The following is a 112,517-nucleotide window of genomic DNA, read 5'->3' as shown; positions in this document are numbered from 1 at the left end:
CGTCGTGGGCGGCGGTGTGGTGGTGCCGCCGTTCAGCGCGTCGAGGACCGCGGTGTAGGCGGCCTTCTTGTTTCCGCTGCCGTCGAACAGCAGCGGCGTGGCCGACGCGCGCCAGGAGTCGGTGTCCCGGATGCCCCACACCGTCATGCCGTTGCAGCGGGCCACGGCGACGCAGGCCTTGGTCACCGTGGAGAAGCTGTTCGCCTGCGCGGTGCCCGAACCTTCGATGTCCAGCTCGGTGATCTGGACGTCCACGCCGAGGCTCGCGAAGTTCTGCAGCGTGGTCTGGTAGTTCGACGGCACCGGGCTGTTGCTGTTGAAGTGCGACTGGAAGCCGACGCAGTCGATCGGCACCCCGCGGCTCTCGAAGTCCTGGACCATGCGGTACACGGCCTGGGTCTTCGCCTGGCCCCAGTCGTCGGTGTTGTAGTCGTTGTAGCAGAGCTTCGCGCCCGGGTCGGCCGCCCGCGCGGCGCGGAACGCCGCCTCGATCCAGTCGTTGCCGGTGCGCTGCAGGTTGGAGTCGCGGCGGGCGCCGGAACTGCCGTCCGCGAACGCCTCGTTCACCACGTCCCACGAGTAGAGCTGGCCGCGGTAGTGGGTTGCGACCTGCGTGACGTGGTTGAGCATCGCCGTGCGCAGCGCCGAGCCCTCCATGCCCTGCATCCAGCCGGGCTGCTGCGAGTGCCAGGCCAGCGTGTGCCCGCGGACCTGCGCACCCTGACTCTTCGCCTGGGCCACGATCCGGTCGGCGTTGGTGTAGGAGAACTGGCCCTGGTTCGGCTCGGTCGCGTCGATCTTCATCTCGTTCTCGGGCGTGATCATGCTGAACTCACGGCTCAGGATCCCGGTGTAGACGCTGTCCGAGAGCTTGCTCGCCGAGACGGCCGTGCCGAAGTACCGGCCGGTCCGCGCCGCCGCGCCGCCCAGGGTCGTCCCGGCGGGCGGGGCCGACGTCGTCGTGGTCGGCGGCGGCGTGGTGGTCGTGCCGCCGCTGTTCAGGCCGAGGAACGAGATCGCGTACCCGACCATGCCGCTCTGCGGCAGCGTGTGCCCGGCACCCTGGACGCTGATCGCCTCGACCGGCGCCTGGACGCCGGTGCCGCCGTAGCGGGCGCGGGTCCAGCCGGACTGCGGCTGGTCGGTCACCGACGCCGTCTGGCTGACCCCGGCGAGGTTGGTCCACTGCTTGACCTCTTCGCCGAAGTTCGGGTAGCGCAGGGTGTCGTCGGCGGTGCCGTGCCACAGCTGCATCCGGGGGAACGGGCCGCTGCGGCCGCCGCTCATCTGGCGGGCCTGGTCGCCCCACTGCTGCGCGGTCTTGCTCACCTGGCCGTTGGCGCACTGGGAGTTCCAGCCCGATCCGTCGGTGGTGGCGAAGCAGCCGGCGGGCACGCCCATGAACGCCGAGCCGGCGGCGAACACGTCCGGGTACTCGGCCGCGAGCACGTTCGTCATCATCGCGCCCGAGGAGAACCCGGTGACGTAGACCCGGGACGGATCGACGTTGTAGTGCTGCTTCGCGTAGTCGACCATCGACAGGATGCCGACCGGGTCGCTGCCGCCGCCGCGGGTCAGGGCCTGCTGCGACGAAACGTCGAAGCAGGTGCCGCTGCGCGTGGCCTCCGGGAACACGATGACGTAGCCGTACTGGTCGGCCGCGGTGACGTAGTCGCGGGCGTAGCCGTTGAAGACCGCCGAGGCCGAGCCGGTGCAGTAGTGGAGCGCGACCAGCAGCGCCGGCTTGGCCGCCACCCGGTCCGGGACGTAGGCGTACATGTTCAGGTTGCTGGGGTTGGTGCCGAAGTTCGTCACGCGGGTCAGCGACGCCGCGGACGCGGGCTGCGCGGCGAGCAGCACGACCGCGGCGACCACCGGCACGACGGCGGCCAGCAGCACAGTGAGCAGTCTTCTCACTGGGGTTCCTTTCGGGGAGCAGGGCGCGCGCAGCAAGGACGATCGTTGGCCGCCACCGGCGAGCCGGTCAACGAGTTTCGCCACGTTTCGGAACCTTTCGACCGCGCTCCGGAACCGATCGGCCGGGGCGGCCCGGTTCTGAGAGGATCAGCCGATGACCGCGCTGCTCCTGGGCCCCCTCCTCCGGCACGTCGACGACACCTCGGCGACGATCTGGGTCGAGACGGACGGCCCGTGCGAGGTCGGCGCCGGCGACGCCTCGGCCCGCACGTTCGAGGTCGCCGGCCACCACTACGCCCTCGTCGTGCTCACCGGCCTCGAGCCGGCGCGGAGCACGCCGTACGAGGTCCGGCTCGACGGCGACGTCGTCTGGCCCGAGCCCGGCGGTGACCTGCCGCCGAGCCGGATCCGCACCCTCTCCCCCGGCGACTCCCGCTTCCGGCTGGTGTTCGGCTCCTGCCGCAAGCCGCGTGAGCAGGACGCACTGGGCCAGGACGCGCTCGCCGCGTACGCGCGCCGCATGGCCCGGCTCGACGAGGAGGAGTGGCCGGAGTCGCTGGTGCTGCTCGGTGACCAGGTCTACGCCGACGAGACGACCGAAGACACGCAGAAGTGGCTCGCGAGCCGGCGTGACACCGCTAAGGCGCCCGGCACCGAGGTCGCCGACTTCGAGGAGTACTGCCACCTCTACTCCGAGGCCTGGTCCGACCCGGCGGTGCGCTGGCTGCTGTCCACGCTGCCGACGTCGATGATCTTCGACGACCACGACGTCCGCGACGACTGGAACACCTCGCAGGCCTGGCGGGCGGAGATGGCCCGCACGTCGTGGTGGCCGGAACGGATCCGGGGCGCGCTGGTGTCGTACTGGATCTACCAGCACCTGGGCAACCTCGGCCCGGACGAGCTGGCCGGTGACAAGACCTTCCAGCAGGTCACGACGTCCGGGACGGACAACGCGGAGCTGCTGCGGGCCTTCGCCGACCACGCCGACCGGGAGGCCGACGGCGCCAAGGGCACCCGCTGGTCCTACCGGCGCGACTTCGGCCCGGTCCGGCTGCTCGTGATCGACTCGCGGGCCGGGCGGATCCTCGACGGCGGCGTGCGCTCGATGATCGGCGAGGACGAGTTCGCCTGGATCGAACAGCAGGCCGCCGGCGAGTTCGACCACCTGCTGGTCGGCACGTCGCTGCCGTGGCTGCTGCCCACCGCGCTGTCGTACGCCCAGTCGGTCAACGAGCGTCTCTGCGAGCGGCGGGGCCTCCTCGGCCGGGCGGCCGAGTGGTTCCGGCAGTTCGCCGACCTCGAGCACTGGCCGGCGTTCCGCGCTTCGTTCGACAGGCTGGGCAAGCTCCTGGCCCGGGTCGCCGACGACGGCGCGGCCTCGGTCAACGTGCTCTCCGGCGACGTCCACCACGCCTACGTCGCGCGGGCCGAGTTCCCGGTGGGCCACGCCGCGCCGGTGCACCAGCTCACCTGCTCGCCGATGCACAACACCGTGCCCTGGTACATGAACCGCGTGTTCCGGCTCGGCTGGGCGCGGTGGCTGACCGGGCTGACCGGGTGGTTCGCGCGCCGGGCCGGCGTCCCGCCCACGGACCTGACGTGGAGCTGCGTTTCGGGGCCGCACTTCGGCAACGCCGTGATGACGCTGGACGTCGACGGGCGCACCGCGTGGGCCACGCTGCAGCAGCCCGACGGTGACGGGCTCGCCGACGGGGCGACGATCCGGCTCACCTGAGGGTGGGTGCGGCGCGGCCACCCTCCCCCGCCGGATCCGGGTTAGCCTCGGATCATGGCCAGGGAAAACGCGCTCGGGGAGTTCCTCCGGGCCCGCCGCGCGCAGGTGCGCCCGGCCGATCTCGGCCTGCCCGCCGGGAGCGGGCGCCGGGTCGCGGGCCTGCGCCGCGAAGAGGTCGCGCTGCTGGCGGGCGTCAGCACCGACTACTACGTGCGGCTGGAGCAGGGCCGCGAACGGCACCCGTCGGCGCAGGTGCTCGACGCGCTGGCGCGGGCGCTGGACCTGGACGGCGAGGCCACCGACCACCTGCACCGGCTGGGCCGCCCGGCCGCGGCGCCCCGGCGCCGGCCGCGACGGCGTGAACAGGTCGGCCCGAACCTGCTGCGGCTGATGGACGGCTGGCCGGGCACCCCCGCCGTCGTCCTCGGCCGGTGCCTGACCGTGCTGGCGCACAACGCGCTGGGGAAGGCGCTGTTCGACGGGCACACCCACAGCGGCGACCTGGTCCGGCTGGTGTTTCTCGACCCGGACGCGCGCGAGTTCTACCCGGACTGGGAGCGCGTCGCGGTCAACACCGTCGGCGGCCTGCGGGCGGCGGCCGGGATCGACCCCGACGACCCCCGGCTGATCGAGACGGTCGGCGAGCTGTCGGTCAAGAGCGAGGCGTTCCGCACGCTGTGGGCGCGCCACGACATCCGGCAGAAAACCCAGGAGACCAAACGGTTCCGCCACCGGCTGGTCGGCGAGCTGACCCTGAGCTACGAGGCGCTGACGGTGAACAGCGCGCCCGGGCAGCAGCTGGTCGTCTACCAGGCGGAACCGGGCAGCCCGTCGGAAGCGGCGTTGACGCTGCTGGGCAGCCTGACCGCCGAAAGCGCTCCACAGAACGTCAACCGCTGATTTTATTCCACAATGGACAGTTTGTTTCGTGCTGCCCGAAAGGAGTTCCATGAAGGTCGTCCTCATCACCGGTGCCAGCAGCGGCATCGGCCACGCCACCGCGGTGCGGCTGGCCGCCGAAGGCCACCACGTCGTGCTCGGCGCCCGGCGCAAGGACCGCCTGGACGCGCTCGCCGAGCAGATCCGGGCGGCGGGCGGCCGGGCCGAAGTGCACGCCTTGGACGTCACCGACCGCGACGACGTCGCCGCCTTCGCCGACGCGGCGGTGCGCGACCACGGCCGGATCGACGTGTTCGTCGCCAATGCCGGCGTGATGCCGTTGTCCCGCCTGGATTCCCGGCACGTCGACGAGTGGGACCGGATGCTCGACGTGAACGTCCGCGGCCTGCTCCACGGCATCGCCGCGACCCTGCCGCACTTCGAGCGCCAAGGTGGCGGCCACTTCGTGACGATCGCCTCCACCGGCGCGTACGAGGTGGTGCCGACGGCGGCGGTCTACTGCGCCACGAAGCACGCGGCCCGGGCGATCACCGAGGGCCTGCGCCTGGAGTCCGACCCGAGCCTGCGCGTCACGACGATCTCGCCGGGCGTCGTGGAGTCCGAGCTGGCGGACACGATCACCGAGCCGGGCGCGAAGGAGGCGATGGTCGCCTACCGCGCGCACGCGATGCCGCCGGACGCCATCGCCGCGGCGATCTCGTACGCGATCGGGCAGCCCGACGGCGTCGACGTCAACGAGCTCGTGGTCCGGCCGGCCGCCCAGCGCTAGGTCACGCCACCGGGACGAGGGCACCGCCGGTCCACGCGGCGGCGCGAGTGGACACAGTGGTCATGAAGCGCCCCCGGACGACGCGGACCTGAGCGCCGTCCTGGGGGAAGACGAGCACGAACTTCGACCCGTCGGTTCCGCGCAATACGGCCCGGTTTCTCAGGTTGCCGAGGAATTCGAGGATGTCGCGCTCGATCTCGCCGGCGAATTCGCGCTGCTCGTCCCGCGAGATGTCGTACAGGTCGGTGTCGATGTCGTAGGTGGCGCGCCGGCCGGTCGCCGGTTCCCACGCCTCGAACTGCATCCCGAGCCAGCGCCGCGGCTCGACGTCCACGACGGCCCGCCACGTCGATCCGCTCAGCCGCCACCGCGACAGGTCACCGATCTCGTCGGTCACCACGGTCCACGTCGTGGCCGCCGGGAGGGCGCGGAGGAAGGCGAGGAGCCGGTGGCCCGCTGCGGACGTCATGGTCGGCGGGACCCTACGCCGTCTCCTGCGCGCGCACCATCGAGAAACCGCCGTCGCCGTCGCGTTCCCAGGTGGTCAGCGAGGCATTGGGGACCGCCGTGGTGGCGGCCGCGCGCATGAGGTCGGGTTCCGGCACGCCCTCCAGGAGGTAGCGGAGGGCGAACACCGTCATCTCGTGCGCGCAGAACAGAATGCGCGCGCCCGGCCGTTCGGCGCTCAGCTCGGCGAGCAGCGGCCGCACCCGCAGCACGACGTCGGCCCAGGACTCGCCGCCCGGTAACCGGTAGTAGAACCGGCCGAGGCGCCGCTTGCGCCGGGCCTCCTCGGGAAAGCGCTCGCGGACGCCGCGCGTGGTCAGCAGGTCCAGGACGCCGAGCTCGCGGTCGCGCAACCGCTCGTCGGGCACGATCGCCACCCCGGCGGGCGCGGCCAGCCGGGCGGTGTCCCAGGAGCGGCGGTAGGTCGAGGTGACCACGACGTCCGGCGGCCGCCCGGCGAACAGCGCTCCCGCGGCCTCGGCCTGGTCCCGGCCCAGGGCGGTCAGCGGCACGTCGGCGTCGCGTTCGGCGAGGTCGATCACCTCGACGCCGGCCGTCTCCGCCGCCTCCCGGGCCACGTTGCCCGTGCTTTCGCCGTGCCGCAGCAACCCCACCCACTCCAGGTCGACCTTCACGCGCGGCTGGTACCCCGGGGAACCCGCCGCCGAAACCCGGGACGCCTAGGCCCGCCCGGGACGTCCGGCTAGGGTCGGTCCATGTCGCGGAGCCTCGACGGCCAGGACCGGCTGCAGCTGCTGGAGACGATCATCGGCGCCCCCTCCGGCCACCTCGGGCTGACCGCGGTGCTGGCCGAGACGCTGGACCGCGTCCGCGGGGTGCTGAACGTCGACACCGCGACCGTGCTCCGCTACCAGGAGGGCGGGGAGCAGCTCGTCGCGATCGCGGCCGCGGGCATCGAAGAAGAGGTCCACCAAGGGGTTCGCGTGCCGGTCGGCACCGGGTTCGCCGGCCGGGTCGCCCGCGACCGCGAGCCCGTGGTGCTCGACCACGTCGACGAGACCACCGTCGTGAACTCCCTGCTGTGGGAACGCGGCCTGCGCGCCATGCTCGGCGTGCCGATGGTCGCCGGTACCGACCTGGTCGGCGTGCTGCACGTCGGCTCGGTCCGGCCGCGGCGGTTCTCCGAGGCCGAGATCGGCACCCTGCAGCTGCTCGCCGACCGGCTCGCCATGGCGATCCAGGTCGAGGTGCTCGAGGAGAACCGCACCGCCACCATGGCGTTGCAGCGCAGCCTGCTGCCCGACCGGCTCCCCGACGTGGCCGGCCTCGCCTTCGCCGCCCGTTACGTGCCCGGCGCCGAAGCCGGGCTCGGCGGCGACTGGTACGACCTCTTCCCGCTCCCGGGCGACCGGGTCGGCATCGTGATGGGCGACGTCTCCGGGCACGGCCTCGAGGCGGCCGTGATCATGGGACGGCTGCGCAGCGCCCTGCGCGCCTACGCCCTCGACTGCGACGACCCGGCCGAGACGCTCGGGAAGCTCGACCGCAAGGCCAACCACTTCGAGCACGGCGCGATGGCCACCGTCGCCTACGGGATCATCGACCCGCGGCGGGAGGCACTGCGGCTGTCCCTGGCCGGGCACCTGCCGCCGGTGCTGGCGCCCCCGGGTGAGCCGGGCGGGCTGGTGACGGTGCCCGTGGACCCGCCGATCGGGCTGTCCATCGGCCGGCCCGCGCGGCGCACCACCGTGGTCGGGCTGCCGGTCGACGGGGTGCTCGCCTTCTACACCGACGGGCTCGTCGAACGCCGGGACCGGCCGGTGGACGACGGGATGACCGAGCTCGCGGACGCGGTCCGGGCCGGGGAACCCGAGCGCGTGTGCGCCCGGGTGATGGCCACGATGATCGGCTCCCGGCCGGCGCAGGACGACGTCGCGCTGCTCGTCGTCCACCGCCACGCCCGCTGAAGGGGCGGTCAGGACGCCGTCAGCGCCGCCTCCCGCGTCGGGAACAGCGAAAGGCTGTCCTCGAGACCGGTGAGCTGGATCGGCCGCAGGGTCGCCCGGCCGGTCGCGACGATCCGCACCGTGGTGCCCGGCCCGGCGTTGCGGTGGATCATCAGGAGCGCGGTCAGTCCCGGCGACGCCAGGAACTCGACGTTGCTCAGGTCGACGACGAGCAGTCTCGGAGCCGCGGCCAGTGCTTCGTCGGCGGCTTGGACCACGGCGGGCGCGGTGGTGGTGTCGACGTCCCCGGAGACGTCCAGGACGACCGCGCCGTCCTGCTCCGTTCGGGCGATCCTGAACGCCCCGAATGGCACAGCAGCCGGAGAGCCCGCAGTGTGGGTGTTCTCGGTCATGGTGTTCTCTCCCGCCCTCGGCGGCGCCACCGGAACCTCCGGCGGGCGCGCTTGATCACGAAGGCTGTCTGCTCAACCAGGACCAATCATGCCCGTAGCACCGCGCGCCCGCCGCGTCAGCACCCTCCGGGTTTGCGTCGCGCCCGCGAACAGGCAGGATGGTGACCATGGCCGAAACGGACGCGAGTGCCGCGGGCACCGTCGTCCTGGAGCAGCGCGACGGCGCGGCGGTGCTCCGGGTGAGCGGTGCCCTCGACCTCGCTCTCGCGCCGAAGCTGCGGCAGTTCGCCGACCGCGCTTCCCGGCAGCAACCGGCGGTGCTGGTCATCGACCTGACCGACGTCACCTTCTTGGCCTCGGCCGGGATGGCCGAGCTGGTGCGGGCGCACCGCGGCGACTCCGGTTCCGCCCCGCTGCGGGTGGTGGCGAACAGCCGGATCACGTTGCGCCCGCTGCAGCTGACGCGGCTGACCGACGAGCTCGCCGTCTTCCCGTCGCTGACCGACGCGCTGAGTCCCTGATGCCGCCCCCGCCCCCCTTCGACGCCGTACTCGACGCCGTGCGCCGGGCCTTCGTCGACGGGGCGGGCGAACCGGTCGGCACCGAGCTGAAGCCACTGGGCCCGGCCGAGGCCCGCGCCCTGCTCGGCGACGGCGTCACCGCGGCCGTGACCGAGCCCGCGGTCCTGGCGGGCCTGCTGCCGGGCCGGGCGGTCACCGCCGCGGTCGCGGTCACCGGCGGTCACGACGGCGGCACGCTGGTCTACACCGGGGCCGAGGTCGGCGGCCTGCCCGAGGCCGTCGCCGCCGCCGTCCAGGCCGCCACCGCCGACCTGGCGGACACCGTGCTGCGGCTGCAGGGTGACGCCGCGGTGATCGACGCGCTGCACTCGGTCGGCCGTCAGCTGACCGCCCAGCTGGACCTCGGCCGGATCGTGCAGGACGCGACCGACGCCGCGACGAAGGCGACCGGCGCGGCCTTCGGCGCGTTCTTCTACAACCTTGTCAACGATGTCGGCGAGTCCTACACGCTCTACACGCTGTCGGGCGTGCCGCGGGAGGCGTTCGAGCGGTTCCCGATGCCGCGCAACACCGCGGTGTTCGGCCCGACCTTCGACGGCACCGGCACCGTCCGCAGCCCCGACATCACGGCGGACCCGCGGTTCGGCAAGAACGCGCCCTACCGCGGGATGCCCGAGGGGCACCTGCCGGTCCGCAGCTACCTGGCGGTGTCGGCGGTCAGCCCGACCACCGGGGAGGTGCTGGGCGGCTTCTTCTTCGGCCACCCCGGAACCGGCCGGTTCACCGAACGGCACGAGTACCTCGCCGAGGGCATCGCCGGGTACACCGCCATCGCGCTGGACAACGCCCGCCTGTACGAGCGCGAACGCACCCTGGTCACCGAGCTGTCCCGCAGCATGCTGCCGGTCGCGCCGGACGTCCCGGGCGCCGACGTGCTCACCCGGTACCTGCCCGCGGCCACCGGGACGAAGGTCGGCGGCGACTGGTTCGACGTGCTCCGGCTCCCGTCCGGCGCGACCGCGTACGTGATCGGCGACGTCGTCGGCCACGGCGTCACCGCCGCGACCGTGATGGCCCAGGTCCGGACGGCGATCCGGTGCTACGCGCTGCTGGAGCTGGCGCCGTCGGAGGTGCTGCGGAACGTCTCGGAGCTGACCGGCGGGCTGTTCGGCGCGAGCTTCGTGACCTGCTTCTACGCCGTCCACGAAACGGACGGCACGCTGACCTACGCGAACGCCGGGCACCTGCCGGCGATCCTCGTCCGGCCCGGCGCCGAGGCGGAGCAGCTCGGCGAGGCGCTGGCGCAGCCGCTGGGCGTCGGCGCGGAGTTTCCCCAGCGCAGCACCACCTTCCCGCCGGGCGCCGACCTGGTGCTCTACACCGACGGCCTGGTCGAGAGCCGCACCCGCGACCTCACCCTGGGCATCGAGTGGCTGCTGGCGGGCATCCCCGGCCTGCTGGCCGCCACGGACCTCGACGCGGCGTGGGACGCCCTCGTCGAGGAGCTCACGCACGGGCGACACGACGACGACATCGCGCTGATCCACGTGCGTCACCGCGGAGAGGACGGCACATGACGGACCCCCTCCCCCCGGGCGCCCCGACGTCCCCGGCGCCGTTCCACCGGCGCACGGTCGCGCTCGCCGACCGGCTGCCGGAGCTGCGCGAGGCCCTGGCCGACTGGGTGCGCAAGCTCGGCCTGGACGCCGAACGCGCCGAGGACGTCGTCCTCGCCGGCTACGAAGCGATGGCCAACTCCGCCGAACACGCCTACCGCGACCGGGAAGCCGGGTACGTCGACGTGCGGGCCGAGTGGCTGGCGGGACGGCTGACCGTCACGGTCACCGACTACGGGACCTGGCAGGCCCCGGTGGCGACGAACGGCCTGCGGGGCCGCGGGCTCCTGCTCATCGACAGCCTCGCCGACCAGTGCGCCCAGGTCCACCGCGAGGACGGCACGACGATCACGATGAGCTGGTCCGAGGACCTCGCGCCGGCCTGACACCACGGCGGGTGGCAACCGGCGCGCCCGGCGGGCCCCGGGTAGGCTTTGCCTGGGCCCCGATCCGGGAGAGTGATGACCGTCGCCGAGGAATCCGCCCACCGTTCCGCTTTTCCCGGAACCAGCCGGATGGCGGCGCGGATGCGGGAGTTCGACTGGGCTTCGTCACCGCTGGGCGGTCCGGAGAACTGGCCGCCGAGCCTGACGACGGCGGTGCGGATCTGCCTGACGTCCCGCTTCCCGATGATCGTCTGGTGGGGACCCGATCTGCGGTTCCTCTACAACGACGCCTACCTGCCGCTGCTCGGCACCAAGCACCCGGCGCTCGACAAGCCGGGTGCGCGGGTCTGGTCCGAGATCTGGCACATCATCGGGCCGATGCTGGCCGGGGTGATGGAGACCGGTGAGGCGACCTGGTCGGAGGACATGCTGCTGCCGATCAACCGGCACGGCTACTGGGAAGAGACGTACTGGACGTACTCCTACAGCCCGCTGCACGACGACGACGGGGTCGTGCGGGCGGTGTTCACCGCGTGCACCGACACCACCGAGCGCGTGATCGGCGAGCGCCGCCTCGCCGCGCTGCGCGAGCTCGGCGCGCGGGCCGGGATCGCCCGCACCGTCACCGAAGCCTGCGAGCTGGTGGCCGACGTGCTGGGCCGCGCCGGGGCCGACGTCCCGTACGCCGCGATCCACGTCCGCCGCGCGGGCACCGACGAGCTCACCCTCGCCGCCGTCACCCCCGGCGGTTCCGGGGACGCGGAAGGCTGGCCGCTCGCCGAGGTGCTCGCCGACGGCGTCCCGCGGACCGTGTCCGGCCTGACCGCGAAGTTCGGCGAGCTGCTGTCGGGCGACTGGTCCGAACCACCCGCCGAAGCCGTGGTCCTGCCGCTGCCGGGGGACGCGGGCGGCCCGGCCACCGGGGTGATCGTGCTGGCCGCGAGCGCCGGGCACGCCGTCGACGAGTCCTACCGGACGTTCCTCGGGCTGGTCGCCCAGCAGACCACGGCGCTGGTCAACGGCGCCGTCGCCTACCAGGTCCAGCAGGAGCGCGCCGAGGACCTGGCCGCGCTGGACGTGGCGAAGACGACGTTCTTCTCCAACGTCAGCCACGAGTTCCGGACGCCGCTCACGCTGATCATGGGGCCCGCGGCCGAGCTGCGGGACCGGCTCGGCGACGCCGATCCGGCGGTGCGCGAGGAGATCGACGTCATCCACCGCAACGCCGTGCGGCTCGGGCGGCTGGTGAACAACCTGCTCGACTTCTCCCGGATCGAGGCGGGCCGGATGCAGGCCCGGTACGAGCCGGTCGACCTGCCGGAGTTCACCGCGGAGCTGGCGAGCGTGTTCCGCGCCGCCGTCGAGCGGGCCGGGCTGGCGTTCGAGGTCGGCGGCGAGTCCTGGGGCGAGCCGGTGCACGTCGATCGCGGGATGTGGGAGAAGGTCGTCCTCAACCTGCTGTCCAACGCGGTCAAGTACACCTTCGACGGCACGATCCGGGTGCACACCGGCCGCGAGGGCGGCCACGCCGTGGTGACCGTGTCGGACACCGGGATCGGCGTCGCCGCCGAGGAGATCTCCCGGCTGTTCGAGCGGTTCCACCGGATCCCGTCGGCGCGGGCGCGCTCGGACGAGGGCAGCGGGATCGGCCTGGCGCTGGTGCGCGAGCTGGTCGGCATGCACGGCGGCGACATCACGGCGGACAGCTCCCCCGGCGCCGGCACGGCGTTCCGGATCCGGCTGCCGCTGGGCACCCGCCACCTGCCCGCCGACCAGGTCGCCCCCGGGCCCGTGCGCACCGGGATCGCCGTCGAGACCGTGGAGCCGTTCGTCGCGGAAGCCCTGCGCTGGCTGCCCGGACCGGACGACGAGGCCGTCCCGGCCGCGCTCACCGGCGCGCGGGTGCTGGTCGCCGACGACAACGCCGACATGCGCGGGTACCTCACCCGGCTGCTGCGCGAGGAGTACGCCGTGACGTCCGTGCGCGACGGCTCCGAGGCGCTGGCCGCCGCGGCCGCCGACCCGCCGGACCTGATCGTCAGCGACGTGATGATGCCCCGGATGGACGGCCTGGAGCTGCTGGCGCACCTGCGCGGCGACCCGCGCACGGAGGCCGTACCCGTGCTCCTGCTCTCGGCGCGGGCCGGGCAGGAGGCCGCGGTCGACGGGCTGGCCGCCGGCGCCGACGACTACCTCGTGAAGCCGTTCTCGGCGCGGGAACTGCTCGCCAGGGTCCGCACCACGATCCAGCTCGCCCGGCTGCGCACGCAGCACACGCGGTGGCGCGCGGCGATGATCGACTCGCTGCAGGAGGGGTTCTTCGTCGGGGACGCCGACGGGCGGATCGTCGAGATCAACACCGCGTTCACCGAGCTGCTGGGCTACGGCGCGGACGGCCTGCCCTACACCCAGCCGTTCCCCTGGCTGCCCGTCGCGGACGTGGATCCCGTGGGACACCAGCAGGTTCTCGACGCCCTCGCGCGGACCAAGGCCGAGCCCACCGGCAGTTTCGTGCTGCCGATGCGGCACCGCGACGGCCACCGCGTGTGGACCGCGTCCACCTACAACATGCTGCACGACGACGAAGGCCGCCGCCGGCTCGTCGGCACGATCCGCGACGTGACCGCGGAGCGCTACGCCGTGCAGCGGGAAAGCGCGCTCGCGGCGATGAACCAGCGCCTCGCCGGGCTGAGCGGCGTCCCGGACGTGCTCGACGCGGCGGTGGCACTGCTGCGCGACCTGTGGCGGGCCGAGCGGGTGCTCGCCGTGACCTGGCCCCGTGCCGGCGAACCCGAGCTGGTCTCCACGGACCCCGCCGACCGGCGGTGGACCGGGCTCGCCGCGCCGGTGCGCGCAACGCTCGACCGGATCCGGTCGCTGCCCGCGTTGCACGCGGCGCCGGCGGGATCGGCCGTCGGCACCACCCTCGACCACCCCGGCGGGCAGCTGACGCTCTGGGTGGAGCCCGCGGCCGGGCGGCCGCTCGGCACCGAGGACCAGACGTTGCTGGCCCTGCTGGCCGGCACGCTCGCGCACGCCCTGCGCCGCGCCCACCGCGACGACCAGCAGCGCGAGGTCGCCCTCGCCCTGCAACGCTCGATCCTCGGCCCGGCCGGGCTCCCGGACGGGTTCGCGGTGCGCTACGAACCGGCGACGCCGCCGCTGGAGGTCGGCGGCGACTGGTACGACGTGATCACCCTCGACGACGACCGCATCGGCATCGTGGTCGGCGACTGCGTCGGCCGGGGCCTGGCCGCGGCGGCCGTGATGGGCCAGCTGCGCAGCGCCTGCCGGGCGCTGCTGCTCGAGGCCAGCAGCCCGTCGCACACCCTGACCGCGCTGGACCGCTTCGCCCTCCAGGTGCCGGACGCGCTGTGCACCACCGTCTTCTGCGGTGTCCTCGACCCGGCCACCGGCACCCTCACCTACAGCAGCGCCGGGCACCCGCCCGCGACCCTGATCCACCCGGACGGCACGGCCGAATCCCTCGACGCGGGCGGCAGCGTCCCGCTCGCGGTGCGGGTCCCCGGGCCCCGGCCGGAGGCCACGGCCGTCGTCCCCATCGGTTCGCTGCTGATGCTCTACACCGACGGGCTCGTCGAACGCCGCCGCGAGCCGCTCGACGACGGGATCGACCGCGCGAACGGGGTCGCCCACGACGCGCACGACGCCGAGCTCTCCGACCTGGCGAGCACCCTGATGAGCTCGCTGCGGCCGGCCGACGGCTACGAGGACGACGTCGCGCTGCTGCTCTACCGCCGGACCGTGCCGCCGCTGACCATGGAGTTCGAGGCGCACCCGGAGAGTCTCGCCTCGACCCGGCACTGGCTGCGGGCGTGGCTGGCCAGCGCCGGCCTCGGCGAGGACCTCGAGCAGGACGTGCTCGTCGCCGCGGGTGAGGCCTGCGCCAACGCCGTGGAGCACGCCTATTCGAGCGGGACCGGGCCGAACGCGCAGCTGTCCGTGCGGCTCACCGGCGCGCACCTGGTCGTCACGATCGCCGACCACGGCCGCTGGAAGCAGCCGCCGCCGGACAACCGGGTGCTGCGCGGGCGCGGCATGCCGATGATGGAGGCGCTGGCCGACGCGGTCACCGTCCGGCACGACACCGAGGGCACCACCGTCACCCTGGAATGGAGAATCGGTTCGTGACGACGGCACTCACGCTGGTCCCCGGCCCGGGCGACGAAGGAGACCGGATCCTGACCGTGACCGGTGAGATCGACATGAGCAACGCCGCGGAGTTCGGCTCCGCGCTGGATCGCGAGCTGGCGGCGGGGGCCGCCGTCACGGTGGACCTCACCGCCGTGACCTACCTCGACAGCGCGGGGGTCGCCGTGCTGTTCGACCGCGCGGACGCGCACGACCTCCGGCTGGTGGCGCCCCGCCTGCTCGGCCGCGTCCTGCAGGTGTCGGGCCTCACCCGGGTCGCGAAGGTCACGATCCGCTGAGCCCTCCGGGGTTGGAACGGAACCCGCCTGGGTACGCGAGGAGCAGCGGCGGCCGGAAGGGTGGGTTGCACCACCGGTGGTCGCGAGGTGGCTCCCCGGCAGTCAACCCACGGTGTTCAGCAGTGAGCCCCGGGCCGGTGCCACCGCCGTATCGGGCCCGGTGTTGCGGAGGACGCGACGGGCGCGGGTAGGGTTTCGGCCGGATCCGTTGAAGCAGCAGCGGTTCGACCCCTGACCCGCAGCCGCCCGGACGGAGACGAGCATGAGCGGTGCGCCGATCCCGGCCGAGGACCTCGACGAGCTGACCGCCGCGATGGCGGACCTCACCGGTGCCCTGGAGAGCGAACCCGCCGACGAGATCCTCGAAGTCGTCTGCGCGGAGGCGGTCCGCGCCATCCCCGGCGCCGACATGGCCAGCATCACCGCGATCCGCGACGGCGAGCCCGAGACCGCCGCCGCCACCGACGACCGCGCCGCCGAGATCGACCGCGTCCAGTACGCGGCGGGTGAAGGCCCGTGCCTGCAGGCGGCGTCGACCGGCGAGATCGTCCGGGTCCCGCTCGCCACGGCCGGGCGGGTGTGGCCCGAGTTCACCGAGTACGCCACGAGCATCGGGGTCGGCAGCTACCTGGCCGCGCCGCTGCGCGTCGACCAGCACCTCGGCGGCGCGCTGAACCTCTTCGGCCACGGCGACCACGGGTTCGCCGAAACCGACTCCCAGCTGCTGAGGCTCTACACCACGATCGTGACGTTCGGGCTGCGCACGACCCGCCGCTACCACCACGCCCGGCAGCGGGCCGTCGAGCTCGAGGCGGCGATGAGATCGCGGGCGGTGATCGAGCAGGCCAAGGGCATCCTGATGGCCGTGCACCGGATCACCGCCGACGAAGCGATGCAACGCCTCATCACCGAGTCCCAGCGCACCAACGTGAAGCTGCGGGACGTCGCGACCCGGTTCGTCGCCGAGCTGTCCGCCAGCGGATCGCCAGGCTAGTAAGTCCGCTTTGGTCGGTGGTCGGGTTGTCGTGAGTGGTTAGGGCGGTTCTAACCGCCCTAACCACTCACGACAACTGCGGCAGGGCGGGAAGCCGGGTAGTGAGGCCCTGGTCTCAGGCGCTGCGCCGGACCGGGAACGGCCACGTGAGCGTCATGACCGTGCCGTCGTCGGTCGAGCGCAGGTCGAGGCCGTCCACCAGGGCCTGGATCAGGCGCAGCCCGCGTCCGCGGCCGCCCTTCTCCTCCAGCGCCTGCCAGCTGCCCTCGTCGGCGATCGTGATGATCAGCACCTGGTCGTCGATCCGGGCCCGGACGTCGATCTGTCCCGGCCGGCCTCCGTAGGCGTGGTCCAGCACGTTCGCCATGGCCTCCCAGGACGCCAGCACGACGTCTTCGGCCTGCCTGCTCACCTCGTCGCCCGCCCTCCGGCGCAGCCACGACATGAGATGGCGGCGCAGACCCGGCAGCGTGCGTGGGGAAATGGTGCCGCGGTAGCGCCACCCGTCCGTTCCGTGCTCTTCCACATTCACCTCCTCGGGGGACTGTTGGATTGCTACCCACGTGCCGAGGTTCTCAATCAGCGGTTCACCGCGAGCGTGGTGCGTTCGGACCTGGTGCGCGGCGGGCGGGCGTGATCGGATGTCCTGATGACTCGGTCGACGTCGTCCGTGGTGCTGTGTGCGGTGCTGGCCGCCGCCACCCTCCTGCCCGCCCCGGTGGCCTCGGCCGCCGCCGACCCCGGGCCGGGCGCCGTCTCGCACTTCGGCCTGGCCCGCAAGGACTGCCTGGGCACGGCGCGGAACACCACCAGCAAGGCCTGGTTCACCGTGGCGAACGGCGTGCTTTCGGACGTCTACGCGCCGGTGATCGACAACACGAACGTCGAGACGCTGCAGTTCGCCGTCACCGACGGCCGCAGCTTCACCGACCTGCAGGCGCGCGACATGACCTACACGGTCCGGACCAGCGCGGGCGGGATGGCCTGCGAGGTGACGTCGACCCCGCGCAGCGGCAAGTACCGGCTGGTCACCGAGTACCTCGCCGACCCGGCGCGCACCGGCGTCCTGATCCGGACCCGCCTCGAGCCGCTGCGCGACTCCGGCCGCGACCTCAAGGTCTACGTGCGGTTCGACGCAAGCATCAACGGCAACGGCGGTGGTGGCCCCGCCAACGGCGGCGGCGACACGGCCACTGTGGACGCTTCGACGTCCGCGCTGGTCAGCGCGGACACGAACACCGTCTCCAGCGCGCCCGCCCGCGACTACGGCACCCCGCTGGCCGCCGCCCTGCGCGCCGACCACCGGTTCCTGAGCACGGCCAGCGGGTTCGCCGGCACCGCCGGTGACGGGCTGGCCCAGCTGGACCGCGACCACCGCCTCACGGACACGACGCCGGCGGCGGTGAACGGCAACGTCGTGCAGACCGCGCAGCTGGACCTGGCCCCGCGGCGCCCGGCCGTGCTCGCGCTGGGTTTCGGCGCCGACGCGCGCGCGGCCGTCGCGACGGCCGGGGCGAGCCTGCGCACGCCGTTCGACCAGAGCTACCGCGACTACGCGCGTGGCTGGCAGGACTACGACCGAGGCCTGAACCCCTTGCGCGGCAAGGATTCCGACGCGTACTACCAGTCGGCGAACGTACTGAAGGCCAGTGAGGACAAGACGTTCCCGGGCGCGGTGGTCGCGTCGCTCGGCAGCCCGTGGGGCCAGGCGGTGTCCGCGGGCGACGCGCCGGGCGGCAAGCCGGTCTACTTCGGCTCCTACCGCGAGATCTTCGCCCGCGACCTCTACGAAAGCTTCTCCGGCCTGCTGGCCGCCGGCGACCGCGACACGGCGCGGGCGAGCGTGCGGTGGCTGTTCTCGCGCCAGCAGCAGCCGGACGGCCGGTTCCCGCGCAACTCGCTGCTCAACGGCAAGAAAGCGCCCGACTCCGGCGGTGACCAGCTCGACGAAAGCGCGTACCCGATCCTCATGGCGCTGCAGGCCGGCCTGGACCGCGACCGGACGCTCTACACGAACCACATCCGCGCGGCCGCGGACTTCGTGGTGGCGCACGGGCCGTCGTTCGGCTCGGAACGCTGGGAAGAGCAGGGCGGCTACTCCCCTTCGACGATCGCCGCGGAGATCGCCGGCCTCGTCGCCGCGGGCGTCATCGCCGACCGCAACGGCGACCCGGCGCGCGCCCGCGTCTACCGGGCGACCGCCGACCAGTTCCAGCGCAGCATCAAGGGCTGGACGGTGACGTCCACCGGTCCCTACGGCGGCCGGTACTTCCTGCGCCTGACGAAGAACGGTGACCCGAACTCGGAGTACTTCTACAACCTGGGCAACGGCTCGGTCGACGCCGACCAGCGCGCCGTCGTCGACGCCGGGTTCCTCGAGCTGACCCGCCTCGGCGTGCTGCCGGCGAACGACCCGGACGTCACGGCGTCGCTGGCCGTCGTCGACCGCGTGATCAAGCGGGACACCCCGGCCGGGCCGGGCTGGTACCGCTACGGCACGTCGGCGCCGGGCAGCGAAGACGGCTACGGCGACTGCTACGAGCCCGACCCGACGAACTGCGCCCCGACCGGGACCCCGTGGCCGACGACCAACACCGGGTCCGGGCACCTCTGGCCGGTGCTCGCCGGTGAGCGCGGTGAGCAGGCCGTGCAGACCGGCGACCGGGCGGGCGCCGCGGCGCTGCTGCGCGCCATGCGGGCGCAGACCGGCGGGACCGGGCTGATCCCCGAGCAGATCTGGGAGAACCCGGCGGTGCCGGCCTCGCCGTACGGCACGGACCCGCGTACCGCGTCCATCGGGTTCACGCTGGGGCAGTCGGTCGGCTCGGTCGCGCCGCTGAGCTGGGCGCAGTCCCAGTCGGTCCGCCTGGCCCGGGCCGTCGCGGACGGCAAGCTGCCCGAGCAGCCCGCCGACGTCCGCGCCCGCTACGTCACCCACGCCCCGCCCGCGGCGCAGGCGGTCACCCTGGACGCGCCGGCGTCGGTGTCCACCGCGACGGCGGCGGTTTCGGGCACCGCGCCCGCGGGCAGCCAGGTCGACCTGGCCGTCTCGGCCACCGACGCCGGGACGACCACGGTCCTTTCGGTGCGGGCGTCCGCGGCGGGAACGTTCACCGCGACGGTGCCGACGCCACTGGGCGCGAACGTCGTCACCGCAACGGCGACCTCCGTTGCGGGCACGGGTTACGCGCAGCGGACGATCAGCTCGGACTTCGTCACCGGCACGGTCCTGCTCGACCGGACCGACCCGGACGGCGACGACAACGGCCCGAGCACGTACACCTACCCGACCGCGACCGACTTCCACGCCGGCGCGTTCGACCTGCAGCGGTTCCAGGTCATCGACTCGGGCACCACCCTGGTGTTCCGCGCCCAGGTCCGCGACCTGACCCCGACGTTCGGGTCCCCGCTGGGCGCCCAGCTCCTGACGATCTACGCGCACGACCCGGCCGCGACGGTCACCTCGACCGCGCCGCCGTTCCCGACCCGGGCGTACACGATCGCCCCGTCCGACGCGTGGAGCAGGCGCCTGGAAGTCCAGGGCTTCGCCGACCCGGCGCTGGTGGACGCTTCGGGCGCCTCGCTGGCCACGCCGTCGGTCCAGGCTTCCCAGGCGACGCGGTACATCACGGTGAGCGTCGCGAAGTCGGCGTTCGGGACCCCGGCCGCCGGCTGGACGTTCGCGGTGGTCCTCACCGGCCAGGACGGCAACTCCCCCGACCAGGCGAGGCCCTTCACCCCGACGGCGGGCCAGTACACGTTCGGCCTGTGCGCGGCGGGCGGAACGTCCCCGGTGTGCAGCGCGGACCCGGCCACGGCGCCGAAGGCGATGGACGTCCTGACCCCGGCGGGGGTGGACCAGGCGGCCGAGCTGGACCCGACCCGGGGGCCGGTCGCGGTGCGCGGGGTTCCGGTGGGGTGACGTTGGGGGTGACGTTCAAGATCACTCTGGGTTGCTTTTGTGCGGGCAACCCCACTTCGGAGCTAACCCGAACGGGTCGTGGGCATCTTTCCTAGTGAGCGCGGAGTTCGGTGAAGTACTCACCGGCCCGCCTGACAGGAAGGGGTCCAGCTCATGACCGTTCGTCCGAGCATCCGCCGCACCGTGACCGCCCTCGCCGTGACCGGCGCCGCCGCGTCCGCCGTCGTCGCCGGGGCGGGGGCCGCCTCCGCGATGCCGACCGACTTCAACTGCACGTCCGGCCAGGTCGACACAACCCTGGTCGCCGGCGACCCCGGCGCGGGCCAGCGCTACGCCTCGGTGGTCTTCACCGCGAAGCCGGGCGACTCGTGCACGCTCCCGGGTTCGCTCCCGGTGACCCTGACCGGCGCCGACGGCATCACCGTGACGACCGACCCGGCCGCCGCGGACGCCCCGCCGGTCACCGTGGCCGACGGCGCGCCCGCCTCGATGCTGCTGCACTGGACCGGCATCGAGGCCCCGGAGAACCAGGTATCGCCGGTAAGCGTGACGGTGACCGCCCCGGCAACAACCACCCCCCGCGGCGACACCTCCGACCCGGCGATCACCTTGCCCTGGACCCAGGGAGCGATGGACAACTCCACCGAGGCCCACACCCTGACCGTGGGCCCGGTCACCGCAGGTGCGCCTACTACGTGACGCTCGACTGGTCCACTGTGGATGGATTTGTCCACAGTGGACCAGCTTTTGTTGCACCCTCACAGCCGCTGAGCCGACCGGCGTACCCGCCCGGCCCACCGCGGACGAACTCATGGCCGCCGCCGAGCCAACCAGCCAGCTCGGCCGAGACGCACGACCGCTAGCCGCATCCCAGTCTACTGTGGACGAATTTCAGCCCACGACGGACCGGCGCCCAACACCCTCCAAGCGCACCCGGATGCCGCCGAACCAACCAGCTCGGCCAAGGCGCACAACTGCCAGCCGTACCTCAGTCCACCGTGGACAAACCTCAACCCGCAGCGAACCGGCGCCCTCCAGGCGCTCGCCAGCCAGCTCGGCCGAGGCCCACGACCGCCAGCCGTACCCCAGTCCACCGTGGATAAACCTCAACCCACAGCGGACCCGCGCTCCACATCCTCCAAGCGCTCCCGGATCTCGGTGAGTGCCACGAGCCCCGCGCGCAGGCCGGCCAGCTCGGTCCCGGTGATCAGTGTGGCCAGCTCGTCGTCCACCGACTTCACCGCCGCGCGGATCGCCGCCGCAGCCGCCCGGCCGCGTTCGGTTGCCGTGACGTCCGGCTCACGGGTCAGGTAACCGCGCGCGACCAGGGTGTCGACCAGCTGCGCAGCCGCCTGCTTGCCGACGCCCAGCTCGCGGACGAGCTGCCGGGCCGACCCGCCGTGGTTCACCAGGCCGCCGAGGACGTACGGGCCGTTGCGCGGCAGGTCGTCGAAGCCGCCCTCGGCCAGGCGGGCGCGGATCGCCGCGCCGTAGCTGCCGCGGGTCGCGCGCAGGAGGGCCGGGAGAACGACGTCAGAAGCCACGACCGCATCGTCCGCCCTGGTCAGAAGGCTGTCAACGCGCTAGCGAGGCAAGCCCGCGTTGAGCTGCTTCAAGACGTCGTGCGGGAACGGCAGTGGCACCTCGCTCACCTCGGTCAGGCGGTCCAGCTGGGCGGGCGTCAGGTCCAGGGCGAGCGCGCCCAGGCTCTCCGTCAGCTGCTCCGGTGACCTCGCGCCGATCAGCGGGGCGGGCATCGCGGGCCGGCGGGTCACCCAGTGCAGGGCCACCTGGGCCGGGGTCGCGCCCACCTCGGCGGCGATCTCGCGGACGGCGTCCAGGATCGCCCACCGGTTCTCCGGCACGTCGACTCCCGCCAGGCGGCCGGTGCCCGCGCCGTCGCGGGTGTACTTGCCCGAGAGGAAACCGCCGGCGATCGCGCCCCAGGGCTGGATCGCCGTGCCGAACTCCTGGGCCAGGGGCACGTACTCCGCCTCGATCGCGCGCTCGACCAGGGAGTACGCCAGCTGCAGGGCCGTCACGGGCGGGCCGCCCAGCATGGCCGCCTTCGTCGCGTACCAGGCCGGGACGTCGCTGAGCCCGACCGCGCGGACCTTGCCGGCGCGCACCAGCTCGTCGAACGCGCCCATCACCTCTTCGGCCGGGGTGCTGCCGTCCCAGATGTGCAGCCAGTAGAGATCCACGTGGTCGACACCGAGGCGGCGCAGCGACGCCTCCAGCGAGGCGACCATGTTCTTGCGCCCGTTGCTGCGGTGCCGGGGATCCGACACGGGACCGCCGTCGCGGAACTTGGGCCCGGAGTACTTGGTGGCGAGCACGACGTCGTCGCGCCCGGTGTCGCGCAGGAACTCGCCGACGAGCTCCTCGCTGCGGCCGTCGCCGTAGTTGTCGGCGGTGTCGACGAAGTTGCCGCCGCTCTCGACGTAGGTGCGGAAGATCTTGCGGGCGGTGCCGTCGTCGGCGCAGAAGGCGCCGGTGCCGAAGGTCATCGCGCCCAGGGCCAGCGGCGAGACGCGCAGCCCGGAGCGGCCCAGCGGCCGGTAGTCGTCCAGTTCGGTCATGCCTCCGAGCGTGCAACCCGGACCGCGGTCCGGGTCAACCCCGATCGGGTGAGGCACAACCGGGCAAGAACGAGGAGAAAAGCAGGCATACCCCCGACTATCAGTGGGTGAACGTCCGGTGTGCGCTAATCTGCCCGAATCCAGGTCGCCGCAGGTGGGCGGCTTCCCCGGAGGGCGAGGAGTCGAATTCGTGCAACCGAACCTGGGGCCAGGTGAAGACTTCCAGCTGCTGCTCGACCGGCAGGTCCGGGACATGCAGGCGAAGGCGGCCGCGCTGACCGAAGCGATTTCGGCCGCCGGTGCCACCGTCCGGTCCCGCGACGGCGCGGTCACCGTGACGCTCGCCCCCAACGGCGCCCTGACCAACCTCGAGCTCGGCTTCCGGGCCTGCGAGATGGGCCCGGCCCGGCTGACCGCGGCGATCATGAGCACGGTGCGGGACGCGCAGCGCCAGACCGCCCGCAGCGTCGCCGACTCCTTCGCCACCATCAACGGCGACAGCGAATCCACCGACATGGTCCGGTCCTTCCTGCCGCCGGACCCGCCGCCGGACGGGAACTTCGCCGCGCCGGAGAACGCCGAGCCCGAACGGACCCCGCCGCCCGCCGCGACCCCGCCGCCGGCACCGCCGCGGCCGCCGGGGCCGCCGCCGGCCGGGCCCGCCCCGCGTCGCCGTCCCCCGGTCGAAGACCACTCCGACGACGAATCGAACCCCTGGTGAGCGGCGGCGGCTTCCGGGTCGACTCCGAGCCGCTGGCGAAGTTCGGCCAGCACCTCGACGACCTGGAGAGCAACCTCAAGAGCACCGCGGACCTCGTCGGCGGCATGACCTGCGACCCCGGCATGTTCGGCATCAACCCGGCGTGCCAGCTGATGGCCGCGGGCGCGAGCACGTGGACCGACAAGGCGCACCACCAGTTCGGGGACTACGCGAAGACCATCGGCGAGTTCGCCGACAAGGTCGCGGAGGCGGCGAAGCGCTACAAGGCGGGCGAAGACGACGCCGTCGACTCGATCGTGAGGTTCGAATAGTGGCCGACGACTACAAGAGCAAGGACGTCAGCCTCCACGGCGGCGAGCTCTTCAACAGCGACAACGCCTCCGCCGGCGCCGGGTTCTTCGAGGCGGCCGTCGGCCTGGACAAGGCCGTCAAGGACAACGACAAGGTCGCGATCGGCATCGGCTCGGCGGGCATGGCGCTGGAGACCATCGGTCTCGTGCTGGACCCGATCGGCAGCCTGCTGACCGCCGGGATCGGCTGGCTCATCGAGCACATCACGATCCTGCGGTGGCCGCTGGACATCCTGATGGGCGACCCGATTGGCATCGCGGCGGCCAGCGAGGCGCTCACAGCGGAGAAGAAGAAGCTGGAGCAGTGGTCGCAGGACCACCAGACGGCCCTCGACACGCTGCTGAAGGACTGGTCCGGCAAGGCGGCCGACGCGTTCAAGAAGGACATGGACGCGGTCACCGAGCAGCTGAGCTCGCTCGGCTGGTACCTGGACCAGGCCGGCAAGAACATGAAGATCGCCGGCGGCATCGTCGGCGCGTTCCGCGGCATCTTCCGCGACCTGATCGCGATGCTGCTGGCGACGATCATCAAGGGCGCCCTGATCGCGGCGGCGCTGGCCCCGGTGACGTTCGGCGCGTCGATCGCGATCTTCGTCGGCACGACGATCGGCACGGTGGCCACGGCGCTGGGCAAGATCGGCACGAAGCTCATCGAGCTGGCCAAGAAGCTGGGCGACCTGGTGGCGTCGCTGGCGAAGATGGGCAAGGCGGGCGACGAGCTGGCCGGGGCGAAGCCCCCGGCCAGCAGCCTGACGCCGACCCCCACCCCGAAGCCGCCCGCGACCCCGTTGCCGAAGCCGGACGCGACGCCGGCCCCGAAGCCGGGCGACAGCACCGCGACACCCCCGCCGGCCACGCCGAAGCCCGACCCCGCGCCGCCGAAGCCGGACCCGAAGCCCGACACCACACCGTCCTCGGCCACTCCGGACCCGGCGCCGGCCCCGCCGAAGCCGGAACCCGCGCCGCCCAAGCCGGACACCACCCCCTCCTCGGCGACCCCGGACCCGGCACCCACACCGCCGCCGGCGGCACCGAAGCCCGACCCGGCACCGCCGACCCCGAAGCCGGACACCACACCGTCTTCGGCGACCCCGGACCCGACGCCGGCACCGCCCAAGCCCGAGCCCACACCGCCGAAGCCGGACCCGGCACCGTCGTCCTCGTCGGCGACCCCGGACCCGGCACCGGCACCGCCGAAACCCGAACCAGCACCGCCCAAGCCGAACCCGGCACCGTCCTCGTCCTCGGCCACGCCCGACCCAGCGCCGACCCCGCCGAAGCCGGACACCACGCCGTCCTCGGCGACCCCGGACCCGACTCCGACCCCGCCCAAGCCGGAGCCCACACCGCCGAAGCCAGATCCGGCACCGTCCTCCTCGTCGGCCACCCCCGACCCGGCACCAACCCCTGCGCCGCCCAAGCCGGACACCACGCCGTCCTCTTCGTCGACCACCCCGGACCCGGCACCGCCGAAGCCCGACCCTGCGCCGCCCAAGCCCGACCCGGCGCCGTCGTCGGCCACGCCCGATCCGGCCGCCACCCCGGCGCCGACGCCGCACAAGCCGTTCACCGACCAGATGACCAACGTCATCCGGGACAAACTGTCCAAGATGGACGGTGTGACGCCGGAGATCATGCAGAAGTTCGACAAGATCAGCAACTTCTCCGTGCACGAGCTGGGCAAGGTCTTCGGCAAGGAGGGCGCCGAGAAGTTCGAGTCGGCGATCAAGGTCATGACCGACCCGTGGTTCGGCAAGTCCGGCCTGGCCGGCAAGACCGTCGTCGACCTGATCAAGGGCGTGCCGGCCAGCATCGGCAACGTCACCGGCGGCGGGGACGACAACTAGCCTCACCCGGCGGGGCGCCGAAGAGCGCCCCGCCGGTCACGGGCCGGCCAGGATCACCGCGCGCGAGGCCAGGTGCAGCGCCAGCCGTTCGTCCGGGCGGGACAGGTCCACGCCCAGCAGCTGCTCGATCCGCGCGATCCGGGCCGCCACCGTGTTGCGGTGCACGCCGAGGACCGTCGCCGTCTCCGCGATCGACGACTCGGCGTCCAAATAGGACGCGAGCGTCCGCACCAGGTCCCCCGGCGCGTCCTTCAACGGCGCGACCAGCGCCCGGGCCGCGGGTTCGAACGTGTCCGTGCGGGTCCACTCGAGCAGCAGCTGGGCCATGCCGAGCTGGTCGACGTGCAGGAAGTGCCCGGTCTCCGGGCGGGTCGCGGCCAGCCGTGACGCGTCGCTCGCTTCGGCGACCGTCGCGGCCAGGCCGTCCGGACGCGGGTGCGGCCGCCCCACCCCCATGTGCGCCCCGAGCCGCAGCGCCCGGTGCGCCGCCTGCAGCCGGCTCGCCAGCGACCGCACCCGCTCGGCGGTCGGCTCCTGGTCGAACGTGACCCAGCCGGTCCAGCCGTCGCCGTGCTCGACCACCACCGCCTCGACGTCCTCGGCCCCCAGCGCCCGCACCACCTCCTGGGTGCGGGCCACGGTGTCGACCGCCGCGGAGACGCCGATGTGCAGCCCGACGTGCCAGCCGCCGAGCCGCCAGCCCGCGTCGGCGACGCGGCGGCGCAGGTCGGCGCCCGGCTCGGAGTCGAGGCGCAGCAGGTCGCCGAGCAACGCCGTGCGCGAGCGCGCGTCGCGTTCCAGCTCGAGGCGATTGGCGAGCAGCCAGCGTTGCAGCACCCCGGCCGCCACGGCCAGCGCGGGCGGCACGACGTCGGCGCGCGCGGCCTCGGTTCCCCGCAGCTCGGCGGTCAGCCACAGCGCGGGCCGCTGCAGCAGGACGGGGTGCGCGAGCAGCACCCCGCCGTCGAGGTCGATCCGCTGCGGCACCGGCTCGCCGAGCCGGACGCTCCCGGTTTCGGCGAGGTCACCGGCCAGGGGCGCGCCGCGGTCGTCGAGCACCGCGACCGGGGAGCGCAGCAGCCGCCGCAGCACCGCGACGACGTCCTCGGGCGGGCGCGGCCGGTCGCCGAGGGCGCGGTGCGTGGCCAGCAGGAGGTCCGCCCGGGCCAGTTCCGGCGCCGCGAGCAGCAGCCGTGCCTCGACGACGAGGTCCAGCGGCGACGCGCCGGTGGTCAGCAGCGGCACGGCCAGCCGGTCGGCGAGCAGCCGCGACGCGGCGAGCGGCTCGGTGCCCGGCAGCAGCACCCCGGTGGCCCCGGCGTCGGCGCACCGGCGCAGCAGGGCGTCGATCTGCCAGTCGATGCCGGCGACCGGCCGGACGACGACGACCAGCTCGTCCGGCACCGGGTCGTGGGAAGCGTCCAAAGTGGCCTGAACCGTCGCGAGTGGACGGTCAAGGCCCGCGGCGCCGGCGAGCAGGCGGACGTGCTCGGCCCAGGACGGTGACGCGAGGACCTGCCGCAGGCTCATCGGACACCCACCGGGTCGCAGTCGATCCCGTACGCGCGGGGCTGCAGCACCGGCAGCCGCCGCGGGTCGGTCCAGAACGGCGCGGCCGCCAGGCGCACGACGTCGACCTCCAGGCCGACGCGGATCGCGTCGCACTGCACCGGCACCCCGGTGCGGTGGTCCAGCACCGACAGGACGTCCGGGGTGGACGCGACCGGGACGCCGTCGCGCAGGGCCAGGAGGTACTCGTTCTCCATCTCCAGCCGCAGCAGGTCGCCGCCGTCGTGGTCGGCGAGCGTGACGCTGCCCCGGCCGAACCCCGGGCTGCCGTGGGGGCCGGGGCCGACGTGCCGCGCGACCTCGAGGACCCGCCGCGGGCCAGCACCGCACCGTCCAACGCGGCTTCGAGGGCCGGCCGCGCCGGGCTCTCCCCCACGGCGAGCACGCGGCGGCCGAGGGCCAGCGCGGCGCTGGTGGTCCCCGGGATCGAGCACGCCACCAGCTCACCGGCCGGGATCGGCGCGAGCGCGAGCGCCGCCCAGCCACCGGAACTGGCGACGAACGCCCGGGCGCTGCGCTCGACCATCACGTCCGAACCGGCCGCCAGCAGCATGACGTGCCCGCCCTGTTCGGCCAGCGCGGCGGGGGCGACGCCGCGGCCGGCCGCGGCGACCGCCAGCTGGTCGAGCCGGGGCAGGCCACGGCCGGACAGGTCGGCGTCCACGTAGGACAGTCCCAGCTGCCCGGCCACCACCAGCGGCATGAGCCCGTTGAGGCCGCCGATCTCGATGGACATCACCGCGTCGGCGCGCTCGCCGGTCCAGCGTTCCACCGCCGCCACGGCGGCGGCGAACTCGTCACCGCTCGGCAGCTTCTCGGTGAACGCGGCCGTCGCGCCGACCACGCCGACCGGCACCACCCAGGCCGCCGGCGGCAGCTCACCGAGGGACCGCACGAGCGGCTCGGGACCCCGCTCCAGCTGCCGGCGCAGCAGGACGGCGCTGGTGGCGGTGTCGCCGCCACCACCGGAGCCGAGCAGGGCGGCGCCGCGTTCGAGGGCGGGCACGTCACCGGCCGTGATGCGCATGGACGACCACATTAGCCGCCCTCAGCGCAGCGCGTAGCCTCCGTCGGGATACAACGTCGACCCGGTCGTGTAGCCGTTGCCGAACAGGTACAGCACCGCGTCGGCCACTTCGGACTCGCGGCCGACGCGGTGCAGCAGCGTGTCGCGCGAGTACTGCGCGAAGCTCGCCTCCCGCACCGCGGCGGGACGCCCGGCCCAGAGGGTGCCGTCGATCGTGCCCGGCGCGACGACGTTCACCCGGACCGGGGCCAGCTCCACCGCGAGCCCACGCCCGAGGCCCTCGATCGCCGCGTTGCAGGCGACGTACGCGGGCGCCGCGCCCGGTGGCCGGACGCTCGCCGCGCCGGACATCAGCACGATGGAGGCGTCCGCGGACAACCGGGGCACCGCGTGCTTGACGGCGTGGTACTGGCCCCAGAACTTCGTCTCGAACGGGCTGGCCGCGTCCTCGTCGCTCAGCTCGCGCAGCGGTCCGACCACATAGGACGCGCCCGGCGTGAACAGGTGGTCGACGCGGTCGAGCGCGCCGAAGAACGCCGCCAGGGAATCCTGGTCGGTGCTGTCGACGACCTGCCAGGTGGCGCCGAGCGGCTCGGCCGCGGCCGCGAGCTTCGACGACGTGCGCCCGCCGAGGTGCACCTTGGCGCCGTCGAGAGCCGCCCGCCGGGCGACCTCCAGGCCGATGCCCGAGCCGCCGCCGATGATCACGACGGTCCGGTCTTCCAGCGTGCTCACGCGATCTCCTCGACGGGGGTGAAGGGGTGCGGCAGCCCGAAGGCGCCGGGGCCGAAGGTGTCCAGCGCTTCGGGCGTGCGCATCAGCGGCGGGGTCGAGATGCCGACCACGGTGACGCGCTGGCCGTAGCGCAGGGTCTCGGTGGTGATCGGCTCGGCCGTGGACGCCTCCAGCACGCAGATCAGGTCCGGCACCAGGCAGCGCACCTCACCGTCCACAGTGGCGAGGAGGTTCTCGTTCTGGAACAGGATCTCGAGCTTGCTCGCACCGTCGAACGAGACGGCCGCCGCGCGGCCCCGGGCGAAGCCCTCCTCCGTGCGGCGCTCCACATCGGACACCTTGCCGCGGAACAGCACCCGCAGGTGCTGGTACGGCGTTTCGACCAATGCCTCGGCCAGCCGTGCAACGGGATCCTCGTTGCGTTCCCGCGCGAACCGGATCGTCCGGCCCACGGTCAGGGCCAGCGAAAGCGTTTGCGGTACCGCGGTCCGCTTGACGTCGGCGCCGCTCATCGCGTACTCGGCGATGTGCGCGACCCCGCCGAGCCGGACGGTGACGCCGCGCGCCAGCCACTCCATCCGGCGGTTGTCGGTGCCGGTGTCGATCACCGCCGTCTCGCCCCGCTCGCCGCCGATCGCCATCGGCGAGCCCGGGACGCCGTAGACGCCGAACGTCTCCATCTGCAGTTCGGGGAACGCGCGGCCCATGCCGTCGGCGTCGACCACCGGCAGGCCGAGCCGCGCGCCGACCAGCAGCGGGATCATCGAGTTGATGCCACCGCACTCGATCGGCATGGTCGCCTCGGCCCGGCGGCCGAGGTGCTCCTCCAGCGTCCGCAACGCCAGCACCGGTTCCGTTCCGCTGGGCAGCTTCTCGTGCACCACGGTCGGCGCGCCCATCTGTGCGGTCGGGATCACCAGGGCGTCGTCGTCCACTTCGGACGGATCGAGGATCGTGACCGGCCCGTGCTCGCGGATCGCCTCGCGCACGAGCAGCCGCCCGACGTACGGGTCGCCGCCCCCGCCGGTGCCGAGCACGGCGGCGCCGCGGGCGAGGTCGGGCAGGTCGTCCTCGGTCAGGGTCCAGCTCACCCGGCCACCCCGATCGGGTCGATGTCGTACCCGAAGTACCGCGGCCCGGCCAGCGCGAGGCCCTCCGGCGTGTGCCAGCGCGGATCGGCGGGGGCCGCGATGACCGTGACGCGCTGGCCGTACCGCAGGCCCTCGGTCGTCACGGCCTCGCCGGACTCACGCTCCAGCGTGCAGATCAGGTCGGGCACCGACGCCTCGACGACACCGTCGCGCTCGGCCACCAGGTGCTCGTTCTGGAACCGCAGCACCAGTTCCGCGCCGGTGTCACCGTCCATCCCGGACAGCCGGGCCTCCCCGCGGGCGAAGCCGGTGACGGTCCGGCGGGCGACGTCGACGACCTTGCCGCTGAACAGCCGCCGGCCGCCCAGCCGTTCGACGACGGAAGCGACGGGGTCGGCGTGCGCCTCCCGCGCGGACCGCACCAGCGCGCCCAGCTCGGCGCACAGGCTGAGCGTGCCCGGCACCATCGCCTCCCGGGCCTGGGCCCCGGACATGGCGTAGTTGCTGATCATCGCCGAGCAGCCCATGTCGATGGTCGCCGACCGGGCCAGCCGCTCGGCCCAGTGGTTGTCCACGGTGTCCAGTACCCCGCGGTTGCCCTTCTCGTCCGCGATGGACATCGGCGTCGCGCGGATTCCGTACAATGTCGGCAAAACCATTTGCAGCTCCGGGAACGCGCGGCCCATGCCGTCGGCGTCGACGAGTGGCAGGCCCAGCTGCGCGGCCGCGACGACCGGGATCAGCGAGTTGACCCCGCCCGCCTCGGCGCACGCGATGTGCGTCAGCTCCTTGCCGAGGTACCCGGCAAGGGTGCGCGCGGCGAGGCCGACCTGCTCGGCCGAGGGCAGCTTCTCGACCATCACGGTCGGCGCGCCCATCATCGCCACGGGCAGCACGACGGCGTCGTCGTCCAGCTCCGCCAGTGAAACCAGCGGCACCGGGCCGTCCGCCCGGACCGCCGCGGCGGCCAGCAGCCGGCCGATGTACGGGTCGCCCCCGCCGCCGGTGCCGAGGATCGCCGCGCCGCGCGCGATGTCGTCCAGGTCGGTGAGCGTGATCTCGCGCATCACGCCCCCAGCTGCAGGTCGCCGACGGCCTTGACGCGGATGCGCGTGGCGTTGCCGGGCAGGTACGGGATGGGCACCTCGTCGAAGTCGACGATGCCGACCGAGGCCGGTGAAGCGCCCGCGGCGACCGCCCGGTCGACGGCCTCCTGCTTGGCTTCGTCCACAACGGACTCACGACGGCCGGGTTCGATCACGTAGACGCGGTCGACCTCACCGCCGATCTGGGCGATGGCCGCGCCGATCGCGTTGGCCACGGCGTAGTTCTCCGGCCGGTGCACCTCACCGCACCCGGCCAGCTCGTCCGGCAACAGCACCGAGCCACCGCCGACCGCCACCACCGGCAACGGCTCCGCGGACGTCCGCATCCGCTCGACCACATCGGACACGTCGGCGGCAATGCGATCCAGTGCCGCCCGGACCAACCCGCGGTCCAAATGCGACACCAGCGACGCGTCGCCGATGTCCGCGCGGCCGGCGGCGACCGCGATGTCGGTCGCGGTGAGCGTGTCGCCGCCGAAGACCAGGGCCTTCGACGTCAGCTCGTAGCCCACCGAGTCCGGGCCCACGGTGACGTTCCCGCGCACCCGGCTGCCCCCGCCGAGGCCGATCGACAGGACGTCCGGCATCCGGAAGTTGGTGCGGATCCCGGCGACGCTCACGTCGGTCGTCGCCTCGCGCGGGAAGCCCTGGCGCAGCACACCGACGTCCGAGGTCGTGCCGCCGACGTCGACCACCGCGCAGGTGTCCAAACCGGACAGCACGGCCGCGCCGCGCATCGAGTTCGTCGGCCCGGACGCGAACGTCGCCACCGGGTAGCGGCGGGCGAAGTCGACGTCCATCAGCGTGCCGTCGTTCTGGCTCAGGTACAGCGGCGCGGTGATGCCCGCGCCGGTGACCGACGCGGCCAGGCCGTCGACGATGTGCGCGGCCAGCTCCCGCAGCGCCGCGTTGATCACCGTCGCGTTTTCCCGCTCCAGCAAACCGATCCGGCCGATCTCGTGGGACAGCGAGATCGCGACGTCCGGCAGCTGCGCGCCGATGATCTCGGCCGCGCGGGTCTCGAACTCGGCGTTGACCGGGGAGAAGACCGAGGTGATCGCGACGCTGCGCACCCCGGCCGCCCCCATGTCGTCGGCCGCCTTGCGCAGCTCGCTCTCGTCGAGCTCCGCGATGTGGCGGCCGTCGAACTCGTGTCCACCGTGGACCAGGTAGCTGCGCCCCGACACGGCGTCGACGAGCCGCTGCGGCCAGTCGACCATCGGCGGCAGCGACGCCCCGGCGGGCAGGCTGAGCCGCACGGCCGCGGTCGGCGCCAGCCGGTGCGCCTCGACGAGGGCGTTGATGAAGTGCGTGGTGCCGATCATCACCGCCCGCACCGCCGCCGGGTCGAACGCGCGCTGCCGCTGCAGGCCGTCGATCGCGGCGACGATGCCCGAGGTGACGTCCGCGGTCGTGCTGGTCTTGACCGAGGCGAGCACCTGGTGCCCGTCGAGCAGGACGGCGTCCGTGTTGGTGCCGCCGACGTCGATGCCGATGCGCACGAAGATTCTCCTTTAAGCGGTCTGGACGGCGGGAGCGGCCTCGGCGGTCCGGCTGCTGCCGAACCCCCGCACCAGGCCGAGCTTCCCGGCGACGACGTACAGGACGAAGGCCACGACGAGCGAGTTGATGCTCGGCAGGCCCCATTCGACGAACTCCCCGAAGAGCGCCGCGGCGATCCAGACGACGATCGTGGCGGGCACCCACAGCGGCGCGTCGTCGGGCAGGGTGCCGCGCGCCCGGGCGGATTCCAGGTCACCGCGCCACTTCTTCACCACGAAGTACTCGGCGACCATGATCCCGGCGATCGGCGGGAACGCGACGCCCAGCACGGTGAGGAAGTCGGTGAACTTCGCCAGGATCCCGGCCGCGGCGAGCACGCTGCCGGCCAGGCCGAGCACCGCCGTGACGAGCCCGCGGTGGGCCTTGCGGCCGGACACCGTGCCGATGAAGTTCACGACGCCGAGGCCGGAGGAGTAGAGGTTCCAGTCGTTGATCTTCATCGTGCCCGCGATGACGATCAGCAGCCCGATCCAGCCGACCGACGACGTCACGATCGTCGTGATCCCGGCCGAGCCGACGGCGTGCGCGAGCAGCACCCCGGACAGGCCGATGACGTACTCGCCGAGGGTGATCCCGACGAGCGTCTGTTTGACGACGTCCGAAGTGGACCGGTTGAAGCGGGTCATGTCCGGGGTGATCACCGCGCCGACGATGAAGCCGCCGGCCACCAGCGTGGTGCCCTGCAGCAGGCTCAGCGACGGCCCGGGCGGGGCCGAGGAGACGAGCGCGCCGAGGTCGTGGCGGGTCAGTTCGGAGATGATCGACCAGCCGACCAGGATCAGGAACGCCGGGACGGTCAGGTACGCCGTCCAGGCCATGGAGTGGAAGCCCCGCACCACGATCGCGGTGACGAGCAGGCCGAACACGAGCGCCCAGCCCCACTCCGGCAGGCCGCCGATGAGCGCGACGAGACCTTGCGCGGAGACCGCGGACTGGATGCCGAACCAGCCGATGAGGCTGATCCCGATGGCGAGCCCGATGAGCGCCGAGCCGCCGCGGCCGAAGCCGGTCCAGCGGGCGATCATGGACGTCGAGAGGCCCTCGCGGACGCCGATGACGCCGACGAGGATGGTGATGAGCTCGAGGATGACCGAGCCGAGGGTGAACGCCAGTACCGCCGGCCAGAAACCCATCCCGAAGCCGACGGTGGCGCCGAGCAGGAACTGGGACAGAGCGGAAACCTGGCCGAACCGCTGGACCGCGACCGACCACCACGAGTACCGGGCGTGGTCCGGCACTCTGGTCAGGGCATAGTCGTCGACACCGACTGTTGAGGCCACGCCGACCTCCTTCTCCGGGCTGGGGAACGGTTCCCCAGACCGTAAGCAGCCCTCCCGGAGACGTCACCGTGCGATGTGCACACCCCGGGCGTCAGGACTGTGCGGGTCGCACGGTCAGCCCAGCGGGTCCAGCCCGGTCAGCGTGACGCTCTCCGCCCACAACCGCGCCGCGGACGGGTCTTCGGTCAGGTTCGCCCAGCGGGGTTCGAGCCGGGGCCGGCCCCGCAGGCCGAACGTCCGCGGGCCCCACAGCTGGCCGCCCGCGACGTCCGGGCCGAGCACCGCGCGGACGGCGGGGCGCGCGCCGGCGTCCTTGCCCTGCAGCACCACCCGGGCGGGGAGGCCACGCAGCCACTGGCCGGCGGTGCGGACGTGCACGGGTGGCCGGGACGGCGTCAGCGAGTCGAGCGCGCCGCCCGGGTGCGCGAGCACGCTCAGCCGCTGCGAACCCACGGCCCGCAGCCGCCGGTCGAGCTCCACCGCGAACAGCATCTGGGCCAGCTTGGACCGCTCGTACGCGCGCTTCGGCTGGTAGTCGCGCTCGCTCTGGAGGTCGGCGAAGTCGAGGCTCGACGACTTCGCCGCGAAGCTGCCGGTGGTGACGATCCGGCCCTCCGGGGCCAGCTTCGGCAGCAGCCGCGCCACGAGGGCGAAGTGGCCGAGGTGGTTGGTACCGAACATCATTTCGTGGCCGTCGGCCGTCTCGCGCCGCGGCGGGTGGTCGAGCATGATCCCGGCGTTGCAGACGACGGCGTCGAGCTCGCCCGGGTCGAGGTCTTCGAGCGAGGCCAGGTCGGCGAGGTCGAGCCGGACGTACTCGACCTTCGCGCCGGAGACCTGCGAGCGGATGGCGGCCCGCGCGGCTTCGGCCTTCGCCGGGTCGCGGCTGCCGATCACGACCTCCGCGCCGGCCGAGGCCAGCTGCTCGGCGGCGAAGTAGCCGATCCCGGCGTTGCCCCCGGTCACCAGCACCCGCATGAACGTCCCCTCCCCGTGCCAAGCTGTCTCGCGTGGACAACGCTACCGGGGAACGAGCCGGCTACCGGCGATCGGCGGGATCGCCGCGCGGGGAGGCCCGGCGCCGGGAACTGCTGGAACAGGTGACCGACGACGTCGCCGAGAACGGCCTCGTCGACTTCTCGCTCCGGCGGGCCGCGCGCGCGGCCGGGACGACGCACAAGGTGCTGCTCTACCACTTCGACGGCCCCGAAGACCTGCTCCGCCAGGCGGTCGTCACCCTGCGCGCACGCCGGATCGGCAACGCGCTGGCGGCGGGCACGGCCGAGGCGGCCACGCTCACCGCCCGCGTCCGGGTCGCGTGGCACAGCCTGCGCGACGAGGAGTCGCAGCTGCGGCGGGTGCTCGACCAGGCGATGGGCCTGGCGATGTACGACCCGGGCCGGTACGCCGCCCTCGGCCGGGGCGCGTCGCAGCAGTACCTGCCGACGCTCGTGTCGTTCTGCCCGCCGCACTGGCCCGACCAGCGCAAACACGAGGTCGCGGAGATGATCCTGGCGGCACTGCGCGGGTTCCTGGTGGACCTGCTGACCAGCGAAGACGGCTCCGGCGCGGAGGCCGGGTTCGCCGCGCTGCTGCGCGCGGTCGAACGGGAGGAAGCCGCCGGCTGAGGTCCCTCGACAGTTTGCGAACCGCGTGGTTCACTTCTGCCAGGGGACGTCACTGGGAGGCTGACATGCGGGTCGAACTGTCCGCGGGAACCGTCGAGTACACCGACAGCGGCGGGCCGGGCCCGGTCGTCGTCCTGGTCCACGGCCTGCTGATGGCCGGTTCGCTGTGGGACGGCCCGGTCGCCGACCTGGCCACCGACCACCGCTGCGTCGTCCCGACGCTGCCGCTGGGCGCGCACCGGCACCCGATGCGCGAGGACGCCGACCTCTCACTGCCCGGGATCGCCCGGCTGCTCGGTGAGTTCCTCTCGCGGCTGGACCTGCGCGACGTGACGCTGGCCGGCGTCGACACCGGCGGCGCGCTGGTCCAACTGCTGATGGCGGACGGCGCGTCCCGGGTCGGCCGCGTGGTGCTCGGCTCGTGCGAGGCCTTCGACAACTTCCCGCCCGGGCTCACCGGCAAGACGCTGGTCGCGACGGGAAAGCTGTCCCCCGGCCTGTTCGGGGCGTTCATGCAGCAGATGCGCCTGCGGGCGGTCCGCCGGCTGCCGATCGCGTTCGGCTGGCTGACCAAGCGGGGCGACGCGACGACAGCCGAGTGGGTCCGCCCGCTCTTGGCCGACGCGGCGATCCGCCGCGACACCGTGCGGATGCTGCGCGCGGCGGGCGCGGACCCGGGCTTCCTGCTGGAGCCGACGGAACGGCTGCCGACGTTCGACCGCCCGGTGCTGGTCGCCTGGGCGAGCGAGGACCGCGTGATGCCCCTGGACCACGGGAAGCGCCTGGCGGCGTTGCTGCCCAAGGGCGAGCTCGTCGAGGTGGCGGACAGCTACACGCTGCTGCCGCTGGACCAGCCCGCGGAGTTCGCGCGGCTGATCCGCGAGTTCACCGCGCGCTGAGGCCGAACAGGCGTTCGGCGTTGCCCGACGCGAACTTCCGGCGGTCCACATCGGACTCGAAGTGCCCGAGGAAGGTGCCGATCTCCTCCCGGCCCGGCCGCAGGTAGGGGTAGTCGGTCGAGAAGAGCAGCCGGTCGACCGGAACCACCGACAGGGCGTGCCGAAGCAGCGCCGGGTTGAACATGCCCGAGCAGGTGATGTGGAAGTTCGACCGCAGGTAGTCCGCGATCGGCCGCGGCAGGCCGGCGGCGCGGCCCGCGCTTTCGGCCCGGTCCAGCCAGAACAGCAGCATCTCGCCCCAGTGCCCGAGCACGACCTGCAGCTCGGGGTGCCGGTCGAAGGTGCCGCGCAGGATCAGCCGCAGGGCCGCGGTCGCGGTGTCCAGGTGCCAGCCCCAGCCGTAGGTCGCCAGGGCGAGTTCGGTCGCGGGGTCGAAGCCGCGGTACGACGCGTCGCGGACGGCGGCCGACGGCAGCTGGGGGTGGATGAACACCGGCTGCCCGAGCCGCGCCGCGGCGGCGAAGAACCCGTCGTAGGCCGGGTCGTCGAGGAAGACGTCCCCCGAACGGCCGTAGACCATGGTGCCCACGTGCCCCAGCCCCGCGGCGCGTTCCAGCTCCGCCGCGACGTCCGGCGGGGACGACAGGGGCAGCGTCGACAGCGCCCGCAACCGCGTCGGATGAGCCTCGACGGCCGCCGCGGCGACGTCGTTCGCAGCGCGGCTCAGGCGCAGGGCGTCCCCGGCCGGCAGCGGCTGGGTCCCGGGCGGCGCCAGTGCGACGACCGACACGTCGATGCCCTGCGCGTCCAGCATCGCGATCCGGCCGGTTCCCAGGTCCTGCAGCCGCTCCTGGTTGCCGTCCCGGTCGTTGAAGGCGAGGCTTTCGTCACGGCCTTCGAGGGCGGCCGTCAGCTCCGGCGTGAACCAGTGTTCTTCGATGGCGATGAGCGTCACGGGTCGATCATCCCGCGACGGGTCACAACGCGCTGAGGCCGCGCAGGATCCGGTGCATCAGGTCGAGGCTCGGCCGGTTGCCCGAGGTCATCCGGGCCGTGTGCACCGCGACCAGGCCGCGGTCGGCGAGGTCGGACAGCAGGACCCGCGCCACCCCCAGCGGGATCCGGCGCAGGGCGGCGACTTCGGCGACCGACTGGGACGTGCGCAGCAGGGCGCAGATCTCCGATTCCTCCCGCGAACTCCCCCGCACCACCGCCCGGCCCCGCGGTGTGGTCGAGACCAGGGTCTCGACCGGGAGGTCCCGCGTCGGCCGCGTCCTCCCGTGGGTGCGGAAGTACGGACGGACCATGCCCGCCCCGCCTTCTTCGAGCACGGACCCCCAGTGCACAGCCAGCTCCTCACGGCGATTAATCCTTGTCGGCGATTATTTGACCCGTTGATCGACTGGGCCGCAATCGACCGAACAGAGCAACGCTGGAGAAAGTGCAGGTCAACGCGTCGTCGGCGGAGCGGTACTGCCGCGAAGGACTAGTCTTGTCCGGAGAATCGCCGGGGATGTCAGGATTTTTCCGTCGGACAATCGCGCGAGCAGCAGCCGTCCGGCGTGCTCGCCGAGCTCGGCCACCGGCTGCGCGACGGTGCTCAGCTCGAGCAGGCCGGCCAGGTCGTGGTCGTCGAACCCGAGCACCGAGACGTCGTGCGGCACCCGCAACCCGGCCCGGCGAAGGGCCCGAAGCGCCCCGAAAGCCATTTCGTCGGACGCCGCGAACACCGCACTCGGCCGCCGGGGCAGGCCGAGCAGGGTGCCCATCGCCTGTTCCCCACCGCTGACGGTGAACCCGCCGCCGGTCTCGAAGCCGGCTTCCGGCGCGCGGCCGTCCTCCCGGCACACCGCGTGGTAGACCTCGCGGTAGGCGGCCAGCCGGCGCAGCGGCGTCGTGAACCCGAGCGGCACCGGCGCGGTTTCGCCGATGAACCCGATTTCGCGGTGCCCGAGCTGGACCAGGTGGCGCATCGCGGTCACCGCCGCGCCGTGGTCGTCGATCCCGACGGAGTCCGCGCCGGGTTCTTCGGTGCCGACCGTGACGAGCGGCGCGCCGAGGCTCAGCAGCTGCGCGCGTTCGGCCTCGGAAAGCGGCAGGGAGAGCACCAGCACCGCGTCGACGCGGCGGCGCAGCGGGAACTCGGCGAAGAACCGGGCGCGGCCCGCGTCGTCACCGAGGTTGTAGAGCAGCAGGCTGATACCGGCTTCGCGCAGCACCCGCTCGACGCCCGAGATGATCCGCGAGAAGTACCAGCGGTCGACGTACGGCACGATCACGCCGACCGTGCCGGTCCGGCCCGTGGCCAGGCTCGACGCGGCGGGCGAGACCGCGTAGCCGAGCTCCGCGGCGGCCGCCAGCACCCGGGCCCGCGTGCCTTCGGCAACCCCTCGCACGCCGCGCAGCGCCCGCGAAACGGTCGCCGCGGAGACCCCGGCGAGCCGGGCGACGTCGTCGAGCTTGTCCGGCATTCCCCCACCTCGACGTTGCAAGCGCTTGCATTCACTCGCGGTTGGCGGATTGACACCCACCTTGATCGAGGATAATCATCGCTGCAAGCGCTTGCAATCAGCGTGGCCTGTCCGGCAAGGAGGCCGACATGCGCCAGATCCTTCCCGTCGTGGGCGCCGCCGTCCTGGCGAACACCGCGCTGGTCGCGTGCTCCGGGAGCGCGGGCACGACGATCAACCTCTACATCTCGCCGGAGGACCACCTCCAGACCGTGGTCGACAAGTGCACGCAGGAGGCCGGCGGCCGGTACAAGATCGTCTACAACAAGCTGCCGCGCGGGGCGGACGGCCAGCGCGAGCAGATGGTGCGCCGGCTCGCCGCGGGCGACACGTCGCTGGACGTGCTCGGCCTCGACGTCACCTGGGTGCCCGAGTTCGCCGAGGCCGGCTGGGCGCAGGAGTGGACCGGCGCCGACGCCGCGGCCGCCACCCGTGACGTCCTGCCCGGCCCGCTGGCCACGGCCAAGTGGAACGGAAAGCTCTACGGCGCCACGAAGAACACGAACGTCCAGCTGCTCTGGTACGACGACCGGATCACGCCGAAGCCGCCCACGACGTTCGACCAGCTGATGGACCAGGCGCAGCAGCTGAAGGCGGCCGGGAAGCCGTACCAGGTCGTGTTCACCGGCGCGCAGTACGAAGGGTTGGTCGTCTTCTACAACACGCTGGTGGCGTCGGCGGGCGGGCACATCCTGTCCGACGACGGCAAGTCCGTGGTGATGGACGACGGCGCGGTGAAGGCCCTCGAGCTGCTGAAGCGGCTCACCACCGCGGGGATCACGGACCCGTCGCTGACGAACCAGAAAGAGGACGAGATCCGGCAGGCGTTCCAGCGCGGGCAGGCGGCGACCGAGCTGAACTGGCCGTTCGTGTACGCCTCCTACGCCAAGGAGAAGCCGCAGGACCTGAGCCACTTCAAGTGGACGCGGTACCCGTCGGTGGTGCCGGGCCAGCCGAGCCGGGTGACGATCGGCGGGTTCAACCTGGCGGTCAGCACGTACTCGCAGCACAAGCCGGAGGCGTTCGAGGCGGCGCTGTGCCTGCGCAACGCGTCGAGCCAGAAGTACCAGGCCCTGGTCGACGGCATCCCGCCGAGCCTCGCGTCGATCTACCGCGACACGGCCCCGCTCGACCCGGCGAAACCGGGTGACCCGAAGGAAAACCCGACGATGGCCGACCAGTACCCGATGAAGGGCGACATCCAGGCAGCCCTGACGGACGCGGCGGTCCGCCCCCTGACCCCGGCGTACCAGAACCTGTCGACGGTGATCTCGAAGGTGCTCTCACCGCCGGCGGAGATCGACGTCCAGGCCACGGCGCAGGAGCTGCGCGAACGACTGGCGGACGCCCTGGCGTCGCGGGGCATCATCCCGTAGCAACCCGGTCGTGGGTGGGGAACGGTGAGACTTGGCCCTGTTCCCCGCCCACCTCCGCGAGTCACCGATGAGGACAAAGCTCTCGCCGTCCTGTACCCGGCCATGCTCGGGAGGTCCGATAAAACCGGCAGAGCTTGAACCGGTTCAGAGCCGGATGGGCTTCTTGTTCATAAACTCCTCGATCCCCAGCGGGCCCAGCTCGCGGCCGATGCCCGAGCGCTTGATCCCGCCGAACGGAAGATCCGCCTCCGAGCCCCCAGACTTGTTCAGGTAGACCATGCCCGCCTCGATCGACCTCGCCACCCGGGTTGCGCGGGTGCGGTCGGTGCCGAAGACGCTTGCTCCCAGGCCGAACGGCGTGTCGTTGGCCAGGGCGATCGCTTCCTCCTCGGTCTCCGCGCGGAACACCAGGGCCACCGGGCCGAAGATCTCCTCGTGGTATGCCGCCATTTCCGGCGTCACGTCGGTGAGGACCGTGGCCTCCAGGAAGGCGCCCGGGCCGGGGACGCGGTGGCCGCCCGCGCGCAGGGTTGCGCCTTCGCGGATCGCAGTCTCGACCTGGGCGGCTACCTCGTCCGCCGCCGCGATCGAGGCCAGCGGGGGCAGCGTCGTGGCCGGGTCGGCCGGGTCGCCCGGCACGAAGTACTCCGTGACGCGCTTGGCCAGCCGGTCGACGAACTCGTCGTAGAGCTCGCCCAGCACGATCATCCGCTTGGGTGCGTTGCACGACTGGCCGCAGTTGCGCATCCGGGCGGTCGCGGTGACCTTCACCGTCTCGTCCAGGTCGTCGGTGTCCAGCACGATCAGCGGGTCGGACCCACCCAGCTCCAGGACGCACTTCTTGAGGTTCCGCCCGGCCTCGGCCGCCACCGAGATCCCGGCCTGCTCGCTGCCGGTCAGCGAGACGCCCTGGATGCGCGGGTCGGCGAGCATCCACGGCACCTGCCTGCTGGAGGCGAAGACGTTCACGTAGGCGTCTTCGGGCACGCCGGCGTCCCGCAGCACCCGCTCGATCGCCGCGGCCGAGCGCGGGCAGATCGACGCGTGCTTGAGCAGGATCGTGTTGCCCAGCACCAGGTTCGGCGCGACGAACCGGGCGACCTGGTAGCACGGGAAGTTCCACGGCATGACCCCGAGCAGCGCGCCGATCGGCTCCTTGGTGAGCACGGCCTCGCCGCCGCGGATCGGCAGTGGCTCGTCCGCGAGCAGGTCCGGGCCGCGTTCGCCGTAGTACCGGAAGATGTCGACGACGACGCCCACCTCGCCGCGGCCTTCGTTGATCCGCTTCCCCATTTCGAGGGTCATGATCGCGGCCAGCTCGTCGGCGCGTTCGGCGAACAGCTCCGCGGCCCGCAGCACGATAGCGGCCCGCTCGGTGACCGGACGGCGCCGCCAGGCCTGGTACCCGCCGTGCACCCGCCCGATCGCGGCGCGTACCTCGTCGTCGGTCGCGTTCGGGATTTCCTCGACCAGCTCACCCGTCGCGGGGTCGGTGACTGAGTACATGAGAGCGACAGCCTCCTGCTTTGACGGTAACGCGGTCGACCCGACCATAGCCTACTGGATACTGTATACACTAGTCGGCGTTGGTTCAGCCACGGCGAGATCTCACCGATGTTGTTGCAACAGCTCTTTTCGAACTCGGACTGTTAGTAGTTCGCGTCCACACCCAGCTGGTCAGCTGCGGTCTTCGCGTGCCCGAGGAGGTCGTTCGCGGTGGTCCGGTCCTGGTGTCGCGCCGCTGCGACAGCCGAACCGACCCACCGCCGGAAGCGCGTGAGTACCAGAGCGGGCGGTCAAGGCGAGGATCAGCGGATCATCCGAGTCGTCCGCCGCCTGCATAGCGCGTTCAGCCGCGATCCACGCGAGGTCAGCCTCACCGATCTTGCTTAACGTGGTTGCGGCCAGGTGGTGTACGCGCGCCGAGATGGCCGCTTAGGCCCGCTTGTACCCAGCGTCGTCGGCCGAGGCCGCCTCCATCGCCTGCGTGGTCTTGATCAGCCCAGGCAGCGCGGTGACGACGCGCCCCAGGTCGCCCTTCTTGTAGCTGGACCAGGCACCTTCCACCTGTTGCCGAACTGGCTGAGTGTCGATGTACTCGGGCGACATGGCTGAGGAGAACAGTGTCCGCGACAGTCGACGGGGAGCCATAAGCGCGTCCCGGACGGCCGGGACGTCGTCGTGCTTGTCCTGCTCTTCCATCAGCACGGGTTCGCCGAGCAGGTCACCCAGCGCCACTCGCAGCGCTCGTGCGAGGTCGGCCAGTACGTTGAGCCCGCGGATGTCCCGCTCGCCGCGCTCGATCTTGCTCAATCAGTCCTCGGTACGGCCCACCAGGTCAGCAAGCACCGCCTGCGACAGTCCACGCCGCCGCCGGTAGAACGCGATCCGCTCACCGATGCTGAGCCGGCCACCCGCACCACGCATGATCCGAGGTTGGCAGGGGAATGCGTTGACGTGTCGTGACGACATGCTGAATATGCAGCGTCTAACAATTAGAAATCCACGAATGGAGGTTCGCTGACCATTTATCCTACTTGAATGACTCTTCCTCGGATTTGGATACCAGTCCTACTCGCATTTCCCCTGTTCCCCATCTTATGCCTGGACGTATTTGCTTCGGCTTTCTTCGGGATGAGAAAACTATTCCGCCAATCAGTAGTACGAGAAATCCGATCAGTAGTAGTGTCAGGTAAGCGTATGTCGCAAGGGCATCAATGGATCCTGAAGCCTTTACCGATGACTCTAGCACGCCTCTTCCTGGAACTCCCGCCGACGCTGGGATTGTCATCAAGACATCCAGCGATTGTTTTATTGCAGGCAGACCGAGGAGTACCGCTGCCAGCATTGCTGCGGCTGCGAACTGGTTTGTTCGACGTACACTTCGTGCGGCTTCCTTGCTTGCCACCAAATCTTTGACTAATGAGATTCTCGAGTTTACGCTCGCGAGGACCTGCTCTCCGCCATACTCGCGAAGGATGTGATCAGATATTTCTCGCGCGTCGCCGTAAGAAAGATGTGCTTTCGAAATCGTTTTTAAATGCGAGGAGGAGAGTCTGAGTACATCTTCCAGGGCTTTGCGCCGGGGGCGCATTTGATCCAGATTGTGGTCAAGTTCTCTTAGTAGCCAGAGTCTAATTAGCGCATTCTCCGTCAGGTTGACTCGGTCGTAGTAATCTGCGAGAGACCTGCTACTTTCCGGCGCGTATTTCCACGCTATCTCTGTTATGGTCCCGCCGGGCGCGAACATTGATGTTCGCTCCGTGAGTGCGAAATTCCTTCCGATTAGTCGTTGTTGATGTTCCTTTCTGATGTCCCGTCCAAGTTGGGAACGACTAAGAAGACTTGCTAACTCTTGCCAGTGCAATTCCATCCATTGGCTTTCGGAAATGCACGCACAATCTAGATCTTCGAGAAAGATAGTCTTGCCTATAACGTGGTCATGAAACGAAGACTTAGCCTTGCAGCGATGCTGCAAGGCGTCCATGTAGGTGACCGCTACATCGGTAAGAGAGACGGGACCACCTTCGTTGTGGTCAAAGTCGCGCCAGCGAACCCCATCTAGAATTTCGTCAGCCCACTCTCCTTCTAGCGAGTCTTCTTCTCGCTCGGCGGACTCAAGCATCGCCTGGATTATGGGGCCAGATAGAGTAGTCTTGCCAAATTTCAAGCTAGTTGAGTTCGAATTTCGAGTGATTTGGTCAATCTCCCACACACCAGGAAATCTAACACCTATAGTTAGTACCGCCATCCCGGTCTTGTGGAGAGTTAACGTGACGGTCGGAATAATTCTCTTTCGTGATTCAGGGTCGACTCCGGCTTCGTGGATCTCTCCAATAAAATCGCGAAGCTGGAGTCGAACGTGCGGCTCCTGAAGGAGGTAGCCGGGTTCATAGTGCCTGTGGTCAATCGCGTCCATAATCCCGCATATTGCGCGGATGTCAAACGCTGATTCCTCTATGTCGAATATTGCTTCTTTGAGAGACGTGTCGATTCGTTCGCCATCCTCATCTTTACTTTTGTCTTGCACGCGAGGGGATTCATCTGCTTCAGAGTGAAGTACCAGCTCAAGCGCGGATCGTAAGAGTGAGGGCAATCCGTGTTGTATGTAGTATCGATATACAGTAAGTCGCAATCTCCAGGAAAGAGAGCTCCATGGCAGTTCATCGTGTAAGTATTGATCGACCATGAGTAGCCTGGCTGCGTCAGTCTGTAGGTTCGCAAGGTCGAGATAACGTTGACTAACCCTAATCTCACTATTTGCCGGAGACACGAATGCTTGCGCCATGTCTGACCGTAGAAGTCTATTTGCGCAATCTTGAATTGTACTCTCGGCGCCAAGGTGGAAAACGAACGAGTAAAACGCTGTAGTCACTCCGGATTTGGCGGTGTGGCTGTGCAACTGCTCGCGCCCTATCACTTGACTCCTCATATGTTGCAGAACTTGGCTCTACGGGATCAAGGCGCCGCCTGCGGGGGCGCGCACGTCACCACCCGTGCGGCGGGCTCGCCCTCATGCGACACGGATGGCTTGGCGCTCCGCTTTGGCCGCCGGTCGCGGGGCGGCCAGCCGGAGGGCCGGCCGCGTACGCGCGCCGCCGGGAGCTGGTTGATCCACTCGTCCCCATACGGCCAGAGACGTCGTCGAGTCGATCAGTGTTACGCCGTTCAGCGCCACGATCGGGTGAACCGCTCCCTCGCCAGCGATCGTTTAACACCGACTGACCGCCATCAAGGGCGCCTACGGCGTCGCTGCAATGGTCGCAAGCGCCCACCCCTGACACCGTTCCCTCCGGCGCTAATGGCAGCGGGGGCGAGGAAGATGGGGCAGGGCTGCCACCAGGCCAGACGGGCACAGGGGCAGCAAGGAGCCAGGCCGTCAGACGTCCAGACAGGGCCGGACGCGACCGGACGCAACAGACGCAAAAGAGCAGGTCAGAGGCAGTGTGCCCAATAACGTCCCCAGGCCGGTTTACCGCCTGGATACTTCATGAACAAGAAGCCCATCCGGCTCTGAGGGTGAGCCGGCGGCGGTGTCGGTCGATTTCCGTGACGACGACCGTGACTTCGGCACCGACCTGGACGGCCACGGACGTCGCCGAGGGGATCAACCCCTCGATTGCGTCGGCTACCTCGACGAAGGTGCCGATTGGGGACAGCTTCGTGACGACTCCGCGTAGTTCGCTTCCCACCTCGGCGACGTCGGCGAACACCGGGAACGGATCCACCTGTGTCGCCTTCAAGGACAGCCTGGCCTCGAGGTTCCGGGTGTCGAACGCGAGGAACTCACCTGACACGCGCTGTCCTACCTGCACGACTTCGGTGGCGGCTTCGAACCGGCGCCAGGACAGCTCCGGATAGGCAACGAACCCGACGCCCGGGAAGACCGGGTGGCGGGGCCCGTCGTCCAGCGCCACGAAGACGCCGAATCGTTCGATCGCCGCGACGGTGCCGGGAAGCAGGGCGCCGGGGTGCAGTGATGCCAGGAAGGTCCACAGCTCGGACTGCACCTTCCCAGTCTTCCACGGGGAGCGCTGGGCCGGGCGGACCAGTGGACGCAACCCTCACGGCGGTGTCGATCACGGGGTGATCGACTATCGTTCCCTCATGACGCTGGAGATCGTCGGCGGGCGGCGCGGACTTCCCGCAAGGGCACCGAAATCCGCTCGCTGGACCCGGCTGTGCACGGGCGGCTCCGTCACGTTCGGCCACCTCGTCGGGGACGACTACCGCACGCCCCGGGTGTGGGGCGGGCACGGGCTCGGGCTGCCGGAAACCGATCTCGCCGGGTTCGCCGTCCAGCTCGCCAAGGTGATGAAGCACCACGCGTACTGGGTCGCGCGCGCCGAAAACCCGGACCACGCGATGCACTGGTCTCCGGGCCGCTACGACGACGAAGACGCCTTCGTCTACTTCGCCGGGCCGTGCACGCACGGCGACCGGCTGCCGGGGTACCACCCCGCGGCCGCGTTCACGATCGCCCTCCCCCACGTCCGCGGGCTGCGGATCCGGGTGGCGGCCTATCTCGCGGCGTTGTGAGACGCGCGTTCCGGGCGGGGGTGATCGCCGCCGTCGTGAGCGGGATTCCCTCCACCGCCCACGCTCTGCTGACGCACGGTGACGTCCTCGCCGCGACGCGCGCGGCCGGGACCCTGCTGCCCGGGCGGCGCGACCGGCCCGGCGTCGCCGCCGGGCTGGTCGCGCACGTCGGTGTCTCGGCCCTCTGGACCGTCGTGCTGGCCTTCGCCGCCCGCCGAGACGAACTCGGCGTCACCCGCGGTGCCGTGGCCGGGCTGGCCATCGCGGCGCTCGATCTCGGGATCGTCGCGAGGGCCTACCCGGCGGTGCGCACGCTTCCCCGCGTTCCGCAGGTGCTGGACCACGTGGTCTTCGGCGCCGTCCTCTGTGGACTGTTCCACAGTGGACAGAAGGGTCAGGCCACGACCTGGACCACGTCACCCGGGTGCAGCGAGTTGTAGAACGTCACCGCGTCCGCGTGCGAAAGGTGCACGCAGCCGTGGGACTTCGCCTTCAGGCTGCCCTGGTGGAACGCGACCCCGGTGTTCGTGAAGAACACCGAATACGGCATCGGCCCGTGGAACTGCTTGCTGTAGTGGTCGATGTCCTTGTACTGCACGTGGAACGTCCCGAGCGGGGTCGGGTACTTCGCGAGCCCGACCGTGATCGGGACCCCGCCGTGCGTGACGTTCCCGGCGCCGTCCGTCAACCACGCCGTGTTCGTACTGCGCTGGACGCAGGCTTTCGCTTCGGCACTGCACGGCGTCGAAGCCGCTTCCGCCGTCCCGGCGAGCACCACCGTGCCCGCCATGGCGGCGATCCCGCCCAGTACCGCGATCATCCTCCGGTTCATCGTTGCCTCCCGCAGTCGTTCGGCTACAGGAGGTAGGGTGCCCAGTTTTCCGATCTTCGAACCGGCAAGATCGATCGAGCTCAGTTCTGCGGCTGGGACAGCCCGAGGAACTCGTTCTGCTCGCGGTCGTAGCGCTGGGTCAGGCCGTTGCCGTAGCGGTCCCACCAGTTCGCCGTGTGACCACCCTGGTGGGTGGTCGTGCCGCCGTAGATCTGGCGGTCGTACTCGATGCGGGCGTCGTGGAACTCCTGCTGGAACTGCTCGGGCGTCAGGCCCTGCGCGTGCTGGATGGCGGCGTCGCTGAGCGTGCCCGAGCTGCGCACGATGTCGTCGCCCGCCATGTGGTTGACGATCGCGCGGACGCCGCCGGCCCCGCGCATGTGCGCGCCGGACATGATCGCGGCCTGCGTGCCGGGGTCGGTGAAGTTGAGCGCGCCCGCCGTGCGGGCGTTCGCGGTCATCAGGTCGCTGACGACGGCGCGCTCCTCGGCGCTGCCCTGCCCGTACTGCTCGCGCGCGGCGATGATCCGGTCGTAGCCGTTGTGCATGTTCTGCCGGAACCCGTAGGCCTCGGGCACCCCGCCCTGCTCCCCCGTGGCGCCTTCGGACGCCATGATCGAGTCGACGACCCGCGGGTCGAGCTGCGGCGGAGCTGCCGCAGCGGCCGCCGCGCCACCGCCACCGGCGGCCTGGGTGCCGCCGCCGTAGCCCTGCGCGACGTCGGCGTCCGCGGCGTTGTAGCCGTTCGCGGCCGTCTGGACGTTCTGGTTGACGTTCCCGATCAGGCCGAGGAACTTCTGCAGCGCGCTGCCGAGCTGCGAGTGCAGCGCCGAGTTCGCGGCGGCGACGCCGCTGCCGATCCCGGCGAACGACAGGGCGTCCAGCACAAGGCCTTCGAGGTCGCGGGTGGTCGACAGGAACGACGACCCGACGTCTTCGACCGCCTTGACGACCGTCCCCATCTCCGTCGTTTCGGCGTGGTACGCCCCGGCACTCATGGTCTGCTCCCTCCGGCAAGCGGGCTTCCGCGTCGAGAATTCACCACGCCGCCGCGACGGCACACGGCCGAATTACCCACTGCTTACCCACTGCCGGACCGGCACCCTTCGTTCACCTCCAGTTAACCTCCAGGTCGTCTTCCCGGGTACTTCCCCGTCACGCGACACAGGGAGGCCCTTCATGAGCACGCCCACGCTGGACACCATCGCCTCCGAGCAGCTGGACCTGCAGCTGTCGGTGGTGGAGGACCGATTGGCCCACGACTACACGGCCGTGAGCAGCAGTTCCGTCCACAACCTCGTCCAACGCGAACGGTCCCGCTTCGCCGACGCGCGCATCCACGTCTTCGTCCCGATCCTCGTCGAGCGGGCGGTCCGCGCCACGCTGGCCGCGCCCGCCAAGCACCGGCGCGACTGACCGCTCCGGCGCTAAGGTCGGTGGCAGACCGGCTGCGCGAGGAGCGACGATGAACGACAAACCCGGGGACGACCCGACCGTGGTCGACGGCGAGATCGTCGACGAGACGCCGACCGCCGCCCTCGCTGTGCCGTCGCCGGCCCTGCCGGACCCGGACTACAGCGAGGGCGGCGTCCCCAGCTTCGACTTCGTCCGGGACAAGATCGAAGGCCGGTACACGACCTCGCTCGGCGCGCAGGACGTGGCCGGGCTCGGCACGGAGAACACGACCGAGGCCCTCGACAAGAAGATCGCCGACCGCGACCAGGCGGCCAAGGACAGGCTGGCCGAGATCCGCCGCTCGATGCGCGGCGAGTAGCTCAGCCGAAGATCGCCGCGGGATCGCCGGTGTACCAGGCGTTTTCGATGACGACGCGGCGCAGCACCCAGCGGTCGCCGTCGCGCACGAGATCCACATCGTAGCGGTTCTTCAGCAGCGCATGGGTGTCGTGGGCGGGACTCAGCAGGTGCTGCGCCTCGACCATCGCGGTCAGGTGCGCGGTGTCGCCGTCCACGGTGACGCGCGGGTTGGTCACCTGGTGGGTCGTGTCGACGCGGCCGTCGAAGAGCGCGAGGATCGTGTCGACGATGGTCTCCCGGCCGGCCATCACCGGCGGCGCCGCGCCCCTGCTCGCGGCCGCCGGCCGGAAGTCGACCTCGGCGTCGGCGGCGAACGCCGACGCGAACAGCGCCCGGTCCTTCAGGTCCTGGCCGAGGCCGAAGCGGTACAGGGCGTCGACGATCTCGACGCGGTCGCGGAGTTCGGAAGTGGTCACGCACCCAGGCTCGTCGAGCCTGCGACGCTGATCAACGCGCTTCTGTGCCACGATCGTGAAGTGGGGATGAACGATGCGCCGGAGCGACGCGAGGTGGAGTCGTTCCTGACGCTGGCCGGCGAGCTGCACTTCGGCCGGACCGCCGAGCGGCTGCACGTGTCGACCGCGCAGGTCAGCCAGACGATCCGGAAGCTCGAACGCCGCGTCGGCGTCCCGTTGTTCGCCCGGACCAGCCGCCGGGTCGAGCTGACGCCGGTCGGCCGTCAGCTGCTGGCCGACCTGGCACCCGCGTGGTCGGCAGTCGAGACGGCGCTCGGCCGGGCGGTCGAGGCGGGCCGCGGGGTGACGGGCACGCTGCGGGTGGCGTTCGGCGACGCGGCGGGCGGGCAGCTGCTGGCCGGGGTGGCCGAGCTGTTCCGGACGCGGCAGCCGGGCTGCCGGGTCGAGTTCCGCGAGGTCCGGCCGGCCGAGGTGCTGCCGTGGCTGCGTGACGGCGAGGTCGACGTCGTGCTGGCCGGGCCCCCGCTCGACGCGCCGGGCCTGGTCACCGGCCCGGTCCTGGTGCGGGAGCGGCGTTTCCTCGCGATGGCCGCGGACCACCCGTTCGCGCGGCGCGCGTCGGTGCCGGTCGCAGACCTGGCCCGGGTGACGGTGCTGCGCTGCGCGCTGCCGGACCCGTGGCTCGACGAGCACGCGCCGGAGGCGGTGACCCGGCCGGCGTCGGGGCTGCAGGAGCTGCTGACGTCGGCGGGCGCGGGTGAGGGAGTGCTGCCGGTCGGCGCCCACATCCGGCGCTACTACCCGCGGCCCGACCTGGCCTACGTCCCGCTCGACGGCACACCGCCGCTGGAGTGGGCCCTGGTCCGGCGCGCCGACGCGGCGACGGCCCGGCTCCGCGCGTTCACCGAAGCGGCGGCCGACCTGGTGCGCGAACCGGCCTGACGCCGGGCGGGCCCCGGTCCGTGAACCGGGGTCAGCGGGCCTGGGCCTGCAGCCAGCGCATCTCCACCGGCTGGCTGGCCGCGATCGCGGCCAGGCGGTCCGGGTACACCGGGACGCGCCGGTCGAGGCCACTCAGGCGCACCACCCGGCTGACCGCCGTGCCCGGGGGGACGATCAGGCAGCCGTCGATGCCGCGGTCGCGGCAGAGGTCGAACGCCTCCAGCAGGCCCGTCGCCCCGCGGGCCGACAGGAAGCCCAGCTCGCCGAGGTCCACCGCCAGCAGGTGCGGGCCCGGCAGCTCGCAGATCGCGGCTTCGAGCACCGTGGTCCAGCGGACCACCGTCGCGATGTCGAGCTCCCCGCCGACTTCGACGACCAGGACGCCACTGGTGCGCTCCGGAGCGATGTCGCACATCGCGCCTCCTCCCCCGGCCGGGGCCCGGCCCCGGGGTCATGGTCGCACCGCAGCCGCGTTATCGCCGTGTGGGAAACGGAACCCGCCGAAGACAACCCGGATGGCCGTACGCGGTGCGGCCATCCGGGTCACTGTCCATTGTGGATCAGTCGGCGAGGCGCTCCAGCCACTCCTGCATCAGGGTCAGTTCGGCGGCCGACAGCCCGGCCGGTGCTTCCTTGCGCATCTGGGCGCCGAGCGTCGTCGCCGTGGCGGCCACTCCTCCGGCGGGCTCCGCCGGTTCGCCGGCCAGGATGCCCGCGAACACGCTCTCCCGGACGCGCACCGAGAACCCGGTGTCCGGGTAGAGGGCCGGGCGGGTGATCATCGACAGCGCGACCCCGGCGTTGGCCGCCATGACCATCTGCGCGGCGACCGGCGGCGCCACCGCGAGCCGTCCCGCGGCCGCGCAGCGCCCGAGCACCTCGAGCAGGAGGCTGTGCGCCTCGGCCGCGGCGTTCGGCGGTGTCGACAGGCCGGAGTACATCAGCCGGTAGTAGTTCGGGTTCTCGAGCGCGAACGCGACGTGGTTGTCCCAGCCGTCCCGCAGGTCGCGCACCGGGTCGTCGGACGCCTCCGCGGCCCGCTTCCCGGCGAGGTACTTCTCGAATCCGTGGTCGACGACGGCGGACATCAGTCCCTCCTTGTCGCCGAACTGCCGGTAGAGCGCGGGCGCGCCGACCCCGGCCGCCTCGCAGACCGCCCGCGTCGAGAAGTCGGCCTCGGCCGACCGCGACAGCAGGTCGGCGGCCGCTTCCAGAATCCGCGTTCGCAAGTCCACGGAAGCGACGTTACCAGGGGTTATCGTCGTTATCAACCAGACGGTAGCGGCGATCCGACCGATGTGTTAGCGTCGATTACGTCAGCAAGTAAGCACCGATACCGAAGGACGTCACCATGCCGTTCGCCAACTTCAAGGTCCCCGCCGGCACACTCACCGCCGAACAAAAAACGCTGATCGTCACCCGCACCACCGACCTCTACGCCGAGATCTACGGCGACCGCGCCCGTGCGACCACGATGGTGCTGGTCGAGGAGGTCGCCGACGGCGGCTGGGGCATCGGCGGCGACGTCCTCACCCTTGCGAAGCTCCAGGCCGGGTGACGTCAGGCTTCCGTAATCCCCGCGTGGAATCATCGGCTCACGACAGAAGTTGTACCGGTGGCAGCACCGCACGAGGAGAAGGAGTGACGCCGTGAGCACGTCAACCGAAAGGGCCGTCCTGGCCGGCGGCTGCTTCTGGGGAATGCAGGAACTGTTCCGCCGCCTGCCCGGGGTGGTCTCGACCCGGGTCGGTTACAGCGGCGGCGACGTCCCCCACGCCACCTACCGCAACCACGGCACGCACGCCGAGGCGATCGAGGTGATCTACGACCCCGCGCAGACCACGTTCCGCGACCTGCTCGAGTTCTTCTTCCAGGTGCACGACCCGACGACGAAGAACCGCCAGGGCAACGACATCGGCCTGAGCTACCGCTCGGCGATCTACTTCGAGAACGACGAGCAGAAGCGGGTCGCCGAGGACACGATCGCCGACGTCGACGCGTCCGGGCTGTGGCCGGGCAAGGTCGTCACCGAGGTCGCCCCCGTGGGCGACTTCTGGGAGGCCGAGCCGGAGCACCAGGACTACCTCCAGCGCATCCCGAACGGGTACACGTGCCACTTCGTGCGCCCGGGCTGGAAGCTCCCGAAGCGCGAGACGACCGCCTGATACATTCGCACCACCTCAAGGCCCCTTCGCCATTCCGGCGAAGGGGCCTTCGTCGTTTCCGGAACGGGAAAGATCACCCGAACGGCGGTGAGCCGACGTCGGTCCTCAATGGACGATCAAGTGACAGAATCCCAAAGGCGGCTATTGTCCTTTTTGGGAAGTATCGCCATATGTCAATAAGACCGTACGTTAGTCGCTTGTTCACGAGCCCTCGGCACCGGATTCTGATTTCCGTTCCACAGCAGCACCTCTCGTCCCCTTGATCAGGCCCGGCCTCGAACCCGGGCCTGATTCACCCTGCCCTGAGGAGATCCCTCGATGGAACTGAGACGTCCTGTCGTCTTGGCAGCAACCGGCGTCCTCGTCGGCGCGCTCTGCATCACCGGCACCGCACAGGCGCAACCCACCCCGACCGCTGTCCCGAGTGCCCAGGCCCAGGCCGTCTCCGCGGCCGCCGGTCTCGTGGCGAGCAGGCCCGCCGCGCTGCACGCCAGCGCAGACGACGTTTTCCAGGCCCAGAAAGCGATTTCCTCGACGAACGGCCTGCAGTACATCCCCTACGAGCGCAGCTACAAGGGCCTGCCGGTGGTGGGTGGCGACTTCGTCGTCGCGACCAACTCGACGGGCCAGGTGCTCGGCACCTCCGTCGCGCAGGACCAGACCATCAACCTCGCCACGACCACCGGCAAGGTGACCAAGGCCGCGGCCGAGGCCACCGCCCGGCAGCAGCTGGCCTCCGTGGACAGCGTGAGCCCCGCGCAGCAGGTCGTCTTCGCGCTCGGCTCGCCGGCGCTGGCCTGGGAGAGCACGGTCGTCGGCCGCAACGCCGAAGGGCCGAGCCGGCTCGACGTCGTCGTCGACGCGGCCACCGGCAAGGTGCTGCACACGCAGGAACACGTCATGAACGGTGACGGCACCAGCGCGTACAACAAGCCGAACCCGGTGCACCTCGACACCACGCACTCGGGCAGCACCTACAGCCTGAAGGACCCGGCCATCACCAACACGTCCTGCCAGGACGCGGCCAACAACACCACCTTCAGCGGCCCGGACGACGCCTGGGGCAACGGCAACGCCACCAGCCGGGAAACCGGTTGCGTGGACGCGCTCTTCGCCGCCCAGACCGAGAACAAGATGCTCTCGCAGTGGCTGGGCCGCAACGGCTTCGACGGCAGCGGCGGCGGCTGGCCGATCCGCGTCGGCCTGAACGACGAGAACGCCTACTACGACGGCACCCAGGTCCAGATCGGCCACAACACGCAGAACCAGTGGATCGGCTCGATCGACGTCGTCGCGCACGAGCACGGCCACGGTGTCGACGACCACACCCCCGGCGGCATCTCCGGCGCGGGCACCCAGGAGTTCGTCGCGGACGTCTTCGGCGCTTCGACCGAGTGGTTCGCGAACGAGCCCGCGGGCGGCGACGTACCGGACTTCCTCGTCGGCGAGTCGGTGAACCTGGTCGGCTCCGGCCCGATCCGCAACATGTACAACCCGTCGGCGCTGGGCGACAAGAACTGCTACGACAGCTCCGTCCCCAACGGTGAGGTCCACGCCTCGGCCGGCCCCGGCAACCACTGGTTCTACCTGCTGGCCGAAGGCACCAACCCGACCAACGGGCAGCCGACCAGCACCACGTGCAACAGCACCAGCATCACCGGCATCGGTGTGCAGAACGCGGTGAAGATCTTCTACAACGCGATGCTGCTGAAGACCACGGGCAGCTCGTACCTGAAGTACCGCACCTGGACGCTGACCGCGGCGAAGAACCTCTTCCCGGGCAGCTGCACCGAGTTCAACACCGTCAAGGCCGCGTGGGACGCCATCTCGGTTCCGGCGCAGTCGGGTGACCCGACGTGCTCGGCGACCGGCACCGTCACCGTGTCCAACCCGGGCAACCAGTCGACCACGACCGGCACCGCGGTGAACCTGCCGCTGTCGGCCTCGGGCGGCACCGCGCCGTACACCTGGTCGGCCACCGGCCTGCCGGCCGGCCTGTCGATCAGCTCCTCCACCGGCACGATCTCGGGCACCGCGACCACCGCGGGCACCTCGAACGTCACGGTGACCGCGACCGACAGCGCCAGCCACTCCGGCACGGCGTCGTTCAGCTGGACCGTCGGCACCACCGGCGGCTGCTCCGGCCAGAAGATCGTCAACGGCGGTTACGAGTCGGGCAGCGGCAGCTGGACCGGCACCACCGGGGCCATCGGCCAGTGGGCGTCCTCGGGTGAGGCCGCGCACGGCGGCACCTACAGCGCCTGGCTGGACGGGTACGGCTCCACGCACACGGAGTCGGTCGCGCAGTCGGTGAGCATCCCGGCGGGCTGCCACGCCAGCCTGACGTTCTACCTGCACATCGACACCGCGGAAACGACCACCACCACCGCCTACGACAAGCTGACCGTCACCAACGGCAGCGCGACGCTGGGCAGCTACTCCAACCTGAACAAGGCCACCGGGTACGCGCTCAAGACGGTCGACGTCTCGTCGGCCGCCGGCAGCACCCTCGCGCTGAAGTTCACCGGCACCGAGGACAGCTCGCTGCAGACGTCGTTCGTGATCGACGACGTCGCGGTGACGCTGAGCTGAAACCGCTGAATCCGCACTGAAACGGCGGGGAATCCGGGAAGTCCCGGGTTCCCCGCCTTTTCGCTTTCCCGGGAAACGCGGGCACAATCGGGCGCATGGACACCGAAGAGCTGCGAGCGACCCAGGCCCCGCTGAAGGACAAGTACCGCGACGCACCGGAAAGCGCGCTCGTCACCCTGCACGCCGACGCCGAGCTCGACGGCCTCGGCATCTCCTGCAAGGTCGAGACGGGCCGTGCGGTCGTCGAAGCGGGACTGCACCCGGCCACCGGTGGTGACGGCACCCTTGCCTGCTCCGGCGACATGCTCCTGGAGGCGCTCGTGGCGTGCGCCGGGGTGACGCTGCGGGCGGTCGCGACGTCGCTGGGGCTCGCCGTCCGCGGCGGGCGGGTCCGCGCCGAAGGCGATCTCGACTTCCGCGGCACGCTCGCCGTCGCCAAGGACGCGCCGGTCGGCTTCCGCGCGATCCGGCTGTCGTTCGACCTGGACACCGACGCGTCCGAAGAGCAGCTGGCGACGCTGAAGAAGCTCACCGAGCGGTACTGCGTGGTGTTCCAGTCGCTGCGGACGCCGCCGGAGTTCGCCGTGACGCTCTCGGCGAACTGACGCCTCTCAGGGAGAAACCCGGAGGACAAAGCGGACAGCGTGGCCTAGCTTGACGGTGTCATCGGAAGGGGAGCCGCCATGCCACCACCGGATCCGGACGTCGCCGTCCAGGTACGCGGGCTAGTGAAGACCTACGGTTCGACCCGCGCGCTCGACGGCGTCGACCTCGAGATCCCGGCCGGGCGGGTGCTCGGCCTGCTCGGCCCGAACGGCGCCGGGAAGACCACGACCGTCCGGATCCTGACCACGCTGCTGCGTCCCGACTCGGGCGAGGCGTGGGTGGCCGGCCACGACGTGCTGGCCGAGCCGGACGAGGTGCGGCGGCGGATCGGGCTGTCCGGCCAGTACGCGGCCGTCGACGAGAACCTCACCGGCTTCGAGAACCTCTACATGGTCGGGCGGCTGTACGGCCGGAAGAAGGCGCCGGCACGGGCGCGGGCCCGGGAGCTGCTGGCGCGGTTCCAGCTCGAGGAGGCCGCCGACCGGCCGGCGAAGGGGTATTCGGGCGGCATGCGGCGCCGGCTCGACCTGGCCGGCGCGCTGGTGGCCGAGCCGGCCGTCGTCGTGCTCGACGAGCCGACCACCGGCCTCGACCCCGGCGGGCGCCTGGACACCTGGGCGGTGATCAAGGAGCTGGTCGCCGATGGCACCACCGTCCTGCTCACCACCCAGTACCTCGAAGAGGCCGACCAGCTGGCCGACTCGATCGTGGTGATCGACCACGGCAAGGTGATCGCGCGCGGCTCCGCCGACGAGCTCAAGGCCCAGATCGGCGGGGAGCGCCTGGAGCTGGTCGTCGCCTCGGCCGCGGACCTGCCCGTCACCCTCGAGGTGCTGCGCGCGGTCGGCTCCGGTGAGCCCACCGGTGACGACCACACGCGCCGGGCGGAGATCCTCGTCGACACCGGGCCGAAGGCGCTCATCGAGGCGCTGCGGCAGCTCGACGCGCACGGCATCACGGTCCAGGACGTCGGCCTGCACCGGCCGACGCTGGACGACGTCTTCCTGTCCCTCACCGGGCACGGCGCCGAGGAGGCCGCGAAGTGAACGCGTTCGCGAAGGGCATCTCCGACGGCGGGATCATCACCTGGCGCAACCTGATGAACGTCCGGCGCAACCCGGACTGGCTGATGGCCGCGACGCTGCAGCCGATCATGTTCGTGCTGCTGTTCGCCTACGTCTTCGGCAACGCGATCGGCGGCGACGCGGGCGGCGCGGCCTACCGCGAGTTCCTCATCGCCGGGATCTTCGCCCAGACGGTGGCGTTCAACTCGGCGTTCACCGTGATCGGCTTCGCCAACGACCTGCAGAAGGGCATCATCGACCGGTTCCGCTCGCTGCCGATGTCCCGGCTCGCGGTGGTGCTCGGCCGCACGACGTCGGACCTGGTGGTCAGCGTGGTGGCGCTGGTCGTGATGTCGCTGTGCGGGCTGATCGTCGGCTGGCGGATCCGCGGCAGCTTCCTCGACGCGGTGCTCGGCTACCTGGTGATGCTGATGTTCGCGTGGGCGTTGTCCTGGGTCGGCGCGCTGATCGGCCTCACGGCGCGCAGCGTCGAGGTGGCGCAGAGCGCGGGGCTGATCTGGATGTTCCCGCTGAGCTTCGTGTCCTCGGCGTTCGTCCCGACGGACAAGATGCCGCCGTTCCTCCGGGCGATCGCCGACTGGAACCCGTTCACGGCGGTGATCAACGCGACGCGGGACCTGTTCGGCAACCGTTTCGGCGCCCCGCAGACCGGCTGGCCGGCGGAGCACGCGGCGCTGTACTCGATCCTGTGCTGCGTGGCGATCATCGCGGTGTTCGCGCCCCTGGCCACGGCGCGCTACCGCAAGGTGGCGAGCAAGTAGTCCTCAGGGGACGGACACCGCGAGGCCGAAGGCCGCGAACAGCCGCGGGTCCTGGAACACGACGTTGTGCGCGATGCCGGCCGGCGTCACCGTGAGCACCTGCAGGGTGTGCAGGCGGTGGCCGCCGTCGTCGTCCGGGCAGTACGCGGCGAGCGCGGGCTGCCCGTTCGCCGTGAGCGGGACCGCCCGCCAGGCGCCGGGGCGCATCGTGAACACCCGGGCCATGAAGCGGCCGTAGTCCGCGCTCCCGGCGTACCAGAGCGGCACCGGCGGCATCTCGAGCACGGCGTCGTCGGTCAGCAGCGTGACGAGCGCGGCGACGTCGGCGGCCTCGAACGCGCGGACGTACCGCTCGACCGTCTCCCGGACGGCCTGGTCGCCGGGCTCGCGCACCTCGTGCTCCCGCGGCATCGCCGTGGCGAGCGCGGCGCGGGCCCGTTGCAGTGAGCTGGTGACCGAGGGCACGGACGTGTCCAGCTGTGTGGCGACCTCGGCCGCACTGAACTGCAGGACGTCGCGCAGCAGCAGGACCGCCCGCTGCCGCGGCGGGAGCAGTTGCACGGCGGCGACGAACGCGAGCCGCACCCCGGCGCGGGCCTGCGGGTCGTCGGCGTAGCGCGCGGGCAGCGGCTGCAGCCAGGGCACCTCGAAGTCCGGGACCAGCGGGACGCCCGGATCGGTGCTCGCGGCACCGAGCCCGGACGGCAGCGGCCGCCGCGCCCGGCCTTCGAGCGCGGTCAGGCAGACGTTGGTCGCGATGCGGTAGAGCCAGGTGCGCACGGACGCGCGCCGCTCGTCGTAGCGCTCACGCGCCTTCCACGCGCGCAGGAGCGTCTCCTGGGCCAGGTCCTCGGCGTCGTGCAGCGAGCCGAGCATCCGGTAGCAGTGCACCACCAGCTCGCGCCGGAACGGTTCGAAGTCCACGGCGAGATTGTGCCCCGGATCGCGATGAGTTTCGCGGAGCCCGCCGGTATGTACCTGCGACCGCGAAAACCACGAAGGGACGCTCATGAACGACGTCATCGTCATCCAGTTCACCACCCTCGACGGGGTCGTCGAGGACCCGGACGGCTCCGGGGGCACCCCGGACGGCGGCTGGGCGTTCCGGCACGGCCCGGAAGCCGTGGCCGGGGACAAGTTCAAGCTCGGCGCGCTGCTCGACACCGGCGTCCTGCTGCTGGGCCGGGGCACGTGGGAGCTGTTCTCGAAGCTGTGGCCCACCCGGACGGACGACTTCTCGACGCGCATGAACCAGGCCGCCAAGCGGGTCGCCTCGCGCACCCTCACCGACGTCGGCGCCTGGGAGAACTCGGCCCTGCTCACCGGGGACCTGCTCGACGAGGTCCGGCGGCTGCGCGAAGAGCGTGACGTCGTCGTCATCGGCAGCACGAGCATCGTGCACGCGCTGGCCGGGCACGGCCTGGTCGACGAATACCGCCTGCTCGTCTTCCCGGTCGTGCTCGGCACCGGCCGCACGTGGTTCACCGGACCCGGTGATCTTCACCCCGTCTCGGTGGAACCGAACGGCGCCGCCGCCCTGCTGCGCTACCGGACGCCGTGACCCTTCAGTCCTCTTCGGACAGTTCCACGATCGGGATCGACCGCTTCGCCTTCTCCCGGTGGTCGACCAGGAACGGGTAGTGCTTCTCCAGCTCCGTCCAGGTGCGCACGTAGTCCGCGCCCAGCAGCGGCAGCGCCTCCGCCTCGAAGGCGCGGCCGTCGACCTCGACCTTCACCCGGGAGTCGGCCGTCAGGTTCTGGTACCAGTCGGGGTCCTTCGGGGCTCCCACGTTCGAGGCGACCACCAGCATCCGCTCGCCGTCCCGGTGGAACATCATCGGGACGGTGCGCGGCTTGCCCGAGTTGCGGCCCGTCGTCGTCAGGAGCACGAGTCGTTCGCGGTGCATGCCGTCCACCTCCTCGCCCGCGCGGAACTGCTCGATCACGCGGCGGTTCGTCTTGCGCTGCCCCATGCTCAGCGGTCGTAGTAGCGGGTCGGCGGCTCCTGCTGCTGCTGGTTCCACTGCCGGGTCGGCGGCGGCTGCTGCTGCGCCGGCGGCTGGGTCTGGGACGTCGAGCGGCGCCGGTGCAGGGTGCGCGCGCTCGCCGCCATGCTGCTCACGATCGCCGCGATCACCAGGCCGATCACCAGGTTGATCGCCGCCGTCGCGATCTTCGCGCTCGGTGCGACGCTCAGCGTCAGCGGCAGCACCACCGCGATCAGCGTCACCAGCACCATGATCCAGCCGAAGAACTGGGACGGCGCCGGCGTCGCCACGCTCAGCAGGTGCATCAGGCCGGTCGCCAGCAACGCCACCGCGGCGGCGACCACTGCGTACGTCGTGGTGCTGGCGTTGCCCCAGACGCCTTCCCCTTTTGGGGCCAGCACTTCGACCTCGAAGATGCCGCGGGCGATCAGCAGCCCGACCACCGCGACCAGGGCCGCGACCACCGCTGTCGCCACGCCACCGGCCCACAGGCGGCGGGCGTCGATCCCCGGGCGGACGTCCTGGGGTGTGTTCCCGTAGTAGTCGGACATCACGGCCTTCCTCACGTCGGCTGGGCCTCTCGCGGTCGATTGTCCCCTCTTTCGGCCCGGCACGCGCGATTTGCGCTGGAGTGCACTCCAGGTCCTAGCGTCGGGACCATGACCACCGCACAGCACAAGATCGGATCGGGCTTCGGCGCCGGCACCACCGCGGCCGAAGCCGTTGCGGGTATCGACCTCACCGGGAAGCTCGCCGTCGTCACCGGCGGTTACTCCGGCATCGGGCTGGAGACCACCCGCGCGCTCACCGGCGCCGGCGCCCGCGTCGTCGTCCCGGCCCGCCGCCGCGAGACCGCCGAGCAGGCCCTCGACGGGCTGGCCGGCGTCGAGGTCGACGAGCTGGACCTGGGCGACCTCGAGAGCGTCCGCGGGTTCGCCGAGCGCTTCCTGGCCACCGGCCGCCGGATCGACCTGCTCGTCACCAACGCCGGGATCATGGCCTGCCCCGAGACCCGCGTCGGGCCGGGCTGGGAGGCCCAGTTCGCCACCAACCACCTCGGCCACTTCGCCCTGGTCAACCGCCTGTGGCCGGCCGTCGCCGAAGGCGCGCGCGTGGTCGCGCTGTCCTCCCGCGGCCACCACAACTCGCCGATGCGCTGGGACGACGTCATGTTCACCCAGGGCTACGAGAAGTGGGCCGCCTACGGCCAGGCCAAGACGGCCAACGTGCTGTTCGCCGTCCAGCTCGACAAGCTCGGCGCGGAGAAGGACGTCCACGCGTTCGCGCTGCACCCGGGCGGCATCATGACGCCGCTGCAGCGGCACCTGTCACACGCCGAGATGGTCGAGCGCGGCTGGATGGACGAGGCCGGCACCATGCTCGTCGAGTTCAAGACGCCGGAGCAGGGCGCGGCGACGACCGTCTGGGCCGCGACGTCCCCGCAGCTGGCCGGGCTCGGCGGGCTGTACCTGGAGGACTGCGACGTCGCCGAGCTGTCCCCCGAGGACGCCGACGGGCTCTCCCCCTCGGGCGTCCGCCGCTACGCCGTCGACCCGGAGCAGGCCGAGCGCCTGTGGACGTTGTCGGCGCAGCTGACCGGTGTGGACGCTTTCGCGCACTGACCGGTGGTACCCCGCCCGTGATCTCGCGGAGGTTTCCGGTTCACGGGATCGGGGTAAACACCGGTCGTGGCCGACGAAGCGGGGTGCCCGGCGATGAGCGACGCGGACGAGGTCACGTGTGCTCACTACGCGCTGGGCGAATTCGCCGTCGTGCCCCAGGCACCGCTCGGTGACGAGCTGCCGCCGGCCGAGCTCGCGGGGCGCTACGAGGTCGGCCGCCTGATCGGCAGCGGCGGCACGGCCCGCGTCTACCGCGCCTACGACCTGCGGCTCGACCGGCAGGTCGCCGTCAAGATCTACGACCGCGGCGCGGTGGCGCTCGACCAGCGCCGCCGGCTGCGCGAGATGAGCATCCAGGGCAGCATCGCCCACCCCGGCGTCGTCGCGCTGCACGACAGCGGCATCGAGCACGGCCGGACGTTCCTGGTGATGCAGCTCGTCGAGGGCGAGAACCTGGCGGAACGGCTGCTGGGCGGCCCGATGACCGCGGATGAGGTGACGGCGCTGGCCACCGGGCTCACCGAGGCCCTGGCCCACGTGCACGCCCTGCGGGTGGTCCACCGCGACCTCAAGCCGGCCAACGTCTTCCTGAGCGCGGACGGCCCGCTGATCGGCGACTTCGGCATCGCCCACGCGCTGGACACCACGCACATCACCGGCACCGGCGTCATCCCGGGCACCGCCGCCTACCTCGCGCCGGAGCAGGTCGCCGGTGAACCGGCCGGGCCCGCCGCCGACGTCTACGCGCTCGGCCTGATCCTGCTCGAGTGCCTGACCGGCGAGCGCGAGTACCAGGGCACGATGGTCGAGGCGGCCATGGCGCGGCTGGCCCGGCCGCCCCGGATCCCCGACGGCCTGCCCCCGGCGCTCACGCACACGCTGCGCCGGATGACGCACCGCGAGCCCGCGGACCGGCCGTCCGCCGCCGAGGTGCTGCGGCTGTTACGCACCCCGCCCTCCACGCTCCCCTCGGCCGCGCCGGACGCCCGCCCGCCGAGGTGGCGCCGGGGCCGGGCGACCGCCACTCCCGCCACCACGACCGCGCCGGACGTCCGTCCGCCGCGGCGGCGCCGGGCCATGGTGACCGCCACGCTGGCCACCGCGGCCGCGGCCACGATCGCCGCCGTCCTGCTGGCCGCGCCCGAGACCGGGACCGGCACCACCACCCCCGCCCAGCAGCCGGCGCCGGGATCCACCGCGGCCGCGGCGCCGCCGCCGTCCTCGTCGTCGCCGCAGGAGGTGGCCGCGCCCGCCGCGACCGAGTCCGCCGACCTCGAGCCGGCTGCCGTGACGCACCGCAACACGGCCCAGAACGCGCCCCAGCCGCCCAAGACCGTGAAGCAGCGGGGCAAGTCCGGGAAGAGCGGCCCGCCGCCGGGTCAGGGGAAGGGCAAGGGGCCGGGCAGCGACTCCTGACGGGGCCTCCGGCCGGTGAAGCAGGGCCCAACGGCCCTACCGCCGGGAATGGCGGTGGAATAGTCAGTACACCGTCGGAATTCTCTTTTCCGAATTCGGACTCGAACCAATAACGACCGGTAACCGAAGCGCCCTGCGGCCCGACAGAACCAGCGTGTGCCGCAGCGCCTTTCGCGCCGGCACGGCCGCCGGGAATCCCCCGTCCCGGCCGGTTCCACTACTTTTCCGGAGGTTGGGATGAGTGTCCACGCTGCCCTGGCGCGACCCGTTCTCGGAGCGTCGCGCGGACGGCACGCCAAGCCCGCACCCACGTGGCCGCGGGTCGTCGCCCGGACGCTCTTCCTGGCCCTGGCCTTGGTTTCCATCGCCGCGGTCGTCGTACTGGACTGGCCGCCGGTGCTGCTCGTGGTGCCCGCCGCGGTGTTGCTGCTGCTCGTGGCGAGCGTCGCGAAACTGCGCACCGCGAGCGCGAAGATCGACTCGATCTTCGCCGAGGAACTGTCCGTCACCGCCGAGCGGGAAATGGATGTTGAAAGCGGCGTCGCGGCCGGGATCTCCTGACCGAGATCATTTCCGCGAAACCCGTTCCGGCCTACTCGAAGCTGCGCAGGAGCGTCCTGACCTGAGCCGGGTCGGTGACCTCGGCTTCGACGCCGTCCGGCATCGCGATGATGAGGTGCGTACCGCGCGCCGCGCAGCCGGTGACCGTCGCCGCCAGTACCGCCGCGGCACCGCCGTCGACCGCCGTGGCCATCGTCAGGTCCACGACCACGCGGCGGACGTCGGCGGCGTAGGCCGCTTCCATCGAGCGGTGGTAGGCGGCGGCCACGTCACCGTCGAACACGCCCTCGACGGAGAGGATGACCTCGTCTTCCAGTAACACGCTGTGCAAGGTCATCTCGCCTCCTGGCGACCGGTTCTGCCCGACCACGTCCGGGTTTCCTTCTTCGAAGGTTACGTCAGGCGCCCCCGCGGGTGCAGGCTGAAGGTGCAGCTAGAGCACACCGGAAGCAGTACGCCGACGAGGACGGACCATGAACGCACCGTTGCCGACCTTCTCCCTGCTGATCGACGGCAAGGCCGTCGGCGCCCGCTCCGGGCGCACCTTCGAGTCCCCGAACCCGTACACCGGGCAGCCGTGGGCCGTCGTCCCGGACGGCGGCCCCGAGGACGTCGACGACGCCGTCGCGGCGGCCCGCGCGGCGCTCGAGGGCGACTGGGGCGCGATGACGGGGTTCGCGCGAGCGGCCCTGATGCGCCGGCTCGGCGACCTCATCGGCGAGCACGCCGAGCGGCTCGCCCGGCTGGAGGTGAACGACTCCGGCAAGCTCCACCGCGAGATGCTCGGCCAGCTCACCGCGCTGGGCGGCTGGTACCACTACTACGCGGGCCTCGCCGACAAGATCGAAGGCCGCCAGATCCCGGCGCCGAACCCGGACTACCTCGTCTACACCCGCCGCGAGCCCGTCGGCGTCGTCGCGGCCATCACGCCGTGGAACTCGCCGCTGCTGCTGCTCACCTGGAAGCTCGCGCCCGCTGGCCGCCGGCTGCACGGTGGTGGTGAAGCCGTCGGAGCACTCCCCCGTCTCGACGCTCGGGCTGGCCGAGCTGGTCACCGAGGCCGGGTTCCCGCCCGGCGTGGTCAACGTCGTCACCGGCCTGTCCCGCGAGACGGGCGCGGCGCTGGCCGGGCACCCGGGCGTCGACAAAGTGGCCTTCACCGGGTCGACCGCCACCGGCCGAGCCGCCGCGGTGGCGGCCGCGGAGCGGCTGAACAAGGTGACGCTCGAGCTGGGCGGCAAGTCGCCGCAGGTGGTGTTCCCCGACGCCGACCTGGCCGCGGCCGCGAACGGCGTCATCGCGGGCGTGTTCGCCGCCACCGGCCAGACGTGCATGGCCGGCTCACGGCTGATCGTGCACGCCGACGTCCACGACGAGCTGATCCGCCTGATCGCCGAGCGCGCGGCGGCGATCAAGCTCGGCGACCCGAACGACCCCGCCACCGAAATGGGCCCGGTCGCCAACGCGCCGCAGTACGCGAAGGTGCTGCACTACCTGGAAACCGCGAAGGCCGAAGGCGCGACCGTCGCCTGCGGCGGGGTGGCCGACCCCGGGCTGGGCGGGCTGTTCGTCCAGCCGACCGTGCTGACCGGGGTGACGCCGGCGTCGACGGTGTTCCGCGAGGAGGTGTTCGGTCCGGTGCTGGCCGCGCTGACGTTCACCGACGAGGCGGAGGCGATCCTGCTGGCCAACGACACGCCGTACGGCCTCGCCGGCGCGGTGTGGACGAAGGACGTGCACCGCGCCCACCGCGTCGCGGCGAAGCTCAAGGCCGGGACCGTGTGGGTGAACGCCTACCGCGTGGTGGCGCCGTCCGTGCCGTTCGGCGGGGTGAAGGACTCCGGCCTGGGCCGCGAGAACGGCGTCCACGCGATCGACGAGTACCTGACCGACAAGGCGGTGTGGGTCGAGCTGTCCGGGGGCACCCGCGATCCGTTCACGCTGGGTTGACTCCCCGCTTCCCCTTTCAAGGTATAGCCGAGAGGGGGACTTGCGGCAAGGCCCCGGGGCGGGTCCACACTGCGGGCTCACCATTCTTGATCGAGGGGTTTTTCATGCGTGTGCTGCTGTCCACGATCGGTACGCGGGGCGAGGTCCAGCCGGTCCTGGCGCTGGCGTCGGAACTGCGGGCGCTGGGCCAGGACGTCCGCCTGTGCGTGCCGCCCGACTTCCGCGACTGGCTCGCCGGCCTCGGCTTCGCCGTCACGCCCATCGGCCCCGAGCTGCGCGGGACCGCGAAGGGCCGTCCGTCCGGTGACCTGCGGAAACTGGCCGAGAAGACGGTCGTCACCCAGTTCGCGACGGTCGCCGAGGCGGCCGAGGGCTGCGACGTGATCGTGGCCGCCGGTGCCCTGCAGCTGGCCGCACGGTCGATCGCCGAGCGGACGGGCGCCGCCTACGTCTACGCGGGTTTCTGCCCGATCACGCTGCCGTCGGAGCGCCATTCACCGCCGCCGATGCCGTGGCGCTCGGCGGAAACGAACCGCGACCGGTGGAATGAGGACGCCCAGCACCTGAACGCGGTTTTCGGGCCGACGCTGAACGCGTGCCGGGCGGATTCCGGCCTCGCCCCGGTCGAGGATCTGCAGAGCCACGTGTTCACCGGCCGCCCGTGGCTCGCGGCCGACGCCGCGCTGGCGCCGTGGCCCGGCCCCGCCGGCGTAGTGCAGACCGGCGCCTGGATCCGGCCCGACGAGCGCCCGCTGCCGGCCGAGGTGCGGGAGTTCCTGGACGCGGGCGAACCGCCGGTGTACTTCGGCTTCGGCAGCATGCGCGCCGAAGACGGCCTCGCGGAGACGCTGCTGGAGGCGGCCCGGGCCCACGGCCGCCGCGCGATCTTCGCCCGCGGCTGGGCGGACCTGACCCTGGCCGACGCGCAGCCGGACGCCCTGGGCATCGGCGAGATCAACCAGCAGGCCCTGTTCGCCCGGGTAGCGGCAGCCGTCCACCACGGCGGCGCGGGCACCACGACCACGGCGGCCCGCGCGGGCGCACCCCAGGTCGTCGCACCCCGGATGTACGACCAGTTCTACTTCGCCGACCGGGTCCAGGCCCTGGGAATCGGTGCGCACGCTCAGTCCCTCGTCGAGGCTCTCGGCGCCGCCTTGGAGCCGGAGGTCGCAACGCGGGCGCGCGAGTTCGCGGACCAGGTCCGCGACGACGGCGCAAGCGTCGCGGCACGGCAGCTGCTGGAGATGGCATCGCTGGCGCCGGCCTGAGGTGCCAGCCCCGGTCGAAGAGCCGCTCGCCGAGGCCCCTCGATGGCGCCTTGCCGCCGGATCTCGCAACGCGACCAAGCGAGTTCGCGGACCAGCTGCGACCCGACGGCGCAAGCGTCGCGGCACGGCAGCTGCTGAAAACCGCGCCACTCGCATCGGCCTGAGGTGCCAGCCCCGTTCGAAGAGCCGCTCGCCGAGGCCCTCGATGGCGCCTTGCCGCCGGATCTCGCAACGCGACCAGCCGAGTTCGCGGACCAGGTGCGGCCCGACGGCGCGAGCGTCGCGGCGCGGCAACTGCTGGAAACCGCGCCACTCGCGTCGGCCTGAGGTGTCTGTCCGGGCCAGCGCCATTCGTCGGGGTGGTATGGACTCACCCATGACTGTCATCGTCGCCGGACCCGTGTTCGTCGAGCCTGCCGATCGCGACCGGGTCGTCGACGGGCTTCGGGTCGTCGTCGAGGCCGCGCGGCGGTACCCGGGCTGCCTCGACGTGTCGATCTCGCCCGATCCGGTCGATCCGGGGCGGGTGAACGTCTTCGAGCACTGGGAGACGCAAGAGGTCTTGGACGCGTGGCGGGCCGTCGCCCCGCCGCCGACGTCGTCGGCGGAGCTGAAGGCGGACCAGGTGCGCAAGCACGTCGTCGCGCGGACCGGTCACCCCTTCGAGTGACCGGGATTCCGGAAAACCCGGGGGTGGGAACGCCTGCTGACCGCATGGAACGCGGCGCCGGCTCTCGTTAGCGTCGCTTTCGTGAGGATGAGACGAACAGCGCTGGTCGCGGCCGTGATCGCGACGGCGGGCCTGACGACAGCGACCCAAGCCGCCGCGAGCACCCGGCTCGAGCAGCTCGCCCGGAACCTGGTGGCCGCCGGGGCGCCCGGGGTGATCGTGCGGGTGGACGACGGGCGCGGCCGGCCCGTCGAGATCACCGAACACGCTCCCTGGGCGCACCGGCTCGAGGCCGGGGACGAGTTCCGGATGGGGTCGAACACCAAGACCGTCATGGCCGCCCTCACCCTGCAGCTCGTGGCCGAACGCCGGCTCTCACTGAGCGACCCCGCCGGGAAGTGGTTGCCAGGCTTGGCATCCGGCGTCACACTGCGCATGCTGCTCAACCACACCAGCGGCCTGGCCGACTACACCGAGGACCCCGCTCTCCGGAACGCGATCCTCGGCAAGGACCCGCACCGGTGGACCGCCGCCGAACTGCTCGCCGTCGGCGCCGCCCACCCGCCGGTGTTCGCGCCGGGCACGGACTGGTCCTACAGCAACACGAACTACGCCGCCGTCGGCGTGATCCTGGAACGCGTCACCGGCGCGAGCCTCGCCGACCTCGTGCGCGACCGGATCGCCCGGCCACTGCACCTGACGCACACCTACCTGCCCGCCGACGGCTCCTGGCGCGGCCGGCACGCGCACGGCTACGAACCGGACGCCGCCCACATGCCGCCGGCGGTGCCCGCCGGGTTCTCCGACGTCGCCGGGACACCGAAGGCCGGGCACGTGGACGTCTCCGGCAACGACCCGAGCTGGGGCGCCTCGGCCGGGGCGATCGTCAGCAGCGCGCCGGACTGGGCGCGCTTCTACACCGCGCTGATGTCCGGAAAGCTCTTGCCCGCGGCGCAGCTGGCGGAGATGCGCACCGTCGTCGGCCCGGGCTACGGGCTGGGGATCCTGACCGCCACCACCCCGTGCGGCACCATCTGGGGCCACGACGGCGGGATCACGGGCTACTCCAGCAGCACCATCACCGACGGCACCGGCCGCCGCACCGCGACGATCCTCGTGCCAACGGAGTTCGTCTACGAGTTCGACGCCGCCCCGGAGCTGGCCGAGGCGCAGCGGGCCCTGCAGGACGCGACGACGTGCGCCATGTTCGGCAAGCCGGTCACCGCAGGTCCAGCCACATGATGCGCAGGCCGACGTCGCCCAGCCGGGGGTGGCGGAACGCGCCGGGCGCGACGCCGAGGGTGACGAACCCGAGGCTTTCGTAGAGGCGGACCGCGGCGGTGTTGACGTCGACGACGGCGTTGAACTGGACCGCCGCGAACCCGGTGCGCCGGGCCCAGCCGACCAGGTCGGCGGCCAGGGCCCGGCCCACGCCGGTGCCCCGCGCCCCGGCGGCGACCATCAGGCTCCCGGACGCGACGTGGCGGCCGGGGCCGGGCCGGTTGGCGTACATGTTCGCGGTCCCGGTCACCCGGCCCCCGCCGGTCGCGACGACCACCCGCGCCGGTGGGGCCAGCAGCCACATCCGCCGGGCGTCGTCCTCGGTTATGGCCGGGTCGTAGGGGAAGGTCTCCTGCTCGGTGACGACGTCGCGGAGGATCGGCCAGATCCCCGGCCAGTCCTCCGCGCGGGCCTCGCGGATCACCAGCGCCGGCCCGGCCCGTACCGCCACCGTGCGCGAGGACGGCTCCACCGGTGGCGAACCGCCGGCGGCCACGAGGAATCCCCTCGCCGTGGCCAGGTTCCGCACACCGCGCATCTGTCCGAAAAGGACGAAGACCGCGCCGCACTGTGGAACCGCCGGGTGGCCGGCGCCCGCGACGCGCGCCAGGACGCCCGGCACACGGCGGTGTCGAGGTCGACGAGTTCCTCGTTCATGGTGACCGAGGTTAGCCAGCGATCGGCGGCGCCACGACCGATTTACCGGTCCACCGGCACGAACGCCACGTCCGGGCCGGCGCGCTCGAAAGCCGCCGGGGCCGGGTGGCCGAACAGCTCCTCCAGACCCGGGTCCGCGCGGATCAGGTCACGCAGCGGCACCAGCCGGACGTTCGCGGCGTCGTCGAGGTAGTCCTGCGTCTCGTCGCCCGCGAAGACGCGCCAGCCGCTGTCCTGGTCGTTGTCCGCGGCCTCGCGGTGCAGCCACGTCACCGGCGCGCCCTCGCGCGCGACCCGGGCCGAGACCAGGGCCAGCTTCGCGAGGTCGCCGAACCACAGCTCCTCGAAGCGGCGCTGGCGCCGGACGATCTCCGGCGCGCCCAGTTCGACGCGCACGCGCAGCAGGGTGCCGTCGGCGGCGAGGTCGCGGAAGACGGGGTACGTGCCGTCGCCCCAGCCGGTGAACCAGCCCGTCATCGTCGCGCCGGCCACCTCGATCGCGCCCGACTCCGTCGGCGAGCGGTACATCTGCCGCAGCACGCGGTAGTGGTCGTCGTGCGGCCGGACGTCGAAGCGGAACCGCAGCTCCCCCAGGCCCTGGAGTTCGCGGTGCCGGGACGCCGTTTCGTCGTGGGTCAGGTCCGTCCACCCGTACACACCGTCGTCGTCCACAGTGGACACTCCGAGGCGGCCGGCGACCGCTTCAGCGTCCGCGCCCCAGAACACGAGGTCGTACCGGCCGTCGTACGGCTCGTCGCTGCGCCAGCCGTTCAGCGCGGCCGGGTCGGCGAACAGCAGCCGGGCCTCGTCGACCAGGACGTACCCGCACTCGACCGTCTTGACCGGCGTCCCGGCGGCGCACTCCACCCACACCGAGTGCCACTTGCCGGCGTCCGGGCCGGCCGGGTCCATCCGCTCGCCGAGCACCCGCAGCTCGCGCCCGGCCGGCACCCCGCGCACCGCCACCGCCCAGCTGCCGGGGAACGACACCTCGGCACCTTCGGGGAAGTCGTCGAGCAGCCGCCGGACCCGCGTGTGGTGCGCCATCCTCGGCAGCGGGCGCAGGGACGCCTCCAGCCCGGTGTCGCGGCAGACCTCGGCGACCTTCGCGGCCACCGGACCGGCGTCCTCCAGGTCGAACGCGTACCGGCCCTTGACGACGGCCAGGTCGAGCGCGGCCGCGACCTGGCGGGCGTCCGGGCCGGTGATCTCGAAGTCGGTCTCCGGGCCGGGTTCCGGCGTCCGGTCGCCGGACCACAGGCGCAGCAGCCCGAAGTCGATCAGCAGGACGTCTCCGGACGGGAACGACGCGGTCCCGAGCAGCTCTCCCATGTGGACATCCAATCAGGACGGGCGCAGCCGCAGGGCCAGAACGGGGCAAGCCGCCGCCGCGCGCCGGGCTTCGGCCACCAGCTCCGCCGGGACCGGGCCCGACGCCATGATCGGGTAACCCCATTCGTCGAGCCGGATCCGTTCCGGGAGCAGGTCCGCGCACAACCCGTGCGCCCGGCAGCCGATCGGGTCCACCGTGAGCCTCATGCCACACCCGCCGGGACCCGGCACCGGCCGCCGGCCAGGTGCGCGCCGACGTCGGCGGCGAACGTCCGCAGCGCCGAAGCCGCGAGACGGGCCGCGCCGTCCGGGTGGGCGCACGCGCCGCGGCCGCTCAGCAGCGGGACGCGGCGGGCCAGGCGGCCGGTCGCGTCGCCGCCGCGGACCAGCTCGGCGAAGTCCGCCGCGACCGCCGGGAGGCCGAACATGCACGGCCCGCACTGCCGCGCCGACTCCGCCGCCAGGTACGCCAGCACCTTCGCCGTGTAGTCGAGCCCGCACGCCGAAGCCGGCAGGGCGTGCACCGCCGCGATCCCCGACACGACACCACTCAGCTCGGCCGTCCAGGTCCCGCCGTAACCGCCGACGAGCACCGCCTGGACCGGCTCGGTCCCGCCGCCCGCCGCGGCCAGGACCTCGGCCAAGGACGCGCCGGGCCGCACCGAAACGACACCGGGACGGCGGACCGCGCCGGTCACCGTGACCAGGTCCGTCCGCGCCGCGCGGTAGTGGTGCGGGCCGAGCAGGACGACCAGCGCGAGCTGGGCCAGGGTGTCGACGTTGTCCACCAGCGTCGGCCGGCCCCGCACCCCGCGCTCGGCGGGCCGCGGCTGTTTCCCGAGCGGCCGCGCGTCCCCCGACGTCAGGTAGTGGACGAGCGCCGACTCCTCGCTGGCGACGTACCGGCGCGGGATCTCCGCGACGCGCACCGGCACCCGGTCGTCCCGCTCGGCCAGCGCCGCGGCGACGCTCCCGAGCACCGGGCTGCCCGCGTGCACGCACAGCACGGCCTCGGCGGCGCCGATCGCGTGCGCGGCCAGCTGCAGGCCGTCCAGCACCAGGTGCGGGGCCAGCGCGAGCAGCGTCGTGTCCTTCCGGCTCAGCGGGTCGCCCTCACAGCCGTTCGCGACGACGATCGAGCGCCGGGCCCGGGCCGCGCGCAGCTTGACCGCGGTCGGGAACCCGCCGCCGCCGCGACCGCGCAGGTCCGCCGCCTCGGCGGCCTCGATCAGCCGGTCGCGGCCGTCGTCACCGTGGTAGGCCACCCAGGGCACGACCCCGTGGTGACGTCGATGGCCGGCCAGGTCGAGCCGGTGCGGGGTCAGCGTGCTCATCGGGTGCCTCCGAGCGGGGAGAGCCTGCGGGTTTCGGTGTCGGCGTGGCGGGTGACGGCGCGGAAGGCGATCCCGCCGAGCACGGCGAGCACGCACAGGACGTCGAGCGCGATCAGCCAGCCGTGCGCGGCGTCGCTCTCGGCCATGCCGATGCCGTGCACCAGCGCGACCGGCCAGCAGAGGTAGGCCAGCCAGTGCACGGCCTTCCACGCCTTCGCCGGGATGCGGGTGCGCACCAGGCTGGTGACGACGATCGCGAGCAGCAGGTCGATCGCGACGGCGCCGAGGCCGACCCAGAACGGCTGGTAGTCCGAGCCGAACGGGATCACGACGTCCAGCCAGCTCAGCGAGACGTACCCGTCGAGGATCGCCGACGCGATGTGCGCGACGAGGAAGGCCAGGCTGGTCAGGGCCAGGTTCCGGTGCACCGCGGCGATGGTGAACCGGGGCCACTCGCGCGTCGCGAACCGGCCGGCGCCGAGCGCGCCGAGGACGACGACGGCGGTGAAGAGCACCAGCGACACCAGCCCGGTCGCGCGGCTGAAGTACCAGACGGCGGAGCTCACGACGCCTCCCGCAACTCGTTCTCGTGCGGCCAGCCCGGCGTCGTCACGACGGCGCCGCTCTCGGTGACGAGCCGCGCGGCCAAGCCGCGGTCCGCCAGCCACTGCGGGGCCGAGTCGCCGAGGACGACCGCCGCGGTGCTCGCGGTGTTGGCGTCCACTGTGGACTTCGCCGCGACGGAAACCGTGCGCCAGCGCTGGGAAGCGACGTCACCGGTGCGCGGGTCGACGATGTGGTGCACCGTCCGGCCGCCGCGCCGCCAACGCCGCCGGGTCGTCCCGGACGTCGCCAGCCCGCCGCCGGACAGCGTGACGGTCGTGTCCGGCCGGGTGACGGCGTCGGCGTGGTCGTCGCCGATCGCGACCCGCCAGCCGCCCGCGGGTGCCGGGCCTTCGACGCGGAGGTCGCCGCCGAGGTTCACCAGCGTCCCGCAGCCGGTCGCGGCGTGGATCCGGCGGGCCGCGCGGTCGGCGGCCAGTGCCTTCGCCGTCGCGCCGAGGTCGAGGCGGACGCCCCGGGGCAGCACGACCAGCGCGCGCACCGGGTCGAACAGCACCCGGTGCCAGCCCGGGGCCGGGGCCGCCGCGCCGAGCGGGCCGTCGGTGACGGCGGCGAAGTCGCGGTCGTAACCCAGCGCCCGGACGGCGGTGCCGACGGTCGGGTCGACCAGCCCGCCGGTGAGCCGGGCCGCGCGCAGGGCAGCGGCCAGGGCCTCGGTGAGCAGCGGGCCGACCCGCACCTGCCGTCCGGCGGCGTCGTGCAGCCGGGAGATCTCGGAGTCGGCGCGGAACCGGCTGCAGGCCGCGTCGACCGCGTCGAGTTCGTTGCGCAGCAGCTCGACGGCGGTATGGAGGCGGGCCGGGTCGGTGACGAGCACCTCCGCGGTGGTGCCGAGCGCGCGGAAGGACGTCATGACGCACCCGAACCGGTGTGCGCGCTGCCGGAGCCTGAGCCGACGCCGTTGTCCGAGGACTGCAGCTGGTCCTGTGACGTCGTGTTGTCGGTGGTCGTGGTCTGCGTGGTGGTGTCGTCGGCGGCGTTCGCCGACGACAGGCCGAAGCCGATCGCGCCGACGGCGGCCGCGCCGAGCACGGCGGCGGCCGCGGTGGCCAGCGCGGCCTTGCGGCGGCCGTGCTCCCGGCGGGCGGTCCTGGCTGTCGTTTCGGGGTCCATGGGAACGAGTCTCCGGCCCGCTCCTGTGAGCCCCCTGGGTACAACCTGTCAGATCCCTACAGCCCATTCCCGCTACCAAAGGAGGTTGACGCCGGAAAGCGATTCACCCACTCTTTTCCTGGTCCGACGGTGGTTTCCCGGTGTTCACGTGCTGGACCGCAGCACGGCACGCACCGGCTCCCTGCCGTCGGCACCATGAGGCGCTCCCACCACGAAGCCCGCGGCCGGAAGGCCGCACCAGCGCTGGAGGACCCATGATCCGCAAGCGGATCTTCGCCGTGTTCGCCGCAGCCGCCCTCGTCACCGCCGGCGCCGTGACGGCGTCCGTCGTCACCCGGACGGCCGAGCCGGCCGTGCAGCCGACGGCGGCGGCCGTACCCGCGTTCGACCACATCGTCCTGGTGATGTTCGAGAACAAGAAGTACTCGTCGATCAACGGCAGTTCCAGCGCGCCCTACTTCAACACCCTGGCGTCGCAGAGCGCGAAGTTCACGAACTCGTTCGCGATCACGCACCCGAGCCAGCCCAACTACGTCGCCCTCTTCTCCGGCGCGACGCAGGGCGTCACGAGCGACAGCTGCCCGGCCAACCTCGGCGCCAAGGACAACCTGGGCCAGCAGCTGATCGGCGCCGGGAAGACGTTCAAGGGGTACTCCGAGTCGATGCCGTCGGACGGCTACACCGGCTGCTCCAGCGGCACCTACATGCGCAAGCACAACAGCTGGGTGGACTTCTCCAACGTCCCGGCGGCGAGCAACGTGCGCTACACGAGCTTCCCGACCGACTTCACCCAGCTGCCGACGGTCGCCTTCGTGACGCCGAACATGTGCAGCGACATGCACGACTGCGCGATCGGCACCGGCGACACCTGGCTGAAGAACAACCTCGACGCGTACGCGCAGTGGGCCAAGACGCACAACAGCCTGCTGATCACCACCTTCGACGAGGACAGCGGCACGTCGGTCAACCAGATCTTCACCTCGTTCACCGGCGCGCACGTCAAGGTCGGCAGCTACAGCGAATCGATCAACCACTACACCGTGCTGCGCACGATCGAGGCGTCCTACGGCCTGCCGGGCATCGCCGGCGCCGCGAGCAAGTCGCCGATCCTCGACGTCTGGCAGTAGGCCGCGTGTACCTCTCGACCATCGGCCGCCGAGAGCACGCCGGGACAACGTCGTCCCGGAAGCTCTCGGCGGTCGGCGCCAACGTGTTCGCGCTCGGCGCCGTCAGCCTGGTCACCGACGTCTCCTCGGAGATGGTCACCGCGATCCTGCCGGTCTACCTGGTGCTCGGCCTGCACCTGAGCCCGGCGGCGTACGGCCTGTTCGACGGCCTCTACACCGGCGCGACGGCGTTGCTGCGGCTCGTCGGCGGGTACGTCGCGGACCGGGTGCGGCGCCGCAAAGGCGTGGCCGGGGTGGGGTACGCGCTGTCCGCGGTGATGAAGCTCGGCCTGCTCGCGGCCGGGTCGTCGGCCGCCGCGATCGGCGCCGTGATCACCCTCGACCGCACCGGCAAGGGCCTGCGGACCGCGCCCCGCGACGCGCTGATCACGTTGTCGGCGCCCGAACCCCTGCTCGGCCGGGCGTTCGGCGTGCACCGCGCGATGGACAGCATGGGCGCCTTCGCCGGGCCGCTGGTCGCGCTCGGCGTCCTGGCCGCGGTCGGCGCCACGAACCCCGAGGCGTTCGACGCGGTGTTCGTCGTGAGCTTCTGCATCGCGGCCATCGGCGTGCTGCTGCTGGTCTTGTTCGTCCGCGACCGCCGGACGCCACGAACGGCCGCCACGGTGTCCCCTCGCGCGGCGCTGGACCTGCTGCGCGGCAGCGGCGTCCGGCGGCTGCTGGTCGCGGCGTGCGTGCTCGGGCTGGCGACCGTCGGCGACGGGTTCGTCTACTTGTTGTTGCAGCACAAGGAGGACGTCGCGACCGGCTGGTTCCCGCTGCTCGCGGTCGGCACCAACCTCAGTTACCTGCTGCTCGCGGCGCCGCTGGGCGCGCTGGCCGACCGCGTCGGGCGGCTGCCGGTGGTGCTCGGCGGGTACGGCGCGCTCGCCGTCGTCTACCTCCTGCTGGCCGGGCCCGTGTCCGGCTGGCCGCTGTTCGCGCTGGCGCTCGCGTTGTACGGCGCGTTCTACGCGGCCACCGACGGCGTGCTCATGGCGCTGGCCGGCCCGCTGCTGCCGGAAGCGTTGCGCACCACGGGGATTTCGCTGGTGCAGACGGCGCAGGCGCTGGCGTACTTCACCTCGTCCGTCCTCTTCGGACTGGCCTGGCAGTTCTGGGGCGCGGAGCCGGCGATCGCCGTCGCGGCCGGGGCCGCGGTGGTCGCGATCGGCGTGACGTTCGCGGTCCTCGCCCCGCGGAAGGTGACGGCGTGAAGGCGCGGATCCTGATCGCCCTCGCCGGCGTGCTCGTGCTGGCCGGGGTGGCCGTCGCGTACGTCGGGTTCGCGAGCGCGCGCAACCACGACGTCACCGCGACCGGGTCGGTCAGCCTCGTGCCGGGGCCGCGGCTGCTGTTCCGCAGCACGGCGGACGCCGACCGCGGGCACGTCGCCACCGTCGCGGCCGCCGACCCCGGCGGCACGCGGACGGTGTCACCGCTGTCGTGCGCCCGGGTGTACGCCGCCGGCGGCACCGGCCTCTGTCTGCGCCCGGACGGCGACCTGACCACCTACCAGCTGGTGGTGCTCGACGAGCGGCTGCTTTCGCGACGGGAGATCCCGCTGGTCGGGCTGCCGAACCGGGCGCGGGTGTCGGCGAGCGGCCGGATGCTGGCGTGGACGGTGTTCGTCACGGGCGACTCGTACAACGGCGGGATGTTCTCCACGCGCGCCGGGATCCTCGACACCGCGACCGGCGACCTGGCCGGCACGCTGGAGGACTACGCGGTGACGCGCGACGGGAAGCCATACCAGGCGGCCGACCTCAACTTCTGGGGCGTGACGTTCACCCGCGACGACCGCCACTTCTACGCGACGATGTCCACGGCCGGGCACCGCTACCTGGTCGCGGGCGACTTCACGGCGCACACGATCCGCACGCTGCGCGAGAACGTCGAGTGCCCGTCGCTCTCGCCGGACGGGACGCGGGTGGCGTTCAAGTCCGCGATCGACGGGAACCCGGCCAAGGGCTGGCGGCTGTCGGTCCTGGACCTGGCGCGTTCGGTGGTGACGCCGCTGGCCGAGACCCGCAGCGTCGACGACCAGCCGGCCTGGCTCGACGATCACACGATCGGGTACGGCGTGCCCCGCGGCCCGGGCCACGCGGACGTCTGGGCGGCCCCGGCGGACGGCACGGGCGCACCCCGGCTGCTGATCCCGGACGCGGAGTCCCCCGCCGCCCTGGGCCCCTGACCGTCAGTCCATTTTGCGGAGACCGTCCAGGATGCGGCGCATCAGGTCGTTGTCCGGGGGTGCGAACGCGAACCGGGCCACCGGCATCGGGATCGGGATGGCACCCGAGGACGGGCGCGGCGGGGGGATCGTGCGGGGTACCCGCCACGGCAGCCGGTCCGGTGAGGAGTCGCGGCCGATCTGCTCGGGGATCGGCAGGGTCGGCAGCGCGACCGTGCCCGCGTCGGCGAACCGCCGGGCGGCCTGCTCGAACCGGAGCCGGGCCTGGATGCCGGCCACCGTCCAGTCGGGTTCGGCGTCCGGCAGGGCGGGCCCGCGGCGCGACCGCCGCTCGAGCGAGATGGCCCAGGCCGCGGCGGCGAGGGCCGGCAGCAGCAGTCCGGCGATGATCGCGAGACCGGGCAGATCCGCGGCCATCAGGCGGCCCCGGCGACGGGTAGCAGCATGAGGTTCACTTCCGGACGGACGGTTCTTCCGAAGCATGCGCGGCACCTGGATATTCGACGTAATCGATTGTTCACGGACCCCGAGGACCATCATGAACGACGTACAACGGTCCCGCAAGCGGCCGAACGGGGTCGCCCATCCGGGCGGTGAAACAGCTGGTCAGAGCATTTTTGCGATGGCTCGACCAAGCCCCTCACTGGGTAGTACGCACACCGGTCCGTTCCGGTTCACTTTTCTTTTGCAAGACGCTCGTACCGCACCCACGCACGCTGCGGGAATGCGAATTCCGACCCGTCCCGCGACCGCGTGGGCCCACGATCGCCGGGCTGGGGCCTCAGCCCAGCGAGCAGGTGCGGGCGAGGTCCGCCGGGGTCGCCCCGGCGGGCCGGGTGATCGTCGCCGACGCCGGCGGGCGCGCGCCGCGCAGCCAGCCCGCCAGCGCGTCGAACGCCGTCCGGAAGCACGGGCCCAGCGGGCGCAGCCGGTCGGGGAACTGGTCGACGAGCCCGTCGACGTGGTTGCCGCCCTCGACCCGGTAGTACCGGTGCAGCGCGCCGCGGCCGGCGCCGGTGATCATCCGGTCGTAGACGTCCGAGTCGCGGGTGATCGGCAGCAGCGTGTCGAGCGTGCCGTGCAGGGTCAGCAGGGGCTTGCCGATCCGGCCGGTCAGCGAGATCCGCTCCACCGCGCGGGCCACCGAGGCGGGCCGGGACGCGTAGGCGTAGTCCGCGTCGCACGACGGTGTGCCACTGGCGCAGAACGGGACCCCGGCGGCGAGCGCGCCGTCGAACGACGGGTCGACCTCTTCCCGGTAGATCCGCTGGGTCAGGTCCCAGTAGACGCGGTAGTGGTAGTCCCACAGGAACTCCGAGCCCGGCGCGAACCCGGCGTCCACAATGGACTGATGTGCCGCTTCGGAACCCGCGGCGTAAGCGGGATAGGCGCGCATCGCGGGCGGCAGGAACGTGAACAGGTTCGGGCCGTCCGCCCGCCAGAGCGTGCCTTCCCAGTCGACGCCGCCGTCGTAGAGCCACGGCCGGTTCTCCAGCTGCCACCGCACGAGGTAACCGCCGTTGGACAGCCCGGCGGCCAGGGTCCGCGACGGCAGCCGGCCGTAGTGCAGCAGCGCCGCCGCCTTCGCGGCCAGGGTCAGCTGCGTGACGCGCGTGTTCCATTCGGTCAGCGCGTCGCCGGGCCGGACGCCGTCCTCGAAGAACGCGGCGCCGGTGTTGCCCTTGTCGGTCGCGGCGAACGCGTACCCCTCGGCCAGCACCTGGTCGCCGATCGCGCGGTCGTTCGCGTACTGCCGCCGCGTGCCCGGCGAGCCGGAGACGACCAGGCCGCCGTTCCACCGGTCCGGCAGGCGCAGCACGAACTGCGCGTCGTGGTTCCAGCCGTGGTTGGTGTTCGTCGCGGACGTGTCCGGGAAGTAGCCGTCGACCTGGAAACCGGGGACGCCGCCCGGCACGGGCAGCCCGGCCGACGTCAGCCCCGCCCAGTCCGCCTGGACGGTATGGCCGGACGCGAGCGTCCCGGTCGTCGTCAGGTCGTCGAGGTGGACGGCGACCTGCTTTTCGGCGCCGGGCACGAAAACCCGGGCACCCGACGCCGACGCCGGTGCGGGCACCGCCGTCGCCAGGACAGAAGCCAGCACCACAGCAAGCCAACCGCGCACGGTCCACCTCCGGTCTCGGATGAGACGAACCCAAGCGCGCACGGACCGGAAGAGCCATCCCGGCCGCCACCATGAATTCCCGCGCCGATGTGGTGCGGAGCCACATGGTCAGGCCTGCGCGGCCGACCTAACGTCGTCGGAAACCCTCTCAACGCCGAGAAGGACGTCACTATGCGCAAGCTCGCCTTCGCCGGACTCGCCGCGATCACCGCCGCCGTGCTCACCACCGTCGGGGTCGCCTCCGCCGACCCGCCCGCCGCGTCCCTGGTCCAGGTCTCGTCGTTCGGCGCCAACCCGGGCGCGCTGGCGATGTACACCTACACCCCCACGGGCCTCGAAACCGGCCGCCCGGTCGTCGTCGCGCTGCACGGCTGCACGCAAAGCGCGTCGGACTACTACGCCCACTCCGGCTGGCCCGCGCTGGCCGACCGGTGGCGGTTCGAGGTCGTGTTCCCCCAGCAGTCGACCGCAAACAACTCGCTCAAGTGCTTCAACTGGTTCGGCACCGCCGACGACACCCGGGGCAACGGCGAAGCCGCGTCCGTCAAGTCCATGGTGGACAAGGCGGTCGGCGACCACGGCTCGGACCGCTCGCGGGTGTTCGTCACGGGCCTGTCGGCGGGCGGCGGCATGACGGCGGACCTGCTGGCCGCCTACCCGGACGTCTTCGCCGGCGGCGGCATCAACGCCGGGCTGCCCGCGCAGTGCGCCACCAGCGTCACGCAGGCGACGAACTGCCAGCAGAACAACCAGAACCTGACCCCGGCGCAGTGGGCGTCCCGCGTCACGGCCCAGTACCCCGGCTACGGCGGCCCGTGGCCGCGCGTCGCGATCTGGCAGGGCACCGGCGACTACACCGTCTACCCGGTCAACGGCACCGAGCTGCGCGACCAGTGGACCGCGGTCCACGGCCTCTCCCAGACACCGACGAGCACGCAGTCCCTGCCGGGCGGCACGACGTTGACGAACTACGGCGACAAGGTCCAGCTGTACTCGATCGCCGGCATGGGCCACGGCACCGCGGTCGACCCCGGCACCGGCACGACGCAGTGCGGCAGCACCGGCGCGTACTTCCTCGCCGGGATCTGTTCCAGCTACTACACAGGCGTGTTCTTCGGGCTGGACAAGGGATCCGGCGGCACCACGACCCCGCCCCCGACGACGACCACGACGACCACCACTCCGCCGCCGTCGGGTGCCTGCGTGTCGGCCAGCAACTATGCCCACACCCAGGCGGGCCGCGCGCACCAGGTCAGCGGGCAGACGTACGCGAACGGCTCCAACCAGGCGATGGGACTGTGGAACACCTTCACCACCCACGCCCTGCGCGAGACGTCCACCGGCTACTGGGTGCTGGCCGACGGGCAGTGCTAGGACGCGGGTCCTGGGCCGGGTATCCGGTCCAGGACCCGTTCCACCAGCGCGGTGTCGCAGTGTTCGACGACTTCGCGCAACCGCCCGCCGGTGACGCGGTAGACGAAGCAGTACGTCTGGTCGTACCGCTCGCCGCGCAGCGTCGTGGCGTGCGCCCGCGCCTGGACGACCACCCGGTCCCCCTGGGCGACGATCGTTTCGGCTTCACTCCGGTAGTCGCCGTCGAACTGCGCCATCAGCGGCCGGAGCAGCCCGTGCACGACCTCGGCCTTCGGTTCCCAGGTGCCCGACCACGACCAGCCGCCGGGGAAGACCCAACGGAAGTCGTCGGCCATCGCGTCGGTGAGGGCCCGGCCGTTGCCCACGGCGAGCTGGTCGAAGATGTCCCGCAGGAGCTTTTCGTTCTGTGCAGCGCTCATGCGATCGAGCGTAGGTTCGGCGCAGCCATGCGACAAACGACTGTCTCGCATATGTGCTATCTGTAGTACGCATGAGTGAGTTCACCGTCGCCGGCCTGCGGGTCGTGCGCGAAGCGGCCCGGCACGGCTCGTTTTCGGTGGCGGCGGACCGGCTCGGGTACACGCAGTCGGCGATCTCGCGCCAGATCGCGCTGATGGAACAGGCGGCGGGACGGCCGCTGTTCGACCGCCTGGCGCGCGGGGTCCAGCCCACCGAGGCGGGACTGGTCGTCGTCCGGCACGCGGAGGCGGTGCTCGGCGAGCTGCAGGCGACCCGTCAGGCGCTCCAGGACCTGGGCGAGCGGCCGCCCGCCCGGCTGCGCGTCGGCGCGTTCTCCACCGCGATGGCGGCCTTGGTGCCGCGCGCGATCGCCGCGTTCGCCGACCGCGAGCCGCGCACGCGCGTGCCGCTGCGCGAAGGCCTGAGCCCGGGGTTGCTGAAGGCCCTCGCCCGGGGACGGCTCGACCTCGCCGTCGTCACCCCTGGGGGAAAGCCGATCGCCGAGGTCGAGCTGGTCACGATCCTGGAGGACCCGCTGTTCGTGGCTATGGCGCCGGGCCACCCGCTCGCGCGGCACTCGAGCGTGACCGGCGAGATGCTGCGCGACCAGCCGTGGATCACGGGCAGCACCGAGCCGGGCACGACGCTGCTCGGCGCGTGGGCGGACCCGTCGTGGCAGCCCGAAATCGCTTTCGTGGCCCGGGATTGGGTCGCGAAGCTCGGCCTGGTGGCGGCCGGGCTCGGCGTCACGGTCGTGCCCGGGCTGGCCGTGCCGGCGCTCCCGCCGGGGATCGTGATCACCCGCATCGACCACCCGGCGGCGGTCCGCACGACGGCCGTCGCGTCCCGTCCGGGCGGCGAGCCCGGTCCGCGTCGGGCTTTCGCCGAGGCCCTGCGCGACGCCGCGGCCGACCTCACCGCCGAAGTCCGGCACCGGCTGCGCATCCCCTGATCCGTAACACCTCGGCGCCCGGCCGCGACCAGGTAGTGCATCGCCGGACGTGATCACGTCCGGCGCCCGATGCGCCCGTCCCGTGCCGCCACCCTGCGAGGAATCACCATGTCCGAACCCGTATCGACGAACTCCGTCGGCGCCATCGTCCCGAACCCCCAGTACCCGGCCGGCGTCCAGCGGGTCCCCGTGGCCACCGGGCTGGCGATGAAGAACCGGAACGCCGTGCTGGTCTGGCTGGTGTGGCCGATGATCACGCTCGGCATCTACCACCTCGTGTGGTACTACAAGATCCACAAGGAGATGGCGGAGTTCGACCGCCGCCGGGCCGTGCCGGTCGCCGGGCCGCTGCTCGTCCTGCTGTTCCTCAGCTGGACGTTCATCGCGCCGTTGGTCAGCTACTACAACGCCGGGAACCGGATCCGCACGGCCCAGCACGCGGCGGGGCTGCGGCCCACCTGCTCGGCCGGCCTCGGCTGCTTCCTGATGCTCGTGTTCGGGCTCGGCACGCTGTACTACCAGCTCGAGCTGAACAAGATCACCGACGCGCACCGGGTTCCGCCGGGCAGCCAGATCCCGCTGTACAACTGAAACCGGGCGCACTAGCCGCTCAGCAGGCCCGTCAGCAGCACCCCGGTCAGCTGCCGGACCGCCGGCAGGGCCCGCGCCGAGGTGATCGCCGTCAGCGCGACGCGGGCGTCGTCGACCGTCACCCGGGGCCGCAGCACGCCGTCGGCCCGGGCCCGCTCGACCAGCCGCCCGAACGCCTCCGCGTGCTCCCGGCGCCGGTCGGCGAAAGCCGCTCCACCCAGCGCGTCGATCAGGCCGCGCTCCTGGACCTGCCATTCGCCGAAGCGGTGGAACGTCCTGGTCAGCGCGCGGCGGCTGTCCGGGTCCGCGAGCGCGGCCCGCAGCTGCCGTTCGCACCGCTCGACCTGGCCGGCGAGCACGGCGGCGAGGAGGTCGTCGCGGGAGGGGAAGTGGCGGTGGACGGTCGCCGGGGCCAGGCCCGCGCGCCGCGCGATCTCGCGCACCGGCAGGTCCGGGCCGTCCTGGGCGAACGCGGCGTGCGCCACCGCCACCAGGTGACGGCGGTTGTGCTCGGCGTCCGCCCGGCGCTTCTGCGTCACTTCGTCACGCACGGCTCTCACTTCCCCGCTCGGGACCGGTGCTCACTCCTACCGTAGGCGCAGAAGTCCCGAGACGAGGAGTGAGCGTGTTCGCAGCCCGGTTCGAGCGGTTCGGCCCGCCCGAGGTCCTGTCCGTCGGCGACCTGCCGGAGCCGCACGCCGGCCCGGGCGAGGTCCGGATCCGCGTGCGGGCGGCCGGGGTCTCGCCGGTCGACCTGGCGATCCGCGCCGGGAGGTCGCGCTCGCCCGTCACCCTGCCGCACATCCCCGGGGTGGACGCGGCGGGCGTCGTCGACGAAGGTCCCGGGATCGGTGACGAGGTCTTCGGCGCGGTCGACGTCGCCCGCCTCGGCGGGGCGAGCGCCGAGTTCGCCGTCCTGGCGTTCTGGGCGCCGAAACCGCCGTCGATGCCCTGGGAGCAGGCCGGCGGCGCCGCGTCGGGCGTCGAGACGGCGACTCGCGCGCTCGACCTCCTGGACGTCGGCGCGGGCTCGACGCTGCTGATCGACGGCGCGTCCGGCGGGGTCGGCAGTCTCGCGGTCGGCCTGGCCCTGGCCCGCGGCGCGCGGGTGCTCGGCACCGGCGCCCCGGAGAACCGGGAATTCCTCGCCGGGCTGGGCGCGATCCCCGTCGCCTACGGCCCTGGCCTGCGTGAACGCGTTCCCGAAACGGTCGACGCCGCGCTCGACGTCGCCGGGAAGGGGTCGCTGCCGGATCTGGTCGCGCTGACCGGATCACCGTCCACAGTGGTCACCCTGGCCGACTTCAGCGGCCCGGAACACGGGGTCCGGGTGTCCGTCGGCGCGCTCGGCGGGCAGCCGGACGGGCGGCACGGTCTCGCCCACGCCGCCAAGCTCTTCGAAGAAGGCCGCTTCGCCGTGCCCGTGCAGCGGGTCTTCCCGCTGGCGGAGGCCGCCGCGGCGCACGCGGTCACCGGGCCGCGTCGGGGCAAGATCGTGCTGCGCGTGTCTTAACCGAGGCGGTGCAGCCGCAGCGCCAGCTGGATCTCCAGGGCCCGGTCCGGCGCCTGCCAGTCCTCCCCCAGCAGCGACGCGATCCGCTCCAGCCGCTGCACGACGGTGTTGACGTGGACGTGCAGCACGTCCTTCGTCCGCGCCAGCTGCGAGCCGCTGGCGAAGTACGCCCGCAGGGTCGCGACCAGGTCGGTGCCGCGGCGCTCGTCGTAGTCGAGGACCGGCCCGAGCGTCGCGCGGACGAACGCGCCGAGGTCGGCCTGGTCACCGAGCAGCTGGCCGAGGAAACCGAGGCCCGCCATGTCCGCGCCCTCGCCGGTCCGGCCGAGCGCGAGCAGCGCCCGGACGCACCGCGCCGCTTCGGCGTGGGCCGCGGCCAGGGCCTCCGGACCGCCCGCGGGCCCGGCCGCGCCGACGGTCACCGGGCGTCCGGTCACCGCGCCGAGGTCGGCGGCGACGCGGTGGGCGAGCTCGCCCGGGTCGCCGGTGCCCAGCAGGACGACCTCCTCGGCGTGCACCCCGACCAGCGTCGCGTGCCGGGCCGCGGCGCTCGCGAGACGCCGCCGGGAGACGTCGCCGGTGTGCACGACCAGCACCGCGTGCGGCGCGGCGAGGTCGATGCCGAGGCGGCGGCCGCGGGCCAGCAGCGCCCGCGGGTTGCGGCCGGGCGCGGTGAGCAGGTCGGTCAGCAGCTCGCCGCGGACCTCGTCCTCGGCCCGCACCACCGACCGCCGCAGCATGAGCAGCAACGCCGTCACGACGCCGGCACGTTCGAACAGCCGCCGGTCGGGGTCGGCGAGGTCGGCACGTCCGGTGAGCACGAGGCTGCCGAGCAGTTCGGGGCCGGCCTGTACCGAGCAGACCCAGGTGTCCTTTGTGGACACCGCTCGGCCCGTCGCCCGGGCCGCGGCGAGGGCGGCCGGGTCGTGGCACGCCGGTTCCGCCGAGTGCGCCAGGACGGCGCCTTCGGTGTCGAACACCGTGAGCGCGCCGTGCAGCACCCCGGCGACGGCCGCCGCGACGTCCGGCAGGTCACCGCCGCGCAGCACCAGGTCGGTGAGGCGGTCGTGCGCGTCCTCGGCGCGTTCCATCGCCTCGTTGTGCGCGCGGATCGTCGCGTTGGCCTCGTTCAGCTCGGCGACGGCCCGGCGCGTCTGGTCGAGCAGGTTCGCGCTGTCCAGGGCGATCGCCGCGTGGTCGGCCAGCGACGAGAGCAGCGCGACCTCGTCCGCGGAGAACTCGCGGGTGCCGCGGTCGGAGGCGAAAAGCACGCCGAGCACCTTCGAGCCGATCGCCAGCGGCACGCCGAGGATCGCGGTCAGGCCTTCGTCCTCGACGCCGGAGTCGATGTGGCGCGTGTGCCGGAAGCGGTCGTCGTTGAAGTAGTCAGACGTCGCGTAGGGCCGCGCGGTCTGCGCGACCAGCCCGCCGAGCCCCTCCCCCATGCCGAGCACGATCTGCTGGAACTCCGCCGAGACCGAGCCGTCGCTGACCCGGACGTAGGTCTTTCCCTCGGCCTCGTTGTTGAGGCTCAGGTACGAGACGTCGACGCCGAGCAGCGCCCGCGCGCGGCGGACGATCGAGCGCAGCACGGTGTCCGGTTCGGACAGCGCGGCCAGCTCGCTCGCGGTGTCGAACAACGCGACCAGCTGGGCCTCGCGGCGCCGGTGCTCGGCGAGCGTCTCGCGGATCCGCAGGGCCAGCTCACCCGCGTTCGCCAGCGCGGTCAGGTCGGCCGCGCCGAGGGCGCCCTCGGCGCGGGCCGCCACGACGACGTGCGCCAGCTGCTCGGTGCTCGCCCCGGAGGCGAGCAGGTCGAGCAGCCGGCGCAGCGCGTCCGAGGGAGCGGTCACGGCGGTCATGCTAGGGCGAAACGGCCGCCGTTTCCGGCTGAACGTCCTCGTCGTGCAGCGATTCGCCGCGGGTCTCGCGGGCGGACAGCAGTGCGACGACCGTGATCACGCACATCGCCGCGACGTACAGCGACACCGGGATGGTGCTGCCCCAGCTCTGGAACAGCGCCACGGCGATCAGCGGCGCGACGGCCCCGGCCGCGATCGACGACAGCTGGCCGCCGACGGAGAGGCCGGTGTAGCGGACGCGGGTCGGGAACTGCTCGGCGAAGAACGCGGCCTGCGGCCCGTACATCGCGCCGTGCAGCACCAGCCCGACGGTCGTCGCCAGCACGATCACCGCGGACGACTTCGTGTCCAGCAGCGCGAAGAACGCGAAGCCCCACAACGCCATGCCGATCGCGCCGAACAGGTACACCGGACGGCGGCCGACGCGGTCCGAAAGCGCGCCCCACAAGGGAATCGTCACGAAGTGGACGGCCGAGCCGATCAGGACCGCGCTCAGGCCGAGGCCCTTCGCCAGGTGCAGCCCGGTCGTGACGTACACCAGGATGAACGCCGTCAGCACGTAGTACGAGACGTTCTCGGCCATCCGCGCGCCGATCGTGACCAGCACCTGGCGCCAGCTGTCGCGGAAGACCTCGACGACGGGGACGTGCTTCTCGACGCGGTCGTCGGCGCGGCGCTGGGCGGCCAGGAACACCGGCGACTCCGAGACGGCCAGCCGGATCCACAGGCCGATCACCAGCAGCACCCCGGAGAGCAGGAACGGGACCCGCCAGCCCCAGGCCAGGAACGTCGCGTCGGACTGCGTCGCCGACAGGATCGCCAGCACGCCGGTGGCGAGCAGGTTGCCGCCGGGCGCGCCGCACTGCGGCCACGACGCCCAGAACCCGCGCCGCTTCGCGTCCCCGTGCTCGGAGACGATCAGCACCGCGCCGCCCCACTCGCCGCCGAGCGCGAAGCCCTGGACCAGGCGAAGCAGCGTCAGCAGGATCGGCGCGGCGACGCCCGCGGTCGCGTACGTCGGCAGGACGCCCATCAGGCACGTCGAGCCGCCCATCAGGACCAGGCTGAAGATCAGGAGCTTCTTGCGGCCGAGCCGGTCGCCGTAGTGGCCGAAGACCAGCCCGCCGATCGGGCGGGCGAGGAACCCGACGGCGTAGGTGAGGAACGCGAGAAGCGTGCCGGTGAGCGGGTTCGCCGTCGGGAAGAACAGCTTGTTGAACACCAGCGCGGCGGCGGAGGTGTAGAGGAAGAAGTCGTACCACTCGATGGTGGTGCCGATCAGGCTCGCGCCGACGATCTTGGCGATCGCCGACCGCTGGGGTTGGCTCACTGCGGGCTCCACTTCGTCGTGGTTTTTCGGGCGGTTAAGCGGCGGTCCAGCCGCCGTCGAGCGGGATGGAGGCCCCGGTGACGTGGCCGGCGTGCGGCGAGCACAGCCACGTCACCAGGGAAGCGACGTCCCCGGGTTCGATGAGCTTCTTGATGGCGGCGCGCCGGAGGAGCACCTCGGCGACGACGTCCTCACGCGGGATGTCGTGCTCGGCGGCCTGCGCGTCGATCTGCCCGTCGACGAGCGGCGTGCGCACGTACCCGGGGCTGACGCAGTTGCTGGTGACGCCGTGTTCCGCCCCTTCCAGCGCGGCGACCTTGGAGAGCCCCTCGAGGCCGTGCTTCGCGGCAACGTAGGCGGCTTTGTAGGGCGAGGCCCGCAGCCCGTGGACGCTCGACATGTTGACGATCCGCCCCCACCCCCGCGCGTACATGCTCGGCAGGGTGCGGCGGATGAGGAGGAAGGGCGCGGTGACCATCAGCGCCTGGATGCGCGTGAACCGCTCGGGCGGGAAGTCCTCGAGCGGCGCGACGTGCTGGATCCCGGCGTTGTTGACCAGGATGTCGACCTCGGCGGGCAGGCCGTCGACGGCGGCCGGGTCGGTGAGGTCGGCGGCGTGCGCCCACCCCCCGACCTCCCCGGCCGCGGCCTCGGCCTTCTCCCCGTCGAGGTCGGCGACGTGCACCTTGGCCCCGGCCGCCGCCAAGGCGCGGACGCAGGCCAGGCCGATACCGCCGGCCCCGCCGGTGACGAGGGCGGTGCGCCCGTCCAGATCGCTGGTCATGGACGGGAACGGTAAGCGTGACGCCGGTCGCGAGCCATGTGCGCGAAACCCACAACCCGGCAAGATCCAGTGGTCGCCGCCGCTATGAGCGGTCCTTCAGGACCGACAGGTAGTGCACGTTGGTCATGACGCCCAGGACGTTGCCGAACGGGTCGACGACCGACGCCGTCACGAAGCCCGGGCCGCGCTCGGTGATCGGCTCGTACTCCTTCGCGCCCAGCTCGTGCAGCCGGGCGACCGTCGCCTCCAGGTCGTCGACGTGCCAGTAGAGGATCTCGCCGCCCGGCTCCCCGGCGCCCGCCGGTGCGTACCTGCGGTCGATGAGGCCCAACTCGTGCTGGTAGTCGCCGAGGCGGAACTCGGCGTACCCGGGGCGGTGGAAGTACGGCTCGACGCCCAGGAACTCCGTGTACCAGGCCTGCGCGGCCGCGTGGTCGTCGGCGAAGTACGAGACGGTGGCCATTCCTCGCAGCATGTCTGCTCCTGCTCTCTCGGTCTGGACCCAGCATGCGGGGTGAAAGTGCGCATCCAGTGAGCACTTTGTTTGCGAGACTGGTCCCATGCGCGCCGACCGCCTCGTGGCCACCCTCCTGTTGATGCAGACCCGCGGCCGCGTCACCGCGGGCGAGCTGGCCGAAGAGCTCGAGATCTCCGTTGCGACCGCCCGCCGTGACCTCGAAGCGCTGTCGGCGGCCGGGGTGCCCGTCTACCCGCAGCCCGGCCGGGGCGGCGGGTGGCAGCTCGTCGGCGGCGCGCGCACCGACCTGTCCGGCCTGACCTCCCGCGAGGCGCAGGCGCTGTTCCTGCTGGCCGGCCCGGCGGCGGCGATCGCGCCGGAGGTGAAGTCCGCGCTGCGCAAGCTGATGGGCGCGCTGCCCGGCACGTTCCGCGCGGACGCCGAGGCCGCCGCGGACGCGGTGTTCGTCGACCAGGCCGGCTGGGGCGAGCGCCCGAAGGACCGGCCGCCGATGGTCGAGGCGCTGCGGGACGCCGTCATCGCGCGCCGCCAGGTCCGCTTGACCTACGCGGGACGCGAGACGTCGGAGCGGCTCGTCGACCCGTGGGGCCTGGTCGACAAGGACGACGTCTGGTACCTCGTGGCCGGCACGGACAAGGGGCGCCGCACGTTCCGCGTCGACCGGGTCGTCGCGGCGGAGCCGACGGACGCCGTCGCGGACCGGCCGTCGGACCTGGAACTGGCCAAGGTGTGGGAAGAAGTCGTCGAAGAGGTCGAACGGCGCCGTTCCCCGCTCTCCGCGGACGTCGTGCTGGACCGGCGGTACCTCCGGGTGCTGCGCGACCGGTTCGGCCGGCACTGCGAGCTGGTCGGCGAGCTGCCCGGGGACCGCGTCCGGGTCCGCGTCGCGGCGCCCGCGCCGATCATGATCGCACAGGAGCTGGCGGGCTGGGGCTCCTTAGTGGACGTCGAGGGCCCGGAATCGGTCCGCGCGGAACTCGCTCGCCTCGGTTCCGAGCTGGTGAATCAGTACGGGTGAAGATCTTTTAGGACACCCACTGAGCGTGCGCTTTTCCGCGCCATACTCGGTAAACACCGTTAATCGGTACACTGTGGACAGTACGGAGACCCACCAAGAGTGTCCGTTACTCTCCGGTATCATGCCGTTCGGAGTACCCGCGATCACCCGTTTGCTGCTACCGTAACGCCTCCGTGACCTGAACGTGTGTTCGGTGACACTTCGGTGAGGGCAGACGATGCGTGACGATGTGGTCGAGGCGAGTGCCGTGGTCGGGCATCCGCCGGACGTGGTGTGGCAGATCGTCGGATCGCCGGAGTGGTATCCCCGCTTCGTGCCCGAGATCAGCTGGAGCGAGGTGCAGGAGCCGGCCTCGCGCGGGCGCGGCCCCCGGGGCCTGATCCGGATCGTCCCCGAACGCCGCCCGATGCTGGAGACGCAGGTTCAGGCCGTCGTCTACCGGCCGGGCGAGCACGTCGTGTGGTGCGGCGTCCCCGACGACGGCACCTGGGTCTCCCTCGAGCTGAGACCGCTGGCCGGCGGGAGGACCGAGCTCTTCGTGCGGATGATGCTGCAGCCGGCGCACATGGAGCTGGTGTCGTCGATCAAGAAGGACATCCGCGCCGTCGCGCGGCGCCTCGACCTGCACCTGTCGGGCCAGGCCGACCCGGACGCCGGTCCCGACGGCGTCAAGGCCACCAAGCTGCGCACCACGAGCATCCTGGTGCGCGCCGGGGTGCTCAGCCCGGGCCGCCCGGACAAGCTGGCGCGTCAGCTCAACTCCATCTCGCAGTGGGGCGCCACCATCGCCGGCGGCTACCAGGCCGCCGCGGCCCGCGCCGCCGACGAGGTCGCGCTGCACGACGAGCGCAACGTCCGCACCTTCGCCCAGGTCCAGGAGCGCAGCGACCGGCTCACCAACGCGCTCAGCGAGCTCGGCGTCAACGAGCGCGACCGGATCGCGCTGATGTGCCGCAACCACTCCGCGATGGTCGAGTCGTTCGTCGCGGCCAGCAAGCTCGGCGCCGACGTCATCCTGCTCAACACCGGCCTCTCCGCGTCGTCGGTCAAGGACGTGCTGGCCGAGCACCGGCCGGCCGCCGTGCTGGCCGACGACGAATTTGCCCAGACCATTGCGAACGTCCCCGGCGACTTCGCGCGCATCAGCACCTGGCCGGACGCCGAGACCGGCTACCCGACCGTCGACGAGCTGATCCAGTCCGCCCCCGCCGACCGGCCCAAGCCGGCCGAGCGGCCGGGCCGGCTGGTCGTGCTCACCTCCGGCACCAGCGGGACGCCGAAGGGCGCGCGCCGCCCGACCCCGAAGGGCATGGGCGCAGCCGCGTCGATCCTCGACCGCATCCCGCTGAAGGCCGGCGACCGGATCCTCGTGGCGGCACCGCTGTTCCACAGTTGGGGCCTGGCCGCGATGCAGATCGGCATGGCGCTGCGCTCGTCGCTGGCGCTGGTCCGCAAGTTCGACGCCGAAGAGACCCTGAGGACGATCGCCGAGCAGCAGTGCGACGCGCTGTTCGTCGTCCCGATCATGCTGCAGCGGATCATGGACCTGCCCGAGCGGGTCCGCGCGCGCTACGACCTGTCGTCCCTGCGGATCGTCGCGAGCAGCGGCTCGGCGATGTCCGGGACGTTCGTGACGTCGTTCATGGACACCTTCGGCGACGTCCTCTACAACTTCTACGGCTCGACCGAGGTGTCCTGGGCGAGCATCGCCGACCCCGCCGACCTGCGCGCCGCGCCGACCACCGCGGGCCGGTGCCCGCTCGGCACGAACGTCGCGATCCTCGACGAGGACCGCAAGCCGGTGCCGCCCGGCGGCGAGGGCCAGATCTTCGTCGGCAACGACATGCTGTTCGACGGCTACACCTCCGGCATCGACCCGGCGCGCGCGGCGGACCTGATGGCCACCGGCGACGTCGGCTACCTCGACGCGGCGGGCCGGCTGTTCGTCACCGGCCGGGCCGACGAGATGATCGTCTCCGGCGGCGAGAACGTCTTCCCTCGCCCGGTCGAGGAAGCCCTGGTGGCGCTGCCCGGCGTGCACGACGCGGCGGTGGTCGGCGTGGCCGACGCGGAGTGGGGCCAGCGCCTGGCGGCCTACGTCGTCCCGCGGCGCGGCGCCTCGCTGCACGCGGAGGACATCCGCGCCTACATCCACCAGCGCCTTGCCCGCTTCGCCGTGCCGCGTGACGTCTACTTCGTGCCGGATCTGCCGCGCAACGCGACGGGCAAGATCCTCAAGCGCCTGCTGCACGACGACACCTGGCCCGTCACGACCGACTACTGATGCCGGAACACACCCCTGACGGCCGCTTCATCGTGGTCAACGGCCGCCGCTGGCGCGCGACCGACCCCGAAATCCCGGACGACGTCCGGGATCGGCTGCAGAAGCACCTGATGGCCGCACGGCGCGCGGTCGGGGCGGCGGGCGACGACGACGACGCTCGTGCCCGGGCGCGCGAGCGCGTCCAGCTGGCGAAGGTGGCGCTCGGCGAACGCGGCGAGCCGTGGTGGGAGCAAACGTCCGCGCAGCGCCGGGAACGCTGGGAGCGCGGCCTCACCGACCTCGACTGACCGGCTGCCGCAGCACGGTCTTGAGCTTCGCGGGTTCCGTCCGGTCGGCTTCAAGCCTTGCGCGGCAAGGAATTCTTCGTGCAGCCGGGCCGGCAGCGGGCCCTCGTCGTCGTACGAACCGACGTGCAAAGCCTGCGCGCAGTGGCCCTCATCGAACTTCTTCTTGCGGCGCAAGGCTTCCCGGGCCTCGTCGACCCGGTCCGGCCAGGCGATGAGCATCGGCCATGTCCTCCGCCCACCACAACTCTTCCAGAAGCGCTTCGACGGTGCGTTGGCAGCTCTCGGCGGTGTCCGGGTTCCCCCGGCCGTCGATCGCGATGACCAGCTGCACGGGCACGTCCAGCAGCGCCCATTCGGCGGCGCGGACGGCTGGGCGGCGGCCGCCCGGCGCACCTCGGCCAGCCGTGCGCCGACGGCTTCGGCGCGCTCGGCCAGCGCCGCGGCGAGCCGCCCGGGCGGGAGGAGCGGGCTGTTCGCGAGCCCGGCCAGCACCGGCGGGTGCACCGGGCGCAGCTCCGCGATGGCCGCCTCCGCGGCTGCCGCGCACGCTTCCCGGCCGGCTTCGGTGGCCGTGAACGTCTTCTTCGCCTTGGCGTGCGCGCAGTCGGCCGCGACCTCGGCGATCAGGCCGCGGTCGCGCAGCTTCGTCCAGCTCGTGCTGGAATAGGCCGCGTCGTCAACCGAAGAACCGGGTCAGCTCCGCCGCGACCTCGGCCGGCGCCTCCTCGGGCAGGTAGTGGTCGGACGGCAGGGCCCGGCCGGTGACGTCGGCGGCGTACCCGCGCCAGACGTCGAGGACGTCGTAGTTCCGGCCGACGAAGCTGCGTTCGCCCCAGAGCGCCCGGACGGGGACTTCGAGGAGGCGGCCCGCGTCGGCCTCATCGTGCTCGAGGTCGATCGTCGCGGCGGCCCGGTAGTCGGCGCAGGACGCGGCGATGGACGCTTCGTCGAAGCACCGCACGTACTCGGCCATCGCGGCCGGGTCGAACGGCGTGCCGCCCGCGTGCCGGGACGTCATCCGGGCGCGGATCCAGAACTCGGGATCGGCGCCGATCATCCGCTCGGGGATGCCGTGGCCCGCGGTGAGGAAGAACCAGTGCCAGTAGCCGGTCGCGAAATCGCGGTCGGCGCAGGCGAAGGCGTGTCGGGTCGGCACGATGTCGAGCACGGCCAGCGCGCGCACGGCGTCCGGCCGGTCGAGCGCCATCCGGTGCGCGACCCGGCCGCCGCGGTCGTGCCCGGCGACGGCGAAGCGGTCGAAACCGAGTTCGGCCATCACGTCGACCTGGTCCGCGGCCATGGTGCGCTTCGCGTACTCCGTGTCCCCGTTGGTGGGCGCGGGTTTGCCGCTGTCGCCGTAGCCCCGCAGGTCGGCCGCCACGACCGTGAAGCGCTCCGCGAGCAGCGGCGCGACGGCGTGCCAGATCACGTGCGTCTGCGGATAGCCGTGCAGGAGCAGCACGGGCGGGCCCTCGCCGCCGACGGCGCAGCGGATCGGCACACCGGCCTCGACCGTGCGGTACCGGAACGGCAGCGGGACGCTCATCGGGCTCCTCCCAGCTCGTCGAGCACCGCACGGGTGAAGCCCACCGTCGTCGCGGTGCCACCCAGGTCGGGCGTGCGCAGCCGAGTCTTCGCCAGCACCGCGGCGAGCGCACCTTCGACACCGGCGGCGGCTTCGGCGTGGCCGAGGTGGTCCAGCAGCAGCGCGGCGGTCCAGATCGCGCCGATCGGGTTCGCGATCCCGCGCCCGGCGATGTCCGGCGCGGAGCCGTGCACCGGCTCGAACATCGACGGGAACTCGCGCTCGGGGTTGAGGTTCGCGGCCGGGGCGAGGCCGATCCCGCCCGCGACGGCGGCCGCGAGGTCGCTGAGGATGTCCCCGAAGAGGTTGGACGCGACGACGACGTCGTAGCGTCCCGGGTCGAGCACGAACTTCGCGGCGAGGGCGTCGATGTGCTCGGACTCGACGTCGACCTCGGGCTTCGCCGCGGCGCGTTCGGCGACGATCTCGTCCCAGAACGGCATGGTGTGCACGATGCCGTTGGACTTCGTCGCGGACGTCAGCTTCCCGCGGCGGCGCGCGGCGAGATCGAGCGCGAAGTCGACGACCCGCGTGACGCCGGGGCGGGTGAACACGGCCTCCTGCACGGCCAGCTCGCCGGGCAGGCCGCGGTTGAGGCGGCCGCCGATCTCGCTGTACTCCCCCTCGACGTTCTCGCGCACCACGACGAAGTCGACGTCGCGGGCGCCGCGGACCGGGCTTTCGAGGCCGTCGAACACCCGGATCGGCCGGAGGTTGACGTACTGCCGGAAGCCGCGGCGCAGCGGGATGAGCAGGCCCCACAGGGAAACGTGGTCGGGGACGCCGGGCGCGCCGACGGCGCCGAGGAAGAGCGCGTCGTGGTGGCGGACGCGGTCGAGGCCGTCGGCGGGCATCATCGCGCCCTCGGCCAGGTAGCGCTCGCAGGACCAGTCGAACTCGTCGTAGCGGAAGCGCACGCCGTGCCGCGTGCCGGCCGCGTCGAGCACGGCGCGGGCCGCCGGGGTCACTTCGCGGCCGATGCCGTCACCGGGGACGAGGGCGATGCGGTGGGAGGTCATGCCCTCGATGTCAGCAGGCGGCCGCGGGCGGCGTCCAAGACCGGATCACGGCCCGGCTGATAGGCCCTGCCTATCGATCGTGGCGACGAAGGCCGCCGCCGTCGGCGTGAGCGATGGACGGCCGACCAGCGCGACGTGCAGGTGGGCGGGCGGATCCAGGGCGAACACGCGCGCCCCGGCCCGCTCCGCCAGCGACGTCCACGAGTCGGCCAGCACCGCCATCCCGACCCCGCCCAGCACTAGCGGCAGGATCGCCTCCCGGTGCTCGGTCTCCACCACCGGCACGACGTCGACGCCGCTCGCCCGGATGTCGTCGACCAGCCGCCGCATGCCGGTGCCCGGCTGGCCGACGATCAGGCGCCGGCCGGCGAGCAGCTCGCGCGGCACCGGCTCGCCGTCCGGGAACGGCGCGTCCGGGCCGGTGACCAGCACGAACCGCTGCCGGCCGCACGGGACGACGTCCAGCCCGGCGGCCTCGATCGGCTCAGGACCGGCGGCGAGGCCGAGCTCGGTGACCCCGCCGCGGACCATGCCGAGGACCTCGTCCGGGGTGAAGGCCGAGCGCACGGCCACCGTCAGCCCGGGATGGCGCTCGGTGAACCGGCGGATCATGCCGCTGAGCGGCTCGACCGCCTGCGACGGCATGGCGGCGATCTCGACCCGCCCCGCTTCGAGCCCGCCGACCGAATCGACGGCCGACCGCGCGGCGGCGAGCCCGCGCACGATCTGCCGAGCCGGCTCCACGAGCGCGTGCCCGGCCTGCGTCAGCACGAGGCGGCGTCCGACGCGGTCGAACAGGCTGGTGCCGAGGTCCCGCTCGAGGACGCGCACGGCCTGCGAGAGCGACGGCTGCGCGATGTAGAGCACCTGGGCGGCCCGGCTCATCCCGCCGTGGTCGACCACGGCGAGGAAGTACTCGAGCTGCCTCGCGTCCACACTCACCTCCGGGGCGGCCCAGCATAGATCGCGGCGCTGACCTGCGCTCACGGAAATTGTCGGTGGGTACTGGCATGCTTCTCCGGGTAAGCCACCCCGGGCCACCGCCCGGGGAGAACCGACCGGACGGCAAAGGAAACCAGTGGGGGGACAGGTGGTGACGGCGGTGCCGTGGACCGCGGAACGCGTGGCCGGGCTGGCGCCGGATCCCGCTTCGGAGAAGGCGGGCCGGGCGCTCGCGACCCCGGCGAAGTGGTCCGGCGCGGGCGTCTCGGACGAGGCGATCTGGGGCTTTTGCCAAGGCAGCGGCAAGAAGCCGTACCAGACGTGCGTCGAGCTGGCCGAGCCCGCGTTCCGGTGTTCCTGCCCCAGCCGCAAGTTCCCGTGCAAGCACGCGCTCGGCCTGCTGCTGATGTGGGCGGCCGGCCGGATCGACGCCGCGGACCCGCCGGAGTGGGTGCACACCTGGCTCGCCGAGCGCGCGGACCGGGCGCGGAAGGCGGAGAAGCGCGCGGAAGCCGCGGGCCCCAAGGACGAAGAGGCCGCGGCCAAACGCGCCGAGGGCCGCGCGGCGCGCGTCGAAGGCGGCGTCGCGGAGCTGAAGGTGTGGCTGACCGACCGGGTCGGCGCGGGGTTCGCGGGCTTCGACCGCAGCGGCTCCGAGGAGCTGCGCACGGTCGCCGCCCGGATGGTCGACGCGCAGGCGTCAGGCCTGGCGGGCGGACTGCGGCGGGCGGCCGGGATCGTCGGCCGCCGCGACTGGCCGGACGCCCTGCTGGCCGAGCTGTCGCTGCTGTTCCTGCTCGCGGACGCGGCGGGCCGGCTGAATGAGCTGCCACCCGGCCTGGCCGAGACCGTGCGGACGCGGCTCGGGTTCTCGGTGGAGACGGCCCGGGTCCTCAAGAGCGGCGAGCGCGTCGCGGACGACTGGCTGATCACCGGCGCGGCCGACGAGGAGAACGACCGGCTGCTGACCCGGCGCACGTGGCTGCGCGGGCGTCGCACGGGGCGGGACGCGCTGGTGCTTTCGTTCGCGCCACCGGGCCGTCCGCTCGACGCGTCGCTGCCGCCCGGGCACCTGCTCACGGCGGAACTGGCGTTCTACCCGGGCGCCGCTCCCCTGCGGGCCCTCGTGGCGGAGCGGGGCATTCCCCTCCCCGCCCCGACGGCCGCGGGCGGCTCGATCGAGCAGGCGCTGGCGGCGTACGCGAGGGCGATGGCAGCGGACCCGTGGCTGGAACGCTGGCCGGTCCTGCTCTCGGAGGTGACCCCCGCCGAACACGGCACCGGCTGGTGTCTGTCCGAAAAGGACGGCACAGCGCTGCCCCTGGTCCCGTACGCGTTCCCGTGGTCGCTACTGGCCCTCTCAGCCGGCGCCCCTCTGACGGTGGCCGCCGAGTGGAGCCCAGCAGGCCTACGGCCCTTGACGTGCTGGCACGAGAACCGGGCGGTCCGCCTGTGACCCGCCACCCCGAACCACCCGTGTCGACCCCCCAATCACGCGTGTCGACTCCCCAAGCACACGTGCCGACCTCCCAATCACGCGAGTCGTCCATCCAGGTACGCGTGTCGTCCATCCAGGCACGCGAGTCGTCCCGCCAGGCACGCGAGTCGACTATCCAAGTACGCGAGTCGTCCACCCAGGTACACGTGTCGACTGTCCAATCACGCGTGTCGCCCCTTCAAGCACACGAACCGATACACCGGGCACACGTGTCGACCCTCCAATCACGCGAGCCGACTCCGCAAACACAGGTGCCGACTCCCCAAGCACACGTGTCGACCCACCAAACACACGAGTCGACTCCCCAGACACACGAGTCGACTCCCCAAACACAGTTGTCGGTCCCGTACCCACACCGGCCGGGACCCCGCACCAACCCACCGCAAGAACACCGGCAGACCAAGGAGGTGCGCTCATGAAAGCCTGGGAAGACCTCGTCGGCACCGCGCTCCTCGGCACCCGCCGCCGGCCGCTGGACCTCAGCGGTCAACCCCCTGCCGTGCAGGAGATGGCCAACGCACGCAGCGAGCCCGCCGAACAGCTGCTCGCCGCCGCCGCGGTGCTCACCACCTACCGGCGGGCCGGGCGGCGGGCGCTCACCGACGTCAAGCCGCTGCCCGTCGCCGCGGCCGATGAACGTCCTTTCATTCCTGCTCTGGCGCGGGAACGGCTGGCCCGGCTGCTCGCCGCCAGCCATCCCGATCTGCTCCAGGAGTGGCTCGGCGTCCTCGCCGGCACGCGCTTCCGCGTCCCGCCGGAGTTCCTGCCGCTGCTGGCCGAGTCCGCTCGCTCCAAGGCGGCCCTGCGCGGGCCGCTCGTCGCGGTCGCCGGGTCCCTCGGGGCGTGGCTCGGGCAGCGGAACCCCGACTGGGCCTTCCTGGCCGCGCCCGCCGAGGAATCCGGTGACGTCTGGCAGTACGGCAGCCTCGCCCAGCGCCGCCGGTGGCTGGCCGCCCGGCTGACCGACGACGCCGACGCGGCCCGCGAAGCGCTGACGACGTCGTGGAAGAGCGAGCCCGCCGACGTCCGGGCCGACTTCCTCGGCGTGCTCGCCGGGCACGTCCGGGACGCCGACGAGGACTTCCTCGAAGCCGCCCTCACCGATCGCGCGGCCGCCGTCCGGGAGAAGGCCGCCGACCTGCTCGGCCGGCTGCCGGACACCCGCCACGGGCACCGGATGGCCGAACGGCTGCGGCCGCTCGTCCGGCGCCGCGGCCGGGTCCTCGACGTCGCCCTGCCGCAGACCGAGAGCGGCAAGGACGAGGGCACCGTCCGGTTGCGGACGCTGGTCTCGGCCGCGCCGCTGTCCTTCTGGACGGAGTTCGGGCCGCCCGCCGAGGTGGTGCGGATGACCGTCGAAGGCTGCCCGCCCGGCGTCCTGCGAGACGCCTGGGCCGCGGCGGCCCTGCGCCAGCGCGACGAAACCTGGGCCCACGCCCTGATCGGCGCCGACCCCGGCGGGCGCGCCACCCCGCCGCTGCTCGGCGTGCTGGGCCCGGCGAGCCAGGCCGCCACCATCGGGCACCTGGTCGGGCGGCTGCCCACCGAGTCGTTCGCGCGGCTGGTGCACGAGCTGCCCCGGCCGTGGACCGCCGAACTGGGCACCGCGCTGCTCGACTGGATCGCCCGCCAGGACGACCACCGCCTGGTCTCGCACGCCGCCGTCGTGATCGCCCGCGCGGTCCCGGCCGGCTGCCTGCGCCACCCGCTGGCCACCACCCGGCTGACCATGGACGCCGGGCCGTGGCGCCGGGCGCTCACCGAAACGTTGAACTTCCGCCGCGAAATGTACGAGGAGCTCGCATGACCGCCCCCGCCACCGTCCTCCGGCCGCACGCCGAACAGGAGCACGCCGCCGAACTGGCCGCGCTGGCCGCCGCCGACGACCGGGCCAAGCCGCCCAACTGGAACCTCTCCCCCTGGGCGGTCGTCGAGTACCTGCTCGGCGGCACCCTGCCGGACGGCACCGTCATCACGCCGAAGTACGTCGGCCCGCGGCGGCTGATCGAGGTCGCCGTCGCCACTCTGGCCACCGACCGCGCGCTGCTGCTGCTCGGCGTGCCCGGCACGGCGAAGACGTGGGTGTCCGAGCACCTGACCGCCGCGATCAGCGGCGACTCGACGCTGCTGGTGCAGGGCACCGCGGGCACGTCCGAGGAGTCGATCCGCTACGGCTGGAACTACGCCCGGCTGATCGCCGAAGGCCCGAGCCCGGCCGCGCTCGTCGAAAGCCCGGTGCTGCGCGCGATGCGCGACGGGAAGCTGGCCCGGCTCGAGGAGCTCACGCGCATCCCGGCGGACGTCCAGGACACGCTGATCACCATCCTGTCCGAGAAGACGCTCCCGATCCCCGAGCTGGGCGACGAGGTCCAGGCGCGGCCCGGCTTCAACATGATCGCGACGGCGAACAACCGCGACAAGGGCGTCAACGAGCTGTCCAGCGCGCTGCGGCGGCGGTTCAACACCGTGGTCCTGCCGCTGCCCGACAGCGCGGAGGCGGAGATCGAGATCGTCAGCCGGCGGGTCCTGGAGCTGGGCACGTCCCTGCAGCTGCCCGCCGAAGCCGCGGAACTGGCCGAGATCCGCCGGGTCGTCACCGTGTTCCGCGAGCTGCGCTCGGGCCGCACCGAAGACGGCCGCACGGCGGTGAAGTCGCCGTCCGGCACGCTGTCCACCGCCGAGGCGATCAGCGTGCTCACCGGCGGCCTGGCCCTGGCGACCCACTTCGGCGACGGCGTCCTGCGCCCGCACGACATCGCGGCCGGCATCCACGGCGCGGTGGTCAAGGACCCGGTCGCCGACCGCGCGATCTGGCTGGAGTACCTGGAGACGGTCGTCCGCGAGCGCGACGGCTGGTCCGACTTCTACCGGGCCGGCCAGGAGATTTCGTGACCACCACCCACCTGCTCGGCATCCGCCACCACGGTCCGGGCTCGGCCCGGGCCGTGGCGGCGCGGCTGGCGGAGCTCGCACCGGACGTCGTGCTGATCGAGGGGCCGCCGGAAGCCGACGCGCTCGTCGAGCTGACCGAGGATCCGGCGATGGCGCCGCCGGTGGCGCTGCTGGCGTACGCGACCGACGACGTCTCGCGGGCCGCGTTCTGGCCGTTCGCCGTCTTCAGTCCCGAGTGGCAGGCGCTCGCGTACGCGCGGGAAGCCGGTGTCCCGGTGCGGTTCTGCGACCTGCCCGCCGCGAACACCTTCGCCGCCGGGCCGGACGAGCACGCCGGCCCGCCCGGCGACCCGCTCGCGAGCCTGGCCGCCGCCGGTGGTTACGACGACCCGGAACGCTGGTGGGACGACGTCGTCGAGTCGCGGCGGGACGACGCCTCGCCGTTCGAGGTGATCGCCGAGGCGATGACGGCGCTGCGCGAGGGCGAAAAACCGCCGCAGGGCAACGAAGCACGCCGTGAGGCGTACATGCGCTCGGTGCTGCGCAAGACCCGCAAGGACGGCTTCGAGAACATCGCCGTCGTGTGCGGCGCGTGGCACGTGCCCGCGCTGGCCGACCCGCTGCCGCCCGCGTCGCACGACCAGACCGTCCTCAAAGGACTGCCGAAGCGGAAGGTCGCGTGCACCTGGGTGCCGTGGACGCACGGGCGGCTCGCCGCGGCCAGCGGCTACGGCGCGGGCGTGCTGTCGCCGGGCTGGTACCACCACCTGTTCACCACGGCGTCCGACGTCACCACGCGCTGGCTGGCCGGCGTCGCGGCGGTGCTGCGCGAAGAGGACCTGCCGGTCTCGACCGCGCACGTCATCGAGGCGGTCCGGCTGGCCGAGGCGCTGGCCGCGCTGCGCGGCCGGTCCTCGGCCGGGCTGGCGGAGGTCACCGAGGCCACCCGGTCCGTGCTGTGCGGCGGGGACGACGTGCAGGTCGCGCTGGTCACCCGGCGGCTGGTCGTCGGCGAACGGCTCGGCGAGGTGCCGGACCGCGTCCCGCAGCCCCCGCTGGCCGCGGACCTGACCGCGACCGCGAAACGCCTGCGGCTCAAGAAGGACCCGGTCGTCAAGGAGCTCGACCTCGACCTGCGGACGCCGGGCGGGCTCGACCGCTCGAAGCTGCTGCACCGGCTGCGGATCCTCGGCATCGAGTGGGGCACGCGGGAGGCGTCGGCGCGGCGGAACCGGGGGACGTTCCGCGAGACCTGGGCGCTGTGCTGGGAACCGTCGTTCGAGGTCGACCTCGTCGCGGCCGCCGTGCACGGCACGACCGTGCCGTCGGCGGCCGGCTCCGCGGTCCGCGGCACGGTCGAGGGCACCCCGCCGCTCGACGAGGTCACCACCGCCGTGGAGAACTGCCTGCTCGCGGACCTGGCCGACGCGCTGCCCGACGCGCTCGCGGCGCTCGACGCGCGGGCCGCGGCCGACTCGGACGTCGCGCGGCTGATGTCCGCGCTGCCCGCGCTGGCCCGGGCGACCCGCTACGGCGACGTCCGCGGCACCGACACCGGCTCCCTGCGCGCGGTCGCGCTCCGCATGCTGGACCGGGTCTGCGCCGGGCTGCCCCCGGCGACCCACGGGATCGACGACGACGCCGCGACCCGGTTCTGCCAGCTGGTCGACGGGGTCCACGACGCGACCGCGCTGCTGGGCGAGGACGCGAAGGCACGCTGGCTGGCCGCGCTCGCCCGGCTGGCCGAACGCCCGTCGCTGCCGCCGCTGCTGGCCGGGCGGCTGAGCCGGATCCTGCACGACGCCGGGCTGCTCGACTCGCTCGACATCGAACTGCGGCTCGGCCGGGCGCTCACACCGGGCATCACGCCGTCTGCGGGCGCGGCGTACGTCGAAGGCTTCTTCGACGGCGGGGCCCTGCTGCTGGTGCACGACGAAGCCCTGCTGCAAGTGATCGACGCCTGGCTCGCGGCGATCCCCGTCGACGTCTTCACCGAGGTGCTTCCGTTGCTGCGGCGCACTTTCGGGGCGTTCAGCGGGCCCGAGAAGCGGGCGATCGGGCAGCGGGCGGCCGGGCTGACCGGCGCCACGCGGGTCGTCGTGCCGACGGCCGACGAACTGGACGAAGAACGGGCCGAGCGCGTGCTGCCCGTCATGGCGACACTGCTGGGGGCCGGGGCATGAGCGTGGACACGGACCGGTTGCGCCGCTGGCGGCTGGTGCTGGGCGGTGACGGCGCCGGCCCCGGGTCGGGACTGGAAGACGCCCAGCTGTCCGAAGAGGACAGTGGCGTGGACAAGGCGCTGGCCGCCCTCTACGACAAGCCGGACGAGGACGCCACCGGCGGCCCGCGGAGTGCGAACCTGGGCGCGTCGGCGCCGCGGGTCGCGCGCTGGCTCGGCGACGTCCGGCGTTACTTCCCCAGCACCGTCGTGCAGGTGATGCAGCGCGACGCGGTCGACCGGCTCGGGCTGACCCGGATGCTGCTGGAGAAGGAGCTGCTCGCGGCGGTCGAGCCGGACGTCCACCTGGTCGGCACCCTGCTTTCGCTCAACAGCGTGCTGCCCGAGGAGACCAAGGAGACCGCGCGCGAGGTCGTCCGCAAGGTCGTCGAAGAGCTGGAGGAACGGCTCGCCGACCGCACGCGCGCGGCGATCAAGGGCGCGCTCGACAAGGCGTCGCGCACGCACCGGCCGCGTCCGGGCGACGTCGACTGGGCCCGCACGATCCACGCCAACCTCAAGCACTACTCCCCCGAGCTGCGCACGATCGTCCCGGAGAAGCTGATCGGCTTCGGGCGGCGGCAGCAGGCGGTGCAGCGCGACGTGATCCTGGCCGTCGACCAGTCGGGCTCGATGGCGGAGTCGGTGGTGTACTCCGGGCTGTTCGGCGCGGTGCTGGCGTCGATGCGGGCGCTGAAGACGTCGTTCGTCGCGTTCGACACCGAGGTCGCCGACCTCACCGAGCACCTCGCCGACCCGGTCGACGTGCTGTTCGGCACCCAGCTGGGCGGCGGCACCGACATCAACCGGGCGATCGCCTACTGCCAGGGCCTGGTCGGCCGCCCCGAGCAGACGCTGCTGGTGCTGATCAGCGACCTCTACGAAGGCGGCGACGAGGACGAGCTGCTGCAGCGGGTCGCCGAGCTGGTCAACTCGGGCGTCCAGGTGGTGACGCTGCTGGCGCTGTCCGACTCGGGCGCGCCGTCGTACGACCACGAGAACGCGGCGGCGCTGGCGGAGCTGGGCGTCCCGGCGTTCGCGTGCACCCCGGACCAGTTCCCGGAGCTGATGGCGGCCGCCGTCCGCGGTGACGACCTGCAGGCCTGGGCCGCCCGCGAGAGCAGCTGAGTTGCGGGATTAAACCTACCCCGGCCGCTGTTCAACAGGATGCGGGACGTTCTCGGGGCCCGCACCGCCGACCAGGAAGGGACGGCAGCCATGAAGGTCCGCAGTTCGCTTCGTTCGCTCGCCCGCCAGCCGGGCGCCCAGGTCATCCGCCGCGGGACGCGCGTGTTCGTGATCAACAAGGACAACCCGCGCTCCAAGGGCCGCCAGGGCTGAGCGACACGGCCGGGCCCGGAACCACGCGGTTCCGGGGCCGGCCGTTTTGCGCCCGCGTCGACTTAGCAGTGAAAATCCATCCGCAGGGTCCCGATCAGCCCGTACCAGCCGGCCGGGAAGTGGCCGGTCGCGAACCACCGGTACTGCAGGCTGCTGTCCGGCAGGTTCTTCGCGAACTCGTTCCCGTCCGGGGTGTCCGGGAAGGTGTTGCCGAGCAGGCCGAGCTCGGCGCCGTTGCGGTCCAGCACGTGCACCCACATCAGCCAGGCGTCGTTGTCGTCGCTGCTGGTGACCGTGCCGTCGAACGAGGCCGTGCCGTCCGGGTTGAGGGTCCAGCTCGCGCCGTGGAACAAGGTGCAGTCACCGGAGTGCAGGTCACTGTTCCAGGTGAAGCGGATCCCGGCCGCTGTGGACGCCGGGGCGGCCACGCCCGCGGTGACCGCGGCCGGCTGAGCGGCCGAGGCCGGTGCGGTGAGCGCGAACCCGCTCGCCAGGACGGCCAGAGCCACCGCCGTAGTTTTCGCCAGGGAACCGAACTTTCGTCGCATCAGGTGTTCCTCCCGTAATCACGTGAATGCGTACGTTCCTCACCGTGACACGGCCGTGAATCGATCACCAGAAGCGAACGGACACGGAATTCCACCCACAGGGGCGGCTTTTGCGCTGCCCGAAAACGCAGGGCTAAGCGGGCACCGGGGACTCCGCGCGGCCGAAGCGCATGACGCCGTCCTCGAGGCGGTTGAAGCGCATGTCCGCGAGGTCCAGCAGGTAGTTCTGGCGCATCATCCAGGGCCGACGCTCGCCCTGCTTCGGCAGGTCCGCGGCGGCCCTCTTGATGTACCCGGACGCGAGGTCGACGATCGGGCGCGGACGGCCCGCGCTCGACGCGCCGGCCGCGTCCGGGGTGCACGACACGAACCCGCGGCGGTCCAGGTGCTCCAGGAGGCGGCAGACGTACTGGGACGTCAGGTCCGCGCGCAGCGTCCACGAGTTGTTCGTGTACCCCACGCACCACGCCAGGTTCGGGATGCCGCCGAACATCATGCCCTTGTACGCGCGCTGCTCGCCCGGCTCGATCTCGCGGCCGTCGACGGTCAGCGTGATCCCGCCGAACGCCACCAGCCGCAGCCCGGTCGCCGTCACGATGACGTCCGCGGGCAGCTCCCGGCCGGACTCGAGAAGCACCCCGCCGGGAGTGAACCGTGCGATCCGGTCCGTCACGATGTCGGCCTTGCCCGAGCGCAGCGCCTGGAACAGGTCCGCGTCCGGCACCAGGCACAGCCGCTGGTCCCACGGGTTGTAGTCCGGCACGAAGTGCGGGTCGACCGGGATCGACGCGGGCAGCTGCGCCGCGACCCGGTCGCGCAGCGTCCGGGACGCCCGGTCCGGCAGCCGCCGCAGCAGCTGGAAGAAGAACGTGCCCAGCACGACGTTCTTGCCGCGCACCACCCGGTGCGCGAGGTGCTCCGGCAGCAGCGCGCGGATCCGGTCGGCGAGCGCGTCCCGCCCCGGGCGCGCCACGATGTACGACGGCGAGCGCTGCAGCATGGTCACCCGCGCTGCGCGCGGCGCCATCGCCGGGACGAGCGTCACCGCCGTCGCGCCGCTGCCGATCACGACGACCTGCTTGCCGTCGTAGTCCAGCTCGTCCGGCCACTGCTGCGGGTGCACGATGTCGCCCGCGAACTCGCCGCGGCCCGGGAAGTCGACGACGTGCCCGCCCGCGTAGTCGTAGTAACCGCTGCACAGGTAGAGGAACCGGCAGGTGAACGTGGCGCCGTGCGCGGTCGAGACCGTCCAGAGCGCGTCGGCGGACGACCAGCTCGCGCCCACGGCCCGGTGCCCGAACCGGATGTGCCGCTCGATGCCGTACGCGGCCGCGGTCTCGCGGACGTAGGCGAGGATCGATGGGCCGTCGGCGATCGCCTTCGGGTCCTTCCACGGCCGGAACGGGTAGCCGAGGGTGAACATGTCCGAATCGGACCGGATGCCCGGATACCGGAACAGGTCCCAGGTTCCCCCGATCGTGTCACGCGCTTCGAGGATCGCGTAGCTCTTGCCCGGCAGGCGTTCCTGCAGCCGGCAGGCCGCGCCGACGCCGGACAGGCCGGCGCCCACGATCAGGACGTCCACGTGCTCCGCGCTGGTCATGAAATCCAGCGTAACGGAGGTGGGGACCACGCTGGGCCGGGTCGGGGCACCGACCCAGCGTGGAGGCCTGCTTCAGCTTTCCGGGGGTCCGGGTGGCGGAGCCCCCGGCCGGGGCGAAGCCCCGCATGTCACAGGGGCACGACCTTCGTCGCGCCGAACGAACCCTTCAGCGGCACCACGACCGGCTTGCCGCGCACCGTCACCGTCACACTGTCCTGTGTTTGCGTCGGATCCGACACCGCCAGCTGGGCGCCCCAGCCGCACCGCCCGATCGCCACGGACGCCGGGCCGGACACCCGGACGTCGCCGACCGAACCCGCCGCGAAGAAGTTCGCCAGCAGGGTGTCGCCGACCTGGATCGCCTGGACCGTCGCGGTGTTGGCCCGGATATGCCACGTCCAAGAAGCGCCGACCGTGCCGAGGACCGACGCGCCCGGCAGCACCGCGTACGCGTACTTCGCGTCAGACGGCTTGATCCCGTGCTCCAGCACCAGCTTCTGGTACCGGCGGGTGTTCGGCGTCGTCGTGCCCTTGGTGTTGGCGCCGGTGTCGATGTCGCGCCACGCGCCGGTGCGGTCCTCCCGCAACGCCGTCACGGACGCGTCGTCGAGCAGCACGTACCCGCTGACGTTCTCCAGGTGCAGCCACTTCGGCCGCAGCGCGGAGGCCTTGCCGAGGTCGGTCGCGACGCGCCGGAAGTCCGCGGTCAGCGTCCCGCGACCGCCCTCGCCGAGGTTGCGGTTCTCGATCGTCGTACGCACCGCGGCCGCCGACGTACTGGTGATCCCCGCGCCCAGGCAGACGACCCCGGACGGCGTGAAGAACCACGACTTCTTCGCGACCAGCGAACCGTCCCAGGACTTGAAGTCGAACGCGTAGGCGCCGTGCCGGTCGTCCCAGCGGACGCCGCCGGTGTGGGGGTTCGGGCCGACCGGCACGTTGCCGAACGCCGGGTCGGCCGGGCCGGCGTTCTCCGTCGTGCCCGGCAGCAGCAGCGGGTCGACCGTCGGCCAGTAGGCGTCGGTGTAATGGCCCTTGGCGTTCGGCAGGAACGTGTAGAGCACGCCGTCACCGACGTAGTAGCCCTTGAGGTTCTGGCCGTTGATGGACTCGTAGCGCGAGATCCGCGTGGAGCTGACCCCCAGGGACGCCGTCCAGTCCTCGGTGACGTGCACCATCCGGTCCTGCTGGCCGAAGATGCGGTGCGCGGCCGTCGTCCGGGCCGGGCGCGTGTGGGCGGCCAGCATGTCCTGGGCGAACTCGATGCCCGGCGTGGCCACGAGGTCCGGGCCGGGCGCGAACCGCTCGGGGTCCGGGATCTTGAGGAACGGCGCGTACGTGCCCTCCGTGATCCACTTCGCCGCGAGCGCGTTGAGGTCGGTCTTGGTCTTGCCGGAAGCCGTCCGGGCCAGCACCAGCGTCGCCACGGTCAGCTGGTGGCCGATGTCGTGCCCGGTCTCCCCCTGCCGCGACAGCATCCGGCCGCGCACCGGCTCCAGCAGCGCGCCGGCGTAGACGAACGGCGCGAACGCGTCCGCGACCAGCGCGTAGATCTTGTCCTTGAGCGGCTGCGGGAGCGCGTACTCGGTGCCCTGCGTGACGTGGATGGCGCCGGCCAGCGCGGTGAGCAGCACGATGCCGTAGTGCCCCGGGTACGGGATGGTGTCGTGCTGGATGAACGAGCCGTCGACGTGGAAGCCGTCGCCCGCGGCGCGGTCCAGCCGCGCGACGACGCTCGCCGCGCCCCCGCCCGCGACGTCCGTGAGCGCGTCGATGCCGGTCTTGATCCAGGCCGTGTCGCCGATCAGCGCGCCGGCGACGATCGAGATCAGGCCCTTGTCCGCGCGGTTGGCGCCGGTCTCGACGAGCGCGGTGTTGTTCGCACGGACGTTCGGGTTGCCGACGAACCGCTTGATCGGGCTGACGTACCGGGCCAGCTCGTCGGCCGTCAGCTGGTCGGCAACCACCGAAAGCGTGTGCAGGACGTAGTACGGGACGCCGATTTCGTAGGTGTACCAGTTGCCGATCTCGCCGACCGTGGTGTTGTACTGGCTTTGGTAAATCAACTCCAGGGCCGCCTTGATCCGGGCGAGCACGGCCGGGTCGCCGTAGAGCGCGCCGCCCGGGGTGCCCCAGTCGACGGCGATGGCGCGCAGCCGCGCGTACATCGACGTGGTGTAGTCGCTGCCGGGGCCGAGCGGCAGGTCCGTCCACAGTGGAGCACCACCGCCCGCCACGGACAGGCTGTCGTTGTAGGCCTTGGCGACGCGGCCCAGGTTGGCCAGCGCCGCGGTGCGTTCGGGCGAGGGCCGGTTGATGCCGCTCTGCAGCTGCCGGTAGGCCGCGACGATCGGCGCGGTCGCGGCGGGCACACCACTCGCCGCCGCCACCGGGGTGGCCGCGGAAGCGAACGCGGGACGGGTGAGGAACACGGTGGAAGCGGCCGCCAGGGCGCCGCCGCGCAGGGCGTTTCTCCGGTTCACGGGCATGACAATGCCTCCCAGGATCAAGACATCCTTGGCTTGCGGGGAAAGGGAATGCGGCGGCGGCGTTCGGGGTCGTGAGTGGTTAGGGCGGTTCTAACCGCCCTAACCACTCACGACGGGGTCAGCGGGTTCCGTCGGTGCGTCGGGGCAGCTGCCAGGGGTTGGCCTCCTGCAGGGGTTCGGGCAGTAGCGCGTCCGGGAAGCCCTGCCAGGCGATCGGGCGGAGGAACCGCTCGATCGCCGCGGTGCCGACGGACGTCGTGGTCGGGGCGGTCGTGGCCGGGTACGGGCCGCCGTGCTGCTGGGCCCAGCTCACCGTGACGCCGGTGGGCCAGTCGTTCCACAGCAGCCGCCCGGCGACGCGGGCCAGGGACGGCAGGACCGGCCGGAGCCAGTCCGCGTCGGACTCCTCGCCGTGGATGGTGGCGGTGAGCCCCGGTTCGACGACGTCGAGCAGGCTCAGCAGCTCGGTCTGGTCGGCGTAGGTGACGATGAGGGACGCCGGGCCGAAGCACTCCTGGTGCACGGCCTCGCCGCCCTCGAGGAACTGCTTGCCGGTGGTCGCCAGCAGCGTCGGGGTGAACGCGGGCGCCTCGGACGGCGACGCCGACACGACGTCGACCCCCGGGACCTCGCGCAGCTTCGCGAGCGTCGAGGCGTACCCGCTCGCGATGCGGTCGTTGAGCATCGGCTGGGCCGCGGCGCCTTCCAGCGCCGAGCGCAGCGTCTCGGTCAGGCCGTGGTCCTCCGGCAGGAACAGCAGGCCCGGCTTGGTGCAGAACTGGCCGGCGCCGAGGGTGAACGACCCGGCGTAGCCCTTCGCGACAGCCTCGCCGCGGGCGGCGATCGCGCCCTCGGTCACGACGACCGGGTTCACGCTGCCCAGCTCGCCGTAGAACGGGATCGGCCGCGGCCGCGCGTTGGCGATGTCGAACAGCGCCCGCCCGCCCGGGATCGACCCGGTGAACGATGCCGCCGCGATCCGCGGGTCCTTCAGCGCGGTGACGCCCTCCTCCTGGCCGAAGATGACGTTGAACAGCCCGGCGGGAGCGCCCGCCTTGATGAGCGCCTCGCGCACGATCAGGCCGGTCTGCGCGGACAGCTCCGGGTGGCCCGGGTGTGCCTTGAGGATCACCGGGCAGCCCGCGGCCAGCGCGGACGCGGTGTCGCCGCCGGCGACGCTGAACGCGAACGGGAAGTTGCTGGCCGCGAACACCAGCACCGGGCCGATCGCGGTCTTGACGCGCCGGATGTCCGGGCGCGGGCCCATCGGCCAGTCCGGGTCGGCGTGGTCGACGGTGGCGCCGAGGTACTCGCCCTCGGTGAGGACCTCGGCGAACAGCCGCAGCTGGAACGTCGTCCGCTTCAGCTCGCCGGCCAGCCGCGGGGTGGCGGGCAGGTGCGTCTCGGCGTGGGCCAGCGGGACCAGTTCGTCGGCCGCGGCGTCGAGCGCGTCGGCGACCGCGGTCAGCCAGCGGCCGCGCTCGGCCGGGGTGGCCTCCGCGGCGGGGCGGGCGGCTTCGGCGGCGGCCGCCAGGATCTTCTCGAGCGTGGCGGCGTCGGTGGCCTGGCTCATTTCGGGAACAGCTCCTCATTCGACGGTTCCGGGTCCGGGGGCGGGCCCCCGGCGGGGTCCGGGGTTCGACCCCGGATATCTCAGTTTTCGTGGGCGGCGGCGGTGGCGGTGTCCAGGTCGCGCCAGCGGCCCGGACCGGCCAGTCCGAGGTGGTACAGGTGCAGCTCGGCCGCGCCCGCCTTGGCGAGCTCGCCGACGTAGGCGGCGATGTCGGGCACGGGGGCGGCCGCCACGGCGGTGATGTAGCTGCCGATCGCCACCCGCTCCGGCAGGGCCTCCCTGGCCGCGGCGACGGCGTCGGCCCCCGTCGCGGGCGCCCAGCCGAAGAGTACGACCGTGTCTACAGTGTCCATCGCGCCCGGCGTGAGGCCGGGCAGCGCGCCGGTGACCCAGGGGTCGAGCGCGCCGTGCAGCACGATCCGGGTGCCCGCCGGGAGCGTCGCCAGCACGGCGGCCCGCAGCAGGTCGGTGGCCTTCTGTCTTGTAAACAGAAGCTCCTGACGAAGCGAATCAGGCAGCGCGTCGGCCGTCACGCCGAGGTCGCCGGTGGCGATCAGCCGCCGGACCTCCTCGACGAGCTGGGCCCGGACGGTGTCCGCGTCGACGTCCCACGAGGAAGCGCACGCGTCGCAGCAGCAGATCGACAGCAGCCGGGCCACCGCGGGCGCCCAGACGCCGTCGGTCTTCTCGTGCTGGTGCTGGTGCACCGCGCCGAGCGGGCCGCAGGCTTCGAGGATCACCGACGACAGGTCGAGGCCGGCGACGGCCTCCGCGGTCAGCGTCGCGGCGTACTTGCGCACCGCGGGCTGCGACGGGCACAACGCCCACGGGTAGACCTCGCCGAAGCAGTTCCGCACGGCGACGTCCGGGTGCTCGTAGCCGAGCTGCGAGCTGTGCGTCAGCACGATCCACGCGGCGGCCGGGATCCCGGCCTCGTTGAGCAGCCGGACGGCGTCACCGCCACTGTCCTCGGTGGACACCCAATCCGGCGCGGCCGGTTGCAGGTCACTCCACACAGAAGTGCGCACCGGCCGGTAGAACGCGGCGTGCCGCGCGACCACCGCCGTGCGCGAAGCCGACCACGGCGTCGCCGCGCGGGCGCTGTGGTACGACAGCGCCACGGCCACCTCGTCGACGCCCAGGTCGCGGGCCCGCGCGGCGAAACCGTCCTCCAGGACGTCCCACGGGTAGGCGTATCCGGTCACCTTCACCGGGTCACCACCTCGCCGTGTTCGGCTCGAAACCCTCGACGTACTTGCGCATGTAGGTCACGTCGTCCCGCTTCGTCTGTCCACATCGGACGTAGTTCTCGTGTAGCTTGGCGAGGGCGTCCTCGTCGAGCGTGACGCCCAGGCCCGGGGTGGTCGGCACCGCGACGGCGCCCTCGCGGAACGCCAGCACACCCGGCTCGATGACGTCCTCGACCTTCCACGGCCAGTGCGTGTCGCAGGCGTAGGTCAGGTGCGGGGTCGCCGCGGCGACGTGCACCATCGCGGCCAGGCTGATCCCGAGGTGGCTGTTGGAGTGCATCGACAGGCCGACGCCGAAGCTCTCGCACGTCACCGACAACGACTGCGTCGCCCGCAGGCCGCCCCAGAAGTGGTGGTCCGACAGGAGGACGCCGATCGCGCGGGCCCGGAAGCCGGGCTCGACGTCGCCGAAGTTCACCACGCACATGTTGGTGGCCAAGGGCATCGAAGCTGCCGAAGCGACCCGCGCCATGCCCTCGATGCCCGGGGTCGGGTCTTCGAGGTACTCCAGGACGCCGTCGAGTTCGGAGGCGACCCGGATGCCGGTCTCCGGCGTCCACGCGGCGTTCGGGTCGATCCGCAGCGGGTGCCCGGGGAACGCCTCGGCCAGCGCGCGGATCCCCTCGACCTCCTGGGCGGGCTCGTAGACGCCGCCCTTGAGCTTGATCGAGCGGAAGCCGTACTCGTCGATCATCCGCTTCGCCGAGCCGACCAGGGTCTCCGGCGTGGTGATCTCGCCCCAGGAGTCCTCACGGCCGTCGACGTGCTTGCCGTACTTGTAGAACAGGTACGCGGAGAACTCGACGGCGTCGCGGGCCTTGCCGCCGAGCAGGTCGGACACCGGGCGGCCGAGCAGCTGCCCCTGCGCGTCCAGGCAGGCGACCTCGAACAGCGAGTACACGCTCGCGACGGTCTTGCGGATGGAGAACCCGCCGATCAGCCCGTGCGCGTCGGTCAGGACCGTGCCCGAGAGCGCGTTTGCGACCAGCCGCTGCAGGCCGGGCAGGTCGAAGACGTCGTGACCGCGCAGCTGCGGCAGCACCTTGCGCACCTCGCCGAGGAACGCTTCGTCACCGTAGGACTCCCCGAGCCCGACGATCCCGTCCTCGCACCTGACCTGGACGATGCCGCGCAGCGCGAACGGCTCGTGCACGCCCATGACGTTGAGCAGCGGCGGATCGGCAAACGCGACCGGGGTCAGCACCACATCGAGGATCTTCATCAGCCGAGCGCCTTCAGCGTCGCGAAGCCGTCCTCCACGATCTTCTGCAACCGGTCGATCTGCTCGGACGTTGGCTCGACCAGCGGCGGGCGGACCGAGCCGACCTTGTCGCCGCGCAGCCGGGCGGCGGCCTTGACCAGCGACACGGCGAAGCCGGGCGACTCGTCGCGCAGCGCCACCAGCGGCAGGTAGAACCCGGCGAGCAGGGTGTCCATCGTCGCGGTGTCGCCCTCGGCGAGCGCGCGGTGGAAGCGGTGGGCGATCTCCGGCGCGAAGCAGTGCACGGCCGAGGAGTAGCGGGCGACGCCGATCGAGGCGTACGCCTTGGCCGAGACCTCCGCGGTCGGCAACCCGTTGAAGAACAGGAAGTTCCGCGCGCGGTCGGTGTCGAGGGAGCGGATCGTGGTGACGATCCGGGTCATCACCTCGACGTCACCGTAGCCGTCCTTGAGTCCCACGACCGAGGGAATGTCGAGCAGCGACGCCGCGGCCGGCGCGGTGAAGACGCCGGTGCCGCGGTGGTAGA

The 112,517-nt window shown here is 72.2% G+C and carries 108 protein-coding genes and 3 pseudogenes (2 of these 111 cut by a window edge); 54 read left to right on the top strand and 57 right to left on the bottom strand.

All coding sequences use genetic code 11. The features are described from left to right. Window positions 1-1,917, bottom strand: the 5' portion of a protein-coding gene (locus VA596_RS11550) for an extracellular catalytic domain type 1 short-chain-length polyhydroxyalkanoate depolymerase (RefSeq protein ID WP_323326071.1). It extends 309 nt beyond the left edge of the window; 1,917 of the gene's 2,226 nt are visible here — the first part of the coding sequence; the start codon lies at window positions 1,915-1,917; its stop codon lies off the left edge, out of view. Between the two features lie 154 nt (window positions 1,918-2,071). On the opposite strand from VA596_RS11550, the gene VA596_RS11545 reads away from it, so the two are divergent. Genes VA596_RS11545 through VA596_RS11535 form a run of 3 tightly spaced genes read left to right on the top strand, consistent with a single transcriptional unit; the run spans window position 2,072 to window position 5,324 of the window. Beyond that, on the top strand, window positions 2,072-3,655 hold the full coding sequence (locus VA596_RS11545; protein ID WP_323326069.1) for an alkaline phosphatase D family protein: 1,584 nt from the start codon (window positions 2,072-2,074) through the stop codon (window positions 3,653-3,655). Between the two features lie 54 nt (window positions 3,656-3,709). Then, window positions 3,710-4,555 (top strand): helix-turn-helix transcriptional regulator, encoded by an 846-nt coding sequence (locus VA596_RS11540; protein WP_323326067.1) that lies wholly within the window; start codon window positions 3,710-3,712, stop codon window positions 4,553-4,555. 49 nt (window positions 4,556-4,604) lie between these two features. Further along, window positions 4,605-5,324, top strand: coding sequence for an SDR family oxidoreductase (locus VA596_RS11535; protein ID WP_323326065.1), 720 nt, complete (start codon window positions 4,605-4,607; stop codon window positions 5,322-5,324). 1 nt (window position 5,325) lies between these two features. On the opposite strand, the gene VA596_RS11530 is transcribed toward VA596_RS11535, so the two are convergent. Further along, on the bottom strand, window positions 5,326-5,793 hold the full coding sequence (locus tag VA596_RS11530; protein WP_323326063.1) for a hypothetical protein: 468 nt from the start codon (window positions 5,791-5,793) through the stop codon (window positions 5,326-5,328). Between the two features lie 13 nt (window positions 5,794-5,806). Then, complete coding sequence (locus tag VA596_RS11525; RefSeq protein WP_323326061.1) at window positions 5,807-6,466, bottom strand: histidine phosphatase family protein; 660 nt, start codon at window positions 6,464-6,466, stop codon at window positions 5,807-5,809. A gap of 81 nt (window positions 6,467-6,547) precedes the next feature. On the opposite strand from VA596_RS11525, the gene VA596_RS11520 reads away from it, so the two are divergent. Then, window positions 6,548-7,759: a PP2C family protein-serine/threonine phosphatase gene (locus tag VA596_RS11520; RefSeq protein ID WP_323326059.1), complete on the top strand. Its 1,212-nt coding sequence runs from the start codon at window positions 6,548-6,550 to the stop codon at window positions 7,757-7,759. Window positions 7,760-7,767: 8 nt separating this feature from the next. Here VA596_RS11520 and VA596_RS11515 read toward each other — a convergent pair whose 3' ends face one another. Next, window positions 7,768-8,151 (bottom strand): STAS domain-containing protein, encoded by a 384-nt coding sequence (locus VA596_RS11515; protein WP_323326057.1) that lies wholly within the window; start codon window positions 8,149-8,151, stop codon window positions 7,768-7,770. 167 nt (window positions 8,152-8,318) lie between these two features. Here VA596_RS11515 and VA596_RS11510 point away from each other — a divergent pair, with 167 nt between their 5' ends. From VA596_RS11510 to VA596_RS11485, 6 genes are all read left to right on the top strand, one after another. Next, window positions 8,319-8,672 carry an STAS domain-containing protein gene (locus tag VA596_RS11510; protein ID WP_323326056.1) on the top strand — a complete coding sequence of 118 codons (354 nt, stop codon included), beginning with the start codon at window positions 8,319-8,321 and terminating at the stop codon, window positions 8,670-8,672. Beyond that, window positions 8,672-10,249, top strand: coding sequence for a PP2C family protein-serine/threonine phosphatase (locus VA596_RS11505; protein ID WP_323326054.1), 1,578 nt, complete (start codon window positions 8,672-8,674; stop codon window positions 10,247-10,249). The genes VA596_RS11510 and VA596_RS11505 overlap by 1 nt, the downstream gene beginning before the upstream one ends. Then, window positions 10,246-10,674, top strand: a complete 429-nt coding sequence (locus tag VA596_RS11500; RefSeq protein ID WP_323326052.1) for an ATP-binding protein — start codon at window positions 10,246-10,248, stop codon at window positions 10,672-10,674. Before VA596_RS11505 ends, VA596_RS11500 begins: the two co-directional genes overlap by 4 nt. Before the next feature lie 75 nt (window positions 10,675-10,749). Then, window positions 10,750-14,826, top strand: coding sequence for a SpoIIE family protein phosphatase (locus tag VA596_RS11495; protein WP_323326050.1), 4,077 nt, complete (start codon window positions 10,750-10,752; stop codon window positions 14,824-14,826). Continuing rightward, a complete protein-coding gene (locus VA596_RS11490; RefSeq protein ID WP_323326048.1) occupies window positions 14,823-15,125 on the top strand; it encodes an STAS domain-containing protein in 303 nt (100 codons plus the stop codon). The genes VA596_RS11495 and VA596_RS11490 overlap by 4 nt, the downstream gene beginning before the upstream one ends. Window positions 15,126-15,387: 262 nt before the next feature. Continuing rightward, a complete protein-coding gene (locus VA596_RS11485; RefSeq protein WP_323326046.1) occupies window positions 15,388-16,119 on the top strand; it encodes a GAF and ANTAR domain-containing protein in 732 nt (243 codons plus the stop codon). A 115-nt stretch (window positions 16,120-16,234) separates the two neighbouring features. On the opposite strand, the gene VA596_RS11480 is transcribed toward VA596_RS11485, so the two are convergent. Further along, complete coding sequence (locus VA596_RS11480) at window positions 16,235-16,645, bottom strand: ATP-binding protein (RefSeq protein ID WP_323326044.1); 411 nt, start codon at window positions 16,643-16,645, stop codon at window positions 16,235-16,237. A gap of 123 nt (window positions 16,646-16,768) precedes the next feature. On the opposite strand from VA596_RS11480, the gene VA596_RS11475 reads away from it, so the two are divergent. Further along, the gene (locus tag VA596_RS11475; RefSeq protein WP_323326042.1) at window positions 16,769-20,041 is read left to right on the top strand and encodes a glucodextranase DOMON-like domain-containing protein; all 3,273 of its coding nucleotides are present in this window, start codon (window positions 16,769-16,771) and stop codon (window positions 20,039-20,041) included. Between the two features lie 153 nt (window positions 20,042-20,194). After that, window positions 20,195-20,740, top strand: coding sequence for a DUF4232 domain-containing protein (locus VA596_RS11470; RefSeq protein ID WP_323326040.1), 546 nt, complete (start codon window positions 20,195-20,197; stop codon window positions 20,738-20,740). A gap of 407 nt (window positions 20,741-21,147) precedes the next feature. Here the strand turns inward: VA596_RS11470 and VA596_RS11465 are convergent, their stop codons facing one another. Together VA596_RS11465 and VA596_RS11460 are read right to left on the bottom strand one after the other, a co-directional pair. Further along, window positions 21,148-21,585 (bottom strand): MarR family transcriptional regulator, encoded by a 438-nt coding sequence (locus VA596_RS11465; RefSeq protein ID WP_323326038.1) that lies wholly within the window; start codon window positions 21,583-21,585, stop codon window positions 21,148-21,150. 39 nt (window positions 21,586-21,624) lie between these two features. Further along, entirely contained in the window at window positions 21,625-22,623 is a 999-nt protein-coding gene (locus VA596_RS11460; protein ID WP_323326036.1) for an aldo/keto reductase, read from the bottom strand. A gap of 190 nt (window positions 22,624-22,813) precedes the next feature. On the opposite strand from VA596_RS11460, the gene VA596_RS11455 reads away from it, so the two are divergent. Genes VA596_RS11455 through VA596_RS11445 form a run of 3 tightly spaced genes read left to right on the top strand, consistent with a single transcriptional unit; the run spans window position 22,814 to window position 25,541 of the window. Beyond that, window positions 22,814-23,344, top strand: coding sequence for a YbaB/EbfC family nucleoid-associated protein (locus VA596_RS11455; protein WP_323326034.1), 531 nt, complete (start codon window positions 22,814-22,816; stop codon window positions 23,342-23,344). Beyond that, on the top strand, window positions 23,341-23,655 hold the full coding sequence (locus tag VA596_RS11450) for a hypothetical protein (RefSeq protein ID WP_323326032.1): 315 nt from the start codon (window positions 23,341-23,343) through the stop codon (window positions 23,653-23,655). Before VA596_RS11455 ends, VA596_RS11450 begins: the two co-directional genes overlap by 4 nt. Next, a complete protein-coding gene (locus VA596_RS11445) occupies window positions 23,655-25,541 on the top strand; it encodes a WXG100 family type VII secretion target (protein WP_323326030.1) in 1,887 nt (628 codons plus the stop codon). Before VA596_RS11450 ends, VA596_RS11445 begins: the two co-directional genes overlap by 1 nt. 36 nt (window positions 25,542-25,577) lie before the next feature. Here the strand turns inward: VA596_RS11445 and VA596_RS11440 are convergent, their stop codons facing one another. The 9 genes and pseudogenes from VA596_RS11440 to VA596_RS11400 all read right to left on the bottom strand — a co-directional run bounded on the left by VA596_RS11440 (window position 25,578) and on the right by VA596_RS11400 (window position 34,890). Continuing rightward, entirely contained in the window at window positions 25,578-27,071 is a 1,494-nt protein-coding gene (locus VA596_RS11440) for a helix-turn-helix domain-containing protein (RefSeq protein ID WP_323326028.1), read from the bottom strand. Then, window positions 27,068-27,544 (bottom strand): S-methyl thiohydantoin desulfurase domain-containing protein, encoded by a 477-nt coding sequence (locus tag VA596_RS11435; RefSeq protein ID WP_323327724.1) that lies wholly within the window; start codon window positions 27,542-27,544, stop codon window positions 27,068-27,070. Before VA596_RS11435 ends, VA596_RS11440 begins: the two co-directional genes overlap by 4 nt. After that, window positions 27,481-28,137: pseudogene (locus VA596_RS11430) on the bottom strand (S-methyl thiohydantoin desulfurase domain-containing protein); the annotation flags it as partial. The gene VA596_RS11435 and the pseudogene VA596_RS11430, both read right to left, overlap by 64 nt. 21 nt (window positions 28,138-28,158) lie before the next feature. Continuing rightward, entirely contained in the window at window positions 28,159-28,872 is a 714-nt protein-coding gene (locus VA596_RS11425; RefSeq protein WP_323326026.1) for an SDR family oxidoreductase, read from the bottom strand. After that, window positions 28,869-29,963, bottom strand: coding sequence for a DUF917 domain-containing protein (locus VA596_RS11420; RefSeq protein ID WP_323326023.1), 1,095 nt, complete (start codon window positions 29,961-29,963; stop codon window positions 28,869-28,871). Before VA596_RS11420 ends, VA596_RS11425 begins: the two co-directional genes overlap by 4 nt. Continuing rightward, window positions 29,960-31,030: a DUF917 domain-containing protein gene (locus VA596_RS11415; protein WP_323326021.1), complete on the bottom strand. Its 1,071-nt coding sequence runs from the start codon at window positions 31,028-31,030 to the stop codon at window positions 29,960-29,962. The genes VA596_RS11420 and VA596_RS11415 overlap by 4 nt, the downstream gene beginning before the upstream one ends. Continuing rightward, a complete protein-coding gene (locus tag VA596_RS11410) occupies window positions 31,030-32,571 on the bottom strand; it encodes a hydantoinase/oxoprolinase family protein (RefSeq protein WP_323326019.1) in 1,542 nt (513 codons plus the stop codon). The genes VA596_RS11415 and VA596_RS11410 overlap by 1 nt, the downstream gene beginning before the upstream one ends. 12 nt (window positions 32,572-32,583) lie before the next feature. Continuing rightward, window positions 32,584-33,912, bottom strand: a complete 1,329-nt coding sequence (locus VA596_RS11405) for a purine-cytosine permease family protein (protein ID WP_323326017.1) — start codon at window positions 33,910-33,912, stop codon at window positions 32,584-32,586. A gap of 114 nt (window positions 33,913-34,026) precedes the next feature. Then, window positions 34,027-34,890: an SDR family NAD(P)-dependent oxidoreductase gene (locus tag VA596_RS11400; protein ID WP_323326015.1), complete on the bottom strand. Its 864-nt coding sequence runs from the start codon at window positions 34,888-34,890 to the stop codon at window positions 34,027-34,029. Between the two features lie 32 nt (window positions 34,891-34,922). Between VA596_RS11400 and VA596_RS11395 the strand changes: the two genes are divergently transcribed. Next, complete coding sequence (locus tag VA596_RS11395) at window positions 34,923-35,540, top strand: TetR/AcrR family transcriptional regulator (RefSeq protein ID WP_323326013.1); 618 nt, start codon at window positions 34,923-34,925, stop codon at window positions 35,538-35,540. 65 nt (window positions 35,541-35,605) lie between these two features. After that, a complete protein-coding gene (locus tag VA596_RS11390; RefSeq protein ID WP_323326011.1) occupies window positions 35,606-36,439 on the top strand; it encodes an alpha/beta fold hydrolase in 834 nt (277 codons plus the stop codon). On the opposite strand, the gene VA596_RS11385 is transcribed toward VA596_RS11390, so the two are convergent. The 3 genes from VA596_RS11385 to VA596_RS11375 form a co-directional block, all read right to left on the bottom strand. Further along, window positions 36,426-37,394, bottom strand: a complete 969-nt coding sequence (locus tag VA596_RS11385; protein ID WP_323326009.1) for an amidohydrolase family protein — start codon at window positions 37,392-37,394, stop codon at window positions 36,426-36,428. The genes VA596_RS11390 and VA596_RS11385 overlap by 14 nt on opposite strands. 22 nt (window positions 37,395-37,416) lie before the next feature. Further along, window positions 37,417-37,785 carry a DUF742 domain-containing protein gene (locus VA596_RS11380; RefSeq protein ID WP_323326007.1) on the bottom strand — a complete coding sequence of 123 codons (369 nt, stop codon included), beginning with the start codon at window positions 37,783-37,785 and terminating at the stop codon, window positions 37,417-37,419. A 102-nt stretch (window positions 37,786-37,887) separates the two neighbouring features. Then, a complete protein-coding gene (locus VA596_RS11375) occupies window positions 37,888-38,910 on the bottom strand; it encodes a LacI family DNA-binding transcriptional regulator (RefSeq protein ID WP_323326005.1) in 1,023 nt (340 codons plus the stop codon). Between the two features lie 128 nt (window positions 38,911-39,038). Between VA596_RS11375 and VA596_RS11370 the strand changes: the two genes are divergently transcribed. Then, window positions 39,039-40,325 carry an ABC transporter substrate-binding protein gene (locus tag VA596_RS11370; protein ID WP_323326003.1) on the top strand — a complete coding sequence of 429 codons (1,287 nt, stop codon included), beginning with the start codon at window positions 39,039-39,041 and terminating at the stop codon, window positions 40,323-40,325. A 144-nt stretch (window positions 40,326-40,469) separates the two neighbouring features. Here the strand turns inward: VA596_RS11370 and VA596_RS11365 are convergent, their stop codons facing one another. From VA596_RS11365 to VA596_RS11350, 4 genes and pseudogenes are all read right to left on the bottom strand, one after another. Continuing rightward, window positions 40,470-41,831, bottom strand: a complete 1,362-nt coding sequence (locus VA596_RS11365; protein ID WP_323326001.1) for an NAD-dependent succinate-semialdehyde dehydrogenase — start codon at window positions 41,829-41,831, stop codon at window positions 40,470-40,472. A gap of 146 nt (window positions 41,832-41,977) precedes the next feature. After that, window positions 41,978-42,638, bottom strand: a pseudogene (locus VA596_RS11360) (transcriptional regulator); the annotation flags it as partial. A 220-nt stretch (window positions 42,639-42,858) separates the two neighbouring features. After that, on the bottom strand, window positions 42,859-44,355 hold the full coding sequence (locus tag VA596_RS11355) for a hypothetical protein (protein WP_323325999.1): 1,497 nt from the start codon (window positions 44,353-44,355) through the stop codon (window positions 42,859-42,861). A 958-nt stretch (window positions 44,356-45,313) separates the two neighbouring features. After that, complete coding sequence (locus VA596_RS11350; RefSeq protein ID WP_323325997.1) at window positions 45,314-45,835, bottom strand: S1 RNA-binding domain-containing protein; 522 nt, start codon at window positions 45,833-45,835, stop codon at window positions 45,314-45,316. 97 nt (window positions 45,836-45,932) lie between these two features. On the opposite strand from VA596_RS11350, the gene VA596_RS11345 reads away from it, so the two are divergent. Together VA596_RS11345 and VA596_RS11340 are read left to right on the top strand one after the other, a co-directional pair. Continuing rightward, on the top strand, window positions 45,933-46,364 hold the full coding sequence (locus tag VA596_RS11345; RefSeq protein ID WP_323325996.1) for a hypothetical protein: 432 nt from the start codon (window positions 45,933-45,935) through the stop codon (window positions 46,362-46,364). Continuing rightward, complete coding sequence (locus VA596_RS11340; protein ID WP_323325994.1) at window positions 46,361-46,804, top strand: hypothetical protein; 444 nt, start codon at window positions 46,361-46,363, stop codon at window positions 46,802-46,804. The genes VA596_RS11345 and VA596_RS11340 overlap by 4 nt, the downstream gene beginning before the upstream one ends. On the opposite strand, the gene VA596_RS11335 is transcribed toward VA596_RS11340, so the two are convergent. Together VA596_RS11335 and VA596_RS11330 are read right to left on the bottom strand one after the other, a co-directional pair. Beyond that, entirely contained in the window at window positions 46,759-47,196 is a 438-nt protein-coding gene (locus VA596_RS11335; RefSeq protein WP_323325992.1) for a L,D-transpeptidase, read from the bottom strand. The two genes, VA596_RS11340 and VA596_RS11335, sit on opposite strands and share 46 nt — an antisense overlap. Before the next feature lie 80 nt (window positions 47,197-47,276). Beyond that, window positions 47,277-48,194, bottom strand: coding sequence for a hypothetical protein (locus tag VA596_RS11330; RefSeq protein WP_323325991.1), 918 nt, complete (start codon window positions 48,192-48,194; stop codon window positions 47,277-47,279). A 181-nt stretch (window positions 48,195-48,375) separates the two neighbouring features. Here VA596_RS11330 and VA596_RS11325 point away from each other — a divergent pair, with 181 nt between their 5' ends. Then, window positions 48,376-48,612 (top strand): three-helix bundle dimerization domain-containing protein, encoded by a 237-nt coding sequence (locus VA596_RS11325; RefSeq protein WP_323325989.1) that lies wholly within the window; start codon window positions 48,376-48,378, stop codon window positions 48,610-48,612. Window positions 48,613-48,661: 49 nt separating this feature from the next. Then, window positions 48,662-48,970, top strand: a complete 309-nt coding sequence (locus VA596_RS11320) for a hypothetical protein (protein ID WP_323325987.1) — start codon at window positions 48,662-48,664, stop codon at window positions 48,968-48,970. A gap of 1 nt (window position 48,971) precedes the next feature. Here VA596_RS11320 and VA596_RS11315 read toward each other — a convergent pair whose 3' ends face one another. Continuing rightward, on the bottom strand, window positions 48,972-49,427 hold the full coding sequence (locus tag VA596_RS11315; RefSeq protein WP_323325985.1) for a nuclear transport factor 2 family protein: 456 nt from the start codon (window positions 49,425-49,427) through the stop codon (window positions 48,972-48,974). 66 nt (window positions 49,428-49,493) lie between these two features. On the opposite strand from VA596_RS11315, the gene VA596_RS11310 reads away from it, so the two are divergent. Beyond that, window positions 49,494-50,369 (top strand): LysR family transcriptional regulator, encoded by an 876-nt coding sequence (locus VA596_RS11310; protein ID WP_323327722.1) that lies wholly within the window; start codon window positions 49,494-49,496, stop codon window positions 50,367-50,369. 31 nt (window positions 50,370-50,400) lie between these two features. On the opposite strand, the gene VA596_RS11305 is transcribed toward VA596_RS11310, so the two are convergent. Together VA596_RS11305 and VA596_RS11300 are read right to left on the bottom strand one after the other, a co-directional pair. Further along, entirely contained in the window at window positions 50,401-50,784 is a 384-nt protein-coding gene (locus VA596_RS11305) for an STAS domain-containing protein (RefSeq protein WP_323325983.1), read from the bottom strand. A 145-nt stretch (window positions 50,785-50,929) separates the two neighbouring features. Continuing rightward, entirely contained in the window at window positions 50,930-51,604 is a 675-nt protein-coding gene (locus tag VA596_RS11300; RefSeq protein WP_323325981.1) for a TetR/AcrR family transcriptional regulator, read from the bottom strand. Between the two features lie 116 nt (window positions 51,605-51,720). Here VA596_RS11300 and VA596_RS11295 point away from each other — a divergent pair, with 116 nt between their 5' ends. From VA596_RS11295 to VA596_RS11270, 6 genes are all read left to right on the top strand, one after another. Further along, a complete protein-coding gene (locus VA596_RS11295) occupies window positions 51,721-51,927 on the top strand; it encodes a 4-oxalocrotonate tautomerase family protein (RefSeq protein ID WP_323325979.1) in 207 nt (68 codons plus the stop codon). A 91-nt stretch (window positions 51,928-52,018) separates the two neighbouring features. Beyond that, entirely contained in the window at window positions 52,019-52,534 is a 516-nt protein-coding gene (gene msrA, locus VA596_RS11290; RefSeq protein WP_323325977.1) for a peptide-methionine (S)-S-oxide reductase MsrA, read from the top strand. A gap of 318 nt (window positions 52,535-52,852) precedes the next feature. Continuing rightward, complete coding sequence (locus VA596_RS11285; RefSeq protein ID WP_323325975.1) at window positions 52,853-55,126, top strand: M4 family metallopeptidase; 2,274 nt, start codon at window positions 52,853-52,855, stop codon at window positions 55,124-55,126. A gap of 95 nt (window positions 55,127-55,221) precedes the next feature. Beyond that, entirely contained in the window at window positions 55,222-55,731 is a 510-nt protein-coding gene (locus VA596_RS11280; RefSeq protein ID WP_323325973.1) for an OsmC family protein, read from the top strand. 78 nt (window positions 55,732-55,809) lie between these two features. Beyond that, on the top strand, window positions 55,810-56,778 hold the full coding sequence (locus tag VA596_RS11275; protein ID WP_323325971.1) for an ATP-binding cassette domain-containing protein: 969 nt from the start codon (window positions 55,810-55,812) through the stop codon (window positions 56,776-56,778). Beyond that, window positions 56,775-57,578 carry an ABC transporter permease gene (locus tag VA596_RS11270; protein WP_323325969.1) on the top strand — a complete coding sequence of 268 codons (804 nt, stop codon included), beginning with the start codon at window positions 56,775-56,777 and terminating at the stop codon, window positions 57,576-57,578. The genes VA596_RS11275 and VA596_RS11270 overlap by 4 nt, the downstream gene beginning before the upstream one ends. Window positions 57,579-57,581: 3 nt before the next feature. Here the strand turns inward: VA596_RS11270 and VA596_RS11265 are convergent, their stop codons facing one another. Continuing rightward, window positions 57,582-58,589 carry a sigma-70 family RNA polymerase sigma factor gene (locus VA596_RS11265; protein WP_323327720.1) on the bottom strand — a complete coding sequence of 336 codons (1,008 nt, stop codon included), beginning with the start codon at window positions 58,587-58,589 and terminating at the stop codon, window positions 57,582-57,584. Between VA596_RS11265 and VA596_RS11260 the strand changes: the two genes are divergently transcribed. Further along, window positions 58,588-59,139, top strand: a complete 552-nt coding sequence (locus tag VA596_RS11260; protein ID WP_323325967.1) for a dihydrofolate reductase family protein — start codon at window positions 58,588-58,590, stop codon at window positions 59,137-59,139. The two genes, VA596_RS11265 and VA596_RS11260, sit on opposite strands and share 2 nt — an antisense overlap. Before the next feature lie 4 nt (window positions 59,140-59,143). Here VA596_RS11260 and VA596_RS11255 read toward each other — a convergent pair whose 3' ends face one another. After that, window positions 59,144-59,551, bottom strand: a complete 408-nt coding sequence (locus VA596_RS11255; protein ID WP_323325965.1) for a nitroreductase/quinone reductase family protein — start codon at window positions 59,549-59,551, stop codon at window positions 59,144-59,146. A 2-nt stretch (window positions 59,552-59,553) separates the two neighbouring features. Further along, entirely contained in the window at window positions 59,554-60,117 is a 564-nt protein-coding gene (locus tag VA596_RS11250; RefSeq protein ID WP_323325963.1) for a DUF6069 family protein, read from the bottom strand. A 108-nt stretch (window positions 60,118-60,225) separates the two neighbouring features. On the opposite strand from VA596_RS11250, the gene VA596_RS11245 reads away from it, so the two are divergent. From VA596_RS11245 to VA596_RS11235, 3 genes are all read left to right on the top strand, one after another. Beyond that, window positions 60,226-61,188 carry an SDR family NAD(P)-dependent oxidoreductase gene (locus tag VA596_RS11245; RefSeq protein ID WP_323325961.1) on the top strand — a complete coding sequence of 321 codons (963 nt, stop codon included), beginning with the start codon at window positions 60,226-60,228 and terminating at the stop codon, window positions 61,186-61,188. Between the two features lie 66 nt (window positions 61,189-61,254). Continuing rightward, entirely contained in the window at window positions 61,255-62,604 is a 1,350-nt protein-coding gene (locus VA596_RS11240; protein ID WP_323325959.1) for a serine/threonine-protein kinase, read from the top strand. 237 nt (window positions 62,605-62,841) lie between these two features. Then, window positions 62,842-63,165, top strand: coding sequence for a hypothetical protein (locus VA596_RS11235; protein ID WP_323325957.1), 324 nt, complete (start codon window positions 62,842-62,844; stop codon window positions 63,163-63,165). A gap of 31 nt (window positions 63,166-63,196) precedes the next feature. On the opposite strand, the gene VA596_RS11230 is transcribed toward VA596_RS11235, so the two are convergent. Next, window positions 63,197-63,502, bottom strand: a complete 306-nt coding sequence (locus tag VA596_RS11230; RefSeq protein ID WP_323325955.1) for an STAS domain-containing protein — start codon at window positions 63,500-63,502, stop codon at window positions 63,197-63,199. Between the two features lie 136 nt (window positions 63,503-63,638). Here VA596_RS11230 and VA596_RS11225 point away from each other — a divergent pair. The 4 genes and pseudogenes from VA596_RS11225 (at window position 63,639) to VA596_RS11210 (ending at window position 68,295) form a co-directional block, all read left to right on the top strand. After that, window positions 63,639-65,115: pseudogene (locus VA596_RS11225) on the top strand (aldehyde dehydrogenase). A gap of 104 nt (window positions 65,116-65,219) precedes the next feature. After that, window positions 65,220-66,383, top strand: coding sequence for a glycosyltransferase (locus VA596_RS11220; RefSeq protein ID WP_323325953.1), 1,164 nt, complete (start codon window positions 65,220-65,222; stop codon window positions 66,381-66,383). A 376-nt stretch (window positions 66,384-66,759) separates the two neighbouring features. After that, a complete protein-coding gene (locus VA596_RS11215) occupies window positions 66,760-67,053 on the top strand; it encodes a putative quinol monooxygenase (protein ID WP_323325951.1) in 294 nt (97 codons plus the stop codon). 87 nt (window positions 67,054-67,140) lie between these two features. After that, window positions 67,141-68,295 carry a serine hydrolase domain-containing protein gene (locus tag VA596_RS11210; RefSeq protein ID WP_323327718.1) on the top strand — a complete coding sequence of 385 codons (1,155 nt, stop codon included), beginning with the start codon at window positions 67,141-67,143 and terminating at the stop codon, window positions 68,293-68,295. Here the strand turns inward: VA596_RS11210 and VA596_RS11205 are convergent. From VA596_RS11205 to VA596_RS11175, 7 genes are all read right to left on the bottom strand, one after another. Continuing rightward, window positions 68,273-68,872: a GNAT family N-acetyltransferase gene (locus VA596_RS11205; RefSeq protein WP_323325949.1), complete on the bottom strand. Its 600-nt coding sequence runs from the start codon at window positions 68,870-68,872 to the stop codon at window positions 68,273-68,275. The genes VA596_RS11210 and VA596_RS11205 overlap by 23 nt on opposite strands. 161 nt (window positions 68,873-69,033) lie before the next feature. Beyond that, entirely contained in the window at window positions 69,034-70,323 is a 1,290-nt protein-coding gene (locus VA596_RS11200; protein ID WP_323325947.1) for a DUF2185 domain-containing protein, read from the bottom strand. Window positions 70,324-70,335: 12 nt separating this feature from the next. Beyond that, window positions 70,336-70,530 (bottom strand): ferredoxin, encoded by a 195-nt coding sequence (locus VA596_RS11195; protein WP_323325946.1) that lies wholly within the window; start codon window positions 70,528-70,530, stop codon window positions 70,336-70,338. After that, the gene (locus VA596_RS11190; protein WP_323325944.1) at window positions 70,527-71,657 is read right to left on the bottom strand and encodes an NADH-ubiquinone oxidoreductase-F iron-sulfur binding region domain-containing protein; all 1,131 of its coding nucleotides are present in this window, start codon (window positions 71,655-71,657) and stop codon (window positions 70,527-70,529) included. The genes VA596_RS11195 and VA596_RS11190 overlap by 4 nt, the downstream gene beginning before the upstream one ends. Next, window positions 71,654-72,223, bottom strand: coding sequence for a ferric reductase-like transmembrane domain-containing protein (locus tag VA596_RS11185; protein ID WP_323325942.1), 570 nt, complete (start codon window positions 72,221-72,223; stop codon window positions 71,654-71,656). Before VA596_RS11185 ends, VA596_RS11190 begins: the two co-directional genes overlap by 4 nt. After that, the gene (locus VA596_RS11180) at window positions 72,220-73,134 is read right to left on the bottom strand and encodes an FAD:protein FMN transferase (protein ID WP_323325940.1); all 915 of its coding nucleotides are present in this window, start codon (window positions 73,132-73,134) and stop codon (window positions 72,220-72,222) included. Before VA596_RS11180 ends, VA596_RS11185 begins: the two co-directional genes overlap by 4 nt. Then, complete coding sequence (locus VA596_RS11175) at window positions 73,131-73,394, bottom strand: hypothetical protein (protein ID WP_323325938.1); 264 nt, start codon at window positions 73,392-73,394, stop codon at window positions 73,131-73,133. Before VA596_RS11175 ends, VA596_RS11180 begins: the two co-directional genes overlap by 4 nt. Window positions 73,395-73,648: 254 nt before the next feature. On the opposite strand from VA596_RS11175, the gene VA596_RS11170 reads away from it, so the two are divergent. The 3 genes from VA596_RS11170 to VA596_RS11160 are packed head-to-tail and all read left to right on the top strand — an operon-like array spanning window position 73,649 to window position 76,754. Beyond that, a complete protein-coding gene (locus VA596_RS11170) occupies window positions 73,649-74,521 on the top strand; it encodes an alkaline phosphatase family protein (RefSeq protein ID WP_323325936.1) in 873 nt (290 codons plus the stop codon). A 5-nt stretch (window positions 74,522-74,526) separates the two neighbouring features. After that, on the top strand, window positions 74,527-75,777 hold the full coding sequence (locus tag VA596_RS11165) for an MFS transporter (protein ID WP_323325935.1): 1,251 nt from the start codon (window positions 74,527-74,529) through the stop codon (window positions 75,775-75,777). Further along, window positions 75,774-76,754 carry a TolB family protein gene (locus VA596_RS11160; RefSeq protein WP_323325933.1) on the top strand — a complete coding sequence of 327 codons (981 nt, stop codon included), beginning with the start codon at window positions 75,774-75,776 and terminating at the stop codon, window positions 76,752-76,754. The genes VA596_RS11165 and VA596_RS11160 overlap by 4 nt, the downstream gene beginning before the upstream one ends. A 3-nt stretch (window positions 76,755-76,757) precedes the next feature. Here VA596_RS11160 and VA596_RS11155 read toward each other — a convergent pair whose 3' ends face one another. Together VA596_RS11155 and VA596_RS11150 are read right to left on the bottom strand one after the other, a co-directional pair. Beyond that, window positions 76,758-77,171: a hypothetical protein gene (locus tag VA596_RS11155; protein ID WP_323325931.1), complete on the bottom strand. Its 414-nt coding sequence runs from the start codon at window positions 77,169-77,171 to the stop codon at window positions 76,758-76,760. A gap of 364 nt (window positions 77,172-77,535) precedes the next feature. Further along, on the bottom strand, window positions 77,536-78,858 hold the full coding sequence (locus VA596_RS11150) for a 3-hydroxybutyrate oligomer hydrolase family protein (protein ID WP_323327716.1): 1,323 nt from the start codon (window positions 78,856-78,858) through the stop codon (window positions 77,536-77,538). A 189-nt stretch (window positions 78,859-79,047) separates the two neighbouring features. On the opposite strand from VA596_RS11150, the gene VA596_RS11145 reads away from it, so the two are divergent. Further along, the gene (locus VA596_RS11145; RefSeq protein WP_323325930.1) at window positions 79,048-80,250 is read left to right on the top strand and encodes an extracellular catalytic domain type 1 short-chain-length polyhydroxyalkanoate depolymerase; all 1,203 of its coding nucleotides are present in this window, start codon (window positions 79,048-79,050) and stop codon (window positions 80,248-80,250) included. Here VA596_RS11145 and VA596_RS11140 read toward each other — a convergent pair. Further along, window positions 80,247-80,669: a nuclear transport factor 2 family protein gene (locus VA596_RS11140; RefSeq protein ID WP_323325928.1), complete on the bottom strand. Its 423-nt coding sequence runs from the start codon at window positions 80,667-80,669 to the stop codon at window positions 80,247-80,249. The genes VA596_RS11145 and VA596_RS11140 overlap by 4 nt on opposite strands. Before the next feature lie 71 nt (window positions 80,670-80,740). Between VA596_RS11140 and VA596_RS11135 the strand changes: the two genes are divergently transcribed. Next, window positions 80,741-81,661 (top strand): LysR family transcriptional regulator, encoded by a 921-nt coding sequence (locus VA596_RS11135; RefSeq protein ID WP_323325924.1) that lies wholly within the window; start codon window positions 80,741-80,743, stop codon window positions 81,659-81,661. Window positions 81,662-81,769: 108 nt separating this feature from the next. Beyond that, window positions 81,770-82,252 (top strand): DUF4234 domain-containing protein, encoded by a 483-nt coding sequence (locus VA596_RS11130; RefSeq protein WP_323325922.1) that lies wholly within the window; start codon window positions 81,770-81,772, stop codon window positions 82,250-82,252. Between the two features lie 11 nt (window positions 82,253-82,263). Here VA596_RS11130 and VA596_RS11125 read toward each other — a convergent pair whose 3' ends face one another. After that, window positions 82,264-82,803 carry a TetR/AcrR family transcriptional regulator gene (locus tag VA596_RS11125; RefSeq protein WP_323325920.1) on the bottom strand — a complete coding sequence of 180 codons (540 nt, stop codon included), beginning with the start codon at window positions 82,801-82,803 and terminating at the stop codon, window positions 82,264-82,266. 74 nt (window positions 82,804-82,877) lie between these two features. On the opposite strand from VA596_RS11125, the gene VA596_RS11120 reads away from it, so the two are divergent. Continuing rightward, entirely contained in the window at window positions 82,878-83,765 is an 888-nt protein-coding gene (locus tag VA596_RS11120) for an NADP-dependent oxidoreductase (RefSeq protein ID WP_323325919.1), read from the top strand. Here VA596_RS11120 and VA596_RS11115 read toward each other — a convergent pair. The 4 genes from VA596_RS11115 to VA596_RS11100 form a co-directional block, all read right to left on the bottom strand. Continuing rightward, a complete protein-coding gene (locus VA596_RS11115; protein WP_323325917.1) occupies window positions 83,762-85,627 on the bottom strand; it encodes a helix-turn-helix domain-containing protein in 1,866 nt (621 codons plus the stop codon). The genes VA596_RS11120 and VA596_RS11115 overlap by 4 nt on opposite strands. Window position 85,628: 1 nt before the next feature. Then, window positions 85,629-86,957, bottom strand: a complete 1,329-nt coding sequence (locus VA596_RS11110) for an MFS transporter (RefSeq protein ID WP_323325914.1) — start codon at window positions 86,955-86,957, stop codon at window positions 85,629-85,631. Between the two features lie 34 nt (window positions 86,958-86,991). Further along, on the bottom strand, window positions 86,992-87,741 hold the full coding sequence (locus tag VA596_RS11105) for a 3-hydroxybutyrate dehydrogenase (RefSeq protein ID WP_323325912.1): 750 nt from the start codon (window positions 87,739-87,741) through the stop codon (window positions 86,992-86,994). Window positions 87,742-87,823: 82 nt separating this feature from the next. Next, complete coding sequence (locus VA596_RS11100) at window positions 87,824-88,216, bottom strand: VOC family protein (RefSeq protein ID WP_323325910.1); 393 nt, start codon at window positions 88,214-88,216, stop codon at window positions 87,824-87,826. Between the two features lie 85 nt (window positions 88,217-88,301). On the opposite strand from VA596_RS11100, the gene VA596_RS11095 reads away from it, so the two are divergent. The 4 genes from VA596_RS11095 (at window position 88,302) to VA596_RS11080 (ending at window position 92,475) form a co-directional block, all read left to right on the top strand. Beyond that, complete coding sequence (locus VA596_RS11095; RefSeq protein ID WP_323325908.1) at window positions 88,302-89,237, top strand: helix-turn-helix transcriptional regulator; 936 nt, start codon at window positions 88,302-88,304, stop codon at window positions 89,235-89,237. Between the two features lie 217 nt (window positions 89,238-89,454). Continuing rightward, on the top strand, window positions 89,455-91,521 hold the full coding sequence (locus VA596_RS11090; protein ID WP_323325906.1) for an AMP-binding protein: 2,067 nt from the start codon (window positions 89,455-89,457) through the stop codon (window positions 91,519-91,521). After that, window positions 91,521-91,808, top strand: a complete 288-nt coding sequence (locus tag VA596_RS11085; protein WP_323325904.1) for a hypothetical protein — start codon at window positions 91,521-91,523, stop codon at window positions 91,806-91,808. The genes VA596_RS11090 and VA596_RS11085 overlap by 1 nt, the downstream gene beginning before the upstream one ends. Window positions 91,809-92,019: 211 nt before the next feature. Beyond that, the gene (locus VA596_RS11080) at window positions 92,020-92,475 is read left to right on the top strand and encodes a hypothetical protein (RefSeq protein WP_323325902.1); all 456 of its coding nucleotides are present in this window, start codon (window positions 92,020-92,022) and stop codon (window positions 92,473-92,475) included. 9 nt (window positions 92,476-92,484) lie between these two features. Here VA596_RS11080 and VA596_RS11075 read toward each other — a convergent pair whose 3' ends face one another. From VA596_RS11075 to VA596_RS11065, 3 genes are read right to left on the bottom strand one after another with little or no spacing between them, the layout of a single operon-like run. Then, window positions 92,485-93,354 (bottom strand): alpha/beta hydrolase, encoded by an 870-nt coding sequence (locus tag VA596_RS11075; RefSeq protein ID WP_323325900.1) that lies wholly within the window; start codon window positions 93,352-93,354, stop codon window positions 92,485-92,487. After that, complete coding sequence (locus VA596_RS11070) at window positions 93,351-94,412, bottom strand: tartrate dehydrogenase (protein WP_323325899.1); 1,062 nt, start codon at window positions 94,410-94,412, stop codon at window positions 93,351-93,353. The genes VA596_RS11075 and VA596_RS11070 overlap by 4 nt, the downstream gene beginning before the upstream one ends. 45 nt (window positions 94,413-94,457) lie before the next feature. Beyond that, window positions 94,458-95,348 (bottom strand): LysR family transcriptional regulator, encoded by an 891-nt coding sequence (locus VA596_RS11065; protein WP_323325897.1) that lies wholly within the window; start codon window positions 95,346-95,348, stop codon window positions 94,458-94,460. Window positions 95,349-95,490: 142 nt separating this feature from the next. On the opposite strand from VA596_RS11065, the gene VA596_RS11060 reads away from it, so the two are divergent. From VA596_RS11060 to VA596_RS11035, 6 genes are all read left to right on the top strand, one after another. After that, window positions 95,491-96,810, top strand: a complete 1,320-nt coding sequence (locus VA596_RS11060) for an SWIM zinc finger family protein (protein WP_323325895.1) — start codon at window positions 95,491-95,493, stop codon at window positions 96,808-96,810. A 457-nt stretch (window positions 96,811-97,267) separates the two neighbouring features. Beyond that, complete coding sequence (locus VA596_RS11055) at window positions 97,268-98,659, top strand: DUF5691 domain-containing protein (RefSeq protein WP_323325893.1); 1,392 nt, start codon at window positions 97,268-97,270, stop codon at window positions 98,657-98,659. Then, window positions 98,656-99,744 carry an ATP-binding protein gene (locus VA596_RS11050; protein ID WP_323325891.1) on the top strand — a complete coding sequence of 363 codons (1,089 nt, stop codon included), beginning with the start codon at window positions 98,656-98,658 and terminating at the stop codon, window positions 99,742-99,744. The genes VA596_RS11055 and VA596_RS11050 overlap by 4 nt, the downstream gene beginning before the upstream one ends. Then, window positions 99,741-101,927, top strand: coding sequence for a DUF5682 family protein (locus VA596_RS11045; protein WP_323325889.1), 2,187 nt, complete (start codon window positions 99,741-99,743; stop codon window positions 101,925-101,927). Before VA596_RS11050 ends, VA596_RS11045 begins: the two co-directional genes overlap by 4 nt. Beyond that, the gene (locus VA596_RS11040; RefSeq protein WP_323325888.1) at window positions 101,924-103,093 is read left to right on the top strand and encodes a VWA domain-containing protein; all 1,170 of its coding nucleotides are present in this window, start codon (window positions 101,924-101,926) and stop codon (window positions 103,091-103,093) included. The genes VA596_RS11045 and VA596_RS11040 overlap by 4 nt, the downstream gene beginning before the upstream one ends. A gap of 90 nt (window positions 103,094-103,183) precedes the next feature. Then, complete coding sequence (locus tag VA596_RS11035; protein WP_323325885.1) at window positions 103,184-103,306, top strand: ribosomal protein bL36; 123 nt, start codon at window positions 103,184-103,186, stop codon at window positions 103,304-103,306. A gap of 62 nt (window positions 103,307-103,368) precedes the next feature. Here VA596_RS11035 and VA596_RS11030 read toward each other — a convergent pair whose 3' ends face one another. The 7 genes from VA596_RS11030 to VA596_RS11000 all read right to left on the bottom strand — a co-directional run. After that, window positions 103,369-103,854 carry a DUF6294 family protein gene (locus VA596_RS11030; RefSeq protein ID WP_323325883.1) on the bottom strand — a complete coding sequence of 162 codons (486 nt, stop codon included), beginning with the start codon at window positions 103,852-103,854 and terminating at the stop codon, window positions 103,369-103,371. A gap of 133 nt (window positions 103,855-103,987) precedes the next feature. Next, entirely contained in the window at window positions 103,988-105,457 is a 1,470-nt protein-coding gene (locus VA596_RS11025) for a flavin-containing monooxygenase (protein ID WP_323325881.1), read from the bottom strand. 128 nt (window positions 105,458-105,585) lie between these two features. Further along, window positions 105,586-107,946, bottom strand: a complete 2,361-nt coding sequence (locus VA596_RS11020; RefSeq protein ID WP_323325879.1) for a polysaccharide lyase 8 family protein — start codon at window positions 107,944-107,946, stop codon at window positions 105,586-105,588. 118 nt (window positions 107,947-108,064) lie between these two features. Next, window positions 108,065-109,519, bottom strand: coding sequence for an aldehyde dehydrogenase (NADP(+)) (locus tag VA596_RS11015; RefSeq protein ID WP_323325877.1), 1,455 nt, complete (start codon window positions 109,517-109,519; stop codon window positions 108,065-108,067). An 80-nt stretch (window positions 109,520-109,599) separates the two neighbouring features. Further along, the gene (locus tag VA596_RS11010; RefSeq protein WP_323325875.1) at window positions 109,600-110,730 is read right to left on the bottom strand and encodes a hypothetical protein; all 1,131 of its coding nucleotides are present in this window, start codon (window positions 110,728-110,730) and stop codon (window positions 109,600-109,602) included. A gap of 4 nt (window positions 110,731-110,734) precedes the next feature. After that, window positions 110,735-111,991 carry a glucarate dehydratase family protein gene (locus VA596_RS11005; protein ID WP_323325873.1) on the bottom strand — a complete coding sequence of 419 codons (1,257 nt, stop codon included), beginning with the start codon at window positions 111,989-111,991 and terminating at the stop codon, window positions 110,735-110,737. After that, on the bottom strand, window positions 111,991-112,517 hold the 3' portion of the coding sequence (locus VA596_RS11000) for a 5-dehydro-4-deoxyglucarate dehydratase (RefSeq protein ID WP_323325871.1). Its footprint extends 409 nt past the window's final position; 527 of the gene's 936 nt are visible here — the last part of the coding sequence; its start codon lies off the right edge, out of view — the gene reads right to left on this strand; the stop codon is at window positions 111,991-111,993. Before VA596_RS11000 ends, VA596_RS11005 begins: the two co-directional genes overlap by 1 nt.

The organism is Amycolatopsis heterodermiae, from assembly GCF_034929455.1.
In the GTDB taxonomy this organism is placed as follows: Bacteria; Actinomycetota; Actinomycetes; order Mycobacteriales; family Pseudonocardiaceae; genus Amycolatopsis; species Amycolatopsis heterodermiae.
This window is presented reverse-complemented; position numbering and strand designations above follow the sequence as displayed.

Excerpts from the sequence above, each read along its gene's own strand:
- VA596_RS11545 (WP_323326069.1), top strand. The coding sequence starts at position 2,072 with ATGACCGCGCTGCTCCTGGGCCCCCTCCTCCGGCACGTCGACGACACC.
- VA596_RS11540 (WP_323326067.1), top strand. The coding sequence starts at position 3,710 with ATGGCCAGGGAAAACGCGCTCGGGGAGTTCCTCCGGGCCCGCCGCGCG.
- VA596_RS11535 (WP_323326065.1), top strand. The coding sequence starts at position 4,605 with ATGAAGGTCGTCCTCATCACCGGTGCCAGCAGCGGCATCGGCCACGCC.
- VA596_RS11530 (WP_323326063.1), bottom strand. The coding sequence starts at position 5,793 with ATGACGTCCGCAGCGGGCCACCGGCTCCTCGCCTTCCTCCGCGCCCTC.
- VA596_RS11520 (WP_323326059.1), top strand. The coding sequence starts at position 6,548 with ATGTCGCGGAGCCTCGACGGCCAGGACCGGCTGCAGCTGCTGGAGACG.
- VA596_RS11515 (WP_323326057.1), bottom strand. The coding sequence starts at position 8,151 with ATGACCGAGAACACCCACACTGCGGGCTCTCCGGCTGCTGTGCCATTC.
- VA596_RS11510 (WP_323326056.1), top strand. The coding sequence starts at position 8,319 with ATGGCCGAAACGGACGCGAGTGCCGCGGGCACCGTCGTCCTGGAGCAG.
- VA596_RS11505 (WP_323326054.1), top strand. The coding sequence starts at position 8,672 with ATGCCGCCCCCGCCCCCCTTCGACGCCGTACTCGACGCCGTGCGCCGG.
- VA596_RS11500 (WP_323326052.1), top strand. The coding sequence starts at position 10,246 with ATGACGGACCCCCTCCCCCCGGGCGCCCCGACGTCCCCGGCGCCGTTC.
- VA596_RS11495 (WP_323326050.1), top strand. The coding sequence starts at position 10,750 with ATGACCGTCGCCGAGGAATCCGCCCACCGTTCCGCTTTTCCCGGAACC.
- VA596_RS11485 (WP_323326046.1), top strand. The coding sequence starts at position 15,388 with ATGAGCGGTGCGCCGATCCCGGCCGAGGACCTCGACGAGCTGACCGCC.
- VA596_RS11475 (WP_323326042.1), top strand. The coding sequence starts at position 16,769 with ATGACTCGGTCGACGTCGTCCGTGGTGCTGTGTGCGGTGCTGGCCGCC.
- VA596_RS11470 (WP_323326040.1), top strand. The coding sequence starts at position 20,195 with ATGACCGTTCGTCCGAGCATCCGCCGCACCGTGACCGCCCTCGCCGTG.
- VA596_RS11460 (WP_323326036.1), bottom strand. The coding sequence starts at position 22,623 with ATGACCGAACTGGACGACTACCGGCCGCTGGGCCGCTCCGGGCTGCGC.
- VA596_RS11440 (WP_323326028.1), bottom strand. The coding sequence starts at position 27,071 with ATGAGCCTGCGGCAGGTCCTCGCGTCACCGTCCTGGGCCGAGCACGTC.
- VA596_RS11415 (WP_323326021.1), bottom strand. The coding sequence starts at position 31,030 with ATGCGCGAGATCACGCTCACCGACCTGGACGACATCGCGCGCGGCGCG.
- VA596_RS11400 (WP_323326015.1), bottom strand. The coding sequence starts at position 34,890 with ATGCGGGTGCTGGTGACCGGGGGCAACGCCGGGATCGGCTACTTCGCC.
- VA596_RS11390 (WP_323326011.1), top strand. The coding sequence starts at position 35,606 with ATGCGGGTCGAACTGTCCGCGGGAACCGTCGAGTACACCGACAGCGGC.
- VA596_RS11375 (WP_323326005.1), bottom strand. The coding sequence starts at position 38,910 with ATGCCGGACAAGCTCGACGACGTCGCCCGGCTCGCCGGGGTCTCCGCG.
- VA596_RS11370 (WP_323326003.1), top strand. The coding sequence starts at position 39,039 with ATGCGCCAGATCCTTCCCGTCGTGGGCGCCGCCGTCCTGGCGAACACC.
- VA596_RS11365 (WP_323326001.1), bottom strand. The coding sequence starts at position 41,831 with ATGTACTCAGTCACCGACCCCGCGACGGGTGAGCTGGTCGAGGAAATC.
- VA596_RS11345 (WP_323325996.1), top strand. The coding sequence starts at position 45,933 with ATGACGCTGGAGATCGTCGGCGGGCGGCGCGGACTTCCCGCAAGGGCA.
- VA596_RS11335 (WP_323325992.1), bottom strand. The coding sequence starts at position 47,196 with ATGAACCGGAGGATGATCGCGGTACTGGGCGGGATCGCCGCCATGGCG.
- VA596_RS11330 (WP_323325991.1), bottom strand. The coding sequence starts at position 48,194 with ATGAGTGCCGGGGCGTACCACGCCGAAACGACGGAGATGGGGACGGTC.
- VA596_RS11325 (WP_323325989.1), top strand. The coding sequence starts at position 48,376 with ATGAGCACGCCCACGCTGGACACCATCGCCTCCGAGCAGCTGGACCTG.
- VA596_RS11320 (WP_323325987.1), top strand. The coding sequence starts at position 48,662 with ATGAACGACAAACCCGGGGACGACCCGACCGTGGTCGACGGCGAGATC.
- VA596_RS11310 (WP_323327722.1), top strand. The coding sequence starts at position 49,494 with ATGAACGATGCGCCGGAGCGACGCGAGGTGGAGTCGTTCCTGACGCTG.
- VA596_RS11305 (WP_323325983.1), bottom strand. The coding sequence starts at position 50,784 with ATGTGCGACATCGCTCCGGAGCGCACCAGTGGCGTCCTGGTCGTCGAA.
- VA596_RS11295 (WP_323325979.1), top strand. The coding sequence starts at position 51,721 with ATGCCGTTCGCCAACTTCAAGGTCCCCGCCGGCACACTCACCGCCGAA.
- VA596_RS11285 (WP_323325975.1), top strand. The coding sequence starts at position 52,853 with ATGGAACTGAGACGTCCTGTCGTCTTGGCAGCAACCGGCGTCCTCGTC.
- VA596_RS11280 (WP_323325973.1), top strand. The coding sequence starts at position 55,222 with ATGGACACCGAAGAGCTGCGAGCGACCCAGGCCCCGCTGAAGGACAAG.
- VA596_RS11275 (WP_323325971.1), top strand. The coding sequence starts at position 55,810 with ATGCCACCACCGGATCCGGACGTCGCCGTCCAGGTACGCGGGCTAGTG.
- VA596_RS11260 (WP_323325967.1), top strand. The coding sequence starts at position 58,588 with ATGAACGACGTCATCGTCATCCAGTTCACCACCCTCGACGGGGTCGTC.
- VA596_RS11265 (WP_323327720.1), bottom strand. The coding sequence starts at position 58,589 with ATGAGCGTCCCTTCGTGGTTTTCGCGGTCGCAGGTACATACCGGCGGG.
- VA596_RS11255 (WP_323325965.1), bottom strand. The coding sequence starts at position 59,551 with ATGGGGCAGCGCAAGACGAACCGCCGCGTGATCGAGCAGTTCCGCGCG.
- VA596_RS11250 (WP_323325963.1), bottom strand. The coding sequence starts at position 60,117 with ATGTCCGACTACTACGGGAACACACCCCAGGACGTCCGCCCGGGGATC.
- VA596_RS11245 (WP_323325961.1), top strand. The coding sequence starts at position 60,226 with ATGACCACCGCACAGCACAAGATCGGATCGGGCTTCGGCGCCGGCACC.
- VA596_RS11235 (WP_323325957.1), top strand. The coding sequence starts at position 62,842 with ATGAGTGTCCACGCTGCCCTGGCGCGACCCGTTCTCGGAGCGTCGCGC.
- VA596_RS11230 (WP_323325955.1), bottom strand. The coding sequence starts at position 63,502 with ATGACCTTGCACAGCGTGTTACTGGAAGACGAGGTCATCCTCTCCGTC.
- VA596_RS11220 (WP_323325953.1), top strand. The coding sequence starts at position 65,220 with ATGCGTGTGCTGCTGTCCACGATCGGTACGCGGGGCGAGGTCCAGCCG.
- VA596_RS11215 (WP_323325951.1), top strand. The coding sequence starts at position 66,760 with ATGACTGTCATCGTCGCCGGACCCGTGTTCGTCGAGCCTGCCGATCGC.
- VA596_RS11210 (WP_323327718.1), top strand. The coding sequence starts at position 67,141 with ATGAGACGAACAGCGCTGGTCGCGGCCGTGATCGCGACGGCGGGCCTG.
- VA596_RS11205 (WP_323325949.1), bottom strand. The coding sequence starts at position 68,872 with ATGCGCGGTGTGCGGAACCTGGCCACGGCGAGGGGATTCCTCGTGGCC.
- VA596_RS11200 (WP_323325947.1), bottom strand. The coding sequence starts at position 70,323 with ATGGGAGAGCTGCTCGGGACCGCGTCGTTCCCGTCCGGAGACGTCCTG.
- VA596_RS11195 (WP_323325946.1), bottom strand. The coding sequence starts at position 70,530 with ATGAGGCTCACGGTGGACCCGATCGGCTGCCGGGCGCACGGGTTGTGC.
- VA596_RS11190 (WP_323325944.1), bottom strand. The coding sequence starts at position 71,657 with ATGAGCACGCTGACCCCGCACCGGCTCGACCTGGCCGGCCATCGACGT.
- VA596_RS11180 (WP_323325940.1), bottom strand. The coding sequence starts at position 73,134 with ATGACGTCCTTCCGCGCGCTCGGCACCACCGCGGAGGTGCTCGTCACC.
- VA596_RS11175 (WP_323325938.1), bottom strand. The coding sequence starts at position 73,394 with ATGGACCCCGAAACGACAGCCAGGACCGCCCGCCGGGAGCACGGCCGC.
- VA596_RS11170 (WP_323325936.1), top strand. The coding sequence starts at position 73,649 with ATGATCCGCAAGCGGATCTTCGCCGTGTTCGCCGCAGCCGCCCTCGTC.
- VA596_RS11155 (WP_323325931.1), bottom strand. The coding sequence starts at position 77,171 with ATGGCCGCGGATCTGCCCGGTCTCGCGATCATCGCCGGACTGCTGCTG.
- VA596_RS11145 (WP_323325930.1), top strand. The coding sequence starts at position 79,048 with ATGCGCAAGCTCGCCTTCGCCGGACTCGCCGCGATCACCGCCGCCGTG.
- VA596_RS11140 (WP_323325928.1), bottom strand. The coding sequence starts at position 80,669 with ATGAGCGCTGCACAGAACGAAAAGCTCCTGCGGGACATCTTCGACCAG.
- VA596_RS11135 (WP_323325924.1), top strand. The coding sequence starts at position 80,741 with ATGAGTGAGTTCACCGTCGCCGGCCTGCGGGTCGTGCGCGAAGCGGCC.
- VA596_RS11130 (WP_323325922.1), top strand. The coding sequence starts at position 81,770 with ATGTCCGAACCCGTATCGACGAACTCCGTCGGCGCCATCGTCCCGAAC.
- VA596_RS11115 (WP_323325917.1), bottom strand. The coding sequence starts at position 85,627 with ATGACCGCCGTGACCGCTCCCTCGGACGCGCTGCGCCGGCTGCTCGAC.
- VA596_RS11105 (WP_323325912.1), bottom strand. The coding sequence starts at position 87,741 with ATGACCAGCGATCTGGACGGGCGCACCGCCCTCGTCACCGGCGGGGCC.
- VA596_RS11100 (WP_323325910.1), bottom strand. The coding sequence starts at position 88,216 with ATGCTGCGAGGAATGGCCACCGTCTCGTACTTCGCCGACGACCACGCG.
- VA596_RS11095 (WP_323325908.1), top strand. The coding sequence starts at position 88,302 with ATGCGCGCCGACCGCCTCGTGGCCACCCTCCTGTTGATGCAGACCCGC.
- VA596_RS11090 (WP_323325906.1), top strand. The coding sequence starts at position 89,455 with ATGCGTGACGATGTGGTCGAGGCGAGTGCCGTGGTCGGGCATCCGCCG.
- VA596_RS11085 (WP_323325904.1), top strand. The coding sequence starts at position 91,521 with ATGCCGGAACACACCCCTGACGGCCGCTTCATCGTGGTCAACGGCCGC.
- VA596_RS11080 (WP_323325902.1), top strand. The coding sequence starts at position 92,020 with ATGAGCATCGGCCATGTCCTCCGCCCACCACAACTCTTCCAGAAGCGC.
- VA596_RS11075 (WP_323325900.1), bottom strand. The coding sequence starts at position 93,354 with ATGAGCGTCCCGCTGCCGTTCCGGTACCGCACGGTCGAGGCCGGTGTG.
- VA596_RS11070 (WP_323325899.1), bottom strand. The coding sequence starts at position 94,412 with ATGACCTCCCACCGCATCGCCCTCGTCCCCGGTGACGGCATCGGCCGC.
- VA596_RS11055 (WP_323325893.1), top strand. The coding sequence starts at position 97,268 with ATGAAAGCCTGGGAAGACCTCGTCGGCACCGCGCTCCTCGGCACCCGC.
- VA596_RS11050 (WP_323325891.1), top strand. The coding sequence starts at position 98,656 with ATGACCGCCCCCGCCACCGTCCTCCGGCCGCACGCCGAACAGGAGCAC.
- VA596_RS11040 (WP_323325888.1), top strand. The coding sequence starts at position 101,924 with ATGAGCGTGGACACGGACCGGTTGCGCCGCTGGCGGCTGGTGCTGGGC.
- VA596_RS11035 (WP_323325885.1), top strand. The coding sequence starts at position 103,184 with ATGAAGGTCCGCAGTTCGCTTCGTTCGCTCGCCCGCCAGCCGGGCGCC.
- VA596_RS11030 (WP_323325883.1), bottom strand. The coding sequence starts at position 103,854 with ATGCGACGAAAGTTCGGTTCCCTGGCGAAAACTACGGCGGTGGCTCTG.
- VA596_RS11025 (WP_323325881.1), bottom strand. The coding sequence starts at position 105,457 with ATGACCAGCGCGGAGCACGTGGACGTCCTGATCGTGGGCGCCGGCCTG.
- VA596_RS11020 (WP_323325879.1), bottom strand. The coding sequence starts at position 107,946 with ATGCCCGTGAACCGGAGAAACGCCCTGCGCGGCGGCGCCCTGGCGGCC.
- VA596_RS11015 (WP_323325877.1), bottom strand. The coding sequence starts at position 109,519 with ATGAGCCAGGCCACCGACGCCGCCACGCTCGAGAAGATCCTGGCGGCC.
- VA596_RS11005 (WP_323325873.1), bottom strand. The coding sequence starts at position 111,991 with ATGAAGATCCTCGATGTGGTGCTGACCCCGGTCGCGTTTGCCGATCCG.